Below are 115,343 nucleotides of genomic sequence, written 5' to 3'. Positions count from 1 at the left end.
ACGGGCTGAAGGAGCCCGGCCGCGGCCCGCCCAGGTCGACCTGGTGCGCGATGGCCGTCGTCCAGCCGAACAGCTTGCCGTCGTGGAAGATCGGCGCGAGGATCGCGGCGTCGTTCTGGTGCAGCCCGCCGCCGATCCACGGGTCGTTGCACAGGAACATGTCGCCCTCGGCGATACCGGGGTTGTCGCTGCGGTGGCGCAGGGTCCAGGTGATGGCCAGGTCCATCGAGCCGATGAGGCCGATGTTGTAGGTGCCGACCTGGACCTGTTCGCCGAGCTCGTCGCAGATGGAGAAGTTGAAGTCGTTGGACTCGGTGACGACGTGCGAGCCCGACATGCGCCGCAGCGTCTCCCCCATCTCCTGGGTGATCGCCCAGAGGCGGTGCCGGACGACCTCGTAGGTCAGGGCGTCGACGTCGGTGTCGCCGACCTGGTGCAGCGGCAGGGCAGGCGAGATCTGCCGCAGCAGCTCCTCGCGGGGCATGGGGCGGCTGGTGAACTCGTCCGCCCCGGGAATCCTGGATGTCATGTCGTCCTCACTGGTAGCGCAGTACGAGGTTGCCGAGGTGGTCGACGCGGCCGGTGACGCCGGCGGGGACCACGACCACGGTGGTCGGGACGTCGACGATGGCCGGCCCGACGAGTTCGTGGCCCGCGCGCAGCCGGGCGTAGTCGTAGACCGGAGTCGGCACGAAGCCGAGCTGCGAGTCGAGGCAGACGGAACGTTCGCCGAGCAGGGCCTCCCGCGGGTCGGGGCCGTCGGCCACCGGGACTTCCGGCAGCGCGACGGGGAACCCGAGCCCGGCCCTGGCGCGCACGCGGTAGGTGATCGCCTGCACGCCGGCTTCGCGGTAGCCGGCGCCGCTGCCGTTGATGCGCTCGTACTGCTCCTCGAAGCGCTCCAGGATCTCCTCGCCGGTGCGCTCGGTGAACTTCGTGTCCGGTACGGCCGTCGCGAGCTCGGTGACCTGCATCGAGTAGCGCAGGTCGATCTCGCGGTGCAGGGACACGTCGTGGAACTTCACCTTCTGCGCCTCCAGCGCACGCTGCAGGTCGGCCTCCAGCCGGGCGAAGTGGGATTCGAGCACCGTGTGGTCGACCGGGAACGACGACGGATCGGACAGCTCCGCGCTCAACGCGACGTCCGAGGCCGCGAGCCCGTACGCCGAGAAGGCCGACGCGACGGGACCGAGCGGCACGACGACCTCGCTCACCCCCAGGTCCTGGCAGTACCCCGCGCAGTGGGCCGGTCCGGCACCGCCGAAGGCGTAGGCGACGAAGTCGCGGGGGTCGTAGCCGGCCTGCACGACGGCGCGGCGCAGGAGGTCGCCCGCCTGCGCGTTCTGCACCTCGTGGATGGCGATGGCGGCTTCCTCGACGGTGAGCCCGAGCGGCTCGGCGACGTGCTCGCGGATCGCCTCCCGCGCCAGGTCCATCCGCAGCGGCTTCCGGCCGCCGAGCAGCCCGCGCTCGCTCAGGATGCCGAGCACCAGGTTGGCGTCGGTGTTCGTCGGCCGCGTCCCGCCGTTGCCGTAGCAGGCCGGACCGGGCACGGCTTCGGCGCTCTGCGGGCCGAGCCGCAGGTTCCCGCCCTCGTCGACGGAGGCGAGCGCCCCGCCACCCGAGCCGATGGTGTGCACGCGGATCGTCGCCGCGTTGATGGGGAACTGGTTCACGACGGAGCCCGGCGCCATGACCGGCTCGCCGTCGACGATCAGTCCGGCGAGGAACGTCGTGCCGCCGACATCGGTGGTGATGACGTTGCGGTGGCCCAGCTGCCCGGCCAGGCGCATCCCGCCGACGACCCCGCCGGAGAGCACGGACCCCACCGTGGTGATGGCGTGCTCCGGCGCCCGGTCGGCGGTGATCGTGCCGCCCTCGCTCTGCATCACCAGCAGCGGCCCCTTGAGGCCGCCCTCCTCCAGCTGCTTCTGCAGCGGCAGCAGGTAGGTGCGCAGCCGCGGGCCGATCTGGGCGTTCATGATCGTCGTGGAGGTCCGCGCGAACTCGCGGATGCGGGGACTGACCTCCGAGGACAGCGTGACGTACAGGTCCGGGGCGATCTCGTGGATCAGCTCGCGGACGCGCTGTTCGTGCGCCGCGTTCTTGAACGACCACAGCAGGCAGACCGCGATCGCCTCGACACCCTGGTCCACAAGGGACTGTGCGACGCGGCGGACCTCGTCCTCGTCGAGCGGGACCAGGACCTTGCCCGCGTGGTCGATCCGCTCGGTGACCTCCAGGGCGCGGTACTTCGGGATCAGCGGCGCGGGCTTGCGCTGCCGGAGCGTGTCCTGGATTTCGTGCGCGGACCGGCCGAGGGTGCGGCCCTCGGCGTTCATGATGTAGATCGCGTCCCGGTGGCCCTTGGTGGCGATGAGCCCCACGTCGGCCACCTGTCCCTGGACCAGGGCGTTGATCGAAGCGGTGGTGCCGTGGGCGATGTAGTCGGTCTGCGAGAGCAGCTCGCCGACGTCGATACCCAGCTCAGCGGCGAGATCCTCGATCGCGCGCATGACCCCGGCCTCGCGGTTCGGCGGGGTCGTCGGCGTCTTGGCCGACACGATCCGGCCGGCGCCGTCGGAGGCGACCGCGTCGGTGAAGGTGCCGCCGACGTCGATGCCCAGTGCGTATGGCATTGCGTTTCTCCTGTGATCCTTACCGCTGGTGGGCGGTGACGCGCCCGGTGACTGTGTGCAGAAGCTCGCCGGGACGCGCGTCCGCCCCACCCAGCCAGGCGACGTGCTGGTCCGGGCGCACGAGCAGAAGTGCCGCGGGATAGCGGTCGGGCCACCGTGCGGGCAGGTCGGCCACGGCGAGGGGAATCCCCAGCTCACCGGCCGCCGCGGTCCACGGTGTCACGTCGGCGCCCGGGTCGGTCCGCAGCAGGGTGAAACCGGGGCCGAGGACGTCGAGCACCGACCGCCCGTCGTCGAGCCAGGTGTGTGGCAGCCGGAACCCGGGTTGTGCGCGCTGCTGGTAGTCGCCCATGGTGATCTCGGACTGGTCCTCGCCGCCGACCACCAGCGGCGAGCCCGCGTAGTGGTAGCCGAAGCTGAAGCCGTCGGGCGAATACCGGCGTGGCTCGGTGACGGCGAGCCGCGCGGCGAACTCCGCGCGGGCCCGCTCGCCGTCCGGGCCGGGCAGGTGGATGTCCGACGAGACGTCCGCGAACGACGTGCGGGCCTGGGCGCCGACCGCGGTGGCGAACTGCTCGCCGACCGGTTTGCGCTCCAGTTCGTAGGCGTCCAGCAGCTCCGGAGGCGCCCACCCGTGGTGCACCGCGGCCAGCATCCAGCCCAGCGTCGCCGCGTCCTGGATGCCGGCGTTCATGCCGAATCCTCCGACGGGGATCCAGATGTGGGCGGCGTCGCCGGCCAGGAACACCCGGCCGGCGCGGTACCGCTGGGCGACCAGCCGGCGGCCGGTCCAGCGCACCACGCCGAGCACCTCGTGCTCGACGGGCCGCCCCACCGACTCGCGCAGCAGCTGTTCCGGGTCCTCGCCCTCGGTGTCGTGCTCGGGGGCGAACGCGACGTGGTTGAGCCACAACGATTCCCCGTCGATCGCGATCAGCGAAGCGGTCCGGCGGCCGTAGGTCCAGTACGTCCAGGCCCGGTCGCGGGCGGCGAGCCGCCCCAGCTCGGGCGAGCGGACGAACGTCGACACGAACCGCTGGATCGCGTCGACGCCTTCGTACCGGACGCCCAGCTGACGGCGGACGGTGCTGTGGGCGCCGTCGCAGCCGACCACGTACGCGCAGCGCAGCGTGCGACGGGCCCCGGCGGTCTCCACGACCGCCTCGACGTGGTCGTCGTGCTGGCGAAGCTCGACCAGCCGGGTGCCACGTTCGAGGGTCAGCCCGGGCAGCCGGCTCGCGTGCCGCTCCAGGATGGGTTCGAGGTACAGCTGCGAGATCCGGTGCTGCGGCTCCGGCGTCGGCCAGGTCTCCTTGCCCGCACCGGCCAGGACGTCACGAGCGGACGGCAGGTCGATGCGGAAGATCTCCTCGCCGCACAAGGTGGTCCGGTACTGGATCGAGGTGGGGTAGTCCTCGGGCAGCCCGGATCGCCGGATCTCGTCGGCCACTCCGAGCCGCCGGAAGATCTCCATCGAGCGCGCGGAGGTGGTGTTGCACCGCGGGTTGACGCCCCGTTGTTCGGTCGCCTCCACCACGTGGCAGGGCACGCCGCGCTGCGCGAGGTCGATGGCGAGGGTCAGACCGGCGGGCCCGGCGCCGACGACCAGGACGTCGACCGGGTCTTCACTGTGCGGTGTCATGCGTTCAGGAACTCCTCGACCAGGGTGCAGAACTCGTCCGGCCGGTCGACGTGGATCCAGTGCCCGGCCCCGGCCACCACTTCGAGGCGGGCGCCGGGCACCGCGGCGGCGAGGCGCTCGGAAACCTCGACCGGCGAAACCCGGTCCCGCTCCCCGTGCAGGGCGAGCACCGGGTTGACGATCTTCGTGAGATCGACGGGCGGCGGCCCGCCTGCCACGTCGGCGAACATGGACCGGAAGGCCCGTTCGGCGCCGGGGCGCAGGGCCTGCCGCAACCGGACCCCGGCGAGCTCGTCGAGGAGTCCACTGTGGACGCTCTCGTCGGCGACCAGCCGGGCGAGCGTGGCCCGCATGGACTGCTCGGTCGGGTCGTCGTAGAAGGGCACCGTGCGTGGCAGCGGGCCGGTGCCTGCTCCCCCCATGACGACCGCGCGGTCGATCCGCTCGGGTGCGAGGGCCAGGAGGGCCAGCGCCGCCGCGCCGCCCGCGGCCGAGTTGCCGACGACGTGCACGCGTTCGAGGCCCTGACGATCGAGGATGTCCACGATCTGCCGTGCCCGCGCCAGCGCCCAGGCGCGCGGCCCCTCGATCCCGTCCGTTCCGGCGATCCGCGTGCCGAACCCGAGGAGGTCGGGGGCCAGGCAGCGGAACCCGCCCGCGAGCCTGGCGCGCACGCTCGCCCAGTTGCTCGCGGCGTCGACGCCTGGCCCGCCGCCGTGGAGCAGCACGAGATCTGATGTGGCCGGCACCTGGAGCCTCCTCAAAGGATCGTACGTCGGGTCGCTGGTCAGGGCAGCCGCGCGAGGAACTCGGCGGTACTGATCAGCTGCGACGAGGTCAAGGACATCACCCGCAACGCGGCCAGGTGCATCTCCGCGGCCGGCATGGGACCGGCCCCGAGGTCCGGGTAGTCACAGGACGCGCACGCGTCGGAGACCACCAGGGAGCGGAACCCGCGTTCCAAGGCACCACGGGCCGTTCCCAGCACACAGCACTCGGTCGTCATCCCGGTGAGCACCACCGTCTCCACGCCGAGCCCGCGCAGGATGATCTCCAGGTCGGTGGCGTAGAAGGCGTTGTAGCGGTGCTTCTTGATCACGGGTTCCCCCGGAAGCGGGGTGAGCCCGGAATGGATCTCCGCCCCGCGCTCGCCGTCGACCAGGGCCTCCCCCGCCGCCACCGGCGGATACAGCTCGCGGTGGACGCCCAGGTCGGCCCCGCCAGGACGGTGGACATGCGCGGCGTGGAGGACCGGCATCTTCCGGCCGCGTGCCGCGTCGAGCACCTGCCGGATCGCGGGGATCACGCGCCGCCCTTCCGGGAACTCCAGTGGTGCGCCCTCCTCGACGAAGTCGTTCTGCATGTCGATGACCAGCACCGCGGTGCGGTCCACGTCGATCAGCGGGCTGCTCATGCTTCGGCCACCTCTTTCTCGGCGGTTTCGGGCCGGGCCGGAGAGTTCCGGGACGCGCGCCCGAACCGGGCGAGCAGGAGCGTCGCGACGGCGCCGATCACCCCGGGGATCGCGAAGATCCGGAACATCGAGCCCGGGGTCCAGCCCGCCTGCAGCAGGAAGCCGGCGGCCAGGGGCGCCAGGACGGCACCGAGCCTGCTCACGGCGACCGCCAGGCCGAGGGCGGTCGCGCGGGCTTCCGCCGGGTAGAGATCCGGCACGATGACGTTGATCCCGGTGACCGTCCCGTTGAGGAACAACCCGACGAGCACCGCCGCGACCAGTGCGGTCGCCAGCGTGCCGAGCGAGAAGGAGAACAGGATGAGCGCGAGGGCACCGATGCCGAAGTAGGCCGCGGTCAGCCGCCGCGGTCCGACGCGGGACACCAGCAACCCCAGCAGGACCGCGCCCGTCACGCCGCCGAGGCTCAGGAGCACACCGCCGCTGATGCCCTGCTGGCTGGACATGCCCGCCTTCAGCAGCAGGCTGGGCGTCCAGGAGCTGGCGAAGTAGAACATCAGCTGCGCCGCGACGAACGCCACCCAGACCAGCACGGTCCGGACAGCGTTGCTCCCGCGGAACAACGAGTCGAGGACCACCTTGCGCGACGTCGCCGCCGATGGCACAGCGGGCAGGTCCGCGACGGGGGCGCGGCCCATCGAGGCGAGAATCCGGTTCAGCTTGTCCAGCGCGTGCCGCGGCCGGCGTGCGACGAGGTAGTCCATCGACTCGGGCAGGTACCGCAGTGCCACCGCGAAGAGGATCGCCGTGACGACGCAACCGAAGACGAAGACCGAGCGCCACCCGAACGAGCTCAGGAGCAGGGTCGAGGCGATCCCGGCGATGACCGACCCCAGGCCGTACCCGGTGGTGATCAACGCGACCACCAGGCCCCTGCGCCGGTGGTTCGCGTACTCGGAGGTGAGCACCGGCAGACTGGCCGCCATCGCGCCCACGGCCGCACCCGTCACCACCCGGCAGGCCAGCAGCTGACCGAAGTCCTGCGAAAGGGCGGCGGCGAGCATGCCCAACGAGGCCAGGGCGACGCAGCCGAGCGTGAGCCGCCGGCGTCCGGCCCGGTCGGCCAGCGGGGCGAGGAGGAGCCCGCCGATGGCCATCCCGGCCAGCCCGCCACTGAGCAGCACGCCCACCGACGAAGGGGACAGCCCCCACTCCCGGGTGATCGGCGGGCCGACGAAGGACGTCACCAGGAGGTCGAACCCGTCGATCAAGTTGATCACGAGGCACAGTGCGACCGCTCTCACCTGAGCGCGGCTCATCGGTGAGTGCTTGACCTGTTCGAGAACGTTCAAGGGAACCTCGCTTCGTTGCGGCGGCCGGGCACGTCCTGTGTTGTATGTAACGCTCACTCTACAACTCCAAAGACCCGTTGGCTACAGTCCGATGGCCGGCGTCAAGGATTCAGCGACCAGGGGAATCCGGGGTGGACGATCCACAGTGGCCGGTGCCTAGTCCGGCTGGATCCACGAGACCTGCATGAGTTGTTTGCCGACCTTGCGGCTGACGAGGATGCCGCGGCCGGGGGGCATGAGGCTGGGTTTGACGTTGCCGATGAGGGCGCCTTCGTCTTTGCTGCCGTTCATGACCAGGCCGGGTGCGGCGATTTCTTTGAGTTTGCCGATGATGGGGTCGTAGGAGGCGCGCGAGGCGCCGCCGGTGCGGCGGGCGACGATGAGGTGCAGTCCGACGTCTTTGGCTTGGGCCAGGAATTCCGAGAGTGGTTTGAGGGGGTTGCTGGTTTGGGTGGCGACCAGGTCGTAGTCATCGACCAGGATGAACAGTTCGGGGCCTTTCCACCAGGAGCGGTTGCGCAACTGTTCCTGGGTGACGTCCGGGCCGGGCAGCCGCCGGGTCATGGAGCCGTGGATGTCCTTGATCATCCCGTCCAGCTGGTTGGCGGAGACGGCGTAGCCGAGCAGGTGGGCGCCCTCGACGAAGCCGAGCATGGTGCGCCGGTAGTCGACCAGCACGATCACCGCTTCTTTGGCGGTGTAGCGCTCGGTGATACCGCGGGCGATCTGGCGTAGCAGGTTCGTTTTGCCCGACTCGCCGTCGGCGAACGCGAAGAAGTGCGGGTCGGCGTCGAAGTCCAGATATACCGGGGCCAGCGCGTCCTCGTTGATCCCGATCGGCACGAGTTTGGTGTGGCGTTGTTTGTCCATCGATAGCACTTCGTCGTAGGACACGGTTTCGGGGAGCAGCCGCACCTGCGGCGCGCTGCGTCCCCGCCACGCCCCGGCGATCTTGGCGACCGCGTCGGTCACCCCGGTGGCGAGGGTCTCGGCATCACTGCTGCCATCGATCCGCGGGAGCCCGGTGAGCATGTGCAGCTTGTCCCGGGTCAACCCGCGCCCGGGCCGCCCCTCGGGCACGTTCACCGCCACGCGGCGGTCGATGTCGGACTCACTCGGGTCCCCCAACCGCAACTCGAAGCGGGTGCCGAGCATGTCCTTGATCGCCGGGCGGATGTCGGCCCACCGGCTGGCGGTGATCACCACGTGGATGCCGTAGGTCAGCCCCCGCTGGGCGAGCGCGGTGATCTGCGGTTCCAGCTCGTCGAAATCGTCCCGGATCGCCCGCCACCCGTCCACCACGAGGAACACATCCCCGAACGGGTCCTGCTCGCCGGTGATCTCCCCCCGGCGCTTGCGATTACGGAAATCGGCCATCGAGTCCACACCCAGCGCCCCGAAACGGCCTTCCCGCTCGTTCGCCAGCGTGTTCAACTCCGCGATGATCCGCCGCGCCTTGTCCGGCTCCCGCCGCGCCACCGCCACCCCACCCACATGCGGTAGCCCGGCGAGCCCGGCCAGGGTGCCGCCGCCGAGGTCGACACAGTAGAACTGCACCTCCTCCGGGGTGTTCGCCAACGCCAGCGACATGATCAGCGTGCGCAGCAGGGTCGACTTACCCGACTGCGGACCCCCCACCACCACCCCGTGCCCGGCGGCACCGGAGAAGTCCGCCCACAGCGGGTCACGGCGCTGTTCGAAGGGCCGGTCCACGATCCCGATCGGCACCTGCAACTTCCCGTTCCCGAAAAACCCCACCGGCGACAACCCCCGCTCCTCGGTCGGGTTCAGGTTCGGCAACAGGGTGTCCAGCGAGTTCGGCTCGTCCAGCGGCGGCAACCACACCTCGTGCGCCGGCGGCCCCTGCCCCACCAGCCGCTCCACGATCACTTCCAGCTCGGTGGGCTCGCTGACCTCCTCGGACTGCTTGCTCACCGGCGCCGCGATCGCCACCGGTTCCGGCTCCGGCTCGGCGGGCAGTTCCACGAAGTCCGGCACGAACAACTGCGGACGCTTGTCCGCCCGCACCACACTCGACACCGGCCCCGCCGCCTGAATCCCCGCCGGGCGGTAGGGACCTGACACATACGAGGCTTTGAACCGGACCATGGTGGAGGTGTCGTACTTCAAATACCCCGACCCCGGAATCGAGGGCAGCTCGAACGCATCCGGCACCCCGATCGCCGCGCGGGACTCGGCCGCGGAAAACGTCTTCAACCCGATCCGGTACGACAGGAACGTGTCCAACCCCCGCAGCTTGCCCTCCTCCAGCCGCTGCGAGGCCAGCAGCATGTGCATCTGCAACGAGCGGCCGACGCGGCCGATCTGCAGGAAAATGTCGATGAAATCCGGCTTCGCCGTCAACATCTCGGAGAATTCGTCGATGCAGATGAACAACGCGGGCAACGGGTCGAGGTCGGCCCCGTTCTCCCGGGCCTTCTCGTAATCCCAGACGTTCTTGTAATTACCCTTCGCCAGCACCTCCTGCCGGCGCGCCACCTCCCCCGCGATCGCGTCCTTCATCCGATCCACCAGCGTCAGGTCACCGGCGAGGTTGGTGATCGTCGCCGCCACATGCGGGGCCTTGTCCAACCCCAGGAACGTGGCGCCCCCCTTGAAGTCCACCAGGATCATGTTCAACGCGGTGGACGAATGCGTCGCCAGCAACCCGAGCACCAGGGTGCGCAGGAACTCCGACTTGCCCGACCCGGTCGCCCCGATACACAGCCCGTGCGGGCCCATGCCCTCCATCGCGGCTTCCTTGATGTCCAACTCCACCGCCTGCCCGAACTCCCCCACCCCGAACGGCACCCGGTAACGGTCGCGCACCGGGCGCGGGCGCCACGCCTGCTGCACATCGAACGTCATCGGATCCCCGGGAATGCCGAGCAACTCCAGCAGCGTCGGGTTCGACAGCAGCGGCTCGTCCGCGCTGGCCTCCTCCGCCGCCGACCCCACCCGAAACGGCGCCAGCTTGCGCGCCAGCGCCTCACACTCCACCACACTGAGCGTGTCCGGCTTACCGAACCACTCCACCCCACCCGCGCTACGCGCCCCCACCCGGGTCGGTTCCACCACCAGGCGCAACCCGCGCCGCGCCGCCAGATTCCCCAGCGAGTCCGACAGGTCGATCAGGGTGACCCCGACCAGGCCCTCTTCCAGGATGATCTGCTCCTCGCGGGTCACCTCCGCGTCATCGATCACGATCACCACATGCGGCTGATCCGGATTCGGGGTGGCGTTACGCGAGAACCGCGGCCGGTCCCGCAACTCCCCGTCCAGCCAATCCTCGATCTGCTGCAACGACCCCGCCATCATCCGCAACTGGCCAATCCCGTCCGACAGCTCCGGATGCTGCACATGCGGCAGCCACTTCGCCCACTCCCACTCCGCCTTCGCCCGCCCCGCCGTCGCGATCGCGATCAGCACGTCATCGCAACTGTGGAACGTCACCAACTGCGCCAGCATCGCCCGGGTCAACCCCCGGGTCAGCTCACGATCCCCCTGCACACTCACCGCCGCGAACCCCCGCAACGTGATCTGCGTCGGCAAATCCGGCACGATCGAATGCGCCCGCACAAACCGCCGCAACGCCAGGGTCGCGATCGGCTCCAACTCCTCCACCGGCCCCGTCTGCGGCGGCACCAACCGCGTCGCCAACCGATGCGAACTACGCCCCACCCGCAAATGCAGAAAATCCTGATCGCTCTGACGCCGCTCCCACATCCGCCGACTCGCCGCCAACGACCACAACGCCTGCGGATCCGGATGCACCCACTCCAGTGCCGCCCGCTGATCCGCCATCGCCTCCCGGGCGCGCTCCCGCATCTGACCGAGATACCGCAGGTAGTCCTTGCGGTCCTCGTTCATCTCCGCCTTCTTCGCCCCACCGGACTTGCCACCGCCGGTTCCCACCACACCCAGCGTGCCGAGGAGGGTCGTGGCCCCCAGTGCGATCGTCAACGGGTTCCGGTTGCCGCCCTGGAACAGAAAGACCAGCAGCCCCAGCGAAGCGACGATCATGACGACCGGCAGCAGCTTCTGCACCACGTTGCCGGGAATCGTGCGCGGCACCTCGGGCGGCGGCTCCAGGTGCACCTCACCGCCCGGCGACTTCGGTCCCGCCAGCCGCGGCAACCGTTTGAACTGCACCGTGCTCATCGAAGCCTCTTCCGTCCATTCGCTTCAGACAGTTCCGGCGCCCAGGTCGAGCTTCTTCGCGGTGGTTCCACCCGCGTGAATCTGCAGAGAACGCTCGATACAGCCCGTACCGTAACGTCCGCCGCCTGGCTGGTCAAGACCGAACGTTCTATACGCCGACCGCGCCCGGTCAGGAGGCGCTCCAGCCCCCATCGAGCACCAGTTCGGCGCCGGTGATGGACGTCGCCTCGGGCGAGCACAGGTACGCCACCGCGCCGGCGACCTCGTCCGGCTCGATGAGGCGTTTCACCGCCGACCTCGCCAGCAGCACCTCCGACAGCACTTCGCCGGTACTCAGCTGGTGCACCGCCGCCTGGTCGGCCAGCTGGTTCTCGACCAGCGGCGTGCGCACGTACCCGGGACACACGCAGTTGCTGGTCACGCCACTGGCGGCGCCCTCCAGTGCGATGACCTTCGACAAGCCCAGCAGACCGTGCTTCGCGCTGACGTAGGCGGACTTGTAAGCACTGGCCCGCAAGCCGTGGACGCTGGCGATGTGGACGATCCGGCCCCAGCCGCGCTCGTACATGCCCGGGAGAACGGCCCGGCTCAGCAGGAACGGCGCTTCCAGCATCAGCCGCAGCATGAACGCGAACCGGCCGGGGTCGAACCGCTCGACGGGCGCGACGTGCTGGACTCCGGCGTTGTTCACCAGGATGTCGGCGTCGAACTCCCGCTCGGCCAGCTCCGCGGTCCGGCTCAGGTCGATCGCCAGGGCCTCGCCACCGATCTGCTCGGCCGTCCGCGCCGCGCCCTCGGCGTCGATGTCACAGACCACGACGTGGGCGCCGAGCCCGGCGAGCCGGGCCGCCACCGCGGCGCCGATCCCGCTCGCCGCGCCGGTGACCACGGCGCGGCGACCGGAAAGTCCGGGCGCGGTCATGACTTCGGGGACGCGAAGGGGTTCGCGTCGGCGTGGTGGTGTCCCCACTCGTCCGAGCGCCCGAAGTCGTGCGGGACCCAGTCGTCGCCGACCTCGATGCCGCCGCAGCCGATTTCCAGGTGGAACCCGCTGGGATTGCGGACGTAGAAGGAGATCGCCTTGTCGTTCATGTGCCTGCCGAGGCTGATCGAGATCGGCACGTCGTGGGCCTTGGCCCGGTCGTAGGCCCGCCCCACGTCGTCGAGCGAACCGTGTTCGAACTCCAGGTGGTGAATAGCCGCGGTTTCGGCGTTCGCGAGAGCGATGCTGTGGTGGCTGCGGTTGCAGCGGAAGAAGTACAGGCCGGGGGCACGGTAGTCGGTCAGCTGGAATTCGAGCACCGACTCGTAGAGCTCGCGAAGTTCCCCGAGCTTGGGACTGGCCAGCACGAAGTGCCCGAGGCCGGTGACGCCGGGCCCGCCGGCCGGGCGGTCGGGGCCGAGGCGCACCTTGGCTTCCCCGACCGCCAGCTCCACGCGGTAGCCGACCGGGTCGGTGAACCAGCGCAGCTGCGTGGCGCCACGCAGCTCCTTCTCCTCCGCCGAGCCGTCCGTCACGGCGAACCCGGCGTCCGTCAGCTTCTGGGTAAGCCTGTCCAACTCCCAGGGGGAATCGACGATCCACCCCAGCTCGCGCGGCCGGTCCTCGGTGGACGGGTACAGCGCGAGGCGGTACTTGAACTCGTCGAGCTCGGCGAGGGCGATCTCGTCCGTGCCGGACTTGGCGTGGGTGACCCCGACGCCCAGCGTGCGCCCGAGCAGGTCGGTCCACGCGTCGACGTCGGTGACGTCGAGACCGACGTAGCCCAGCTTCCTGATGCCCACGGCGGTCATCCCTCCAACGCGGCGGCCGCGCCGCCCTGCAGAAATTCACGGACGATGTGGTTGAACTCGGGCGCACGCTCGTACTGGACCCAGTGCCGGCAGTGCGGCAGCACCCGCAGCTCCGCGTTCGGGATCCCGGCGAGGATCCTGGGCGCCCAGGCCAGGGGCACGGTCTGGTCTTCGCGGCCCCACAGGAGCAGGGTGGGGGCGGCGATCCGGCCCAGGTCGGGCGTCAGGTCGCCGAAGTTCGGGGGGATCGGCAGCTCGGGATGGGCCCGCAGGCTCGACTCGTAGCGCTCGTCGATGAGCGCCTCGGTCGCCAGCGACTCGTCGTAGACCATCAGCCGGACGAACTCGGCCATGGCCTCGCGGGAGGGCCTTTCCGCGGCCATGTAACCGAAAAGGCGTTCGAGCCCGGCGGGCCAGGGCGGCGCGTCCGACGGGAGGACCCCACCCGGCGCCATGAGCACGACGCGGTCCACGCGCTCCGGGTAGCGCATCGCGATCCGCATGGCCACCGCGCCCCCGTAGGAGTTGCCGACCAGGTGGGCCCGCTCGATCCCGAGCGCCGTCATGGCGCGGCACACCCGGTCGGCGGCGTGGAAGATCAGCGGCTCGTCCGTTTCCGGCCGCGGGGACTCCCCCCAGCCGGGCAGATCCACCACGATGTTCCGGTAGTCCTCGAAGGCGGGCAGGTTCCCGCCGAAGTTGCTCATCCCCGTGGCGCCCGGCCCCGAGCCGTGCAGCCACACGACCGGGCTGCCCGAACCGGCCTCCGTGTAGGCCAGCCGCGCGTCTCCGACATCCAAGGTGCTCGTCACTGTGCCATCCTCATCCGTCTGTATGTAGCGCTCACTATACAACGGGCGGAAGTGTTGGCAAGGCCGCTCGGACCTGGGTCAGCGCTTGCGCTTCGCCGCCGCCCGCTGCTCCGCCAGTCCGCGGACCAGGGAGACGAAGGAGGCGACCTGCGAGCTGTAGCTCGCGCCGTCGAAGCTGTTGGCCACCGACAGCCCGTCCGTCAGCGCGCGCCCGAGGACGGCCAGCTGCTGAACGAGGGCTTCGTTGTTCTTGCCACCGTGCGGGGCGAAGATCGGGGTGAGCGCGTCCACCCAGGACGCGTGGGCGTAGTCGCGGATGCGGCGCACCGTCGCCTGGATCGCGTCGGCATCCTTCTGCGGACCGACGCTGATGGCCACCAGGAGCCGGAGGTAGTCCGGCCTGCGGTCGAGGGACGCGCAGGCCGCCGAGAACCACGCTTCGAACCGGTCGAGCGGCGCCCTGCCGTCGAACGAGGACGGGTTCGGGAACAACGCGTGCAGCTCTTCGAAAGTGCGCTCGAGGAGCGCCGCGAGGACACCCAGCTTGTTGCCGAAGTGGTAGTAGATCGAGCTCGCCGGAAGCCCGGACTGCGCGCACAGGTCCGAGATGGCCATGCCGTCGTAACCCTTTTCGCTGACGAGGGCGTGAGCCGCGTTCAAGATCGCCTCTCGGCTGCTCACCCCGGCAGCAGCCGGCGCGGAGCCGGAATCCCTCACCATGGGGCCATGATAGGTCCGCCCCGGTGCCGCTCCCCCACCGGGCGCGCGGGGGCCACGAGATCGCGGGCGGCGGAAACGGCCCGGGTCCGGCCGGACCGACGTGCGCGTCAGCCCGGCCGGCGGGGGTCAGGCGACGGTCGCGTCGACGGTCACCGGGATGTTGCCGCGGGTCGCGTTGGAGTACGGGCAGATCGCGTGGGCGGCTTCGACGAGCTGGTCGGCCGCCGCCTGGTCCACACCGGACAGTTCGACGTGCAGCGCGGCACTGAGGCTGAACCCGCCTTCCGGCGTCGGGTGCACCTGCACCTCGGCCACGACGGCGGACTCGGTGATCTTGGTCTTCCGCTGCGCCGCGACGGCCTTGAGCGCGGAGTGGAAGCACGAGGCCCAGCCCGCCGCGAACAGCTGCTCCGGGTTGGTCGCGCCGCCGGGGCCACCCATCTCCTTGGGGATCGCCAGGGTGATGTCGAGCAGGCCGTCATCGGACCGCGCCTGGCCGCCCGCCCTGCCGTCGCCGGTGGAGGTGGCGATGCCGAGGTACAGAGGTTTGCCGCTCATGGGGAGTCCCTTCTCGATCACGCGTCAGGCGCGATACCGAACGTTCTATCTCGAACCATCATGCATCCTGCCGGGGCCGACGTCAATACCGAACGTTCTCCCCCGCTACGGAGCAACCGTGGGTAGAGTGATCGCTACATCCAGAACTTCGGCACCCGCGCCCAGCGCGGGGCAAGGACGGAAATGCGAGGCAAGAAGTTGAGTACCAGCAGGAAGATGGCCCGTGGCGTCGCCGTCACCGCCCTGACGGTGGCCGGCACGATGTCGGTCACCGTTCCCGCGGCGGTGGCCGCGCAGGCCCCGGTGAAGTCCGAATCCGCACCGGTGGCGAACGAGGCGTTCGGCAGGCTCGGTCCGCTGACGGATCTCGTCGTCGAACGCCTGCGCGTGAGCGACGACGTGGCGGCGTCGAAGTTCGGCACCGGCTCGCCGATCGACGACCCCGCCCGGGAGCAGCAGGTCCTGGACCAGGTGCGCGGCCAGGCCACGGCGCTCGGGCTGGACCCGGAGGTGGCGGCCGCGTTCTTCCGCGACCAGATCACCGCGAGCAAGGTGGTGCAGCGGGGGTTGTTCGACCGCTGGACGGCCCACCCGGACGAGGCGCCCACCACGCGCCCGGACCTCGGGCAGATCCGCACCCGGCTCGACCAGCTGACCACGGCGCTGCTGGGCCAACTGCAGGCCACTGTGGACGTTCGTGCCGATTCCCGGTCGTGCACCGTCCAGCTCACCCTGGCCGCCGGTTCGGCGGTGGTCCTGGACCGGCTGGACGCCCTGCACCGCCGAGCGCTCGGCACCGCGGTGCACTCGGTGTGCACCGGCTAGGCGTCAGTCCTTCCTGGGTGGCTGCCGCAGCGTCCGCGACAATCCCAGCGCGGCCGTTCGCACCGCCGGGGCGAGGTGGGCCGGCCGGAACTGTTCACGCGGGACCGCCACGGACAGGGCCGCGACGGCGACCGCGCCGGAGAACACGGGGGCGGCGATGCAGCTGACACCGGGCGCGGCTTCCTGTTCCTCGTACGCGAGTCCGGACACCTGAGTCTGTTCCAGGGCCGTGCGCAGCCGGACCGGATCGGTGATCGAGAAGGGCGTCAGCCGGGGCAGCGGTCCGGCGAGGATCTCGTCCGCGAGCCCGGGGCCGGAGAACGCGAGCAGCGCCTTGCCGATCGCGGTGCACGTGAGCGGCAGCCTGCCGCCGATCCGGGACGGCAGCGGGACGGCGTCGTGGCCGTGGATGCGTTCCAGGTACACCACGTCGCGGTCGTCGCGGATTCCGAAGTGGACGGTCTGGCGGGTGCCCTCGAAGAGGTCCTGCAGGAACGGCAGCGCGATCTCGCGCAGGTCTTGGCGGCGCGGCACCAGCGAGCCCAGCTCGAACAGCGTGCCGCCCAGCCGGTACCACTCCCCCTCGCGCTCCAGCAGGCCGAGGCGGACGAGGTCGCCGACCAGGCGGAACGTCGTCGTCTTGCTCAGCCCGGCCCTCGCCGCGAGTTCCGTGAGACGGAACTTGCCGCCGTCCGGACGGTAGACGTTCAAGAGCGTCACCGATTTGTCCAGCATGTTCCCGTCCGCGTTGTTCCGTGTCACGGAACAAACTTTGGCACAGCGGGGTCTTCCCGGCCACTATCCGACCCATCGTCAACCCCCTCCGGAGGTAGTTCCCCATGAGCGCCGACGTCCACAAGGCTGCGGAGTTGCTGGCCACCGCGGCCCGCACCGGCACCCCCTGCCCGCCGGTCCGCGACCTCTTCGCCGACGGCGACCTCGACGCCGCCTACGACGTCCAGCGCCTGCACACCGAGCGTGTACTCGCGGCCGGGCACCGCCTGGTCGGACGCAAGATCGGCCTCACGTCACCGGCCGTGCAACGTCAGCTGGGCGTCGACCAGCCCGACTACGGGGCACTGTTCTCCGACATGGCCCTCGACCACGACGGGACCGTTGCGGCCGGACGGCTGCTGCAGCCGAAGGTGGAGGCCGAGATCGCGTTGATCCTCGGCGCCGACCTCCCCGGTCCCGGCTGCTCGGTCGCCGACGTCCGCGCGGCGACGGCGTTCCTCGCACCGGCCCTGGAGATCGTGGACAGCCGCGTCGCCGGCTGGGACATCACCATCGTCGACACGATCGCCGACAACGCCTCCTCCGGCCTGTTCGTCCTCGGCGACACCCGCGAGGCGCTCGACGCCGTGGAACCGGCCGACGTCGAGATGCGGCTCCACCGCGGCACCGAACTCGTTTCGCAGGGCACCGGCCGGGACTGCCTCGGCGACCCGCTCAACGCCGCCGCCTGGCTCGCCACCACCCTCGCCCGCCGCGGGGATCCCCTGCGCGCCGGCGACATCGTCCTCACCGGGGCGCTCGGCCCGATGGTCCCCGCCGCGCCCGGCGACGTGTTCACCGCCCGGATCTCCGGGCTCGGCGACGTCACGATCAGCTTCGAAGGGGAAGCCGCATGAGCACAAAAGTCGCGATCATCGGTTCGGGCAACATCGGCACCGACCTGATGATCAAGGTCCTGCGCCTGTCCGAACACCTCGACATCGCGGCCATGGCCGGGATCGACCCCGGCTCCGACGGGCTCGCCCGGGCCCGCCGCCTCAAGGTCGCCACCACGCACGAAGGCGTCGAGGGCCTCGTGCGGCTCGACGAGTTCGCCGGCGTCCAGTTCGTCTTCGACGCCACCTCCGCGGGCGCGCACCGCCACCACGACGAGGTCCTGCGCGCCCTCGGCCGCACCGTCATCGACCTCACTCCCGCCGCCCTCGGGCCCTACGTCGTCCCGCCGGTCAACCTCGGCGAACACCTCGACGCCCCCAACGTCAACATGGTCACCTGCGGCGGGCAGGCCACGATTCCCATCGTCGCCGCGGTCGGCGCGGTGACGCCGGTGCACTACGGCGAGATCATCGCGTCCATCTCCTCGCGCTCGGCGGGCCCGGGGACGCGCGCCAACATCGACGAGTTCACCGAGACCACCGCGTCCGCGATCGAAAAGGTCGGCGGCGCCGCCCGCGGCAAGGCGATCATCGTCCTCAACCCGGCCGAGCCCCCGCTGATCATGCGCGACACCGTCCACTGTCTGGTGTCCGATGTGGACACCGAAGCCGTCACCGCGTCGGTCGAAGAGATGGTCGGGCGGGTGCAGGCCTACGTGCCCGGCTACCGGCTCAAGCAGAAGGTCCAGTTCGAGACGGTGGCCGCCGACGACCCCCTGCACCGGCTGGCCCCCGCGGGCGAGGTGGTCAAGGTGTCGGTGTTCCTCGAAGTCGAAGGGGCCGCGCACTACCTGCCCGCCTACGCAGGCAACCTCGACATCATGACCTCGGCGGCCCTGCGGACCGCCGAACGCATCGCCGCCCACCAGGAGGCACTCCGATGACCGGGCTGTACATCCAGGACGTCACCCTGCGTGACGGCATGCACGCCATCCGCCACCGCTACACCGTCGAGCAGGCGCGGTCGATCGCCGCCGCGCTCGACGCGGCCGGCGTCGCCGCCATCGAAATCGCCCACGGCGACGGCCTGTCCGGCTCCAGCATCAACTACGGCGTCGGCGCGCACACCGACTGGGAATGGATCGAAGCCGTCTGCGACGTCACCCGCAACGCCATCCCCACCACCCTGCTCCTGCCCGGCATCGGCACCCTGCACGACCTGCGCCAGGCCCACCGCCTCGGCATCCGCTCGGTCCGCGTCGCCACGCACTGCACCGAGGCCGACATCTCCGCGCAGCACATCGGCGCCGCCCGCGAACTGGGGATGGACGTCGCCGGGTTCCTCATGATGTCCCATATGGCGGAGCCCCAGGAGCTCGCGAAGCAGGCCAAGCTCATGGAGTCCTACGGCGCCGGGTGCGTCTACGTCACCGACTCCGGCGGCCGCCTCACCATGGACGGCGTCCGCGACCGGGTCCGCGCCTACCGGGACGTCCTCGACGCGGAGACGCAGATCGGCATCCACGCCCACCACAACCTCGCCCTCGGCGTCGCCAACAGCGTGGTCGCGGTCGAGAACGGCGCGGTCCGGGTGGACGCCTCCCTCGCCGGGCAGGGCGCCGGAGCGGGCAACTGCCCCCTCGAAGCGTTCATCGCGGTGGCCGACCTGATGGGCTGGGACCACGGCTGCGACCTGTTCCCGCTCATGGACGCCGCGGACGACCTGGTGCGCCCGTTGCAGGACCGCGAAGTCCGCGTCGACCGCGAAACCCTGAGCCTCGGCTACGCCGGCGTGTACTCCAGCTTCCTCCGCCACGCCGAAGCCGCCGCGGCGCGCTATCACCTCGACACCCGAGCGATCCTCGTCGAAGCGGGGCGCCGCGGCATGGTCGGCGGCCAGGAGGACATGATCACCGACATCGCCCTCGACCTCGCCGCGTCTTCGACTCCCCCGGCCTGAGATCGGACACCTGGGCGAACCCGCTGAATGCGTCAAGCCCGCAGGCAGAAGGGATGGCCGGCCGGGTCGCGAAGCACCCGGAAGCGTTCCGGGTCGGGTTGGTGCGTTTCCTTGGTGGCACCGAGCCGGATCGCTTCGCGCTCGGTGGTGTCGAGGTCTTCCACGGCGAGGTCGAGGTGCAGCTGTTGCGGCCGCTCGGCCGACGGCCAGGTCGGTGGCCGGTGATCCGCCACCCGGACCGCGCCGAGGTAGAGCGGGCCGGCCTTGACCGCGCAGAAGCCCGGGGTCTCCACCGCCACCTCGCTGTCGAGCAGGCCGGCCCAGAAGCGGGCCAGGGTGACGGGGTCGGTGCATTCGAGGTTGATCGCGGCGATGTGCGCAGCGGACACGGGTACTCCAGGTGATGTGAGGTGCGGGGGGGGTGACGGGCCCGGTCAGATCACGGGCACGATCGGGGCGTCGAGGAGGCTCCGATCGCCATCGATGCCGTGGGCCAAGGCGGCCGCCACGTCTTCGTGGGGCGTGCCCAGCCGGATCGCGCTGGCCTCGTCCAACAGCCGGTAGTGCTCCTCGTTGAGCTCGACGTCCAGGGCGTCGAGGTAGCCCTCCAGGTGGGCCGGGGTGCGGGGTCCCACGACGGGGATCATCGAAGTCGTGGCCCGCGCGGCTCGCCGGCGGAGCCAGGCCAGCGCGACCTGGACCGGACCTGTCCCGGTCTCCTCGGCGACAGCCAGGACAGCGTCGAGCACGGCGGTGCGTTGCCCGCTCTCGACGGCAGTCGTCGCGGCCCGTGCGCTGAGCCGCCCCTGCCCGCCGCGCCGGTACTTCCCGGTCAGCAGCCCGCCTGCGAGCGGGGAGTACAGGACGACCCCCAGCCCGTGGGCCTGCGCCATCGGCAGGAGTTCCCGGTCCGCGGAGCGCTCGGCCAGGCTGTACTCGGTCTGGATCCCGGCCAGCGGCGCGTGCCCGCTCAGCTCCGACCTGACCGCGGCGCCCGCGACCCGCCAGGCCGGGAAGTTCGACAGTCCGGCGTAACGGATCTTGCCCGCCTGGACCAGGTCCGCCAAGCCGGCCAGGATCTCCGGCATCGGGGTCACCCCGTCCGGGAGGTGCGGCATGAAGACGTCGACGTAGTCGGTCTTCAAGCGCCGCAGGCTCTCCTCCAGGGAGCGGATCATGGTCTTGCGGCTGTTGCCGGTGGTCCCCGGCCGGATCCGGGCCTGCCGGCTCCCGGTGTACTTGGTGATCACCACGAACTCGTCGCGCTCGCGGCCGAGCAGGTCGCCCAGGACGGTCTCGGCCTCGCCGTTGTGGTAGACGTTCGAGACGTCGAACGTGGTGCCACCGGCGGCGACGAAGGCCTCGAAGATCGCCTTGGCGCCGGCCAGGCCGGCAGCGGCCGGCGCCGACCCGAAGTTGGCGGTGCCCAGCACGTACTCCGAAACCCGCAGCCCGCTCTGTCTTCCGAAGGTCTGGTAGCGCACGAAGTCTCCTGGGGCTTGGGCTGTGGGGTACGGTTATGACACTATCATCAAAAATGAGCGGTCATTCTTTATGCCACGAGTCAGCCAAGCCCATCTCGACGCCCGCCGTCAGCAGATCCTCGACGCGGCCCGCGCCCGCTTCGCCACCCACGGTTTCGCGCGGACGTCCATGACCGATCTCGTCGAGGCCTCCGGCCTCTCCGTGGGATCGATCTACCGGTACTTCGAGAGCAAGGACCAGATCGTCGCGGCCATCTGCGAGCAGGCGACCCACGCGCTGCCCGCCGAGCTGACGGCCGAGTCCGCGCACGACTTCCTCCAGCACATCCGCACCCTGGCGCGCGAGGAGGACCACGCCCGGCTGGTCGCCCAGATCTACGCCGAGGCCGCCGTCTCCCCCGCCCTCGCAGCCCTCGTCCAGCGCCAGCTCGAGGACCTGCGCCAGGCGGTCGCCGCACTCCTGCCCCACCACGCACCCGCCGCCGCGGAACGGGCCGCCGAAGCATTCGTGGCCCTCTGCCACGGCTACACCCAGCAACTCGCCGTCCGCGGCGATCTCGACCCGGCCCCCTACACCGCGGCACTGATGGCGATCATCGAGTCGTGAGGGCCGTTCACCGGCGACTATCAGACCGAACGTTCTCCCTGTATACTGGAGGCCGACCAGAAAGCAGGTGACCAGGTGTCCGAAGCACGTGCCCGGCTACTGGGCACAGCCAGCCGGCTCTTCTACGCCGAGGGGCTCCATTCGGTCGGCATCGACCGGATCGTCGCCGAGGCGAGCGTGACGCGTGCCACGCTCTACCGGCACTTCCCCAGCAAGGACGACCTGGTCGTCGCCTACCTGACCGGGGCGGACGCACAGATCCGGGCCCAGGTCGAGGCCGCTCGCCGCGCCGGGCACTCCCCGGCCGACACGGTCCGGGCCGTCGCCGAGACGATCACCGACGGTATCCGCTCCGACGGGTTCCGCGGGTGCGCGTTCCTCAACGCGGCCGCCGAGTACCCCGCCCCCGACCACCCGGTCCACCAAGCCGTCCTGAACCACCGGCAGTGGTTCCTCGACACGATCACCGAGCTGATGGCCGAGACCGGCGAGACCGAACCCGAGCCCCACGCCCGGCACTTCGTCATGCTCCGCGACGGCGCGATGGCCGCGGGCTGCCTCTCCGACCCGGCGCCGATCTGCGAAACCTTCCTGCTCGGCGTCGAAGGGATCCTCAAGTACCGCGACGCCTCCGTCGTGGACCAGGCCGCCGTCAAGACCCGCCGGCGCTGACCTGGCACCGGGGCGCGCCACCTACGTCACCGCGGCGGCGGGGTGGAGCGTCCCCATCCCTTGGCCGACGTGTGCCGGTCCAGCAGCGGCCACACGCGGTAAGGGACGACCGTGTTGACGATCAGGGTCGTGTCGGTGTGCCTGACTCCGGCGATGTTCACGAGCTCGGTGGCGATCCGCTGGATGTCGCTGACCGAACTGGCGACCACGAGGTCCTCCCGGCAGGCCGATCGCGGAAAGGTCCAGCTCGGGCCGGAACAAACCGGGCCACCCTGGGAGGTCTCAGTGGGTGTCGACCGAGACGTCGCGCTGTTCCTGGTCATGCCAGTGGGCCAGCAACCGCAACGAGGTGTCCGACGCCGAACCCGGTTCCGTGGTGTAGACGAACAAGGTCTGATCCCGGTCACCCGCCGGATGCAGGGCCTGATACTCCACGGTGAGCTCACCAACCAGCGGGTGGCGGTAGGCCTTCGTCCCAGTGGCGCGCCGATGCACCTTATGATCCGGCCACCACCTGCGGAACTCCTCCGAATGGATGGACAACTCCCCAACCAGAGCCGACAACTGCGGATCGTGCGGGTAGCGCCCGGCGTCCAGCCGCAGCATCGCCACCGTGTCCGACGCCACCCTCGCCCAATCGGCATACAACTCCCGCGCGTGCGGATCGAGGAACACAAACCGGGCCTGGTTACGCCGCGACGCGGGCAACGCACGGAACTCGGTGATCAACGCCCCGGCCAACCGGTTGTGCGCCAGCACGTCCAACCGCCGGCCCAGCACGAAAGCCGGGCAGTGCACCTCGTCGAGCGTCTCGATCAACCGCAGGGTCGCCGGATCCACCCGCTGCGGGCGTGCGCGGCGCTGGCGCCGGGCGGGTTCGGGACGGGCCAGGTCGAACAGGTGCTGCCGCTCGGCCTCGTCCAGCCGCAACGCCACCGCCAGCGCATCCAGCACCTCGGCCGACGCGCTACGACTACGACCCTGCTCCAGCCGCGTGTAATAGTCCACACTGACCCCCGCCAGCCGCGCCAGCTCCTCCCGCCGCAAACCCGGCACCCGACGGCGTGCGGACTCCTGCCCCAAACCCACCTGCTCCGGGCTCACCCGCGCTCGGCAGGTGCTCAGAAACTCCGCAAGCCCCGAACCATCCCTCACGCTCATACCGAACCAGTCTGCCCACCCACACCCCAGGCGGCCGCTCCGAAAGTGGCCCAACTTGTCCCCCGCTGCGCGGTCAGGACGCGGGGCGGCTAGGGCGACGGCCGGCCACGAACACCGGGCCGCCCGGCACCGTGGGAATCCGGCGCAGGTCCTGGAACCCGAGGTCGCCCAGCGTCTCGGTCATCCGCTCCGCGGTCAGGGCACTGCCGCCGTTGCGCGCCGCCGTCCAGTTCGCCACCGCCGCGAGCAACGGCTCCCGCGGTGCCGGGTTGGTACCGGCCACCAGCCATCCCCCCTCGGTGAGAGCGGCCGCCACAAGCGGCAGACACGCCCGCAACACCTCGTCCGAGAGAAACGGCGCGGGCAACCAGACCAGGTCGTAGAAATCCCGCTCCCGCAACTCGACGACGTCCTGGTGCCGCAGCTCGATCCGGTCGGCGGCGGGTCCGGCCCCCTCCAGTTCCCGGCGGGCCAGCCGGATCGCCCGCTCCAGGCTGTCGATCCCGGTCACGTGGGCGTGCGGAAGATCCTGGGCCAGCGCAACGGCCAGCGCCCCGGTCCCGGTGCCGATGTCCAACACACGGCTTCCGGCGACGGCCAGCCGTTCGGCCAGCCCCGGCAGGGAAGGCACGAGACGGGTGGCGAGCGCGTGACCGGTGCCCGCGGAGGCACGCCCCTGATCGAGCAGGACGTCGTCGCTCTGCGCGTCCCACCCCGCCGGGGCCTCGCCACCGGCGGCGGCGACCGCCTGCCGCATCGAGCTGAGCCGAGCGGAGGCGGCGTTGGCAGAGGCGGAACCGACCCGCATCGCGGGAGCGGCGACCAGGTCACTCCCCTCGCGGCGCACCACGCCCGCGGCCTCCAGCACGGCGGTACGCGCCGGATCCGCGGCCAGGGCCGCCTCCAGCGAGCCCGCCGCGGCCTCCCGCAAGGTCGCGACCACTGCCGCGAGCGCCCAGACCTGCCCTTCCAGCACGGCCATCGGATCGTTCTGCTCGACGTCGTCGTTCATGCCACACACCATCTGGTCAATGCGCCGAGACCGGCCCCGGGGCTTCGCTGTCCACCTTAATGATCAAGCTTCGTATAGGTCGTTATACGCTTCGCGGTGGCGCGACGACCCGGAGCTGCAGCATCGCCGCGAAGCGGGCCTCCGGGTCGGCGAGGTCGAGACCACCCACTTCGGCCAGCCGGCGCAAGCGGTAGCGGAAGGTGTTGGGGTGCACGTAGAGCGCCGAGGAGGCCGCGATCACGTCCCCGAAGGCGTCGAGCCACGCACGCAACGTCTCGACGAGCCGGGTACCGTGCTGCTCGTCGTAGGCGAACAGGCGGGCCACCGCGCCGGTCGGCCCGTCACCCCTCGCGGTCACCAGGTCCCGCAGCTCCAGCAGCAGCGCCTCGACGTGCACGTCCGCCAGGCGGGCGACCCGGCGGCCGCCGGCCCGGCCCGAGCGGAGCACCCGCAGCGCGCGGTCCGCGCTCGCCCGCGCTGCGGCGAGTCCCGAGATGTCCTGCGCGACCGGGCCGATTCCCGCCACCACCCGCACCCGCTCCCCCACGCGGTCGAGGAAGTCCGAGGCGATGCGCACCGCGCGCTGTTCGGGGTCCCCGGTGCGCGCGACCGGCACCAGCCCGTACGCCACGTCGCCGACGAGCGCCGCCGCGCACCGCGGGTGCACCGCGATCAGGTGCATCGAGAGCCCGTCGCTGATCCGCTGGCGTTCCGTGGCCAGCCCGGCGTCGTGCTCGTCCTCGTCCAGCACGGCCAGGGCCAGTACGACGACCGGCTGGTCGGCCAGGCCCAACCGGGTGAGCGCCTCCCGCGCGCCGGACCCGCCCTCCAGCGCCGTGCTCACCAGGTCGGCGCGCAGCCGGCGCTCGACGTCCGCACCGGCCCTGATCCGCAGCATGTGCAGCGCCACCAGCGGTGCGGCGTCCCGCAGCGCGGCGTCGCGGTCCGCGCTGAGCGGTTCCCGCACCGCCGCCCAGATCGAGCCCAGCACCTCGTCGCCCGCGCGCACCGCGACCGCGACCCTGGGCAGCGACAGCCCGTCCACCGCCTGCTCGGGGAGTCCGAAGTAGACGGTGCGGTCGCTGCGGTACAGCTCCCGGAACACCCCGCGTTCGGTGAGCATCCTGGCGAAGCGCTCGGGCACCTGGCGGCCGAGGATCGTCTCGACGCGCGACGCGTCGGCCTCGTCCTGCCTGCCCGAGAACGCCAGGACGCGGGAGCGGCGGTCCTCGATGGTCACCGGCGCGTCGATCAGCGCCGCGACGGCGTTGGCCACCGCGAACAGGTCACCCGAGGGCAGGCCCGCCAGCGTCTCCGGGCCGGCCTCGCCGACGTCACCCTCCGCGAGCAGGGACCGCAGCATCGCCGCCAGCTGCGCCCACGACGCGCCGCGGGTGAGCCCGAGCAGCGCCACGCCGGTCTCCTCGACGGCGGCGGAGATCTCGCCGGTCACCGCGACCGGCGCCCGCAGCACGAGCGCCGCCACGTCGTGGCGGCCGAGCACGCGCAGCAACCGCACCACCTCCCCCGGCTCGCTCAGCCCGACCCCCAGCACGAGCGCGTGCTGGGGCAGGACGGGCTCTTCCAGCGGGTCGTGGATCGCCACACCCCCGATGTCCCCGGCGGTGTCGCGGCGGCCCGCGACGAGTTCCAGCAGGGTCTCGCCCAGGTCGTCGAGCACGCGGCCGAGGCTGGCTTGCGGACGCAGGTTCACGGGAACGAGCACCTCCCGAAGCTAGGAGCCGGGCGGCCAGCCTAGTTCGTCGCGAGGCACGGAATCAGCCGTCGTGTTCGTCCGGGCAGACGAACGGAGTCACCAGGACAGCCATTCGACCGACGTGGTGACCTCGTCCAGCACCTCCGGAATCGGGTCGACGCCGATGCCCGGCGCGGCCGGCACCGGGAGGTGCCCGTCGGCCAGCACGAACGGGGCGGTGAGGTCGGTGCGGTAGTAGCGGCCGGAGGCGGAGGTGTCGCCGGGCAGCGTGAAGTTCGGCAGCGCCGCGAGCGCGACGTTCGCCGCCCGGCCCAGTCCCGACTCCAGCATCCCGCCGCACCACACCGGCACGTCGTGGGCCGCGCAGACGTCGGCGATCCGCCGCGCTTCGAGGTACCCGCCGACGCGGCCCGGCTTCACGTTGACGATCCGGCAGGCGCCGAGCGTGATCGCGTCCGCCGCGGACTTCGCCGAGGTGACCGACTCGTCGAGGCAGATCGGCGTGCGCACGGTCCTGGCCAGCTCGGCGTGACCGAGCACGTCCTCCTCCGGCAGCGGCTGCTCGATCAGCAGCAGGTCGAACGGGTCGAGGCGGGCCAGGTGGCGGGCGTCGGCGAGGGTGTAGGCGGTGTTGGCGTCGACCTGCAGGAGCACGTCGTCGCCGAACCGCTCCCGCACCGCCCGCACCGGCTCGACGTCCCAGCCCGGCTCGATCTTGAGCTTGATCCGCACGTACCCGGCGTCGAGGTAGCCGCCGACGGCGTCGAGCAGCTCGCCCACCGAGCCCATGATCCCCACCGAGACCCCGCACGGCACCCGGTCGCGCACCGCGCCGAGCTCCCGCGCGAGCGGGCGGCCGAGGGCCCGCAGCTCCGCGTCCAGCACCGCCATCTCCAGCGCCGCCTTGGCCATCCGGTGGCCCTTGAACGGCGCCAGCGCGGGCCCGACCGCGTACGCGTCGAGGTGCTCGCGCGCCGCGAGCGCCGGCACCAGGAACCGCCGCAGCACGTCGGCCGCGGCGTCGACGTACTCCGGGGAGTAGCGCGGATCGGCCAGTGTCACGCACTCCCCCCAGCCCTCGGCGTCGTCGGTGACCGCCCGCAGCAGGAGGATGTCCCGCGTCGTCTGCGTGCCGAACGACGTCCGGAACGGGGCCACGAGCGGCATCTCGACCCGGCGCAGTTCCAGTCCCGTCAGTTTCATCGCGCATCCTCCCCGGCCACGTCGCGCGTGACCACGTACCACCCGGACCGGTCGAAGCCCGCGATGCGGGCCCCACCGCCGAGCAACGCGCCGAGCGTCTCGCGCACCGCGGCCCGCCATTCCGTCGCGCGGCCGGGATCGGTCGCGCGCAGCTTCTCGATGTCCCGCGGCACGGCCACGAGCAGCACGTTCCCCGCCATCGTGCCCGGCACTGGCATCTCGTCCCCCGCTCGTCCCAGCGCCACGGCCGCTCCCCGCGCGCGCTCGGCCTCGGCCGACCACACGACCGGTGTGCCGGCGCACGCCGTGAGCACCGCCGGCGCGTCCAGCCGCCAGTCCACGAGCAGGCGGTCGGTCTCGTCGCCGCCGTTGATGCCGTCGCGCATCCCGCCGTAGAAGTTGGGCAGGTACTCGGTGACGGCAGCACCCAGCTTCGCGAGGTTGAAGTAGGCGTTGCGGCTCACCAGCGGGTCGAAGGTCCACTCGATGGCCGAGATCCCCCGCCGCAGTGCCCAGGCGCGCTGGTGCAGCTTCAGCGCGAGCCCGACGCGGCGGCCCGCCCTCCCCGGCGCGACTCCGGCGATGTGGCTGTGCAGCACCTCCGCTGCGGGTGTGCCGAAGAAGCCGACGCACGCGCCGATCAGCTCCGTGCCGGCGTAGGCGCCCGCGACGTAGTTGCCCGCCTTGGTCAGCGCGCGCATCAGCTCGGTGGTGACCGGCGGGTTCCGCGGGTCGGGCCGCCAGATCCGGTCGAACAGGTCGTACACCGCTTCGCACCCGCCGAGGTCGGAGATCTCGCGGACGGTCACCCCGGCCGACCCGGCGGCGCGGAGCGCGGCCTCCGCGGCGGGTGGGCCGAGCAGCGCCGCGCCGGTCGTTCTGCCCACGTCAGGACACCTTCGGGGTGGCACGCACGCCGTGGTGCACGTACCGCTCACCGCCCGGCAGCGTGTAGAAGGTCACCGGCACCCACGTCCGGCTCTCCGGGTCCTTGACCACGTACAGGTTCTCGGCCACGGCGACGAGGTCGTGCTCCTCGACGGGGTCGGGGACCAGGTCGGCGAGCATGCCGGTGACCGTCGAGCGCAGCCTGGGCCCGTCGTCGCCGGTGAGCACCTCCATCCGCACGCTCGCCCGTTCGTACGTGCCGAGGTGCGGCGTGATGTCGGTGGGCACGGGCTCGGCCGGTGGTTCGAGCGGGCTCGGCATCTCGACACCGGCCAGCTCGGCGAAGATCTCGCGGTAGAGGTCCTGGTAGAGGTCGCGGCCGTTGCCGCCGTTGGTGAGCAGGGTGACCGCCAGCCCCGCGTCGGGCAGCAGCCGCAGGAACGCGGCCTGGCCGATGGTGTTGCCGTCGTGGCCGATCAGCCGGCGCCCGCCCCAGTCGAGCCGGAACCAGCCCAGCCCCCACGACTCGGCGAGCGTGTGCTTGTCCGGCAGGTCCACCTGATTGGCGGCCATCGCGGCGGCGCTTTCCTCGCTCAGCAGCCGTGTGCCGTCCGCGGCCACGCCGCCGGTCAGGTGCAGCCGCGCGAACGCGAGCACGTCGGCGGTGGTGGCGTTGATGAGCCCGGCGGGGCCGGCGGAGCGCGGCAGGGTCCAGACCGGTGCCCGCACGGGTTCGGTCGTGCCGGTGTGTCCCGTGGCCGCCCGGTGCAGCAGCGCCTCTTCCGGCAGCGTGCCGGTGTGCCGCAGGCCGAGCGGGGTGAACAGGCGCTCGCGCATCGCGGCGTCCCAAGTGGACCCGGTGAGCTTCTCGATCACCCGGCCCACGAGCGAGAAACCGGAGTTGCAATAGGACCACGTGACCCCGAGCGGGTGGTTCTGCGCCACGTCCGCGAGCAGCGCCACGTACTTCTCCAGGCAGTCGTCACCGCGGCCGGTGTCGGTGAACACGTCGCCGTCGATACCGCTGGTGTGGGTCAGCAGGTGCCGCACCGTGACCTGTTTCGTGACGTCCGGATCGGACAGCCGCAGCTCGGGCAGCACGTCGGCGACCGGCGCGTCGAGATCCAGCAGTCCCTCGTCGACGAGCCGCATGACGACCGTAGTGGTCCAGACCTTCGAGATGGAGCCGATCTGGAACACCGAGTCCGTCGTGGCCTGGACGCCGGTGTCCACGTTGAGCACCCCGTGGGCCGCCTCGGCCAGCTCGTCCTCCCGACCGGGACGCAGGCGCAGGATCCCCAGCGCCGCACCGGGCACGTGGTGCCGCTCGGCGAGCACGGCCAGGCGCCGCTGCCAGTGCGCGGCGTCGATACGGGGCCCGCGGTGGTTCGCGTACTGCTCGACCCACTCCACGACGCGCTCGTTGAAGTCGATCCGGTGCGACGGTCTGCCGTCGAGCACGAACTCGTGCGGTGCGCCCGGGTAGAGCACGAGCCGGGCAGGCACGCCGCGCTCGCGCAGCGCGCTGAACCACTGCTGCGCCTGGCCGGCCGGGCAGAGCAGGTCGTCGGCGCCGTGCACGACCAGCGTGGGGGTGCGGACCTGGTCCACGCGGGAGAACGGCGACATCGCGGCGTAGCGCGCAGGGTCCTCCCACGGCAGCGCGCCGAGTTCGAACTCGGAGAGGAAGTGCCCCTCGTCCGACGTGCCCGCCAGGCTGGTGAGATCGGCGACGACCCCGCCGGCGACGGCGGCGGCGAAGCGGTCGTCGCGGCCGGTGAGGAAGCACGTCATGAACCCGCCGTAGCTGTAGCCGGCGACGGCGAGGCGCTCCGGGTCGGCGACGCCTTCCGCGACGAGCGCGTCTAGCGGTTCGAGGAAGTCTTTCGCGTCCGCCGTCCCCCACGCGGAGTCCACGGCGGTGAAGAACTCCTCGCCGTAGCCGTCGCTGCCACGGGAGTTGACAGTCAGCACCACCCAGCCCCTCGCCACCAGCTCCTGCTGGTAGTGGCGCACGTCCTCGGCCCCGCCGTGCCACGCGTTGTGCGGGCCGCCGTGGATGTCCAGCAGCAGCGGCGCGGGCCCGGTGACCGCCGGGTCCCGGAGCAGCCAGCCCTGCACGACCGTGCCTTCGGAGATGCGGAACTCCCGCTCCTCCTTGACGAACAGGTCCACATCGGACAGTTCCGCGCCGTGTCCGGTGAGGACGGTCTCGGTGCCCGTCGAGAGGTCGAGCCGGACGAGCTCCCCATAGGAGGCCGGGGTGAGGAGCACGAACACCGCCGTGCTCCCCGAGACCGACAGGCCCGACACCACGCGTCCCGCGCCGGTGAGGACCGGACGCGGCGCGCCGCCGTCGACCGGCACCGAGTACAGGTGGGTGCAGCCGCGCTCGCGCGCGCAGAACAGCACCTCGGTGCCGCCGGCGATCAGGCGCGGGACGGCGCCCGGGTAGCCGGGGCCGCCCGGCATGACGTTGCGGTCCAGCGATCCGGTGAGGTCGGCGGGTTCCCCGCCGCCGAGCGGGATCCGCAGCAGCCGCGCGTGTCCCCTCGGCTCGCCGGGGTGGCCGACGACCAGCAGCGCCGAGCCGTCGGCGGTCCACGTGACCGGGCCGCCGACGCCGCCGGACAGCGCCACCAGCCGCGGCCGGGCCGCGGGATCGGTGACGTCCAGGACGTGCACGGGCACCCGCGGGCGGACGTCGCGATCAGGCGCGGTCGCGGCGGAGAACGCGAGCCGGGTCCCGTCCGGCGACCACGCCGGGTCGCCGGCGTGCCAGTCGCCGTCGGTGACCTGGCGGCACTCGCGGGTTTCCAGGTCGAGCACGTGCAGGTGCCTGCGGACGCCGCGCAGCCACCCGGTGCCGTCGGCCTGGTAGTCGAGCCGCCCGGCGGCCATCGGCGCGTTCGCCGGGGTGCCTTCGCGATCCACGGGGGCGGCGAAGGCCAGCGCCGAACCGTCCGGGCACCACACCGGCGCGCCAGCCCCCAGCGGCAGCGAGGTGAGCTGTTCGGCCTCCCCGCCGTCGCGCGGCAGCAGCCACACGTTCCCGTCCCGCAGGAACGCCACCCGCGTGCCGTCCGGCGACCACGCCGGGGCGGTGTCGGCGCGACCGCGCGTCAGCGGCCGCGCGTCAGCGCCGTCGAGGCCGGCCCGCCAGAGCGTGTACACGTTCTCGTCGGCGTCGCGGTCGCAGGTGCGCAGCACGTAGAGCACCTCGGTGCCGTCCGGGGACAGGGCCGGCTGTTCCGGCACCGCCAGAGCGGCGAGGTCTTCGATGCGCAGACGTCGGGTCACCGGTTTCTCCTTGTGGGATCGGGTCAGGACACGAGTTCGGGGGTGGCGGCGAAGTGGCACGCCGCGTGGTGGCGGTGCCCCTCGCCCGCGGGCTCCGCCTCCCGGCAGATCCCCCGGCCGGGGTGCACGAGCGGGCCGATCGGGCAGCGCGGGTGGAACCGGCACCCGGGCGGCGGGTGGTGCGGGTCGGCGGGCTCGGTGTCGGCCACGGCGTCCGGTTCGGACAGTGCGACCGCTTCGGCCGCGGCGAGCAGCTCGCGGGTGTAGGGGTGCTGGGGATCGCGCAGCACGTCGCCGGCGGGCCCGTACTCGACGATCCGGCCGAGGTACATGACGGCGATCAGATCGCTGACGTAGCGCACGACGGCGAGGTCGTGGGAGATGAACAGCATCGACAGCCGCATCCGCCGCTGCAGGTCGCGGACCAGGTTGAGCACGGTGCCCTGGATGGACACGTCGAGCGCGGAGGTGATCTCGTCGGCGATCACGACCTGCGGCCGTCCCGCCAGTGCGCGCGCCAGCGCGACCCGCTGCCGTTGCCCGCCCGACAGCTGCGCGGGCAGCATCGCGGCCCGGTCCGGGTCGAGGCCCACGAGCTCCAGCAGCCCGCCCACCTCGTCCCGGCGGTGGCGCGTGCCACGCGGCAGCGCTTCGGCGAGCGAGGCGCCGATCGTCATCCGCGGGTCGAGCGAGGAGTACGGGTCCTGGAACACCATCCGCACCGGCCCGCGCCGCCGCAGCGGGCGTCCGTCGAGCAGCACGCGGCCCCCGGTGACGGGCGTGAGCCCGACGGCGGCTCTGGCCAAAGTGGACTTGCCGGAGCCGGACTCGCCCACCAGCCCCACGGTCGCGCCGTCCGGCACGGTCAGGTCCACCCCGTCGACGGCGGTCAGGCCCCGGTGCCGCCCGCCGTAGCGGACGGTGACGTGCTCGAAGGTCAGTGTGCTCATCCCGGCTCCCCCACCCGCACCGCGCTCTGCCGCGACGGTGCGATGTCCTCGGCGTGCCAGCACGCGACCCGCCGGCCGTGCCCGTCGGCCACCAGCGGCGGGTCCTCGCGCGTGCACTGCTCGTCGGCGAACGGGCAGCGCGGCGCGAAGGCGCAGCCGGGCGGCAGCGCGCCGGGTTCGGCGGGCCGGCCGGGGATCACGGCCAGCGGCCGGTCGCGGTCGGTGGTCATGTCCGGCACCGCGGCGAGCAGCGCCCGCGTGTAGGGGTGGCGTGCCGCGGTGCGCAGTTCGGCGGCGGGCAGGTCCTCCACGATCCGTCCCGCGTACATCACCAGCACCCGCCCGCAGATCTGCCCGACTACCGTGATGTCGTGGCTGATCAGCAGGATCGCGACGTCGCCCGCCTCGCGGACCCGCAGCAGCAGCCGCAGGACCTGCCGCTGCACGGTGACGTCGAGCGCGGTGGTCGGCTCGTCGGCGACGATCAACGCGGGCGCACCCATCAGCCCCATCCCGATCATCGCCCGCTGCCGCATCCCGCCCGAGAACTCGTGCGGGAACTGGCGCGTGCGCCGCTCCGCGGCCGGTACCCGGACCGCGCGCAGCCGGTCGACCGCGCGGGCGAACGCCTGCCGCCGTCCCATGCCCTGGTGCCGGCGCGCGACCTCGGCGAGCTGCGCGCCGATGCGCTGGGTCGGGTTGAACGACGTCATCGGGTCCTGGAACACCATCGCGAACGAGGTGCCGAGCAGTTGCCGGACGGCGCGCTCGCCGCGGCCGGGCAGGCTGGTCCCCAGGAACTCCAGCCGGCGGGCGTGCACCCGTCCCGGATCCTCGACCAGCTGCGCGACCGCGAGCGCGGTCAGGCTCTTGCCCGAGCCCGACTCCCCCACCACGCCGACGCATTCGCCGCGGGCGAGGGTGAAGCTCACCTCGCGCACCGGTGTGACCGGGCCGTCCGGCCCGGGGAAGCTGACGCGCAGCCCTTCGACGGCGAGCACCGGTTCCGTGTCCCCGCTGCCGGGCACCGCGGCGGTGCTGTCCGGCTCACCGGTTGTTCCGGTCCATTGTGGACCGTGCTGCCCGAGTCCCTTCGCGATCGCCTCGCCGAACAGGTTGAAGGCGAGCCCGGCGACCACCACGGCGACCGTCGGCGCGAGCGCCGCGCCGGGGTGCACGTACAGGCTGTTGAGCCCCTCGCCGAGCAGCCGTCCCCAGTCGTAGTCCGGTGCCTGCACGCCGAGGCCGAGGAACGACAGCCCGGCGAACGAGAGCAGCGCGCCGCCCGCCGCGATGGTCGCGTTGACCACGAGCGGTTCGCCGATGTTGGGCAGCACGTGCCGCAGCAGCAGCCGCACGCGGCCGACCCCGGCGATCCGCGCGGCCGCCACGTAGTCCAGCGCGCTCACGCGGGCGACGAGGGTCTGGGTGAGCCGCGCGAACCCCGGTGCGGCGGCCAGGCCGATCGCCAGCACGCCGCCGGACGTGCCGACCCCGAAGATCACCGCGAAGAACAACGCCAGCAGCAGCCCGGGGAACGCGACGGCGATCGACACCACCCCGTGCACGAACCGGCCCACGCGCGCGCCGAACAGCACCGGCGCGGTGCCGAGCACCAGCCCCGCGACGACCCCGATCGCCGTCGCGGCGAGCGCGAGCTCCACCGACAGCCGCGTCGCGACCAGGACCCGGTAGAACACGTCGCGGCCCAGGCCGTCGGTGCCCATCCAGTGCCGCGCCGACGAGCCCTGCAGGATCTGCCCGGTGTCCACGGCGCCCGCCCGGTCCGACCACAGCAGCGGCGCCAGCACCGCGAGCACGAGCACCGCGCACAGCACCACCGCCGCGCTCGCCCCGACCGGGCTGCGCAGCACCCCGCTCCACTTCGCGCGCACGCTGTCAGCTCTCCCTGATCGTCGAGCGGGGGTCGAGCAGCGCGAGCGCGACGTCGACCGCGAGGTTCACCAGCAGCACGCCGAGCCCGTAGACGAGCACCACCCCCTGCACGACCGGGTAGTCCTTGGCGAGGATCGACTGCACGATCGTGCTGCCCAGTCCCGGCCACGCGAAGACGTTCTCCACCAGCACCGTGCCCGCCACCATCGCGCTCAGCAGGAGGCCGCCGAGGGTCAGCGTCGAGGTCAGCGCGTTCGGCAGCGCGTGCCGCAGATACACCAGCCACGACGGCAGCCGCTTGGCCCGCGCGGTGCGGATGTAGTCGGCCCGCAGCACCGCGAGCATCTCGACCCGCACGAGCCGCGCCAGCACGGCCGCCGGGCCCGCCGCGAGCGCCACCACCGGCAGCACGTACGACCCCGGACCGGACCGGCCGGCCACCGGCGCCCAGCCGAGGCTGACCCCGAACACGAACACCAGCGCCACCGCGATCAGGAACTCCGGGATCGCCGCCAGCACCACGCTCGTGGTGGTGAAGGCCAGCTCGGCGTGCCGGTGCCGGCCGCCGCGCGTCAGCACCGCCATGCCCACCCCCACCGGGATCGCCACCGCGAGCGCGAGCAGGAACGCGTACCCGGCGATCTCCAGCGTCGCGGGCAACCGGTCCCCGATCACCTTCGAGACCGGCAGACCCGAACTCATCGACACGCCGAACCGGCCGCCGGACAGGTTGCCCAGGTAGTGCAGGTACTGCTGCCACAGCGGATCGTCGAGCCCGAGCGCCGAACGCCGGGCCCGCACCAGCTCGGGCGAGGCCGTGGGGCCCAGCGCCGCCCGCACCGGATCGCCCGGGATCAGGTGGATCATGCCGAAGGCGGCGGTCAGCAGCACCCAGACCGACACCAGCAGGCGCCCGGCCCGGCGCAGCGCGAACCGCACCCAGGGCGCCTCGGCGGGCAGCCTGCGGGCGGCTGCGTCGACGGTGGTCACCGGCTGCTCCTTCCGGGTTCCGCGCTCAGCCGAGCATCCGGATCGACGACGGCGCGATGCTGCCCTCGGTCAGGTCGAACGTGCTGCCCTGGCTGAAGATCGGCCGCACGGTGTTGACGAACGGCACGACGTCGAGCCGTTGCACCACCGCCCGGTCGCCTTCACCCCACTTCGCGCAGCCGTCGGCACCGGCGATCGCCGACGCCTGCTGCACGACCGCGGTGTAGGCGGGGTTCTGGATCGACGCGAAGTTGTTGCCCTGCGGTGCCGCCGGTCCCGACAGGAACGGCACGAGCTGGGTCGGCAGGATGACCGACAGCGGCAGCAGCATGGCGTGCCATGTGCCTTCGCCACCGAGGATCTGCGCGCTCTCGGTGTCGGTCATGCCCTTGACGTCGACCTGTGCGCCGACCGCGTTCCACTGCTGCTGGACCAGTTCGGCCCCGGCCTGCATCCCGCTGCCGATGCTCGTCGGGTAGTAGAAGCTCAGGGCGAGCCGCTGGCCGTTCTTGACGCGGACGCCGTCCGGGCCGGGCGTCCAGCCCGCCGCGTCCAGTGCAGCCTTCGCCGCGGTCACGTCGTGTACGGGCAGCGGGCCGATGGTGGTGCCGTTGCAGGGCCCCAGGCCCGGGGCGACGAGGCTGGTGGCCGGTTTGCCCGTGCCGCCGGTCAGCACCTGGCCGAGCTGTGTGAGGTCGAGCGCCTGGGTCAGCGCGCGCCGCACGGTCTCGTCGGCACCCGGCAGGCCGGCCTTCTGGTTGAACCACAGCTCACCGAACGGCGACTCGCTGTCCTTTTCGGACACTCCACTCGCCTTGAGCCGCTGCCGGTCCTGGCCCAGGATCTGCGCGGCGTTGACCTCTTTGGACACCAGCAGGTTGGCGGCCGTTGTCTCGTTGGGGACCACCCGCAGCACCACGGTGTCGGGCAGGCCGCGGGTGTCGGGCTTCCAGTCGCCGGGGCCCCACGCGTAGTCCTTGCGCCGCGTGAGCGTGTAGTGGTCGCTGGACACCGCTTCGGTCAGCGTGTACAGGCCGGTGCCGTCGGAGCCCTGCTTGAGCAGGTTGCGGTCCTTCATTCCCTTCGCGCACACGATCGGCAGCTCGCCGACGTTGTGCACCAGGAACGCGTCGGCGGAGGGCGCGGTGACGCTGACCGTGCCGGCGGCGTCGTCGGCGGTGGCCTTCGCGCCCGCGGGCACGTCGATCCCGAGCAGCGCGGCCGCGTTCGCGGGATCGCCGACGAAGTTGATGTTGTCGGCGACCTGGCTCGCGGTCACCGGGGTGCCGTCGCCGCAGGTGACGCCGGGCCGCAGGGTGTAGGTCGCCTTGGTGGTGTCGCCCTCCCACTTCGCGGCGAGCCCCGCCGTCGGCGCGCCCGTCGCGTCGACGTTCACCAGCGAGTCGTAGAGGAACTTGTCCACCTGCAGCGTCGTCGACAGCGTGGTCAGGTGCGGGTCGAGGTTGCCGGGGTCGGCGCCGAGGACGAAGGTGAACGTCCCGCCGTCCACGACGGCGCCACCGCCCGCGTTCCCCCCGCCGCACGCGGCGAGGGCCAGCGCGAGCACGCCGGTCCCCACGAGTGGCAGAACTGTCTTCATCGTGCCTCCCGGCGGATCACTCGTCCACTGTGGACGAACTCGGCGCGCCCGCTGCCGTCGTCGCCGAGGAACACGTGCGGCTGGTGCAGGCCGTGCCGCGGCTCGCGGGTGATCAGCGTGTCGCCGTCGAGGCGGACCAGCTCCGCGCGGTCGGCCTCACTCAGCTCGGCGAGCACCCCCTTGGGGGTCTGCGCGAGCCACACCCGCCCGTCGTCGTCCTGACTCACGGTGACGTCGACGACCTCGCACGAGTAGGTGCCGGTGTACCGGCTCGCGTCGAACGGCTCCGGTTCGGCGGGCGGTACCGGGAACGGCGGGCGGTCGATCCCGGTGAGCGCGGGCAGCAGGTGGCCGTAGACGTCGGCGTAGAGCGAGATCGGGTCACCGCCGTTGGTGAGCAGCGCGATCGCGACGCCGCGGTCGGGCACCACGCGCAGGAACGCGGCCTGGCCGATGGTGCCACCGTCGTGGCCGAGGATCGTGCCGCCGGGCTGGTCGTAGATCTCCCAGCCCAGGCCCCAGGAGGTGCCCATGAGGCCGAGTGGCGGAAGCGTGACCTGCCGTTCCCGCATGGTCTTCACGGAGCTCGCGCCGAGGATTTCGCCGCCGCCGTCGAGGTGTGCCTGCGCGAACGCGAGCAGGTCGCGGGGCCGCATCGCGAGCGCGGACCCGGCGGGCCCGTTGGAGCGCACGAGCGACCAGATCGGCGCGGGCCGTTGCTCGCCGCCGACGTCCAGGTGCCCGACGGCGGCCCGGTGCAGGATCGCCTCGTCGGCGCTGGTGGCCGCGTGTGTCAGCCCGAGCGGGGTGAACAGGTGCTCACGCAGGCAGGTGTCGAACGGCTTGCCGCGCAGGACCTCGACGATCCGGCCGAGCACGCAGAACCCCGCGTTGTTGTAGGAGAACATCCGCCCGGGCGGGAACAGCTGCGCGACGTCGCCGAGGGTGGCGACGTACTTCTCGACGCAGTCGTCACCCCTGCCGGTGTCGGTGAACAGGTCGCCCTCGAAGCCGGCGGTGTGGCACATCAGCTGCCGCACCGTGATGGTCGCCGCCGCGGTCTCGTCGCCGAGACGGAAGTCCGGCAGGTAGCCGCGCACGGGCACGTCGAGGTCGAGCAGCCCCTCGTCGGCGAGCTGCATCGCGAGCGTGGTGGTCCAGACCTTGGTGATGGAACCGACCTGGAACAGGGAGTCGGGGGTGGCCTCGACACCGGTGGCGGTGTTGAGCACCCCGGCGGCGGCGTCGGCGACCTCACCGCCGACCGACACCGCGACCGCCGCGCCGGGCACGCCGTGTTCGGCCACGAGCCCGGCGAACCGGTCCGCCAGCCACTGCTTGGTTTCCGCCAGGTTCACCATCGGGCGAAGGTAGCCCCGCACCACACCGCACCGCTTCGTCGAGCCGCACAAGCACCCGGGGCGGTTTCCGTAGCGTGCGACGAAGAGGACCGGCGTGCGGCGCGCCCGCCGCCGGTCAGAGACCGGCCAGTACCGCGCGCGTCACCTCGGCCGTCGTCGCTGTGCCGCCCAGGTCCGGGGTTCTGATGCCGTCCCGCAGGGTTCGGGCCACCGCGGCCTCGATCGCCGCCGCTTCGGGGTCCCGGTACAGCGCGTACCGCAGCAGGAGTGCGGCGGAAAGGATGGCCGCGCAAGGGTTGGCGATGCCGAGGCCGGCGATGTCCGGTGCCGAGCCGTGGACCGGTTCGAACAGGCCGCCCGCGGTGTCGCCGAGTGACGCGCTGGGCAGCAGCCCCAGCGAGCCGGCGATCGCGGCGGCTTCGTCGCTGAGGATGTCGCCGAACAGGTTCTCGGTGACGACGACGTCGAAGCGGCGCGGGTCGCTCACGAGCGCGAGCGCGGCCGAATCGACGAGGAGATGTTCCAGTTCCACCCCGGGAAACTTGTCCTGGCCGAGCCCGGTCACGGTCTCCCGCCAGAGCCGGGAGGTCTCCAGCACGTTCGCCTTGTCCACCGACGTCACGCGTCCCCGCCGCTCCTGCGCGAGCCGGAACGCGACCCGCGCGACGCGCTCGATCTCACCCGCCGTGTAGGCACAGGTGTCGTAGGCGCCTTCCGCGGACCGGCCGGCCGCACCGACGTAGAGACCGCCCGTGAGTTCCCGGACGATCACCAGGTCCGCCCCGGCGACGACGTCCGGCCGCAGCGGCCCGAGCCCTTCGAGCCACGCCCGCACGGGACGGAGGTTCGCGTACAGGCCCAGCTCGGCCCGCAGCCGCAACAGCCCCGAACCCGGCGTCGTCGTGTGAGCCGCGGTCCCGACCGCACCGGCGAGCACCGCCTCGGCCGACCGGCATCCGGTCAGCGCCTCGGCAGGCAGCGGGGTGCCGCACCGCTCGATCGCGTCGGCGCCGAACGGGAACTCGGCGAAGTCGAACTCCCCCACCCCGGCGAGCACCTCGACCGCGGAGGCGACCACTTCCGGCCCGATGCCGTCGCCGGGCAGCAGCACGATCGTCACGACAGGTCCGCGGGCCCGGCCAGGTGCCCCAGCACGGCGGTGGCGGCCGCGACCGCCGGCGACACCAGGTGGGTGCGCGCGGCCGGGCCCTGCCTGCCCTCGAAGTTGCGGTTGGACGTGGACGCGCTGCGTCTGCCGGGAGCGACGCGGTCGGGGTTGACCCCGATGCACATGGAGCAGCCCGCGGACCGCCACTGCGCACCGGCACGCGTGAAGACGTCGTCGAGGCCCTCGTCCTCCGCCTGCTCCTTGACCCTCGCCGAGCCGGGTACGACGAGCATCTCGACGGAGTCGGCGACCCGGCGGCCGCGCAGCACTTCCGCGGCCGCACGCAGGTCTTCGATGCGCCCGTTCGTGCAGGAACCGACGAACACCGTGTCGATCGGCACCGCCCGCATCGGCGTGCCGGGTTCGAGACCCATGTAGCGCAACGCGTTGCTCGCGGCAGTCCGTTCCGCCTCGTCCGCGAAGGCCGAAGGGTCCGGCACCGCAGCGTCCAGCGGCACGCCCTGACCCGGGTTGGTGCCCCAGGTGACGAAGGGACTGACAGCGGCCGCGTCGAGCACCACCTCCTTGTCGAACACGGCGTCCTCGTCCGTGCGCAGGGCTTCCCAGCCTTCGACCGCGCGCTCCCAGTCCCGCGGGGCGTACTTCCTGCCCCGGAGGTAGTCGAAGGTGACTTCGTCGGGTGCGATCATGCCGGCGCGGGCGCTCGCCTCGATCGACATGTTGCACAGGGTCATCCGCGCCTCCATGGACAGTGCGGTGATCGCGCTCCCCCGGTACTCCAGCACGTGCCCCTGCCCGCCCCCGGTGCCCATGGTCGCGATCACCGCCAGCGCGAGGTCCTTCGCGCTCACCCCGTCGCCGAGCCGCCCGGTGACGGTGACGGCCATCGTGCGGAACGGGTGCACCGGCAGGGTCTGGGTGGCCAGCACCAGCTCCACCTCGCTCGTGCCGATGCCGAACGCGAGCGCGCCGAACGCCCCGTGCGTGCTGGTGTGGCTGTCGCCGCACAGGATCGTCATCCCGGGCTGGCTGAGTCCGAGCTGCGGCCCGATGACGTGCACGATGCCCTGCTCCGCGGAACCCAGCGGGTACAGCCGCACCCCGAACTCGGCACAGTTGCGCCGCAGGGTCTCCAGCTGCGCCCTGGACACCGGGTCGGCGATCGGCAGGTGCGGCGTGGTGGTGGGGACGTTGTGGTCCTCGGTCGCGAGCGTCAGGTCCGGGCGCCGGACCCGGCGGCCCGCCGCGCGCAGCCCGTCGAACGCCTGGGGGCTGGTCATCTCGTGCATCAGGTGCAGGTCGACGTAGAGCAGGTCGGGGCCGTCGTCCTCGCCGGCGCGGACGAGATGCGCGCGCCGGATCTTCTCGGCCATCGTCAGGCCCATGGTCGCCTCCTTCAGCGCTTCGCGAGTCGCAGGGCACGCCAGCTCGCGTCGGTGTGCCAGCCGCCGTCGACGGACAAGGCCGTGCCGTTGACGTAGCCGCTTCGCCCGGCGTCGGCCAGAAACGCGACAGCTTCGGCGATGTCGTCCGGGGACGCGAAGCGGGCGAGCGGGACGCGATCGGTGATGTCGCTGTCGGTGTAGGCCCCACCGGCCTTGTCCGCGGCGTCCATCTCGGTGGCCACCCACGACGGGCAGACGGCGTTCGCGCGCACCCCGCGGCCGCCCCACTCGACGGCGAGACTGCGGGTGAGCCCGACCAGTCCGTGTTTGGAAGCGTTGTAGGCCACACGATCCGGCACTGCGCGCAGCCCGCAGATCGAGGCGATGTTCACGATGCTGCCGCTGCGGCGGTGCAGCATCGGCCCGGAGAACGCGCGGCACAGCAGAAAAGGGGCGGTGAGGTTCACGTCGAGGACCCGGCGCCACTGCTCGGCGGTGGTGTCCTCGGCGGGCGCGATCAGGCTGATTCCGGCGTTGTTGACCAGCGCCTCCACGTCGCCGAACCGGGCGTGCACCGCCTCGGCCAGTTCGCCGACGGCGCGCTCGTCGGACACGTCGCAGCGGAACGCGGCCGCTTCGCCGCCCTTGTCCCGCACGGAATCCAGCGTCGCGGCCGGGTCCACCCGGTCGACGAGCGCCACGGCCCAGCGGTCGAACGCGAGCTTCTCCGCGATCCGGCGGCCGATGCCCTGACGGGCCCCGGTGATCACGGCGACGCGAGGTGAGGAGAGCATGCGTCGAGTCTCGTCACCGCGGGGGCACGGCGCATCGCCCGAAGCGTGCACCATGCCTACGACCTACGTGTACTCGGACCTGCGCACCGCCACCAGTACCGCGAGGCAGGCGAGTGCGAGCACGCCCGCGGCGAGCTGCACCGCGGGCACCAGCCCCAGCGGGATGGCGAGCAGCCCCACCACGATCACCGGGCCACCGCCACCCAGGTAGGTCACGACGTAGAAGGCCGACGCCACCCCGGCCCGCTCCGCCGGCGGCGCGAGGCCGTTGACCCGGCGCAACGCGCCCATGAACGCCAGCCCCTGCCCGATCCCGGTGACCGCGACGGTGCCCAGCAGCAGCGGCACCGACGACAGCAGCCCGGCCGCGACGAGCCCCACCAGCCCGAGCACCAGCAGCACGAGCCCCGCCGGCATCGTCCGCACCGGCGGCCACCGGGCGAACGCGACCTGCGCGACGGCGGCGCACAGCAGCAGCATTCCGGCCGCCCCACCGCCGAGCAGCAGGTTGCCACTGTGCACGGCACCCTCCACATAGGACGGAACGAGACCGAGCACGATGTAGGCCACCGCCCAGGCGAGGAAGCTCACCGCCCCCGCCACCGCGAACGGCGTCCGGATCTCCGCCGGGATCCGGGGCAGCCGCATCCTGGCCCGGCCGCGCCCGCCGCCCCGCAGCGGGGCGACGACTCCCAGCGCGACGGCGAGCAGGCCGAGTTCCAGCAGGTAGCACAACACCAGCGGCGCCGGCGCGTACTGGGCGAGCCCGCCCGCGAGCACCGGGCCGAGGCCCGCTCCGCAGGTGGTCATCAGCGAACCCAGCAGCGAGGCCCGTGCCTGGTTGCCCGCCGGCTCGGTGGCGACCAGTGCGGCCGTGAGCGGCCCCGAGGCGGCACCGACCGCGAGCCCCTGCACGGACCGCGCGGCGAACAGCCAGCCCGTCCCGCCGGCCACCGCGAAGAGGACCGCCCCCAGGGCCGCGGCGGCGATCGCGGGCACCACGACGCGCCGCAGCCCCGCCGAGTCCGCCAGCGACCCGCACACCAGCAGCGCGGGCACGAGCACCGCGACGTAGACCGACACCAGCATCGTGATGGTGAGCGGGGAGAACCCGAACCGGTGGCCGTACACGGCGTAGAGCGGGCTCGGCAGGTTCGTGCCGAGGATGAGCACGCCGAGCGCGAACGCGAGCCCGGTGAAGCGCAACCGCCCCCGGGGCAGGGCGTCCGCCCGCGGCGTCACTCCGGCCACGCGCCGCCGATCACCGCGTCCGCCTCGATCTCCACCAGGAGCTCCGGCGCCGCGAGTGCCGCGACCTCGACCACGGCCGTCGCCGGGCGGACGTCGCCGAAAACCTCCGCGTGCGCCCGGCCGACGTCGGAGAAGTGCGCCATGTCGGTCAGGTACACCCGCGTGCGGACCACGTCCTCCGGTGCCGCACCCGCCTCGGCCAGCGCCGATCCGATGCGCCGCAGCACTTCCGCGGCCTGTTCGCCCGCGTCTTTTCCCGCGGCGGTGGTGCCCGAGACGTACACCAGTGGCCCGACGCGCACGGCGCGGGCGTAGCCGACCGCGCTCTCGAACGGTGATCCGGAGAAGACCAGCTGACGCGCGAGATCCATGCCTTCAGCCTCGCGAACCCCGACTGCGAAGTCCAGCTAGACTTCTTTGCCGAAAACCGTAAGCTTCTACTTAATGGTTGATGTCCGCAAGCTCAAGCTGCTCCAGGAGCTCCACGACCGCGGCACCATCGCCGCGGTGGCCGAAGCGCTGCACCTGACCCCGTCGGCGGTGTCCCAGCAGCTCACCAGGCTCTCGCGGGACTTCCAGGCGCCGCTGCTGATCCGGCACGGGCGGCAGGTCCGGCTCACCGAGCAGGCGCACCTGCTGCTCGAACACGCGGCCGTCATCGACAGCCAGCTGGCGCAGGCCAGGGCGGACCTCGTCGCACACGGCAACGGTTACGCCGGGCGGGCCACGCTCGGCGCCTTCGCGTCGGCCATCCACGCCCTCGCCGGTCCCGTGCTCGCCACGCTGGCGCGCCAGCGGCCGGGAATCCGGCTGCGCGTCGAGGAGATCGAGTCGCCAGGGTGTTTCGCCCGGCTCGACGCCGCGACGCTGGACGTGGTGGTCACGGTGGATCACCCGGGCGGCCCGCCACGCACCGATTCCCGGTACCACCGCGAGGACCTGCTGTTCGACCCGCTGATGCTCGCCGTGCCCGCGGGACACCCGCTGGCTTCGGTGTCCGAAGTGGACCTCGCGGCGGCGAGCGGGCAGCCGTGGATCGCGGGAGCCGGCGGGGGGCCGTGCGCCCAGGTCGTGGCGGGTGCGTGCGCGATGGCGGGTTTCACCCCGGACTTCCGGCACCGGGTGAACGAGTGGACCGGGGTGATGACCCTGGTGGCCGCCGGGGCCGGTGTCGCGCTCGTACCGCGGCTGGCGCTGGCGCATCCGCCGGCGGGCGTCGCCGTGCGCCCGCTGTCGAACCCCGGCGCGGGCCGGATGATCTACGCGGCCGTCCGGGCCGGTACCGAGCGGTCGCCCACGCTGGCCACGGTGCTCGGGCTGCTGCGCGAGCAGGCGGTCTCAGCCGAGCGCGGCGCTTTCCGCGACGGGCACGCACCAGCCGAGCTCACCGAACCGCCGCCCGGTGACAGCGTCCCGGAAGGCGCGGGCTAGTTCGGCGAACACCGGGCCCCGGCCCGGAAAGTGCCACTCGTCGATCGAGCGGACGCCCACCAGCTCACTCGCCGTCCCGGTCAGGAACACCTCGTCCGCGCCTGCCAGCTCGGTGACCTCGACCGGCCCCTCGCGGGCCTCGATGCCGAGCGCGGCGGCCAGGCTCAGCACGCTGTCACGGGTGATGCCCGGCAGCAGGGCGTCCTCCGGCCAGGGGGTGAGCAGACGGCCGTCCCGCACGAGGAAGACGTTGGCGATGGTGGCCTCCGCGACCCGGCCGGACAGCGCGTCGAGCTGGATCGCGTCGTCGAAACCCGCGGCGACCGCGCGCGTCTTCGCCAGCGCGGACACCGCGTACGTGCCGGTCGCCTTGACCGTGGGCGGAAAGGACGACGTCGCGGGCCGGCGCCACGGCGACACGGTGAGGCGGGCTTCCGCGCGGCTCACGGGCGGCACCGGCCACACCTCGACGCCGAGGGTGAACCGGAACGCGCTCAGGTCCACCCCGAGATACGGTTCAGGCGCGAACAGCACCGGCCGCACGTAGCTGTCGCCGAGACCGCTTTCGGACGCCGCCCGGCCGACCGCCGTCAGCAGGTCCTCGAACGAGTACCGGTGCTCGATGCCCAGTGCCCTGGCCGAGGACAGCAGCCGCCGGACGTGGTCCCGCGGCCTGAACAGGGCGGGCCCGGAACTCGTGCGGTAGCACCGGATTCCGTCGAACACCGCGGTGCCGTGCTGCACGCTGTTGCCGCCGAACGGGATGGTGCGCCCGCCCGGATCGGCGTCGAGATAGGTGTGGCTGGACAGCCGGGCGGTCACCACGATGCCTCGTCCCCGAGCGAAGGCAGCACCGGTGTGCGCCGCCGCTCGTGGGCTTCGATCTCGCGCTCGTGGCTGAGCACGAGGTCGATGTCGTCGAACCCGTTCAGCAGCTGCCAGCGCGCGTAGGCGCCGATCCGGAAGCCACCACGGAGGTCTCCGGCGCGGATCTCGGTCGCCTCCAGGTCCACCGTCACCACGGTGTCCGGCGCGTGCTCGGCCAGGTCCTGCAGCGCGCGCACGAAGTCCTCGTCCGCCTGCGCGGTGAGCAGGCCGTTCTTGGTCGCGTTGGAGCGGAAGATGTCGCCGAACGAGGAGGCGATGACCGCCCGGAAACCGAAGTCCCGCAACGCCCACACGGCGTGTTCGCGCGAGGAGCCCACGCCGAAGCGAGGACCGGCGAGCAGCACCCCGGCGTCCGCGTAGGGCGGTTTGCCCAACGGGTACCAGGGCTCGTCCCGCCAGCGGAAGAACAGCGTGTCCTCGTAGCCCGTCCGGCCGAGCCGTTTGCAGAACTCCGCCGGGATGATCTGGTCGGTGTCCACATCGCTGCGCCGCAGCGGTGCCGCTGTCGCCCGCAGGGACTTCACCGGGGTGCCCATCACGCCTCCTCGCCGGCGAGCCGTCCGGCCGCGGACCGGCGGGCAGCCGCGAGCGCTTCCTCGGCGGTGGCGCCGAAACCCACGCCCCAGCGCGTTTTCGTCCCCACCCGCAGTTCCGCGTAGCCGGCGAACGACCCGTCGGGACGCTGATGTGTGTGGCTGCTCAGGACTTCGCCCACGTCGTCCGGCCCCGTTCCGGTCAGGTACTGCTCCCGGAACCACGCCCAGAGCTGCCCGGGGCTGATCTCGCCCACGTGCTCGGCGTGGGCCTGCACCAGCGCGGCGAACTCGATCTGCAGGCGCCGCGGCAGGTCCAGGCCGTGCCCGGCGCGTAGCAGGTGGGCGATCCCGCCCTTGCCGGACTGCCGGTTGATCCGCACCAGCGGGCGGTACTCGCGAGCCACGTCCGCCGGGTCGATCGGCAGGTACGGCACCTCCCACCTCTCCTGCCCGGACTCGGCGCGCGCCAGGACGCCCTTGTCGATCGCGTCCTGGTGGGAACCGGCGAACGAGGTGTAGACGAAGTCACCGGCCCACGGATGGCGCACCGAAACCGGCAGCTGGTTGCACTCCTCGACCAGCCGTCGTGAACCGTCCAGATCGGACAGATCCAGCTCGGGGTCGATGCCCTGGGAGAACAGGTTCATCGCCAGCGTCACCAGGCAGACGTTGCCGGCCCGCTCGCCGTTGCCGAACAGGGTGCCCTCCACCCGCTCGGCCCCGGCCAGCAGCCCCAGCTCGGTGGCCGCGACCCCGCTGCCCCGGTCGTTGTGCGGATGCAGCGACAGGATGACTTCGTCGCGGTAGGCGAGGTTGCGGTCGATCCACTCGATCCGGTCGGCGAACTCGTGCGGCGGGTAGCACTCCACAGTGGTCGGCAGCACGATCCTCGTCCGGTCGGCCGCCACCGGGCGCCACAACTGGAGCACGGCGTTGCACACCTCCAGCGCGAACTCCGGCTCGGTCTGGCTGAACGACTCGGCCGCGTACTGCAGCTGGATCTCGGTGCCGGGCAGGCTGTCCCGCAGCCGCAGCGCCGTCTCGGCTCCCCGCAACGCCAGGGCCTTGATCTCCGCCCTGCTCTTGCGGAACACGACGCGGCGCTGGATGGCCGAGGTGGGGTTGTAGATCTGGAGGATCGCCCGCGGCGCGCCCTTGACGGCCTCGGCGGTCCGCTCGATCATGCCGTCGCGGATGGGGCTCATCACCTGGATCGTCACGTCGTCGGGAATCAGGTCCTGTTCGATGACGTGCCGGGTGAACTGCCAGTCCGCCTCGCACGAGAGCGGGAAACCGACCTCGATCTCCTTGAACCCCAGCGCGATCAGGTGGTCGTAGAGCCTGCGCTTGCGGTCGATGCCCATCGGGTCGATGAGCGCCTGGTTCCCGTCCCGCAGGTCGACGCTCGCCCAGATCGGCGCCTTCGCCGGCACCTTGTCCGGCCAGGTCCGGTCCCGCAACGAGAACGGCTCGTAGCGGGCGTACTTGTGCACCGGCATTCCGCTCGGCTGCTGCGTGCTCATCAGGTTCTTCACGGCTTCGGTCTCCTTCACGGGGGCCATCCGAAGCTAACGGGCCCGCTGCCCCCGGGGCGTCCGACCAGGAGCGCGGTTTCCCGGCCGGACGGTCGTACCGGCCTTCGCCGAAGGTCGCATCACACCCGCGGCCGCGGCGGCGCCGGCACCACGACCTCCACCGGTTCGAGCAGCACCAGACCGTCCACGAACAACCCGTCGAGCCGCGGCACGAACTCGCGCACCCGCTCCTCGGTGTCCACGATCATCACCAGGTTCGCTATCCCGTCCGCCAGCGAGAGCAGGCGCAGGGTGTGGATCCGCGACCCGGCGCCGTAGCCTTCCACGGCACGGAACACCGTCGCGCCCGCGAGCCCCGCCTCACGCGCGCGGTGCACGATCTCGTGGGCGACGGGCCGGTGGTGCCACAGATCGTCCCCGACCAGCACGGTCAATCGCATCGCCTGTCCCCGCACGGTACTCCTCCCCTTTTTTTCGGGAAATGTGTCCGAGGCCGGCCGCCTATCCGGTTTCGGAATTCTCCAGATCGCCATAGGAGACGATGCCCAGCGAAAGCGCTTTCTTCACCGCCGCCATCCGGGAGGCGGCGCCCAGTTTCAGGTAGGCATTCGTCAGATGCCGTTTGACGGTGCCCTCGGAGATGTAGAGCCGATTCGCTATCTGTGAGTTGCGCATACCGACCGCGACCAGCACCATCACCTCCCGTTCCCGCCGGGACAGCAGCGCACCGGGCGCGCGGCCGAGCTGGGTGAAGGTCTCGCGCGAGACCGACACCAGTACCCGCCCGGAACCGCGGTGCGCGGCACGCACGGCCACCAGCAGCTCGTCCCGGCCGGCACTGCGCAGCACGTACCCGTGCGCCCCGGCGGCGGCGAGACGGGCGTCGTACCGGCTGGTCACGACCACCAGCTTGGACCGCGGCGAGGCCGTGAGCAGGACGCGCATGCCCTGCGCGGAGCCGGCCGAGCCGAGCTCGGTCTCCAGCAGGACGACCTCCGGGCGCGTGCGGCCGACCAGCGCGCCGGCGGCAGGGCCGGGAGCGCTCCCGCCGACCACCTCGATGTCCGGTTCGGCGGCCAGCAGCCCGATCATCCCCAGCCGGAACAGCCGCTGGCCGTCGATCACGGCCACCCTGATCCTGTCGGTGTCCTCCGTCATGGGCCCGTCTCTTCCGCAGGTATCCGTGGTACCACCAAGAATTTTTCCCGGGATGGCGTTTCACACGGCGCGGGTAACGCGAGAAATCATCACCGCATTTTCCCACAAAGGTCGACACCCCAGCCGTCGAAGTATCACACAAGCGACACCCGCTCGCAAGAGTTTTCCTTCCGGAAACAGGGTACGACCTTGTTGGTAGCCCGTTCGCGTCATCGACCCGATACATGACTTCCCTTTCCGGGAAATGACATCGCCATTTCGCACGGAAACACGGACTCCGCGAATCGGGCCCTCGGTGACAGTTCGCGTTACACCCTCCGACCGATGCGCGCGGCGCGGCCGCGGCGCGACGATGACGCCATGCGGACAGCGGTGACCGGCTCGGTGGCGATCGACCACCTCGCCACCTTCCCCGGCTCGTTCGGCGAGCAGCTGATCGACGGCGCGCTCGACCGGATCTCCTTGTCGTTCCTGGTGAACAGGCTCGACGTGCGCTACGGCGGGGTCGCGGCCAACATCACCGCGGGCCTGGGCAGGCTGGGGCAGCGGCCGTTGCTGGTCGCCGCGGCCGGGCACGACTTCGGGGAGTACCGCGCGTGGCTGGAGGCGGCCGGGGTGGACACCGCGGGGGTGCTGGTGGACGAAGAGGCCCACACCGCACGGTTCTGGTGCACCACCGACCGGGAACAGAACCAGATCGCGTCGTTCCACCCCGGGGCGATGACCTCGGCGCGGCGGATCGAGCTCGAACACGTGCTCGCCCGCGCGGGCCGCGTCGATCTCGTGGTGATCGGGCCGGACGACGCCGAGGCGATGCTGCGGCACACCGAATGCTGCCGTGGCCTGGACCTGGCGTTCGCGGCCGATCCCTCGCAGCAGCTGGCGCTGCTGGACGGCCCCGCGATCCGGCGGCTGGTCGACGGTGCCCGCTACCTGTTCACCAACGAGTACGAACACGCGCTGCTGCTGCGCAAAACGGGCTGGGGCGAGGCGGACGTGCGGCGCCGGGTGGGCGTCTGGATCACGACGCTGGGTGCGGCCGGCGTGCGCATCGACGTGCCGGCCGGGACTGCCATCGAGGTGCCCGCCGTGGCCGGCGCGGTGCTCGACCCCACCGGCGCCGGAGACGGCTTCCGCGCTGGGTTCCTCGCCGCACGCGGCTGGGGCCTGCCCTACACCGGCGCCGCCCGGCTCGGCTGCGCGGTCGCCACCACCGTGCTGGAAACGCGGGGCACCGCGGACTACGAGCTGGACGGCGCGGAACTGCTGGCGCGGTTGTCCCGCACCTACGGCCCGCGAGCGACCGCGGAACTGGCGCCGCGGCTGGCCGCCGGGCTGGCCGCGGGCCGTTCGGCGCTCACTCGTCGAGAACCTCCTCGTTCGCTTCGAACAGGTCGTTGACGGACACGATGCCGAGCGAGATCGCCTTCTTCACGGCGTTGATGCGCGATTCGGCGCCCAGCTTCGTGTAGGCGTTGGTGAGATGGCGTTTCACCGTGCCCTCGGAGATGTACAGCTCGCTGGCGATCTCGGAGTTCCGCATCCCGCCGGCGACGAGCGCCAGCACCTCCTTCTCCCGCCTGGACAACAGCGTGCGGTCGAGCTCGTGCATCCCGGTGAGCGTCTCGCGCGGCACCGACACCACCACGTGCCCCGCGTCCCGGTGCACGCTGCGCAAGGTTGTCAGCAGCTCCTCCCGGGTCGCGTCCTTGAGCACGTAGGCGTTCGCGCCGGCGGCGATGAGGGTGCCGACCAGCCGCGGGTCGTCGTGCACCGTCACCACGACCACCTTCGAGCCGGGTGAGGTGACCAGCAGCCCGCGCACCATGCCCGCCGCGCGTGCCCCGCTGCGGTCGCTGTCGAGCAGCACCACGTCCGGCCGGACCCGGCCCACCAGCGCCACCGCGTCCTTGCCGAGGCCGCACTCGCCCACCACCCGGATGTCGTCCTCCACCGACAGGATCTGGATGATTCCCTGCCGGAACAACCGGTGTCTGTCGACGACGAAGACACTGATCTCGTTGCCGGAATCATTCATGGACGCAGCCCCTCACGAGAATTCGGGCACTTGCCTTCGCCTCGGGGCCGCAGGGAACCCGGGCAGCGGCGGAATCGGTGGCCGCGCCGGCGGAGCCACAACACTGTGGACGGACAAGCGTAGCCCTTGGAAGAAGGGACGGCAGCCTGCGAAAGGCGTGCCCCCGCTGGGCCGAACCGCCGACGCGGACGGCGAGAGACGGTTGGTACGAACGGACTCCGCTAGCCCGGCGTTTCGCCGCCGCCCGAAAGGGTGAGCACACTGAACGCGGGCAAGGCGGACAGGCGGGCGGGCCCGCCGAGCGGTGCGATCGTCACCACCACCGCGTACCCGGCGACCAGCCCACCGCCCAGCGCAACCAGCTTCGCGGCGGCCTCCAGTGTGCCGCCGGTGGCGAGCACGTCGTCCACGAGCAGCACCCTGGCTCCGCGCGGAAACGCGTCCTGCTGCGTCTGGAGTGCGGCATCGCCGTACTCCAGCGAATACCGCACCTGATGCAGGCGTCCCGGCAACTTGCCCGGTTTGCGGGCGAGGACGAGCGGACGCCCGCTGAGCTGGGCGATGGCCGTGGCGAGCACGAACCCTCGCGCCTCGACGCCCAGTACCACGTCGAAGGCGCCCGAATACCGGGCGAGCACGGCGGAAACCACCCGGTTCAGCAACGCGGGGTCGGCGAACACCGGGCAGAGGTCCTGGAACAGCACGCCCGGTTCCGGGAAGTCGGGGTAGGGGCGCAGCCGGGCCACGACGTCACGGGCGAGCTGCTCGGCGGGGTCGGCGGGGACGAGGAAGGGCCGGGGGAAGGTCATGGCGGCTCACGCCTCGAGCGCGGTCAGCAACGCGTCCACCCGGTCCGTGCGCTCCCACGGGAACTTCCCCTCGGCACGGCCGAAATGCCCGTATGCGGCGGTTTCCCGGTAGATCGGGCGGCGCAGGCCGAGATCGCGGATGATCGCGGCCGGGCGGAGGTCGAACACCGCCGTCACCGCGGCCTGGATCCGGTCGACGGGCACCTTTTCGGTGCCGAAGCAGTCGATCATGAGCGAGACCGGCGCCGCCGCGCCGATGGCGTAGGCGACCTGGATCTCACAGCGCGCGGCGAGCTCGGCCGCGACGACGTTCTTCGCCACCCAGCGCAAGGCGTACGCGGCGGACCGGTCCACCTTCGACGGGTCCTTCCCGGAGAACGCGCCGCCACCGTGGCGGGCCATGCCGCCATAGGTGTCGATGATGATCTTGCGCCCGGTGACCCCGGTGTCGGCGGCCGGGCCGCCGCGCTCGAACCGGCCGGTCGGGTTGACCAGCAACCGGACCCGCTCGCCCGCCAGCTCCAGCCGCTCCAGCTCCGGGCGCACCACCAGCCGTTCCACCGCGGGCGCGAGGGTCCGCTCCACATCCACGCCCGCGTCGTGCTGCGCCGAGACCACCACGGTGTCCAGCCGCCGGGGGCGGCCGTCGGCGTAGGCGATGGTGACCTGCGTCTTGCCGTCCGGGCCGAGGAACGGCAGCTCGCCGCTGCGGCGCACCCGCGCCAGCCCCTCGGCCAGCCGGTGCGCGAGCAGGATCGGCAGCGGCATCAGCTCCGGCGTCTCACGGCACGCGAAGCCGAACATCATGCCCTGATCGCCCGCGCCCTGCCGGTCGAGCTCGCCCGCCGCGGTGTGGTCCCGGGCCTCCAGGGACCGCTCGACTCCCTGGGCGATGTCGGGCGACTGGCCGCCGACGGACACCTGTACCCCGCAGGCGGCACCGTCGAACCCCTTGCGCGCCGAGTCGTAACCGACGTCGAGCACGGTTTCGCGCACCAGCCCGGGCACGTCCGGTGGTAGCCGGCTCATCTCGCCGGCCACGTGCACCAGGCCGGTGGTGGTCAGGGTTTCGACGGCCACCCGGGCCGCGGGATCGGCGGCCAGTGCCGCGTCGACGATGGCGTCGCTGATCCGGTCGGCGAGCTTGTCGGGATGACCTTCGGTCACCGATTCGGAAGTGAACAGGCGTTCAGGCACACCGGTCTCCTCAAGGTTCGGGCAGAAATGCCACGAAAGGCAGCGTCCGCTTCGCGTGGGAACCACGCCGGTGCGGCGGCCTCGGCAACTACTTGGAACCCAGTGTGCGCCCGGGAAACCGGCGCCCACAATGCCGGGAGGTCGTAACCGCACTGCCACGTTCCGGGTACTGCGCGATTCCTGGCCGGTCCGGCGGCGGGCATGACGGGAACCCGCGGCACGGCGTGCCGCGGGCCGAAGACGCCGGTCACTGCGCGAGATAGCCGCCGTCGACCGGAAGAACCACACCGGTGACGAACGAGGCGTCGCGCCCGGCGAGGAACGCGATCGCGGCGGCCACTTCGGCGGGCTCACCGAGCCTGCCGAGCGGATGCATCCGCTCCATCGCGGCGAGGTAGCCGGAGCCGCCGGGTTCGCCGGCCAGCCGGCGAACCCGTTCGGTGCGGATGGTGCCGGGTGCGACCGCGTTCACCCGGATCCCGTGTGCCGCCCATTCGACGGCCAGGTGCTTGGCCAGTCCCGACGCGACGAACTTGGCCGGGCCGTACGCCGCCTGCCCCCGCTGCCCGGCGACGCCGGAGATCGAGGAGACGCACACGATCGAGCCGCCGCCGCTGTCCTTCATGTGCTCGACGGCGTACTTGCACGTCAGGAACATGCCGCGGCCGTCGACGCGCAGCACCGCGTCCCAGTCGGCCACGCTCGTGGCGACCACGTCGGCCATCGGGATGATCCCGGCGTTCGCGACGAGGACGTCGAGCCGCCCGTAGGTTCCGACGGCGCCGTCGACCATCGCGGCGGCGTCGGCGGGTTCGGCGACGTCTCCGGCGACCCGGACCACGTCGCGGCCGGGCAGCACCTTCGCCAGACCCTCGTCGTCGATGTCGGTCAGCACGAGCGAGGCGCCTTCGGCCGCGAACCGTTCCGCGGTCGCCCGGCCGATGCCCGAAGCCGCGCCCGTGACCACACAGGACAGTCCGGCGAGCGGGCCGGTCACGGCCGCACCTTCTCCGGCACGGTGAGCACCGCACCGTCCGAAGCGGACCCCACCAGGGCGCGGTACTTCGCCATCACGCCGGTCCGGTAGCGATCCTCCAGGGGACGCCACTCGCCGGTCCGTGCCGCCAGCTCCGCCGCCGTCAGCTCCACCCGCAACGTGCGCTCCCGGACGTCGAAGGTGACCGGATCCCCGTCGCGCAGCAGTCCGATCGGCCCGCCCGCGGCGGCCTCCGGTGCGACGTGCCCGGCCATCAACCCCCTGGTGGCACCGGAAAACCGGCCGTCGGTCAGCAGCGCGACGCGGTCACCGAGCCCGCGCCCGACCAGCGCCGCCGTCACCCCGAGCATCTCGCGCATGCCCGGCCCGCCCCGCGGTCCCTCACCGCGGATCACCACGACGTCCCCGGCGGCGATCCCGCCGGACTGGACGGCGCTCATCGCCGTCTCCTCGCGCTCGAACACCCGCGCCGGACCGGTGTGCCGCAGCCGGGACAACCCGGCGACCTTCACGACACAGCCCTCGGGCGCGAGGTTCCCGTGCAGCACGACGAGCCCGCCCTGCGGCTCCAGCGGCCGCGACACCGGGACGACCACGTCCTGGCCCGGCTGCTCCCGGGCCCCCGCCGCCTCCTCGCCCAGCGAACGGCCGGTCACCGTGAGCTGCCCGGTGTCGAGGAGCCCGGCTTCGGCGAGGCGGCTCGCCACCAGGCGGCTGCCGCCCGCCCGGTCCAGGTCGACGGCGGTGTACCGGCCGTGCGGCATCAGGTCGGCGATCACCGGCGTGCGCGCGCTGATGGCGTCGAAATCGCCCAGCTCCAGCGGAACTCCGGCCTCCCGCGCGAGCGCGAGCAGATGCAGCACCAGGTTGGTCGAACCGGCGGTCGCCGCGCCCGCGGCGATCGCGTTGGCGAACGCGCCCGGCGTCAGGATGCGGTCCGGCGTCCGGCCGTCGGCGAGCACGTCCAGCACGAGGCGGCCGGCCTCGGCCGCCACCCGTTCCCGGCGCGGGTCCAGCGCGGGCGGGCCGGCGGATCCCAGTGGCGACAGGCCGAGGAACTCCAGCGCCATCGCCATGGTGTTGGCGGTGTACTGCCCGCCGCAGGCACCCGCGCCGGGACAGGCGGATGCTTCGAGCTCCGCCAGGTCCACATCGGACAGTCGTCCCGCCGCGTGTGCGCCCACCGCCTCGAACACCGACGCGACCGTGACCGGCGAACCGCGCCATTCGCCGGGCAGGATGGAGCCGGAGTAGACGATGACGCCGGGGATGTTCAGCCGCGCGTGCGCCATCGCCGCCGCCGGAATGGTCTTGTCGCAGCCCACGATCGTGACCAGCGCGTCCAGCTGGTGTCCCAGCGCCACGAGCTCGATCGAGTCGGCGATCACCTCCCTGCTCACCAGCGAGGTCTTCATCCCCTCACTGCCCATCGTGGCGACGTCGGAGATCGCGATCGTGTTGATCTCCATCGGGGTGCCGCCCGCCTCGCGGACCCCGCGCGCCACCGCCTGAGCGAGGCGGCGGTGCGTGAAATTGCACGGCATGGTCCCGATCCACGAATGCGCCACCCCCACGACCGGCCGGGCCAGGTCCGTCGCGGAGAACCCGATCGCCCGCAGGTGCGCCCGCATCGGGGCCCGGTCCCTTCCCTCGAACAAGTTCGACATTCCCGCCTCCGCTCGGTTCGGTCTCGGCTGCTCCCACCCCGGCGTGCTGCAGCCACAGCCCGGCGATCTGGGAGGTGACAATGGACAGGACGACCAGGACCGTGAAGAGGTCCTCGCCGATCACCCCGGCGGAACGGGTCACGGTGGCCAGCACGATGCCCGGCCCGCCCCGGGCGTTGAGCGCGACGGCGAGGTCGGTGGCCACCCGCGGCCGCTCCCCCGCCAGCCGTGCGCCCAGCCAGACGCTGGCCGACTTGGTGCCACAGGCCAGCAGCAGGTAGGCGACGAAGAACCCGATGGACAGGTGGTGCACCAGGTCCAGCTGCAGCCCGACACCGGCGAAGTACAACGGCACGAACAGCGCCATCGACACCTTCTTCAGCGCGTCCCAGGCCCGGTCCGCCTCGGCCCGGCGGACGCTGTCCTCTTCCGCCGCGTCCGCCCCCGCCGCGGCGAAGCCCGCCAGTACCGCGCCGAAGATCGGGTTGATGCCCAGGAACACGCACACCAGCACCAGGGCCAGCAGGAAGGTCAGCCGGAAAGCGGTCGGGCTGCGCCGTTCCAGGAAGTTGAACCTGCTGCGGGCGAACAACCCGAACAACGGGCGGCCCAACGGCATGAACACCGCGAAGAACACCAGGCTCGCCACCACGTAGTACGCCGTGGTGAGCCCGGTACCGGTTTCGCCGGTCAGCGACCACAGCCCGAACACCGAACCCGCGCTGCCCTGCGCCAGGCCCAGGATCACGGCCAGCGCCACGTAGAGCACGACGTCCTCCAGCAGCGCCACCGACAGCACGATCCTGGCGAACCTGGTGCCCAGCAGGTCCAGGTCGAGCATGATCCGGGAGATCACCGGGATACTGGTGACCGCCACGCCGATGCCGAACACCAGCGCGACGGTCAGTTCCGTGCCGTGCGGCCCGGAAAACGCCGTGAGGTCCACCAGCCGGGTACTCGCGAGACCGGCGCCGAGCGGGATGACCAGCCCGCTCACCGCCACCGCGGCCACGGTACGCCGCCGGGTGGCGGTCCGCGCGCCCAGCACCTCGCGCCCGGACAGGAACATCAGCATCAGCAGGCCGAGTTCGGCGAGCACGCCCAGCCCGACCGGGGTCACGCCGGACGCGGGGAAGAGCCCCTTCGCCGCGTCCGGCGCGATCAGGCCCAGCACACTCGGGCCGAGCAGCAGCCCGCCGAGGATCTCACCGATCACCGGTGGCTGGCGCAGCACCGCGAACACCCGCCCGGCCGCGTGCGCGACGACGAGCAGGACGGCGATCGCCACCAGAAGACGAGCCAGCTCCCCGGACGGGATCGACATGGGCCTTCCCCCTTCGGTCCGGCTGACGGCTCAGGCGACGTGCACGCGGACCGGGATGCCGGCCTGGATGTTGTACGGGTAGGCGAGGCTCGCCGCGTTGCGCGCCAGCGCGAGATATCCGCGGCTGGACAGGTAGGCCACCGGCGAACCGATCGGGCCCGCGTCGGCGAAGGTGGGGCTGAGCGGCAACCGGAACGGCAGCACCTCGTCGAGCGTGATCGTCAGCTCCGTGCCGTAGCCCACGCCCGCCTTTTCCAGGTCCTCGCGGTGGATGTTGGTCCACACGTTGCCGAACGGGTGATCGATGGTGGTCACCACGCCCACGAGGTCGCCGTCCTCGTCCTGTACGGGCTTGGGCCGGTCGAACCGGACGATCTCGTCGTCCGCGAGCTTCCGGCCCACCTTCTCCAGCGGGAAACCGGCCGCCAGGTGCGCCGAGGGCACCGCCACCATCTCCCGGCTGTAGAACGTCGGCTCGGGCTGCTCGGGGATCACTTCGGTGGAGCTGACCTCGTACGCTTCCAGGTATCCGTGCTCCTCGATCACGGACGTGAGCAGGCCGTTGTTGGGCGCGATGTAGATATAAGACCCCTCGGCGCGTTCGAAACCCGCGCCCGAACCGGCCCACTGGCCGCGGGCGCCGCCCTTGGCGGCCTGCTTGATGCGCAGCGCGACCGAGCGGGTGCCGGTGCCGGTCGCCGGGTAGGTCGTGGTGGCGAACACCGTGCCCTCGGGGAAGAACCGGGGCAGGTCGACGATGTAGCGGGCGCCCTCCTCGACGTCCCACGGCGTCATGGTGTGGCAGACGTCGACGATGGTCACGTCCGGGCAGATGCTGAGCATGAGCCCCTTGCACTGCGCGACGGAGTCGTCGGTGATACCGAGGTCGCTCATGAAAGCGAGAACAGGTCGTTTGGTCGTGGCCATGAAGAGTACTCCCGGAAAATGGTGGGGTAATGGCGAAAACTGCCTGTCCGGCACGGTAATCGGCCCCATTGCCCGGTCACAAGGCCACGTCGCGGTTCGGGCCCGAGGGCGCAGCGCGCTGTGCCGATGGTCGCAGTCGCGTTGTCTCGTTCCGCGCCTTCCCGGCGCGAGCGGAATGCGGAGACAATGGCGGACCGGCAATTCCGAGGAGAGGCGGCAGCCCGTGATCGTGTTGTTCTTCGGGGACATCGTCGGCCAGCAGGCCACCGAGTACCTGGGAAAACGACTCGGTTCCCTGCGTGACGAACACCGGGCCGACCTGGTGATCGCGAACGCGGAGAACTGCGCACCCGACGGGCTCGGCCTGACGGAATGGCAGGCCGACGCACTGCTGGCGGGCGGGGTGGACGTCATCACCGGCGGAAACCACTCGTGGGACAGCCCGGATTCGGTGCGGGCACTGGACAATCCGCGGGTCCTGCGGCCGTTCAACCTCGCGCCGGGCGTACCCGGCCGTGGCTCGCTGACGCTCGACGTGGCGGGTGAGCCGGTCACCGTGCTCAACCTCGCCGACGCCTGTGCGATGAAGACGGTCAGGGCCACCGCCGGGAGGTTCCGGCCCGCGTTCGAAGGCTGGCGGGACGCCGACCGGCGGGGCACGGTGATCGTCGACTACCACGGCGACCACGTGCTGGAGAAGCAGATCTTCGCGCGGACGGTCGACGGCGAGGCGGCCGCCGTGCTGGGCACGCACACGCACGAAGCCACGCTGCCACTGCACATCCTCCCCGGCGGGACAGCGTTCGTGACGGACGTGGGCATGACCGGTCCCGCCGGCGGGGTGCAGGGTTTCGACCCCGGCCTTTTCGTCGACGGCATGCGCGGTTCGGGGAACCCGTTCGCGTTCGGGGTGCCCGGCCTCGCCACCGGCGAGACGGTCCTCGGCGCGGTGCGGCTGGAGATCGAGCACGGGAAAACCGTGCGGCTGGAACGGCTGAGCTGAGATGACAGATCCGTTCGCCGGGTTCGAGGTGCTCGACCTGTCCGTGCCGCTGGCCGAGGACTTGCCCTGTCACTGGCCCACCCACCAGCCGTTCCAGCACAAGACCGGGAACTGGTTCACCACCGAGCGGCGGCCCTCGGGCTCCGTGTACAGCCGCGGCCCGTACGCGACGAGGTGGATGGCGCTGGACGAACACACCGGCACCCATTTCGACGCGCCGTGTCATTTCGTGCCCCCGCCGGGCAGCGGGCTGCCGGGCGCGGGCGAGCTGGGCGCGGTCACCGCCGCGCAGGTGCCGCTCGGTCAGCTGATGGGCCCGGCCGCGGTGGTCGACGTCAGCGGTCTGTCCGAAGTGGACCCGGGCAGGAGCCCGCTGGTTCCGCCCCGGGTGCTGGCGGAATGGGAGACCGCGCACGGCGAACTGCGGCCGGGCGACGTGGTGCTGTTCCGGACGGGCTGGGACGCCGCGTACCGCCGGGGCACCGACGGCGACGGCTACCTGCGCGAGGTGGTGCTCACCGAACGCCGCCCCGGCTGGCCCGCGCCCGACGCGGCGACCGTCGAGCTGCTGCTGTCGCGCGGGGTCCGCTGCGCCGGCACGGACGCCCCGTCGATCGGCGCCGCCCACGACCCGCGGCCCGCCCACGCCACGGGCCTCGGTGGCGGCATGGTGTTCGTCGAATGCCTGACCGCGCTGGACGCCCTGCCTGCCCGCGGCGCGTGGTTCTGCTTCCTGCCGCTGCGCCTGGAAGGCGGCACCGGCGCCCCCGGCCGGGCGATCGCCTTCCGCCCGGCCGGCTAGGGCACCGGGCGGGCCTTTAGTACCGGTAGTGGTCGGGTTTGTACGGACCGCCGACCGGCACGCCGAGGTACTCCGCCTGGGCGGGGGTCAGGGTGCTCAGCCGGGCGCCGAGGGCGTCCAGGTGCAGCCTCGCCACCTTCTCGTCCAGGTGCTTGGCCAGGGTGTGCACCCCCAGCGGATACCGCTCACCGTGCGTGAACAGCTCGATCTGGGCGATGGTCTGGTTCGTGAAGCTGTTGCTCATCACGAACGACGGGTGCCCGGTGGCGTTGCCCAGGTTCAGCAGCCGTCCCTCCGAAAGCACGAGCACCGCGTGCCCGTCCGGGAACCGCCACTCGTCGACCTGCGGTTTGATCGTCGTGCGCACGATGCCGTCGACCGCGGCGAGCCCGGCCACGTCGATCTCGTTGTCGAAATGACCGATGTTGCCCACGATCGCCTGGTGCTTCATGCGGGCCAGGTGGTCCACCGTGAGCACGTCGACGTTGCCGGTCGCCGTGACGAAGATGTCGCCGGTGCCCACGACCTCGTCGATCGTCGCGACCTGGAACCCGTCCATCGCGGCCTGCAGCGCGCAGATCGGGTCGATCTCCACCACGACCACCCGCGCGCCCTGCCCCCGCAACGACTCCGTGCAGCCCTTGCCGACGTCGCCGTACCCGCACACCACCGCGACCTTGCCGCCGATCAGCACGTCGGTCGCCCGGTTGAGGCCGTCCACCAGCGAGTGCCGGCACCCGTAGCGGTTGTCGAACTTGGACTTGGTGACCGAGTCGTTGACGTTGATCGCCGGGAACCGCAGGACGCCGGTGTCCCGCATCCGGTACAGCCGGTGCACCCCGGTGGTGGTCTCCTCGGTGACCCCGCGGATGCCGCCCGCGATCGCGGTCCACTTGCCGGGCCGCTCCACGAGCGACTCGCGCAGCAGCTCCAGCACCACGGCGTACTCCGCCGAGTCGCCCGCCGCGGGCTCGGGCACCTCGCCCGCCTTCTCGGCCTCGGCTGCCTTGTGCACCAGCATGGTCGCGTCTCCGCCGTCGTCGAGCAGCATGTTCGGGCCCTCGCCGGCCGGCCAGGTCAGGGCCTGCTCGAGCGCCCACCAGTACTCGTCGAGGGTTTCTCCCTTCCACGCGAACACCGGCACGCCCGCGGGCCGCCCGGGTGTGCCGTCCCGCCCGGCCACGACGGCGGCCGCCGCGTGGTCCTGTGTGGAGAAGATGTTGCAGCTGGCCCACCGCACGCGGGCGCCGAGCGCGGTGAGGGTCTCGATCAGGACCGCCGTCTGCACGGTCATGTGCAGCGACCCGGTGATGCGCGCGCCCGCGAGCGGCTGTGCCGCACCGTATTCCGCGCGCAGCGCCATCAGGCCCGGCATCTCGGTCTCGGCGAGCTCGATCTCCTTGCGACCGAAACCGGCCAGGGAAAGATCGGCGACCCGGTGGGAAAATCTGCTCGACACGTTTTGCTCCGTTCTCCGGAAGAACCACGGAATTCACGGTAGGGACAGGGTCGCGGACGAGGAACGGGAAAACGGGAAAATGTCACCTTCGGCTTGCCGGCGACGAGCGGAACGGCACATTCCTCCCGCGCACGCGGTCATTAGACTGACCGCAGCTTCTTCTTTCCCGGCAGCGACCCAAGGGACGTGACGACCATGGCCCCGAGACACAGCGAAGCCGAAACAGGGATCATCGGCGGCAGCGGTCTCTACGATTTCTCCGCACTGGAGGAGCCCAGCGAATACCGGCTTTCCACCCCGTTCGGCGAGCCGAGCGACAGGATCGTGGTCGGCGGTCTGCGCGGCAGACGGGTGGCGTTCCTTTCCCGGCACGGACGCCGGCACCAGCATCCGCCGTCCGCGGTTCCCGCGGCCGCCAACATCTACGCGATGAAGTACCTCGGCGTGACCGAGATCCTGAGTGTCAGCGCGGTGGGCAGCCTGCGCGACGAACTACGCCCCGGCGAGCTCGTCGTGCCCGACCAGCTCGTCGACCTCACCCGGGGCGGCCGGACCTCGTCGTTCTTCTCCAGCGGCCTGGTGGCGCATCTGCCGTTCGCGGACCCGTACTGCCCGCGGCTGCGCCGGCTCGTGCTCGACGCCGTCCGCACCGTGCCGGGAACCGTGTCGCACGACGGGGGGACGTACGTGTGCATCGAAGGGCCGCAGTTCTCCACCCGCGCCGAGTCGGGGCTCTACCGTTCCTGGGGCATGGACGTCATCGGCATGACGGCGGCGCCGGAGGCCAAACTGGCCAGGGAAGCGGGCATCTGCCTGGCGACCATCGCGCTCGTCACCGACTACGACTGCTGGCGCCAGGGCGAGGAAAGCGTCACGGCCGACCTCGTGGCCGAGGTGATGCGCCGGAACGTGGCCGCCGCGAAGCAGGCGATCACGTCCTATGTGGACACCTCGCCACCCGCCCGCCACTGCGACTGCCACGACGCGCTGGCACAGGCGATCCTGTCCGACCCGTCGGCCGTCCCGGACGCCGACCGGCGCCGGGTCGACCTGCTGGCCGGCCGCTACCTCGACGAACACCAGCCGGCTCGGGACTGAGGACTCCCCGCGGGGCGGGGCTATTCGCCGGCTTCGGTGGTCACGCTCCGGACGGCCTGCACGGCGACATCGGGCTGGTCGACGTAGATGTAGTGGCCGCTGGCGGTCGCGGTGACCGGGTTGCTGCGGCTGGACAGGTCGAGCCACTTGTCCTCTCCGTCGGCCCATGCCTTCTCCAGCGCGGGGCCGTACTCCGGAATCGCGGCGAGGTAGGGCTGCCCGTGCCGGATCACCTCCACCGGGATGTCCCCGGCGTAACCCACCTCCCCGTCCTGCATGGTCAGCAGCTCCGGGTTCTCGCCCCGGTAGACCGCGAGGCTCTGCGCGCGCAGCTCGCCCGCCTGCCCGGTGGCCGACTCCGGAATCGCCGCCGCGGTGTCGCCGATGATGGTCGCCGGGGTGGCGTCCATCAGGACCAGCCCCGCGACCCGGTCGCGGTGGGCGGGCGCGTAGCGGGCGGCGATCAGCCCGCCCAGGGAATGCCCGGCCAGCACCACCGGGCGCTGACCGGCGACGCGGTCCAGCACCCCGGTGAGGATCTTGCCGGTGCTGTCGAAGGTCTGCGGCCCGTCCGGCTGGTCGCTCGCGCCTTCGCCGAGCCGGTCGTAGGAACAGACCCGGCCCTTCTCGCTCAGCGTCTGCTGGAAAGCGGCCAGCTTGTCCAGACCATCACCGAGTCCGGCCAGCAGGACGACGACCGGCTGGTCTTCGGCCGCGGTGCCCGAACAGGACACGTTCACGGAACGGCCTTCGACGGTGATCTTCGCCGTGCCGGAGACCAGCTCCTGACTCGTGCCGGCAGCCGCCGGGGCGTCCGCCTCCGAGCTCTCGTCGCACCCGGCCAGCACCGGCGCGGCCACGGCGCAGAACAGTGCGGCGAGGGCGGTTGACTTGACATTGCGGAACATCGGTTCTCCAGTGAGGGTTGCTACGTCGGCCGATCCGGATTCGCGCCCCGGGCGCTCAGGGCGCCTCGCACGCTAGAAGATCGGCGGGCGCTCGATCATCCCCACGGAGTGGACACTTGCGGGTAGCTCGCACGGGGGACAAGCCCGCCCGGGCTGCGCGGATGGCGCGATCAGCTCACCAGGCCGTGCCGGTAGGCGTAGACGACGGCCTGGACGCGGTCGCGCAGGTCGAGCTTGGCGAGGATCCGGGAGACGTAGGTCTTGACGGTCTCGTGGCTGAGCACCATCGTCGCGGCGATCTCGCTGTTGGACAGGCCGTCGGCGATGAGGTGCAGGACTTCCCGCTCGCGCGGTGTCAGCATGGTCTCGCCGGCGGTGCTGGGCGCCGGCCGGATCCGGGCGGCGTACCGGCCGACGAGCTGGCGGGTCACTTCCGGCGCCAGCAACGCGGCACCCGTGGCGACGGTCCGGATGCCGTGCAGCAGCTGTCCCGGCGGGGCGTCCTTGACGAGGAATCCGCTGGCTCCGGCGCGCAGTGCCTCGTAGACGTACTCGTCGAGGTTGAACGTGGTCACCACGAGCACCTTCACCGGCTCGGCCACCCCGGCACCGGCCAGCAGGCGGGTCGCCTCGATGCCGTCGACGACCGGCATCCGCACGTCCATCACCACGACGTCCGGCCGCAGCCGGCGGGCGAGCTCGACGGCGGTGCGGCCGTCGCCGCACTCGCCGGCCACCTCGAGGTCGGGCTGGGCATCGATGATCGTCGTGAACCCGGTGCGGATCAACGCCTGGTCGTCGCACACCAGGACACGGACCGGCGCGGTCATGACGCGCTGCCCCCGGGAATGCGGGCCAGCACGACGAACCCGCCGTCGTCCTGCCGGCCGGTCCGGAACTCGCCGCCGAGCACGCCGACCCGTTCGCGGAGCCCGGCCAGGCCCCGTCCGCTGCCGCCGACCGAAGCGGTGGGCGAACCCGCGCTGTCCGTGGCGACCTCCACCGTGATCTCCCGGTGCCCGTGGCGCACGAGGACAGTGGTGCGGCTGCCGTGGGCGTGCTTGAGCGCGTTCGTCAAGGCCTCCTGCACGACCCGGTACGCGGTGGCCTCGGCGCTGCCGGGCGCCTCGCTCCGGCTGCCTTCCTCGGTGTACTCCACCGGCTGGCCGGCTTGCCGGGCCTGCTCCACGAGGGTGCGCAGGTCACCCGCGGACGGGCTCCGCGGTTCGGTGCCGGGCTGGGGGTCGAGCAGTTCGAGCAGGTGCCGCAGGTCAGTGATGGCCCGCCGGCCGGAGCCGGTGATGGCGGACAGCGCTTCGTCGAGGCGCTCAGGGGAGCCGGTCAGGTACCGCGCCGCCTCGGCCTGCACGACCATCGCCGTCACGTGATGGCTCACGACGTCGTGCAGTTCCCGGGCGATACGGGTGCGTTCCGCGATGCGGGCGGTCTCGGCGGCGTGGAGGCGGCGTGCCGCCTCTGCGGCACGGGACTGGCGCAGCCGGCTCCCGGCCCCCCAGACGAGAACCAGGGCCAGGTAGAACGACACGAACCCGGTCACGCCTTCGGTCGCCTCGGTGCGGGCGAGGGCGATGGCCAGCGGGACGTACGCCACCGAAGCCAGGACCACCGTCGTCCACCGCCACCGGTCCAGGTGGACCCCGGCGCTGATCAGCGCGAGCGGCAGCGCGGTCCCCGCCACCGCGTGGTAGCCACCCAGCTGGTCGAGGGCGAAACCGAGCGACACCAGCGCGAGGCAGGCGGCCGGCAGGAGCCTCCGGATGATCAGCGGAAGGCATTCGACGGCCACCACGGCGATGCCCAGCGCGTCCAGGGGACGGTCCGGCACGTCCCCGAGCCGCGTGCCGTTGTTCTGCAGTGCGGGAACCAGCGAAGCCAGGAACAGCACCAGCGCGAGCGGCACGTCCCGGACCGTGACATCCAGACGCCACCACCGATCCGCACTGCGTCGGACGTCGATCACGGGAGGAGAGTAGTGGCTGCCCCGGCACCGGCGCCGGGCTACCGGTGCGCGGGTCAGCGCGGCGGCCGGAGCCGCGTGGAGCCGGGCGAAGCCGCGTCCGCCGTCGTCGTCGTCGGCGCGTCCTTCGCGGAGCCGGCGCCGCACTCAACAGCCGTTGTCCTCCGCACCGACCCACCGCCGCACCCGGAAGCGGCTGCCGTCGCGCCGCACCTCGACCGCGCCCGCACCCGCGAAGTGCGCGGGGACCACGATCTCCCCCTCGTCCGCGGCCTGTTCGAGCACGCGGCGGCGGGTGGCTGCCGCCTGCTCGCGGTCCTCGCAGAAGCAGCTGTTGTGGGCCGGTTCCAGGATCTGCACCGGACTGTGCAGGATGTCGCCCACGAACACGGCCTTGTCACCGCCCGAACGCACGCGCAGCACGGATGATCCGGGCGTGTGCCCGGGAGCCGGTTCGAGCGAGAGGTTGGCGTCCACCCGGTAGGCGTCCTCCCACAGGGTGGCCCTGCCGAGCACCGGCGCGACGCTGTCGGCGTAGACGAGCAGACTCCCCCGCCGGCGCAGGCGTTCGTGGTCGTCGCGGGGAGCCGGGCGGCGGCCGGCGTTCTCGGGCGCGAAGTAGCGCGCGTCCACGGCCGGGATGAGGTAGGTCGCGTTCGGGAACGCCGGTTCCCAGCCCTGCTCGCCGCCGAGGGTGTTCCAGCCGACGTGGTCGTAGTGGATGTGGGTGTTGATGACGACGTCCACGTCCTCCGGCCGGACCCCGGCGGCGGCGAGCCGGTGCAGGAAGCCGGTGTGCAGGTGGTCGAACAGCGGGATCTGCGGCCGGTCGCGGTCGTTGCCCACCCCGGTGTCCACGAGGACGGTCTTGCCCTCGCTGCGCAGCACCCAGGTCTGCACGGCGGCGTGGTAGGCGTCCGTGTCCGGGTGCCAGTGATCGGGGGCGAGCCAGGCTTCGTTGTCCCGCCACACCTCGGGGCTGCTGCCGGGGATGATGAAGCGCGCCGGCGCGATTTCGCCCGTCCATTCCGGCACCTTCGTCACCTCGACGGCGCCAACCTGGAAATCAGTCATGTCGTCAGGCTAAGCACGTCGAGTGAGCCGATGAATGGTTGATCGGCCCGTGTGCATACGTGTCCGGCCCACGTGACGGGTGAGAGGATGCGGGCCGTGGACCTCCTCAGCGACGTCATCCGGGTCATGCGCACGGGGCAGCCCTCGACGAACCGGATGTGTATCGGCTCCCCGTGGTCGTACCGGTTCGCGCCGTACGACGGTGCGGGCTTCCACGTGGTCCTGCGGGGTTCGGGCTGGCTGCACAGGGACGGGCGGGACCCCCTGCAGCTCGGCCCCGGAGACGCCGTGCTCCTGCCCGCCGGCCACGGTCACGTGCTGTCCGAGTCGCGGGTCGCGCCCCGCCCGGCGCCGTTCGAAACCGCGGTGGCGGATCGGGCGGGGAACGTCGAGCTGCTGTGCGGGAAGTACCGGCTGGACCGGCGAAGGCCCCATCCGTTGCTGACCACGCTCCCGGACGTGGTGCACCTGCCCGCCCACACCGGCGACCACGGCCGCCTCCGCGCGGCGCTCGACCTCCTCGCCGCCGAGACGACGACGGAACGCCCGGGCCGGGACGCGGCGCTCGCCGGCCTGCTCGACGTGCTGCTCGTGTACCTGATCCGCGCCTGGCTCGACGATCACGGCGATCTGGGATGGTCGCGCGCACTGCGGGACCGTGGCATCACCGCGGTGCTCGAAGCGATGCACGGCGCGCCGGACCGGCCTTGGCGGATCGAGGACCTGGCCGCGGAGGCCGGCCTCTCGCGCACCACGCTCACCCGGAAGTTCACGGACCTGGTCGGGCAGGCCCCGATGACCTACCTGACGCAGTGGCGGATGACGCTCGCGGCCCGCCTGCTGCAGGAGACCGACCTGGGGCTGGCGGCCGTCGCGCGACGTGTCGGCTACGCCTCCCCGTTCGCGTTCTCGCACGCGTTCAAGCGCGAGTTCGGCGTCGCACCCGGCCGGTACCGATCCCCACGCGGAGAAACGCGGGGGCAGGAATCCCGGCCAGGACGGGGCGTTCCAGGGATGTCTGGCCCCGGCGCCCCCTTTGAGTCCGTGCTCCCATGAAACCTGCGAGGAGCGCCGCGGCGCTACGCGAGGTCCACCGCCGTCCGCACGCCGGCGGCGAAGTCCGACGGGCGTTCCCAGGCGGCGAAGTGGCCGCCGGCGGTGTGTTCGGTCCAGGAGCGCACGTCGAAGAAGCGGGCGGCGAACTCGCGGGGGGCGTTGACGAGGTCCTTCGGGAAGATCGTGAAGGCCGCCGGTGCGGTGATCCGCCCCGTCGGTCCGGGTGCGGCCTCCACATAGGGACTGAAGGAGGTGCCGATGGCGCCGCTGACCCAGTAGGCGGTGATCCACGTGAGCAGCTCGTCGCGGGTGAAGACGCTCTCCACGTCGCCGCCGCAGTCGGTCCACGTGCGCAGTTTCTCGAGGATCCACGCGGCCGTGCCCGCGGGCGAGTCGCCGAGACCCACGGCCAGGGTGTGCGGTTTCGTGGACTGCTCGTGCATGTAGCCGCCTTCGGTCGCCTGCCAGTGGTGGCCGTACCGGACGTAGGCGCGTTCGGCTTCGGAAAGGTCCTGGGGCGGGCCGGCCAGGAAGTGGAACTGCGACACGTCGGTCAGGTGCAGGGCGGCGACCCGCTCGGGATGCGCGGCGGCGAGCGCTTCGGCCACGTCGCACCCCACGTCGCCGGCCGAGACGACGTAGCGGTCGTACCCCAGCTCGGCCATGGCGCCGGCGACCGCTTCCGCCATCGCGGCCGCCGACAGGCCCCGGCCGGCAACCGTCGCGGCGAACGGAAAACCGGGCAGCGCCGGGACGACCAGGTGCAGATCCGACAGCAGCGGCAGGACCTTCTCGAACCGCAGGATCGAGTCGGGCCAGCCGTGCAGCAGCAGTACCGGTGTCGCGTCGGCGTCCGGGGCGCGCAGGTGGACCGCCCGGACGGGCGTGCCGCCGGTGCCCGTGAGGACCCACGGCAGGTCCCGGATCCGGGCTTCGTGTTCCCGCCAGTCGTAGGCCTCGGCCCAGTAGGTGATCAGCTCGGCCAGGTAGTCCGCGTCGACTCCGCGCTCCCAGCCGAAACCGGGCGGCACGGCCACCCGCCGGTAGGCACGGAGACGTGCCCGCAGGTCATCGAGAACCGGCTGCTCGACGGCGACCGGAGCATGGCTGGCCATGAAAGGTTCTCCTTCGCGTGGATCAACGGGACGGAAACCAGTAGATGCCCCGATGACACCGGTGTCAAGCTGGGTTAGGCTGCTCGTGTGACACCGGTGTCATGACGGACGGGAGGAGGACGGGTTCATGGCCACCATGCGGGACGTCGCCGAACTGGCGGGGGTCAGCCTCAAAACGGTGTCGCGCGTGTTCAACGACGACCCGCATGTCCTGCCGGAGACCCGCGCGCGCGTCGAAGCCGCGCTGCGCGAGCTCGACTACATCCCCAACACCCTGGCGACGACCTTCCGCGCGGGGCGGGCGCCGATCGTCGGCCTCGTCGTGCCGGATCTCGTCGACCCGTACTTCGCGTCCATCGCGAAGGCCGTCGGTACCGTCGCCGCGGCACACGGCATGTCGGTCAGCGTCACGAGCATCGGCACCGACGCGCACCGCGAACCGGAGATCGTGACGGCCGCGCTCGGTCAGTCGCTCAGCGGCCTGATCCTCGCGCCGGTCACGACCGAGCAGTCCTACCTGCGGCCCTGGTCCGGCCGGACGCCCATCGTCTTCGTCGACCGGTCACCGGCGAAGTTCACCGCCGACTCGTTCACCCAGGACGACCACGGCGGGGCATTCGCGGCGACAGCACACCTGATCGGACACGGGCACCGCCGGATCGCCTTCGCCGGCGACGCGCTCACGAAACCGACGGTGCGCCGGCTGGAGGGCTATCACGCCGCCCTCGAACAGCACGGCATCGACGGGGACGGCGATCTCGTCGTCCTGGATGTCTGGGACCGCCCGTCGGCCGCTGAGGCGGTGACGGGGTTGCGCACCCTCGCCGACCCGCCGACGGCGGTGTTCTCCTCGAACGACAGAGCCAGCATGGCGCTGTTCCCCGCGGTGCGGGGGACCGGCCTGGCACTGCTGTCGTTCGGCGACTTCCCGATGGCGGACCTGCTCGAACCCGCCGTGACGGTCGTCGACCAGGATCCCGGCACGCTCGGCGCACTGGCCGCCGAGCGGATCTTCGACCGCCTCGCCCACCCCGCCAGGCGGTTCCGGCGCCGCACGGTGGTGCCGGTCTCGCTGGTGGAACGGGAATCCTGCCGACGCACAGCGGACGACTGAACCGGCGGCTCAGCCCAGCCACTGGACGTCGAGGACCTCGACCCGCTCGTCGAACTCCAGGACGAGGTAGTACACGAGTCCTTCGCGGTGGGGGCCGAACGTGAAGGTCAGCACGCCGTCCGGGACCGCGGGGTTCAGCGGGCGGCCGTTGTGCGGCACCGTTTCCAGTGTGCTGCGCAGTTCCAGGTACGCGCTGAGCGCGTCGACGGGCAGAGCGGCGAGCTGGGCCTGGACGCGCTCGTCGACGACGATCCGGTACACCGGCGGGGGCTAGAGTCCGGCCTTGGCGCGGGTGATCTCCAGCGGCTCGTCCTCCGGCACCGGCTCCCCCGTGCGCAGTTCGGCCGCCCGCCGGGCCACTGCCCGGAACCTGTGCGGGTCGCGCTGCAGCACCGCGTTGCGGCGCCACTGCTCCAGCACGTCGAACAGCCGGGCCAGGTCCAGCCGCTCACGCGCGACGTCCAGCGCCTCGGCGTAAGCCGCGTCGAACCGCACCTGGTCCTCCGGCAGCAGCGCCGCCCGGATCGCGCGGGGCGACGCACCAGGCAGGAGCGAATGCCCTTCCGGCTGCGGGGTGCCGGAAACCTGAGCCGTCATGGGTCCCACGATAGCCGCACCGGGACGCGGTGGGACGCGGCATGACGCAGGTGTCGAGGAGGAGCAGGCCCGCGAGCTGCTTTATCGATTCAGATGGCGGGACCTGGAGGCACTCGCCGCACCGCCGTAACCCGGCCCACCGCCGTCGGACGTCAGGTCAGCTCGAAGCCGTGGTAGTGGGCGATCGCCACGCCGTCGGCGATCTGCCGGTACGTGCCCACGCCGCCGGCGAACGGGAGGAACACGCGCCGCTTGCCGGGGATGTTCGCGCCCATGTACCAGGACGCCGCCCGCGGCATCAGGGTGAGGTCCGCGAGGTCGTTGGTGGCGTTCACCCAGTTCTCCTCGGCCTCGGGGTCCGGCTCCATGCGCCGCAGCCCCTTCGCGCGCAGGTGCACGACAGCGCGGGTGACCCAGTCGACGTGGTACTCGATGGAGGTCAGCATGTTCGAGAGCACCGACGGGCTCTGCGGACCGGTGATCAGGAACAGGTTCGGGAAGCCCGCGGACATGAGACCGAGGTACGTCCGCGGCCCGGCGGCCCACTTCTCTCGCAGCGTCCGCTCGCCGTTGCGGATCTCCATCGCGTTCAGCGCCCCGGTCATCGCGTCGAACCCCGTCGCGAACACGACCACGTCGACCTCGTGCTCGGTCTCGCCCGCCAGGATCCCGCACCCGGTCAGCCGCCGGATCGGTTCGGCGTTGATGTCCACAAGCGACACGTTGTCCTGGTTGTAGACCTCGAAGTAGCCGGTGTCCACGCACATCCGCTTCGTGCCGATCGGGTACGAGCGCGGGGTCAGCCGTTCGGCGAGCCCGGGGTCGGCGACCCGGCGCCGGATCTGCTCACGCACGTACTCCGCCGCCGCCTCGTTGGCGTCCGCGTCCCGCAGGATGTCGCGAAACGCCTGCGTGTAGCACAGCCCGCCGTCGAGCCAGCGCCGTTCGAGCTCGCTGCGCACCCGCTCCGGGCCGGTGTCGACGTAGAAGCCGGTGTTCTCCTCGTCGCAGTGGAAACCGGCCCGCGTCGACCGGCTCTCCTCGCGGAAGTCGCGGTACCGCGGCCGGAGCGCGGAGAGCCGCTCGGCGACCGGTCCGTTGTGGGCGGGCACGGCGTAGCTCGGCGTCCGCTGGAACACGGTGAGCCGGTCGACGACCGGTGCGATGGCCGTGATCGTCTGGAGTCCGGACGAACCGGTGCCGATGACCGCGACGCGCTTGCCCGCCAGGTCGACGCCCTCGTGCGGCCAGCTCGACGTCCAGTACACCTCGCCGGTGAAGTCCGCCATGCCCTCGAACTCCGGGCGCGACGGTATCGACAGGCAGCCGGTCGCCGCGATGACGTACCGCGCCGTGCGGGACGCGCCGTCGTCGGTGGTCACCGTCCACTGTGCACGGACGTCGTCCCAGTCCAGCTCGTCGACGCGGGTGCCGAAGCTGATGTCGCGGCGCAGGTCGTAGCGCTCGGCGACGTGCTGGAGGTAGGCCAGGATCTCCGGTTGCGCGGCGTACCGCTCACTCCACTCCCACTCCTGCTCCAGTGCCGGGTCGAAGGAGTACGAGTATTCGAGCGACTCGATGTCGCAGCGCGCGCCCGGGTAGCGGTTCCAGTACCACGTGCCGCCGACGTCGCCGCCCGCCTCGGCGACCCACGTGTCCAGGCCCAGCTCCCGCAGGCGCTTCAGCTGGTACAGACCGGAGAACCCGGCACCGATGACGACCGCGTCGTGGTCGGGCATCCCTCACACCTCCTTGCCGTGCTCGGCGACGAACCTGCCGATGTGGCCGGCCACCACCCGGACGCCCTCCAGTGCGCCGGGGAGGATGTTCACCATCTGGAAGTAGCCGTGCATCTGTCCCTTGGCCTCCTCCAGCTCGACCCGCACGCCCGCGGCCCGCAGTGCCTCCGCGTAGGCCACGCCCTCGTCGTGCAGCGGGTCGTACTCGGCGACGTACACCAGCGCGGGAGGCAGTCCCGTGTGGTCGGCGGCACGCAGCGGTGCGGCGTCCGGGTGCTTGCGCGCCCGCTCGTCGGGCAGGTAGTGGTGCCAGAACCAGAGCATCGTGTCCCTGCCCAGCAGCAGCTGGTTCTCGGCGGCGAGGTACGAGGGACGCTCGGCGTCGCAGTCGGTGACGGGATAGACCAGCGCCTGGTAGCCGATCCTCGGGCCCGCCTTGTCGCGCGCCCGCAACGCCGTCACGGCGGCGAGGTTGCCACCGGCACTGTCCCCGGCGACGACCAGCGGCGCGCCGTCCGCCGCCAGCTCGGCGGCGTGCTCGGCGGCCCAGGTCAACCCGGTGTAGGCGTCCTCGACGGCGGCCGGGAAAGGGTGTTCCGGCGCCTTGCGGTAGTTGACGAGCACGACGGTCGAGCGCGTCAGGTTCGCCAGCACCCGGCCCAGGTGGTCGTACTGCAGGTCGATGTCCCCGAGAACCCAGCCGCCGCCGTGGAAGTACACGATGATCGCCCGCGGCTCCCCCTCCGGACGCAGGACGCGCACGCGGAACCGCCCGCCCTGGCCGTCGAGCTTGAGGTCGCGGACCGAGCCGACGGCGGGTCCCGGGCCGCTCATCCCGGCGAAGACGGGCCCGCTCAGCCGGGCGATCGCGGGCGTGGACTCGTGGATGGGCGGGTTGCGCTGCTCGGCCAGCTGGGCCAGGAACGCACTCGAAACCGGTTCCAGTGGCATCTCAGTAGTCCGCGTCCGAATAGTGGACGACGCCCCGGAGGTTCCTCCCGTCGGCCAGGTCCTGGTAGCCCTGGTTGATGTCCTCCAGGCGGTACGTCGTGGTGATCAGCTCGTCCAGCCGCAGCCGGCCCGACCGGTAGAGGTTCAGCAGCTTCGGGATCTGGGTGCGCGGCCCCACCCCGCCGAACACCGCTCCCTGGACGCGTTTCTGCAGCAGCGTCAGCTCGAACAGGTTGAGGTCCACGTTCAGGTCGCGGAAGTCGCCCATGCCCGTGACCACGACCTGGCCGCCCTTGGCGGTCAGCCCGAGCGCCTGCTGGATGTGCTCGCCCTTGATCTCGCCGACGGTGATGATCACGGTGTGCGCGAGCCTGCCCCAGGTGAGGTCCGGCAGCTCGGCGGCGGCCTCCGCCACGGAGGAGTATGCGTGGGTGGCGCCGAGTTCGAGTGCCTTCTTGCGCTTGAACTCCACGGGGTCGATCGCGACGACGAACCGCGCGCCCGCGAACGCCGCGCCCTGGACGGCGTTGACACCGACCCCGCCGATGCCCATCACCACCACGGTGTCCCCGGGCCTGGTGCCGCCGATCTCGGTCGCGGACCCCCAGCCGGTGGACACGCCGCAGCCGAGCAGGGCGGCCTTGTCCAGCGGCACGTCCTGCTCGATCTTGACCACCGACGCCTGGTGGACGGTGACGTAGGGCGAGAAGGTGCCGAGCAGGCACATCTGGATGACCGGCTTCCCGTCCCTGGTGACCCGGTAGCTCCCGTCCGCGATCGCCTGCCCGGTCAGCAGGCCGGCGCCCTCGTCGCAGAGGTTCTGCAGACCGGACGCGCACGCGGGGCAGGTACCGCAGGCGGGGATGAAGGCCAGCACCACGTGGTCGCCTTCGGCGAGGCCGCGCACGCCCGGCCCGACCTTCGTGACCACGCCGGCGCCTTCGTGCCCGCCGACCACGGGCAGGAACGGCAGCGGGCTGGCGCCCGACTGGATGTGCGCGTCCGAGTGGCACAGCCCGGAGGCGGCCAGGCGCACCTGGACCTCGCCGGCCACCGGGTCGCCGAGCTCGACCTCGGAGATCCGCCAGGGGGTGCCGATCTCTTCGAGGACGGCTGCCTTCACCTTCATGTCGCCTCCCGCACTTCGGTGGACAGGGGGATCCGTCCAACGTAGGAGCACCGGGCACGGCGGCCCTAGCGCATTCCCGGCCACAACCCGGCCGTTCCGGCCAGTCACCCCGGTGCTCTCCCCGCCCGGAAAGCGGCCACGACCTGCCGGGACCGGCGGCGATTGACGGTCTTGCGCGGGTCGGCGAAACTGGCCAGATGGATCCCGGCGCCGCTGCCCGTGACAGCTCGCCGGCCACGGACAGGTCGAACCGGGTGATCGCCGCCATCACCGATTCCTGGGACCACCCGCGCACGACGGTGGGTGTCTCGATCCTCTGCGACTGGGCCGCGCGGGGCGGGGTCTCCCCCGCGGCGTTGCTTCGCGGATCCCACATCGACGCCGCCACCCTGGCCGATCCGCACGCGCTCATCGAGGCGCAGCAGGAGATCGCGGTGATCCGCAACCTGGTCGCCGCGTTCGGCGACCGCCCCGGGCTCGGCGTCGAACTGGGCCGGCACTACCACCTGACCGCGTACGGCTACTTCGGTTACCTGCTCGCGGCGTGCGCGTCGGTGCGGGAGATCACCGAGAAGGGCCTGCAGTACGCGCTGCTGACCTTCGCCTTCTCCACGATGGCCGCGCAGGTCGCCGACCACCGGCGCTACGTACTGGCCCTGACGGCCGACGACGTGCCCGCCGACGTCCGGCGGTTCGTCGTCGAACGCGACGTCGCCGCCACCGTCCAGATGCAGCGCGAGATCTTCCCAGGTGCCAACACGGTGCCGCTGCGCGAGGTGCGGCTGGCGTTCGCCGTCGACGAGGCCCGGCGGCCCGCGGTGTACTGGGACCACTTCCGGGTGCCGGTGTCCGGGTCCCGGCCGCGCACCGAGCTCGTGTTCGACGAGGCCTACCTCGACCAGGTGCCGCCGATGGCGAACCGGCACACCGCGCAGCTGATGCTCGCCCAGTGCGAGCGGATCCGCGCCGAGCGGCTGCACCGCACCGGTGTCGCGGCCAGGGTCCGGGCATACCTGCTCGACCAGAGCGCGCTGGACCTCACCCTGGAGGAGGTCGCCGAGCGGCTGCACTACGCCCCGCGCACGTTGCGGCGGCACCTCGAACACGAGGGGACGACCTTCCGCGCGGTCCTCGCCGAGGTGCGGCGGAGCGTCGCGGAGAACCTGCTGCGCGACCCGGCGGTCCCGCGGTACGAGATCGCCCGGCGGCTGGGCTACCAGGAGTGGTCGAGCCTCGCCAGGGCGAGGCGCCGCTGGCAGGCCGAGGCGACGACCTCCCGCCGGTGACGAGCTGAGTCCACTGGACCTCCCGGTCCGGTGGGTGTCTCCGCCCTGGCCCGACACCCGGGTCGCGCATTTTCCGCAGCCGTAGATCGCCAATCGTTTTACACCGAGAAATACGGACTTTGCGCGAGTTGTTCCGCCGCGAGGTCCGCGCCGTCGGTGCGCATCCGGGCGCCCAGCGCTTTCGCCCGCGCCCGGGTTTCGGGCGCCAGTACCGTTTCGACCGCGCCGCGCAGGGCTTCGGTGGTGGGACCGTGCAGTGCCGCCCCGGCGCCCGCGGCCGCCACCCGCCCGGCCCAGTAAGGGTTGTCCGACACCGGAAGCGGGATCACCACCTGCGGCACGCCCGCCCGGGCGGCTGTCTGCGTCGTGCCCGCGCCGCCGTGGTGCACCACGGCCGCCACCCGGGGAAACAGCCGCTGCTGGTTGACCTCTCCGATCGCGAACAGGTCGTCCCGGCCGTCGGCGAGGTCCAGGTCCGCCCAGCCGCGGGAGACGAGGACACGCTGCCCGTGCGCGCGGATCGCCTCGACGGCCCGGTGGCCGATGTCCGGCGACGGGCGCGCGCTGCCGAAGCCGACGTAGACCGGTGGCGCGCCCGCGGCCAGGAACGCCACCAGCTCGGCCGGGAGCGGGCGTTCGTCCGGCAGGGTCCAGGCACCGGTCTGGACCACGTCGAGGCCCGGCGTCCGCGGCCACGGGCCCAGCACCGGATCCGCCGCCAGCCACGGCCGATCGCTGTAAACGTGGTCCCGGACGTCGTGCACCGGGGGCAGGCCGAGCGCGGCCCGGTGCCCGTTGAGCGTCTCGGCGAACTGCGCGTTCACGTTGCGGGCGTCGGATTCCCACAGCGTCCGGTTGTCGGTGGCCGCCGACTCGGGCCAGCCCGGCCGCGGCGGCGGCGCGTGGTGCGGCGACGGCAGGTTGACCGCCGCGTAGGTCACGTAGACGTAGTGCAGGCCCGCGGCCTCGGCCACGGACCGCGCGCCGACCTGCGCCAGGCCCGCCACCACCAGCACGTCGCAGCCCTCGGCCGCCTCGGGGAGCACGGCGAACTGCGCGTCGACCAGCTCGGTCCGGTACCGCGACAGCTCCGCGGCCGACAAGGGAGCCGTGCCGCCCATCAGCTCCCGCATCGGCGGCCCGAGCGGCACCAGCGGTATGCCGGGACCGGCCAGCCGGTGCGCGAACTCCTCGTCGGGCGGCACGCACATCCGCACGCCGGCACCGAGCGCCCGCAACCGCACCGCGAGTGCCACCAGCGGTTCGACGTCGCCACGCGTCCCGTACGTCGACAGCAGGTACGCGGCCGGCGCCGGTTCCGGCATCGCGTGCTGTCTTCCCGGGCAACGCCGGCCACCAGTTCGGCCCGATCGTCCACCCTCCGGGGACCGGCCGATGCATAGTGCGTCCGTGCCCACCCCTGATGTTTCGGTCGTCCTGCCCTGCGCCGGGTTCGGCACGCGCTTCGGCGCGCCGTACGCGAAGGAGCTGCACTGCCTCGCGCCCGGGGTCACACGGCCGGATCGGCGAGCACGGCGCGGACGTCCTCGTTCCGCGTGACGAGCCACCCCTCCTCGCCGCCCGGCAGCCGGGCCCAGCAGACCGGCGACTCGGCGAGAACGCGGTCGTAGCCGCGCAGGGGGTCGGCGAGGACGGCCGGGTCACGCAGGTCCACGACGGGTTCGGGCACGACGTCATGGTGCCACGGGGATTCCGCCGTGCGCTGTCACGTTTCACGAGGAAGCCGCGGGCGCATGGCCTATCGGGCATTCTTCACCCGCCGCGGCGGATACTCGGGGACATGCACGCCCCACGCCTGTTCGCCCGCCTCAACCGCCGCGTCACGAACCCGGCCGTGCGCCGGTGGGCGGGGCGGCTGCGGTCGCACGCGATCATCGAGCACACCGGCCGCAGGTCCGGGCGTGTCCACCGCACGCCCGCGCGCGTGTTCCCGACGGCGCACGGTTTCGCCTTCCTCATCGGCTACGGCCTGGAGTCCGACTGGGTGCGCAACCTGGTCGCGGCGAACGGCGGGGCGGTCGTCCACCGCGGCCGGCGCTACGAGGTGGACGACGTGCGGGTGCACCGGGCACCGGAGGGCAGGCAGTTCCTGCCGCCGGGCTTGCGGCGTTTCGCCACGCTCGCGGGCGAGGGCCACGTCCTCACGGTGCGGCGCGTGCCCGGCGGGGAGCCGGGCGAGGGATGATGGCGGAATGCGTGATGTCGTCGTCAGTACCGCCTCCATCCGGCTCGGTCAGTTCCTGAAGCTCGCCAACGTGGTCGACGTCGGTTCCGACGCCCGGACACTGCTGGAGAACGGCGACGTCCGGGTCAACGGCGAGCCCGAGGACCGCCGAGGCCGCCAGCTCGTCCGCGGCGACGTGGTCACCGTCGGCGACACCGAGCTGCGGGTCGGCTGAAGGCTCGTGACGATCGGCCTCGGCCGGATCTTCCGGCTAGACTGGCGTCAGCCGGGAGGACGTCCCGGCGGACACTGGGGAATTTCTGGGGGAAAACGGATGAAGCGTCTGCTTGCGCGTGCCGGAATCGCCGGGGCCGTCGCCGCCGCCGCGATCGGGCTGGTGCCCGCCACCGCGTCGGCCTCGGGGTGGGTCGACGACTCCTGGTGGACGGAGGAGGGGCTCTGCGAGGTCCGCGGCGACTACCACGTGAACGAGGGCGACTGGTACACCTACGAATGCACCTACCACGGCGACCACGAGCCCAGCCCCTGGCTGCTGTCGGGCTTCTACAAGTGACCGGGCACGCCGAGCCGGCGCCGTCCCCCTGAGGCATACTGGGTGGCCCCTTCTCGCGGCACCACGGCCAGGACGGACACCCAGCATGGACACCACCGACCCGGAAGCCCCGGATTCCGGCACCGGCCCCACGGCGCGGCGGATGATCCTCGGAACCCAGCTGCGCCGGTTGCGGGAGGCCGCCGGGGTCACCCGGGCACAGGCCGCCTGGGAGATCCGCGCCTCGGAGTCGAAGATCTCCCGCATGGAACTCGGGCGCGTCGGCTGCAAGGAACGCGACGTGGTCGACCTGCTGACCATGTACGGGGTGCACGACCCAGCCGAGCGCGAGTGGGCCGTGGAGATGGTCAAGCAGGCCAACCGGCCCGGCTGGTGGCGCAGCTTCAACGACACCCTGCCCACCTGGTTCGACAACTACATCGGCCTGGAAGAAGCCGCCACCCGCATCCGCACCTACGAGCTGATGTTCGTGCCCGGCCTGGTGCAGACCGAGTCCTACGCCCGCGCCGTGATCTCCCGCGGCAACCCGGACAACCCCGACCCCACCATCGAGGGCCGCGTCGCCATCCGCATGCGCCGCCAGAAACTGCTCACCGGCCCCAAGCCACCCCGGCTGTGGGCGGTGCTCGACGAGGCCGTGCTGCACCGCCCGGTCGGCGGCATGGCCGTGCTCAAAGAGCAGCTGGAACACCTGCTCGAGGTGATCAAGCTGCCCACCATCTCGCTGCAGATCGTGCCGTTCGACATGTCCGGCTACGCCGTGGAAAGCGCTTTCTCTCTGCTGCAGTTCGCCGAACCCGAACTACCCAACATCGCCTACCTCGAACACCTCAACGGCGCCAGCTACCTGGAAAAGCCCGACGAACTCGAACTCTACGGCCGCGCTTTCGACCGCCTCACCGTCGACGCCGAAACACCCGATCGAAGCAAGGAAATCCTGATCAAGCGCATGGCGGAGATCTGAGCAGGTTCCGCACCGATCGCTGCACAACGGTAGGCTGAACGGGGTGGAGACGAGACAACGCCGCCCGACCGGCCGGCCCCGGGCGTTCGACCCGGACGAAGCGCTCGAGCGCGCGCTGCTGGTCTTCTGGGAGCACGGCTACGAGGGGGCCAGCCTAGCCACCTTGACCAGCGCGATGGGCATCTCCACCACCAGCATGTACGCCACCTTCGGCAACAAGGAAGAGCTGTTCCGCAAGGCGCTGGAGCGCTACACCGAAGGCCCGAGCGCGTACCTGAACCGGGCGCTGGACGAGCCCACCGCGCTCGGTGTGGCCACCGCGATCATCGCCGGCACCGTCCGCACCACCACCCGCCCGGCAGGTCCGCACGGCTGCCTGGGCGTGCAGGGCGCACTGGCCACCGGCGAGGCCGGCCGTGGCGCGCGCGACCTGCTCGTCGAGTGGCGCGACAGCGGCTACTCCCGCGTCCGCGCACGGTTCCAGCGCGCCGTCGACGAGGGCAACCTGCCCGCGGACACCGATGCCGGGCTGCTCGCGCGGTACGTCACGACCTTGTCGTACGGCATCGCCGTGCAGGCCGCGAGCGGGGTCGGCCGCGGCGAACTGCAGGACCTGGCCGACGCCGCCCTGCGCCACTGGCCACCCTTCTGACGACGCGGCTCACCTTCTGAAGTGATCGATGCAGAACCTGCTACAGTCGAATTCTGCATCGATCGATGCGAAAGTCGGAAGGGAACCCATGACCGTCACCCTGATCACCGGAGCCAACAAGGGCATCGGTTTCGAGACAGCCAGGCAACTCCAGACGCTGGGACACACTGTCTACATCGGAGCGCGTGACGTCGAGCGCGGCGAGAAGGCGGCGGCGACGCTCGGCGCCCGGTTCGTGCAGCTCGACGTGACCGACGACGCCTCGGTGAACACTGCGCTGGCGACGATCGGCGCGGCCGAGGGGCGCCTCGACGTCCTGGTGAACAACGCGGGCATCCTCGGGAACGAGGGCCTCGACGGCCCCACCGCCCTGCGGGTCTTCGACACCAACGCGGTCGGAATCGTGCGTGTCACCGAGGCGGCGCTCCCCTGGCTGCGCAAGTCCTCGAACCCCACGGTGGTCACGGTTTCGAGCAGTGCGGGATCGTTCTGGGCGGTGACCAACCCGGAGCGGCCCGAGTTCCACCTGCCGCTCGCGCTCTACTCCGCGTCCAAGGCGGCCGCCACCATGCTCACGGTCCAGTACGCCAAGGCCCATCCCGGCATCAGGTTCAACGCCCTCGAACCCGGCACCACGGCCACCGACCTGACCGCGGCCTTCGGGATCGGACGGCCGCCGGAGGAGAGTGCCCGCGCCGTCGTGCGCCTGGCGACCCTCGGCGAGGACGGCCCGACCGGCACCTTCCAGGACGAGAACGGGGAGCTGCCCTGGTAGAATCCGGCGAAAGCGCGCGTGCATAGGGCGTTATACACCCCGTCACCCCTGGTGCTTTTCGATATGCCCCTGATATCCCCCGCCTCGTAGCATCGGGGCCATGCGTGTGCTGATCGTCGAGGACGAGCCCTTCATGGCGGAAGCCATCCGCGACGGGCTGCGTCTCGAGGCGATCGCCGCGGACATCGCCGGGGACGGGGACACCGCGCTGAAACTGCTGAGCGTCAACGGCTACGACATCGCCGTCCTCGACCGGGACGTGCCCGGGCCCACCGGGGACGAGATCGCGCGGCGCATCGTGGCCTCCGGCAGCGGCATGCCGATCCTCATGCTCACCGCCGCCGACCGGCTCGACGACAAGGCCTCCGGGTTCGGGCTCGGCGCCGACGACTACCTCACCAAACCGTTCGAGCTCCGCGAGCTCGTGCTCAGGCTCCGGGCCCTCGACCGCAGGCGCGCCTACAGCAGGCCGCCCGTGCGGGAGATCGCGGGCCTGCGGCTGGACCCGTTCCGCCGCGAGGTCTACCGCGACGACCGCTACGTCGCGCTCACCCGCAAGCAGTTCGCGGTGCTCGAAGTGCTGGTCGCCGCGGAGGGCGGGGTGGTCAGCGCCGAGGAACTGCTGGAACGGGCGTGGGACGAGAACGCCGACCCGTTCACCAACGCCGTGCGCATCACCGTCTCGGCCCTGCGCAAACGGCTCGGTGAGCCCTGGATCATCGCCACCGTCCCGGGCGCCGGCTACCGCATCGATCCGGACATCCGAGACGAGGCAGGAGACCGTGGCTAACACACCCGGGATGAGTGTCCGCCTCAAGTTCACCCTCAGCTACGCCGGGTTCCTCATGGTGGCCGGCGTGCTGATGCTGGCCGTGGTGTGGGTGTTCCTGCTGCGGTACGTGCCCGGCGGCAACGCGATCCGGACGCCGGTCGGGCTCTACCCCGGCCAGCACTTCCTCCTGCGCAGCTTCACCCCGGCGGTCGGCGCGGCGCTGACGTTCCTGCTGGCGTTCGGTCTCCTCGGCGGCTGGATCCTCGCCGGGCACATGCTCGCCCCGCTGTCCCGGATCACCGACGCCGCCCGCCTGGCGGCGAACGGGTCGCTGTCCCACCGGATCCGGATGCAGGGCCGCCGGGACGAGTTCCGCGAGCTGGCCGACGTCTTCGACACCATGCTCGCCCGGCTCGAAGCCCAGCTCGCCGAGCAGCAGCGGTTCGCCGCCAACGCCTCCCACGAGCTGCGCACCCCGCTGGCGATCACCCAGACCCTCCTCGACGTGGCCCGCAACGACCCGGCGCTCGGCGCCGGCGTGCTCGTCGACCGCCTGCACGCCGTCAACGCCCGGGCGATCGACCTCACCGAGGCGCTGCTCCTGCTCAGCCGCACCGACCAGCGGTCCTTCACGCGGGAGCTCGTCGACCTGTCCCTGATCGCGGAGGAGGTCGCCGAAACGCTGCTCCCGCTGGCGGAGAAGCACGGGCTCGCCATCGAAACGTCCGGGGAGCTCACGCCCACCATCGGGTCACACGCGCTGCTGTTGCAGATGACCACGAACCTCGTGCACAACGCGATCGTCCACAATGTACCGGAGAACGGCACGGTGCGGGTCGGTACTGCGTTCCGCTCCGGGTTCGCCGCGCTGACCGTCGAGAACACCGGCGAGAAGCTCCCCCCGAAGCTGGTCTCGACCCTCACCGAACCGTTCCAGCGCGGCACGAAACGCCTCCGCGGCGACCACGCGGGAGTCGGCCTGGGGCTGGCGATCGTCAAGAGCATCGCCCAGGCACACGACGGCACGATCACCATCACGCCACGAACCGCCGGAGGGCTCCGCGTGACGGTGGAACTCCCCGGCGCCCCACCCCACCTCGACGGCTGACGCCCGGTGGTGGCCTGCCCCCGGCGGGAGGCAGGCCACCGGGACTACTCGATCGGGAAATCGAAGTACGTGTCCGGGTGGGGCTCGTCCTTCAGGGTGTAGTGCCACCACTCGTAGGCGTAGGCGGTGAACCCGCTGGCCTCCATGACGGCACGCAGGTGCTCGCGGTTCGCCGCCTCGGTTTCCGTGATGCCGTCCGCCCCGTGGTGGGACACCACGTCCATCAGGTCGTGGTCCCCGCCCATGGCAGCGAGCTCGCCGGTGTCCAGGTGGTAGATCGTCAGGTCCACCGTGCCACCCCGGCTGTGCCCGGACTTCGCGGCCACGTAGCCCTTTTCGAACATCTCGGGCCGGGTGATGTTCGGGTAGTGCCGCGCCTTCGTGCGCCCGTCCTCGGGCTGCTCAGCCCAGCGCATGAAGTTGTCCACGGCGCGCTGCGGGCGGTAGCCGTCCCAGAGGAGGAGGCCGAAGCCCCGGGCCGCGGCCTCGTCCCGCGCCCGGGCCAGTGCGGCGCACAACTCCGTCGTGCCGACGATCCGGTTCACCAGGTACCCGTCCACCGGTTTCCCGGTGAAGTTGTCCCACGTGGCGTACTTGGCGTCCCAGCGGACTCCGGGGACGAGCTCGTCGACGAAGACGAAACCCTCCTCCATCGTCACTTCCCCGTCAGCGCCAGCGACACGACCCGGTCGATCACTTCGCCCATCGGCAGGCCGGCGGCGGCCATCATCCGCGGGTAACGGCTGTAGGAGGTCAGGCCGGGCAGCGTGTTGACCTCGTTGAGCACCACGCTGCCGTCCTTCTTCAGGAACAGGTCCACGCGCGCGAGCCCGCGACAGCCCAGCGCGCGGTAGATGGCCTTCGCGGTCGTCTGCACGAGCTCACGCGACTCCGCCGGGATGTCCGCGGGAACGGTGAACGTCGAGTTCTCGGACCCGGTCTCCGGCGACTCCTCCTGGTGGATGCGGAAGAAGCCGTGGGTCAGGTTGATCTGGTCGACCTCGCCCACGGTGAGCTCGCCGTCGTTGCCCAGCACCGAGCACCCGATCTCACTGGCGACGACCGCCTCCTCGACCAGGATCTTCGAGTCGTACTGCCGCGCCGTCTCGACCGCGGCGGCGAACTCCTCCTTGCCGCTCACCTTGCTGACACCGAAGGACGAGCCCGAACGCGCCGGCTTCACGAAGACGGGGTACGGGAACTGGTCGAGGTCGACCTTCTCGTCCGCCTGGAAGGTCCAGAAGTTCGGCGTCGCGATCCCCGCGCTCTTGACCACGGTGTAGGCCAGCGACTTGTCCATGCACAGCGCGGAGCTCTGGATGTCGCAGCCGACGTACGGGATGCCCGACAGCTCGAACAGCCCCTGCGGCGCGCCGTCCTCGCCCTGGTTGCCGTGCAGGACGGGGAAGATCACGTCCAGCCGGATCGTCTCGTACTTGCCGTCTTCGAGGACGAGCAGGCCGTGCGTGTTCCGGTCCGGCGACAGCACGACCGGGCGGGCCCCGTTCTCCCAGCCCTCGCCGGGGCCGTCGCAGAGCGTCCAGGCCCCGCTCTGCGTGATCCCGATGTAGTACGGCTCGTACTTGGCGGTGTCGAGGTTCTTGGCGACCTCCCGCGCGGACTTGACGGAGACGGGATGTTCCTCGCCGCTGCCGCCGAACAGGATCCCGATCTTCAGCTTGTCCACGCCAGTTTCTCCTTCTCGAATTCGAGGCAGTTGATGATGGTGTTCTCGATGGTGTCGCTCAGCGCGTGGTCGGTGTAGTACGCGGTGTGCGGGCTGACGAGCGCGTTCGGCATCTGCTGCAGCCGCAGCAGCGGCTTGTTGCCGAGGGGCTTGTCCCGGCAGTCGGCGTAGAAGATCCCCTCCTCCCCCTCGACGACGTCCAGCGCCGCGCCGCCCAGCTTGCCGCTCTCCAGCGCCGACACCAGCTCCTCGGTGTCGATGAGCGGGCCGCGCCCGGTGTTGATGACGAACGCGCCGTGCTTCATCAGCCCGATGCTGCGGCCGTCCAGGAGGTGGTAGGTGTCCGTGGTGAGCGGGGTGTGCAGCGAGACGATGTCGCTGCGCCGCAGCAGCTCGTCGAGGGGAACGTACTCCGCGGACGTGCCGGGGCGGGTGTCGTAGGCCAGGATGCGGCAGCCGAAGCCCCGCAGCCGGTCGATGACCGCCGCGCCGATGCGTCCCGTGCCGACCACGCCGACGGTGAGGTCGCGCAGTTCCTTCCCGCGCACCTCGTTCAGCCGGTAGTCGTGCGCGTCCGTGCGCCGGACGATGGACTTCGCGTCCCGCACCACCATCAGCATCAGCATCAGCGTGTAGTCGGCCACGCTGTCGGGCGAGTAGGCGACGTTCCCGACCACGATCCCGACGCTCTCCGCGTACTCCACGTCGATGTGGTTGTACCCGATGCTCCTGGTGGACACGTACCGCACGCCCGCCCGGCTCAGCGCGAGCAGGGTGGCGTTGGTGACCCGCGTCTTGTGCCCGATGCTGATGCACCGGTTGCCCAGCGCCAGCTCGACGTTGGCTTCGGACACCGCCGCCTCGGTGATGACCGGCTCGATGCCGAAGCGGGGCGCCATCTCCTGGAACAGGACCGCTTCGTCCTGCCCGCAGCCGTAAACCGTGATGCCCGTCTTCGAGGCGACCGGGGCGGACGAGGACGCCGACCCCCTGTGACGGGCTGCCGTTCGTGCTGGCTCACGGTGGTTCATGCCCGGCAGTCTAGGCAGCGCGGTGTTGTCGGCACCTATCGGGTTTGGGATACGCCGACGATATGTTACCAGCTGGTAGGCTCCCGCACGGTCATTTCGCGGGCTCCGGAAAAGCCCGGCGTCCGGGCCGTCAACGCCCCGTGAAGCGCACCGGAAGCTCGCGGTAGCCCTGCACGACGATCGCCCGCAACCACGTCGGATCGGCCACCAGCTCCACCCGCGAAACCCGCGCCGCCAGCTCCCGCAGCACCACCGACAGCTCGATCCGCGCGAGCGCGGACCCGAGGCAGTGGTGCATCCCGTGACCGAACGTGATGTGCCGGTTGGGTTTCCGCCCGGGGCGGAACGCGCCGGGGTCGTCGAACTCGGCGGGGTCCCGGTTGGCGGCGGGCAGCCACGCGACCACCGGGGTGCCGGGCGGCAGGTCACGGCCGCCCAGGGTGACCTCGTCCGTGGTCACCCGCAGCACGTGCATCGCGGGCGAGGTCCAGCGCAGCACCTCCTCCACGACGGTGTCCACGTCGGCGCTCCCGTCCCGCAGCTGGGCCGGCAGGCCGGGCACGGTGGCGAGCGCGTGCACGGCGCCGGTGATGGCGTGCCGGGTGGTCTCGTTGCCACCGATCAGCACGTTGTCGCAGTTGAGCAGCACGTCGTCGGTGGTGAGGGCGTCGTCGGTGACGAGCGTGCTGACCAGGTCGTCGCCGGGGCGCTCGCGGCGCGCGGCGATCAGCTCGTCGAAGTAGACGAGGATCTCGGTATGTGCCTGGCGCGGGGTCATCCCGTCGTACAGCTCGTCCGCCCCGCCGAACGCGTGGTTGGTCAGGTCAATGAGCAGGTCCTGGTCCGCCGCGGGCACGCCGAGGATGTCGCACACGACGGCGGCGGGAACGCGCGGGCCCACGGCCGCGGCCACGTCGCACACGCCGCCGTCGAGCACCCGGTCCAGCACGCCGTGCACCTCGGTCCGCACCCGCTCCGCCAGCTTCCCCGCGGCTGCCCTCGACAGCAGCGGCCCGACCAGCTTGCGCAGCCTGCGGTGCTGCTCGTGCTCGCTGACCACCATCATCCGGCCGCCCGAGGTGTCCGGGTGGTCGCGGTCGAACCCGATCATCATCCCGTACTCGGAGGTGAACGGCGCCGAAGGCGCGAGGACCGCGGCGCACGACCGGTGCGAGAACACCGACCAGAAGCCGGCGGGCGAGCTGCCGGGCTCGCTCCACACCAGCGCGTCCTCGGCGGCGAGCTCGCGCCAGCGGGTGTGCCGCTCCAGTGTCGTGTACAGGTCGGGGTCGCCGAGATCGGCGTGGGCGACGGTGGGCCGCATGGAGGGTCTCCCGGTCAGGTCAGTGCGTCGTCGAGCACCTTGGCCAGCTGTGCCACGGTCGGCGCGTTGAAGAACGCCTGCACCCGCAGCCGGATCTTGAGGCTGTCGCGGATGCGGCCCACCACCTTGGTGGCGAGCAGCGAGTGGCCGCCGATCTCGAAGAAGCTGTCCTCGACGCCGACGCTGCCGACCCCGAGCACCTCGGCGAACAACGCGGCCAGGAGGACCTCGGTGGGCGTGCTCGGCGCCCGCCCCGCCGGCACGCGCCCGGCGCTCTCCTCCTCGGGCGCGGGCAGCGCGGCCCGGTCGACCTTGCCGTTCGGCGAGGTCGGCAGCCTCGGCAGGCCGACCACCACGTCGGGCACCAGGTACGCGGGCAGCCGCTCGCGCAGCGGCGGCAGGAGGTCCTCGGCCGCCACCCGCGCGCCCGCCGTGCCGACCACGTAGGCGACGAGCCTGTTCTCGTGCTCGGTCACGACCGCCTGGGCCACGCCGTCCACCGCGAGCAGCGCGGATTCGACCTCGCCCGGCTCGATCCGGTGGCCGCGGACTTTCAGCTGGTCGTCGACGCGGCCGGCGAAGACGAGCTGCCCGTCCGGCCGCACGCACACCCGGTCGCCGGTGCGGTACATGCGCTCCCCCGGAGCGCCGAACGGGTTCGGCAGGAACCGCTGCGCGGTCGCCGCCGGCCCGCGGAGGTAGCCGCGGGCCAGGCCGGGGCCCGCGGAGTACAGCTCGCCCACCTCCCCGTCCGGGACGGGCCGCAGCCGGTCGTCCAGGACGTACGTGCGGACGCCGGCGATCGGCCGTCCGATCGGGGGCGTGCCTTCGCCGGTCAGCGGGTCGCTCGCGGTGACCGCGACCGTGGCCTCGGTCGGGCCGTAGGCGTTGATCATGATCCGCCCCGCGGCCCAGCGGCGCGCGACCGGGGCCGGGCACGCCTCGCCCGCGACCAGGAGCGTCAACCCCGCCGGCAGGCCACCGGCCTCCTCCAGCGGCGCCAGCGCGGACGGCGGCAGCGTGACGTGGGAGATCTCCTGCTGCCGCACCAGCCGGGCCAGCGGCTCCCCCGGGATCAGCTCCGGCGCCGGAGCCAGCACCAGGCAGCCACCGGCCAGCCACATCGGCCAGAACTCGGCGACGGCGGCGTCGAAACTGGGCGACGCGAAGGCCAGCAGCCTGCTGTCCGGCCGCAGCCGCTGGCGGCGCACGTAGTCGGCCGCGAGGTTCGGTATCCCCTGGTGCGTGACCACCACGCCCTTCGGCTGCCCGGTCGAGCCCGAGGTGTAGATGACGTACGCGGGATGGCCGGGCAGCAGCGGGCCGAGCCGGTCGCGGTCGTCGAGGTCCGGCTCGGACCCGGCGGCCTCGCGCACCACGCTCAGCACGACCGGGGCGCCGGTCACGTCCTGTCCGGGCAGGCACAGCAGGCACTGCGCCGCGGTGTGGTCCAGCATGTGCCGCCGGCGTTCCTCCGGGTAGTCCGGGTCGACGGGCACGTACGCCCCGCCGGCCTTGTGCACGGCCAGCATCGCGATCACGAACTCGATCGACCGCGGCATCACCAGCGCCACCAGCCGCTCCGGCCCGACCCCGTGCGCCACGAGGCGGCGCGCGAGCCGGTTGGCCTCCGCGTTCAGCTCGGCGTAGGTCAGCGTGGTGGTCCCCATCGCCACGGCGGGCCGGTCCGGCACCGCGGCGGCGGTCGCCTCGAACAACGCGGGCGTGGTGCCCGCCGCGGGCACGGCGTGCCCCGGCGACACGATCGAGCCGGTCATGCCGCCTCCTCTCCGGACCTGCAAGCAGTCCTCATGCGCTCTCCTCCAGCCGCGCGCCGGACCCGGCGCGGAGGAACCCGAGCAGCTCGCGGTTCACCGCGTCCGGGTGCTCCAGGTATCCGAAGTGCCCGCACCCGGGGATCGTGCGGTGCGTCGCGCCGGGGATGGCGGCGGCCAGCTCCCGCCCGGCCGCCGGGGGTGCCACCAGGTCGTGCTCGAACGAGACGACGTGACACGGCACCTCGATCGCGCGGTAGGCGCCGAGGCGGTCGGGCAGCGCGCTCAGCAGCAGCTGCGCCCGCACGCCCGGGCCCCACTTCTCCGTCGCGGTGAACAGGTCGAGCCAGTCGGCGGTCAGGTCGTCGTCGGCGAGCGTCGCGGGGCTCAGGTTGTGCAGCGCGCGAACGGCCGCGGCGTAACCGGCCGGCAGCTCGGTCCCCCGCTCGATCAGCTCCGCCTCCCCCTGCGCGAGCACCCGCTGCACGAGGCTGCTCCGGCCGCAGGCGGCCATCAGCACGACCGCCTCCAGCAGGTCCGGGCGGGCCAGCGCCAGCTCCTGCGCGACGTACGCGCCCATCGACGTGCCGACCACGCGGCACGGCGCCACGCCGAGGTGGCCGATCAGGGCGGCCACGTCCGCGACCAGGTCGCCGACGGTGAACCCGTCCGCGCCCTCGTCGCTGGGCGGGATCCCGCGGTTGTCCAGGCTGATCACCCGGAACCCGGCGGCACGCAGCGCGGGCACCTGGTGCAGGTCCCACACCGAGCTCGGCGCCCCGGTGCCGGTCAGCAGCAGGACGGCCGGGCCGTCGCCCCGGTCGTGGTAGGACAGCCGGACGCCGTACTCCGTCGTCATCAGCATGCCGGCCCTCCCCCGCCCGACGAGTCCACAGCGTCCACAGAGGACGGACGGTTTCTGTTTCCCCTCAACGGTTCGGTCCTCCTCGGGTGCCGGTGCGCACGGGTCTCAGGGTAGCTTCGGCGCCGCGTTCGCCGCCCCTGTCCACCGCCCGCCTGCCGGAGCGGCGCCGCGCGGCGGTCGCGGCGGCGAGGGTGCCGAGCACGGCCCGGGTGGTGGTGAGGTCGATGCAGGCATCGGTGATGGACTGGCCGTAGGTAAGCGGACGGCCGGGGCGCAGGTCCTGGCGCCCGGCCAGGAGGTTGGATTCGAGCATCACGCCGGCGATGCCGGTCTGGCCGGCCCTGAGCTGCTCGGCGATCTCGTCGGCCACGACGGGCTGCCTGCGGTGGTCCTTGCGGCTGTTGTCGTGGCTGGCGTCGATCACGACCCGGCGGGGCAGGCCCGCGGCCTGGAGCGCGGCGAGTGCCGTGTGGACGGACGCGGGGCCGTGGTTGGGCGCGGTGTTCCCGCCCCGCAGCACCAGGTGGCAGTCGGGGTTGCCGAGGGTGTGCAGGATGGCGGGCAGGCCGCTGGGGTCGACGCCGGGCACGACGTGGCGTGCCGCGGCGGCGCGGATCGCGTCGATGGCGACGGTGATGTCGCCGTCGCGGCGGTTCTTGAAGCCGACGGGCATCGACAGGCCGCTGGCCAGCATCCGGTGGTTCTGGCTTTCCACCGTGCGCGCGCCGATCGCGCCCCACGAGACGGTGTCGGCGAGATACGCGGGAATGGTGGTGTCGAGCCATTCGCACGCGGCGGGCAGCCTCCGTTCGGCCAGCTCCAGCAGCAGGTGCCGGGCGACGCGCAGGCCGTGGTTGACGTCGCCGGTGTCGTCGAGGTGCGGGTCGTTGATGAGCCCCTTCCAGCCGCCGAGCGTGCGGGGTTTCTCGAAGTACACGCGCATCACGATCAGCAGGTCGTCGGCGAGCCGGCCGGCGAGGGTGGCGAGCTGGTCGGCGTAGTCGAGCGCCGCGGCGGGGTCGTGGATGGAGCACGGCCCGGCGATCACGAGCAGCCGGTCGTCCGTCCCGTCGAGGATGCCGACGACGTGCTCGCGGCCGCGGCGCACCGTGTCGGCCGCGGGCGCGCCGAGCGGCAGTTCGTGGTGCAGCAGGGCGGGGGTGACCAGGGGAACCAGGTGGCCGATGCGCCGGTTGTCGAGCTCGGCCGCGGTGGTTGTCATCACGGATATCCAGGGTTTCTGTCGGCGGACGGGGAGAAGTCGCTCTGCTCGGCTCGGCTGTTCGGTCACCACTCCATCTTCGGCGCTAATCGCCTGTCCAGACCGGATCCCGGTGCTCGGTGAAGGCACGGACGCCCTCGATCGCGTCCTTGCTCCGCCGCCGGCGCTCCTCCCACGGGTACGCGGTGGTGAACGCCTCCTCCAGCGGAAGGTCGAGCGAGCGCAACGCGGCCTCCTTGATCGCGCGGACCGACAACGGGGCCGCGCGCACGAGGTCGTCCGTCCACTCCTCGACGCACCGGTCCAGCTCGGCCCGCGGCACGACCTCGTTCACCAGCCCGTAGCGCAGCGCCGTCGCCGCGTCCATCCGGCGCCCCGTCAGCAGGTGGCCCATCGCCACCTTCTGCGGCAGCTGCCGCGGCAGGCGGAACACCCCGCCCGCGCCGGGAATCAGGCCGAGCCGCACCTCCGGCAGGCCGAACACCGCGTCCTCGGAGGCGATGACGAGATCGCAGGCGAGCACCAGCTCGAAACCGCCGCCCAGCGCGTAGCCGTGCACCCGGGCGACCACCGGCTTGGCGAGGGTGAACCGGTCGGTCAGCCGGGGATGCCCCGGCTGCCCCCGGCTGCCGAACGTCGAGGCCGCCACGCCCGCGTCGTTCAGCAGCGCGCGTTCCTTGAGGTCCTGCCCGACGGAGAACGCGCGGTTGCCCGCTCCCGTCAGCACCACCACCCGGACGTCGTCGTCGGCCTCGACGTCGTCCCAGATCCCGGCCAGCTCCTCGTGCATCCGCCGGTTCATCGCGTTGAGCACGTCCGGCCGGTCCATCGTCACGTACGCGACGTGGTCCTTCTTCTCGTACCGCACGCTCATGCTTGCCTCGCCGCGAACCTGCCGACCTTGCCGAGCACATCCGCGCCGTAGATGCGCAGCGCCTGCTGCAGGGCGAACTCGGCCAGGTACCGGGCGAACTCCCCCGGCGGTTCCTCGGCCAGGTTCATCATGCGCCGGTTGGCGAGCACGGCGTCCCCGTCGAGACGGGCGAGCGCGGCGTCGATCGCCTCGTCCAGCTGCTCCGGCGGGACGACCTCGTCCACGAGGAACCGCGCGTCCGGCTCGTCCGCGCGGATCCGGCGCCCGCCGAGGATCACCTGCCGGGCCACCCGCGGCCCGGTGAACCGGGTGAGCCGGAAGTTCGACGCGCCGGGGATGATCCCCTCCTGCGCCGCGGGCAGGCTGAAATAGGCGTCGGAGGCCGCCAGCACGTGGTCGAACACCAGGAGGAGCTGCGCCCCGCCGCCGATGGCGAACGAGTCGACGGCCGCCACCCAGGGCTTGTCGGTGAACCGGGAGTGCCACGAGCCCTCGGTGCGCACGCCGCGCACGATCTTGTGGAGGTAGCCCAGCTCCCGCCGCAGCAGGAAACCGACGAGCGGGATGCCGCCCGAGCTCAGCTTCTTGAGGTTGATGCCCGCGCAGAACACCCGCCGCCCCCGGTAGCGGGGATGGCTCATCTCGCCGCCCCGCAGCAGTCCGATCCGGACGGACGGGTCGAGCAGCGTCAGGTCGACCGCGGTCTCCAGGTCGTCGACCTGCTGGGCGTCCTCGGCGTTCAGGCAGTCGTCGCGGCACAGGGTCAGGTGCGCGACGCCGTCGCGGCGTTCCAGGCGGACAGCCGCCATCTCGACGAGGCCGGTGCCGGCGAACTCCGGAAGCAGCTCCAGTGCCCGGGGAGTGGGCCGGAGCATGGCGTCGAGCAGGTGCGGGCCGGCCTTCGGGGCACGCAGGACTCCGCGCAGGAAGATGCCCTGGTCGATCTCGCGCCCTTCCTTCTCCGCCTGCGGCCGCGCGCGTTCGGCCGCCATCTGCTCGTCCGTGGGCACCAGGCCGGGACAGACCCGGGCGGCGGTCCGGACCAGTTCGTCGAGGCGCAGGTACCGGGTGCGGCCGTCGGTCAGCTCCGCGTAGAGCTCCTCGGCGTGCGCCTCCATGTACTCCGCGCGCATCGCCCTGACCTCGTCCAGCGCCACGGCCGCGGCCTCGCGCTGCGCGGCAGTCCGGGCGGGAGGCAGCGGCAGCTCGGCGAGCAGGTCGTCCACCCGCCGGGCCGCCTCCGCCAGCGCCGCGCGGCTCCCGGTGAGGATTTCCGTTGTCACGACACGGTTTCCCGTCGCAGGACCCGGTCCGCGGCGGCCAGGTGCGCACCGAGCGCGTCCTCGAACGCGGTCGAACCGGCTTCGAAGATCAGCTGCCTGCGGATGGCCAGATCAGCGCCACTCAGGGCACCGGCCGTCTCGGCCAGTTCGGCCAGTGTCGCCGCCGGGTCCTCGGACACCTCGTCGACCAGGGTGAGCGCGAGCGCCCGGCCGGTGTCGATCGGCACGCCGAGCAACACGGCCCGCCGGACACCGGCCGCCCCGGCCTGCCGGGTGAGCCGGTGCACGGTCATCCCGGGCCAGGTGGCGCCCCCGACGCGCGCGAGCAGCAACCGGGTGCCTGGCGCGGCTATCCGGATGTCGGCGGCGAGCAGGAGGTCCAGTGCCGTGCCGGCGCAGTCGCCGGAGGCCACGGCCACCGTGACCCGGCCGAGCCGCTCGAACCGGCGCACCACCCGTTCCCACTTGGAGACCAGGCCGACCGTCAGCTCCTTCGCCCAGCCCGCGGGCGGGACACCGGTGACGTGCACCGTGACCAGGCCGTTGTCCCGGTCGTCCTCCGCGCGGTCGCAGAGGTCGTCCACCTCTTCGACCGACGCGGCCGAAAGCGGGCGCGTGCCGTCGATGCGCAGCACCAGTTCCCCGTTCACCATTGGATCAACGCCATTTCGATCGAGGAGCCGGGCCCCATGGTCATGAGCACGCCGTAGTCGCCGTGCCGGGTCACGCCTTCCGCGGCGAGCCGCTCGTAGGAGAACAGGAAGGAGCCGCTGGAAAGGTTTCCGTAGTCGCGCAGCACACCGGTGGTGTGGCGGACGTCGTGCCGGCTCAGGCCGAGGTTGACCACCACGGCGTCGATCACCTTCTTGCCGCCGGAGTGCACCAGCCAGTGGGCGATGTCGCTGCGGCGCAGCCCCGTCCCGGACAGCAGCCGGTCGAGGACGGTTTCGGCGTGCGCCCCGACGACGTAAGGGATCTGCGGGTCGAGGAAGAAGCTGAACCGGTCCTGGGCGCGGTCCCAGTCGTAGCGCATCGCGTCCATCGCCTCGGTGATGAGGTAGCTCGCGAACTTCAGCACGCGCGGCCCGGCCACCCGCCCGCCACCGGAGACGACGGCGAGGGCGGCGGCCCCGTCGCCGAAGAGGCTGTTGACCACCGCCGTCCGCATCGTGCCGTCGAGAACGTAGGCGGCGGAACACGCTTCGCTGCACAGGACGACGCCGAGCTCACCCGGGTGCGCCGCCGACCAGCCCGCGACCACGTTGAGCGCGTTCAGGCCCGCGTTGCACCCCATGCCCACGATGTCGGAGCGGCTGCAGTGCGGGTCGATGCCCAGTTCGCGGATGATCAGCGCGCTCAGGCCGGGAGTGAGAAAGCCGGTGGAGGTGACGCAGCACAGGTGCCGCAGGTCGGACAGGCTCGCTCCCGCCGAGCCCAGGCAGTTCTCAAGTGCCCGGCACCCCATGTCGACGGCGGTCTTCTTGTGCTTGTCCAGCAGGTCGCCCTGCGGTTCGGGTACCCGTTCGCCGCCCGGCCCCTCGGGCGGCAGCGTCAGGAAACGCCGCTCGATCGCGCTGTTCAGGAAGACCGAGCGGACCTTCGGATCGGCGATGCCGAGGAGGTCCAGCAGCTCGGTCTGGGAGTAGGAGGTGGCGGACACGGCGGTGCCCACGCCGGCGAAACCGGTGATCTCGGTGAGTCCGGTGAGGACGGACAGCTCCTCGGCGGACGCGATGCTCGTCGTCATCGGTACATCCACCCCCAGGTCCTGAGCTTGCTGCGGAGTACCTGCCTGATGCGGGTCGTGCCCATGAATCTCTCCTTTCGCGGATGCAAAAACTCACCTGCCGAATGCCAGCAGCACGCTTCCCGTGTCCGTCGGATATCCCAGGTAGCCCGACTGCACGTAGACCATTCCGTGCGCGACCACCGCGCCACCACCGGCGCCCGAGATCGCGCTGCCCATGCCCTCGACCCCGTTGACGCCGGTGAAGGTCTGGATCGTGTCGTACGTCCACAGCACGCGACCCGTCGCGGAGTCGTACGCCCGCAGCTTGCCGTCGCTCGAACCCTCCCAGACGAGACCGGGACTGCTGGTCGCGGCGGGCCCGTGTTCCAGGCTGCAGCTGCCGGGGTACTGCGCCGCGCCACCGGTGGTGCAGCCGTCCGCCGGGTTCGGCGTCTGCCACACCACGTCGCCGTTGACCGGGTTCACCGCGAACAGCGTCCCCGGGTCGGCGCGGTACGACGAGACGTAGAGCCGTTCGCCGTCGTAGCTGGAACCCCACTGGAGACCGCCCTGGCCGATGCCCCCGGGCGGGTCCGGCACCCCGAGCTGGCGGCGCCACACGACCTGGCCGGTGCGCGCGTCGAACATGTGGTAGACGCCCGACTTCTGGCCGACGCCGACCAGCGTGCGGTCACCGACCCGGAAGACGTTCGGCGTGGCACCGATGTCGTAGTCCAGCGCGGTGCCGTCGGCGAGCCCCGGGCAGTAGCCCTCCGCGTCCGGGTCCATGCACAAGACCCGCCACGTGTCGGACTTGGTGACCTGGTTCTTCCACCGCACCCCGCCGGTGCCCGCGTCCAGAGCCAACAGGGTGTCGAAATCGCCACCGCTGCCGGAATAGTTCTGGCCAGTGCCGACGTACAGCGTGCCGGTCCGCGCGTCGATCACCGGTGAGCTCCACACACCCGCGCCCGACGGCTCGTACTTCGCCGCGCCACTCGGCCAAGTGCCGGTCTGCTGCGGCTGCGGCACCGTGTAGTACCGCCATTTCAGCTCACCGGTGTTCACGTCGAGCGAGTCGAGATGACCACGGAACCTGCAGCACGGGTAGTTCTCGCCGCCCCGGTTTTCGTTGCTGGAAACGCCGACGTAGATGCGTCCTTTGTAGACGATCGGCGCGCTGGAGACGACGGCGGACGGGTCCGGGTCGATACGGGTCGCCCACGTCAGCGTGCCGGTACGGGCGTCGAGCGCGTACAGGTAGCCCCGCGCGTCACCGAAGAAGACTCTGCCGCCGGACACCGCCGGCCCGTCCCGCACGATCGCGGTGCCCGCGGGGTCGACGGACGTCAGGTCGAACTCCCACTTCGCGGCGCCCGTCCGGGCATCGCGGGCGTAGAACTTGCCGTCCGGGCCACCGAAGTAGATCGCGTCGCCGGCGACAGCCGGCTCGCTGCGGTTCTGCGCGCGGACCTCCGGGTAGACGAAGGCCCACTTCAGCTTCAGGTTCCCGACGTTGCCGGGGTTGATGCGGTGCTCGGCCGAGGCGAACCGCGAACCGGCGAGATCCTTCTGCCACGTGGCCCAGTCACCGTCACCGGTGAACCGCTCGGCCGCCGAAGCACCACTGGCCAGCGTAACGGCCAGCACGAGGGCGAACCCGGTCGCGAGCAGTTTTCTCAAGCGTGACACCACGACCAACCCCTCCAGAAGTAGCACGTCGAGCTTCCCACCGGTCACCGCGTATGTCGATGCGACTACGGTTGCGCGGATCGCTGCTCGTCCTGACTCGTCGCCGGTGGCGCGCTCCACGCCCGGTGCTCGTTCTCCCGCACCTGTTCCTCGGCGGTCTGCTCCACTTTGGACATGGCGAACCGCAGGATCGGCGGCGCCATCAGCGAGGTGACGATCGCGACGAGGATGACGATGGTGTAGACCGCCACGCTGAGGATGCCCAGCCGCAGACCCACCATGGCCACGACGACCTCGATGACGCCGCGCGAGTTCAGCCCCGCGCCGAGCGCCATCCCCTCCCACTTGTTCAGGCCGCTCAGCCGCGCACCGGCGTACGCGCCGGCGAACTTGCCGGCGATGGCGAGGACCAGCACCGCCAGCCCGGTGAGCAGCACCTGCGGGCGGACCAGCGCGGTGAGGTCCATGCGCAGCCCGGCCGTGGCGAAGAAGATCGGCGCGAACCCCGACAGCACCACGGTGCGCAGCGGGGCGAGCTTCGCGAGGTCCACCTTGGCGGCCGTGCCGATCAGGATGCCGCAGACGAACGCGCCGAAGACCGCCTCCAGGCCCAGCGCCTGCGTGCCCGCTCCGGCGAGCAGGATCAGCACCGTCGCGGTGGCGATGGTGAGGCCGGAGTCGCCGGACTTCCCGGCGACCCGCAGCGCACCCCGGACCAGCGGGCGGCCCAGGGTCAGTGCGAAGGCGATGATCGCGAACAGGTAGGCCAGCGACACGAGCACGGTGCCGGTGGTCGCCGCGTGGACCGCCATCGCGCTGACGACCGACAGCATGAACCAGCCGACCGCGTCGTCGATCATGCCCGCGGTGAGCGTGAGCTGCCCGACGTTGCGGTGCAGCAGTTTCATGTCGATCAGGGTCTTCGCGATGACCGGGATGGCACTGACGCACATCGCGACCCCGAGGAACAACGCGAAGACCGTGCTGTCCGTGCCGTCCGGCACCAGCACCCTCGGCAGGACGTAACCCGCGCCGATCCCGAGGCCCAGCGGGACGACCAGGCCGCCGAGGCTCACCCCGGCGGCCGTGACGCCGCGGCGGCGGACCAGCTTCATGTCCAGGTGCATCCCGGTGAACCCGACCAGCAGCACGACGCCGATCTGCCCGACGGCGTCGAGCAGGTGGTACTGCTCGACGACGGCCGGGAACAGCCAGTCGTGCAGCCCCGGCGCGGCCCAGGCCAAAAAGGACGGTCCGAGCACCGCCCCGACGAACAGCTCGCCGACGACCACGGGCATCCCGAGCCTGCCCGCCAGCCGGCCGAGGGCGACGGCGAGCAGGAGCAGCAGGCCGACCTGGAGCAGGAAGATCAGGAGACTGTGCGCGGCGATCGGGGCGATCGGCGCACCGGCCGAGAGAAACATCGTCCTCCTTCACGGGACGTCCGGGGACGTCCACCCTCGCGGGCGGGCATCCCCGGCGTGTCACAGGCCGAACGCCAGCAGCACGCGCCGCTGTCCCATCCCGTATCCGGGGAGGTAACCCGACTGCACGTAGACCATCCCGTGGGAGACGACCGCGCCACCGCCGGTTCCGGAGATCGTGCTGCCCATGCCCTCGACCCCGTTGACGCCGGTGAAGGTCTGGATCGTGTCGTACGTCCACAGCACGCGACCCGTCGCGGAGTCGTACGCCCGCAGCTTGCCGTCGCTCGAACCCTCCCAGACGAGGCCGGGACTGCTGGTCGCGGCCGCTCCCTCTGACAGGGAGCAGACGCCGGGATACTGTGCCGCGCCACCGGTGGTGCAGCCGTCCGCCGGGTTCGGGGTCTGCCACAACACGTCGCCGTTGACCGGGTTCACCGCGAACAGCGTCCCCGGCTTGGCCTGGTACGTGGAGATGTACAGCCGTTGGCCGTCGTAGCTGGAACCCCACAGGATGCCCATGTCGCCGCCACCGCCGGGCCCCTCCGGCACGCCGAGCTGGCGGCGCCACACGACCTCGCCGGTGCGCGCGTCGAACACGTGGTAGACGCCCGACTTCTGGCCGACACCGACCAGCGTGCGGTCACCGACGCGGAAGATGTTCGGGGTCGCGCCGATGTCGTAGTCCAGCGCGGTGCCGTCGGCGAGGCCCGGGCAGTAGCCGTCGGGATTCGGCTGGGTGCATTCGGTCCGCCACGTGTCGGCGTGGGTCACCTGGTTCTTCCACCGCACCGCGCCGCTGCGCGCGTCCAGGGCCAGCAGGGTGTCGAAGTCGCCGCCGCTGCCGGTGTAGTTCTGGCCGGTGCCGACGTAGAGGGTGCCGGTCCGCGGATCGATCACCGGCGAACTCCACACCCCGGCACCCGACGGCTCGTACTTCGCCGCGCCACTCGGCCAAGTCCCGGTCAACTGCGGCTGCGGCACCGTGTAGTACCGCCATTTCAGCTCACCGGTGTTCACGTCGAGCGAGTCGAGGTGGCCGCGGAACGTGCAGCACGGGTAGTCCCGGTCGACGATGTTCTCGGTACTGGACACACCGACGTAGACACGTCCATTGTAGACTATCGGCGAGCTGGTGACGCCGGCGTACGGGGTCGTGTCGATGCGGGCCGACCACCGCAGCGCACCGGTGCGGACGTCGAGCGCGTAGAAGTAGCCAGCCGCGTCGCCGAAGAAGACCTTGCCGTCGGACACCGCCGGCGCGTCCCACACGACCGGGCGCGTGTCGGGGTTGACGGTCGTCAGGTCGAACTCCCACTTCGCGGCGCCGGTCCGGGCGTCGCGGGCGTAGAACTTCCCGTCCGTGCCACCGAAGTAGACCGTGTCGCCGACGACCGCGGGCTCGCTGCGCGCCATCGCGCCGACCTGCGGATAGACGAACGCCCACTTCAGCTTCAGGTTCCCGACGTTGCCGGGGTTGATGCGGTGCTCGGCCGAGGCGAACCGCGAACCGGCGAGATCCTTCTGCCACGTGGCCCAGTCACCGTTGCCGGTGAACCATTGCGCGGCCGGTTCCGCGGCCGAAGCACTGCTCGCCAGCGTGGCCGCCAGGACGACGACGGCCCCGGCCGCGAGCACTTTTCTCAGGCGCGACAACACCGGCAACCCCTTCCAGAACCCGATCTGCCTGACATGTCGATCTCCTATCGGTCGCCGCGTGCCGCCCGGGTGCGGCACCGTCCAACTGACGGCCTCCGTGGTTGGACACCACGGAGGCCGCCGCTGTCGATCATCGCTGGACGCCGAGCTCGCTCTGCCCGGTCCGTTCCAGCTCCACGGCCTCGTACAGGGCCTTGATGTTGGAGCTGCCGAAGGTCTCCGCCCCCTGCCGCTCGATGACTTCGAAGAAGAGGGTCCGGCGCGGGTGGGTGGACGCGGTGAAGATCTGGAACAGCTGACCGCCGTGGTCCGCGTCGGCGAGGACGTTCGTCGCCCGCAGGTCGTCCAGCGTGTGCGTCGCCAGTTCGAGGCGCTCGCCGAGCAGGTCGTAGTAGGTCTCGGGGGTGTTGAGGAACTCCACCCCGCGCTCCGACAGCACCTTGACCGCGCGCACCGCGTCCTCACTGGTGAAGGCGATGTGCTGGACGCCGGGACCGTGGTGCTCCTTGACGAAGTCGTCGATCTGGCCGGGGTCGGCGCTGCGGTCGGGCTCGATCAGGGTGAAGGTCACCGTTCCCGGTGCGCTCTGCACCACCGTGGAGTTCATGGCCTGGGCGCCGACCACGATGTGCTCCTCGAAGATCTGCCGGAACCCGAACGCCCGCTCGTAGAAGGCCACCGTGGGTTCGAGGTCGCCCGCGTCCAGGCAGACCGCGAAGTGGTCCATCCCGAGCAGTCCCGCCTCCCGCCTGCCCCGGCTCACGGGCGCGGGGGCGGGCGCGTCGCGCTGGACCAGCGTGTGCACGACGTCGCCGAAACCGCCGACGGTGGCCGTGACGACCGGCTCACCCGGCTCCGCCGCGTGCCGCTCCGGCTCGCGCACGGGCTGCGCCCCGGCCCGCACCGCGGCCTCGAAGGCGCCGGCCACGTCCGGGGTGCCGAACGCGATGTCGGCCACTCCCTCGCCGTGCGTCTGCAGGTAGACGGCCCCCGCGTGGTGGTCCGACGTCGGCTCGGTCAGCACCAGCGTCATCGGCCCCTGCCGCAGGGTGACGCTGCGGTGGTCCGCCGACCGGCTGGTGCCCGCGACGGCGAAATCGTACCTGTCCACCCAGCCGAACGCAGCCACCTCGAGATTCTCCACGTACATCCGCACGTGGTCGAGCTCGAAATTCTGGGAAGTCGTTGCTGGAGTCAAGGCACTCCTCCATGGGAAATGGGTTCTGGGCTTGGCCCCAGAATGGCGACGAGATGAATGCGCGGCAACACCGTCCACTGGACACCGCGTCCACCGATCCTGCTTGACACCCCTGGCAGGACAAGGAAATCTCAGTATTCATGGATCCTGACGTCCTGTCCAGCTCCCTGAGCGCGGAAACGCTCCACGGGTCACTCACCGATCCGGCCATCGCGTCGATGAATTTGCTGAACGAGTTGGTCGAAACCTATCCGCTCGCCATTTCCATGGCGGCCGGCCGGCCGTACGAAGAATTCTTCGACATCCGGCTCATCCACGAATACCTCGACGCCTACTGCGAGCACCTGCGCCGGGACCGGGGAATGGACGAGGCCGCGGTCACCCGCACGCTCTTCCAGTACGGCACCACGAAGGGTGTCATCACGGATCTCGTCGCCCGCAACCTCGCCGAGGACGAGCACATCGACGTCGCGCCCGAGTCCGTGGTGGTCACCGTGGGCTGCCAGGAGGCCATGTTCCTGGCGCTGCGCACGCTGCGGGCCGACGAGCGGGACGTGCTGCTCGCCCCCGCCCCCACCTACGTCGGCCTGACCGGGGCGGCGCTGCTCACCGACACCCCCGTCTGGCCGGTCCGGTCGACCGAGCACGGCATCGACCCCGAAGACCTGGTCCTGCAACTGAAACGCGCCGACGAGCAGGGCAAGCGGGTGCGGGCCTGTTACGTGACCCCGAACTTCGCCAACCCCACCGGCACGAGCATGGACCTGCCCGCCCGCCACCGGCTCCTCGAAGTCGCCGCGGAGAACGGCATCCTGCTGCTGGAGGACAACGCGTACGGGCTCTTCGGGACGGAACGCCTGCCCACGCTGAAGGCGCTCGACCAGTCGGCGAGCGTGCTCTACTTCGGCTCCTTCGCCAAGACCGGCATGCCCGGTGCCCGGGTCGGCTACGTCGTGGCGGACCAGCCCGTGGCCGGGGGCGGGCTGCTCGCCGACCAGCTGTCGAAGCTCAAGGGCATGCTCACGGTGAACACCTCCCCCATCGCGCAGGCGGTGATCGCCGGCAAGCTCCTCCTCAACGACTTCAGCCTGACCAGGGCCAACGCCCGGGAGACCGCGATCTACCAGCGCAACCTCCACCTCACGCTCGCCGCACTCGGGCGGCGGCTCGGCGGGTGCCCCGGAGTCTCCTGGAACACCCCGACGGGCGGGTTCTTCATCACGGTCACCGTGCCGTTCGCCGTCGACGACGCGCTGCTGGAGCACTCCGCCCGCGACCACGGCGTGCTGTTCACCCCGATGCACCACTTCTACGGCGGCAAGGACGGGTTCCACCAGCTCCGGCTGTCGATCAGCCTGCTCACGCCGGAGCTGATCGAGGAGGGCGTCGCCCGGCTCGCCGCGCTCATCACGGCGCGCCTCCCCTGACACGCGGCACCACCGCCCGGCGGCAGGCCGGGCGGTGGTGCGGCGGGCAACTGCGGATCAGCCGCCCGCGCCTGGTTTGCCCGGCGCCGGTCTCACCGGCGTTTTCCCTGACACCGGAACGGTTTGCCCCTTGCCGGACGCCGGCCCGGCGTTGGCGTCGACGGAATTGCCGGAGTAGTCCGGGTCGAGCACGGAGACGGCGTACGTGGCGGGCGCGACCAGCATGGCCGCGACACCGGCGGTGAGCGCGGCCGTGACCAGTGCGGCGGGGGCGTTCCGGCCCGCTCGCACCAGCACCAGCACGACGAGGGCGGCCGCACCGAGCGCGAGCGCGCCCCACAGCAGCCACGGCAGGAAGTGCGGGAAGTCGGACCACAGCCAGGCCGTCCAGGCCAGCTCGGCCGCGATCGCGGCCGGCAACAGCCACGCCTGCCTGCCGCCGCGCCGGAACGCCCGCCACGACAGCACGATGCCGAAGCCGGACAGGGCGGCGACCGCCGGCGCGAGCGACGCCACGTACGCCGTGTGCGGGACAGTGGCCACGCTGAACACGAAGACGAAGGTCAGCAGCCACACCCCCCACATGAGCACCCCGCCGCGCACCGGATCGGCACGGTCGGCCCGGCGCCACCGCCACAGCCCCCAGACGAGGGCCAGCAACGCGAGCGGGTACAGCCAGCCGACCCCGACGCCGAAGTAGCCGTCGAACAGCTTGTTCCAGCCCCTCGGGTTCTCCCTGGTCTCCACCTTCGTCGGGTCCTGCCACGGATTTCCGTCCATGGCGGGGTGGATGTCGAGCAGGGTCGGCATGGTCGGGTCGGCCCTCGGGCCGGTGAACTTCTCGGCGCCGGGCAGGTCGATGCCCACCCGCGAGAGCCCGTTGTACCCGAACACCATCGCGGCGGCGCTGTCGTTCGTGCTGCCACTGATGTGGGGCCGCTCACCGGCGGGGGTGAAGGTGTAGAGCGCGACCCACGACAACGACACCGCCAGCATCACCACCCCCGCGACCGCCAGGTGCTTCAGCCGGCGGCGCAGCCCGATCGGCGCGGTCAGCAGGTAGCCGGCCGCCAGCGCGGGCAGGATCATCCACGCCTGCAGCATCTTGGTCTGGAACCCCACCCCGACCCACACCCCGGCCCACACCAGCGACCGCAGCCGTCCCTCCAGGACGGCCCGCTGGTACGCGTCGGCGGCCAGCACCAGGCACAGCACCAGCGCGCCGTCGGCCATGGTGTGGCCGAACATCGACGCGGCGACGGGGGTGAGGGCGAAGATGCCGGCGGCCAGCAGACCGGGCACCACGCCCGCCCACCGCCGCACGACCCGGTACAGCACCAGCACCGAGAGCACGCCCCAGATCACCTGCGGCAGCGCCAGCGACCACGGGTGCAGGCCGAAGATCCGGACCGAGATGGCCTGCGGCACGAACGCCCCGGCCAGCTTGTCGAGTGCGTATGTCGCCTGCGGATCCACGGTGCCGTAGAAGAACGCTTTCCAGCTCTCGGCCATGCTGTTGGCGACGTTCGAGTACAGCATCGCGGGGAAGCTGAGCCGGGGCAGGTTCCAGGCGTAGAGCACCAGCGCGACCGCCGCGATGCCCAGCAGCACCGGCCGGGCCCACCGCGGCTGGTCCGCCGGGGAACGCCACACCGCCCAGCGGGGGGACCCGCGTTCGGGGAGGGGGTCCCGGGACGGCGACGGAAGATCAGCGAGCACTTCGGACACTCGGCACCTCCGGGCGTGCTACGGCGGGGAAGACGGTTTCAGCGGTCGAGCATCGACCTGACGAGTCGGCGCTGCTCCGGCTGCCGCGCCAGCCGGTCGAACTCGGGCAACCGCTCCGGCGGCGTCCACGCCCGGAGCATTTCGAGGAACTTCTCCTCCACCAAGGGCGCCGCGTAGTGCGTGTCGGCGTAGCGCGCGAGACGCGGCGCGCGATCGCGTGCCTCGTCGACGAGGACGCGGAAATCCTCGCGCGAAAGGCTCTCGAAGTCGTCCACGAAAACGAGATCGGGGAAGATGTCGTTCGTGGCGCATTCGGCTCGCCGGGTGAGAGTGGGCACGCCGAGCCCGACGGCTTCGGAAAGCATGCGTCCCCAGGAATCGCTGACCGAGTTCACCAGCATGACGTCGATCGCCTGGTAGAAGGAACACATCCACTCCCACTGGCGGTACCGGCCGACGTGGATGTGGATCCGGTCGGACGTCTCCACCCCGGCCGCCCGCTCCCAGCGCCGCCGGACGACGTCCTCGGTCAGGCCGGGTTCGCTGGGGATGACACAGCAGAAGAGATGCGTGCCCGGATCGCGCACGGTGCGGAGGAACCACACGGCGATCTCGTCGATGCCCTTGGCCGGGTGCAGCATGCCCCCCGCGCCCAGCAGCGTGTCCGAGGGACCGAGGTTCAGGCGAGCCCGCAGCGTGGCGCCGGACGCGTCTTCGGCCGGCGTTTTCTGGGCTATGGGAACGAGACCGACGTCGAGGTCGCAGAGCAGCGGAATGTCCTCGTGCAGCAGCAGGCGATTCCGTTCCGTGAACGTGTACGGATGTATCCGGTGCCCGAGGTCCAGCAGTTCCTTGGTGTAGGACATCGGCTGCGTACCGGGAGACGTCGGCACCCGGTCGTACGTCGTGCTGTTGCCCCAGTGCTCCAGTTTCCACAACACGAGCTGCCCCGGCGGCAGGTGCCGCAACACCGACAGATGCCGCTGGAAGAAGTTCGAGATCCGCAGCCACAGCGGATTCTCCTGGGCGAGACTTTCCGCGATTTCCTCGTCGGTCCGAAGATCCCGGATCTGGTCGAACTCGAGGGCCAGGAGCTGCCATTGTCTCGACATGAATCCAGCCTAGCAAGCAAGGGGCCGCGAACGGTGCAGTCCAAACACGTCACGCCAGCATGACCTCGCCGGCGAAGCCGCCTCCGCCGGGCAGCACGAAGTAGTAGCCACCGCCGAACGGCAGCAGGTACTTCTGAAGCGCCTCACCGGCGAGCCTGCGCTGGACCGTGGCGAAGCCGAGCTCCACGTCACGCTGGAAACAGACGAAGATCTGGCCCGTGTCCGTGCCGGTCCGGCGGTAGGAGTGACCATGGCGCAGGATCCGGCGTTCCCCTCCGGTGTGCGGATAGGCGCGGCGGATGTGGGCGTCGAGTGGGACGACCTCGCCGCCGGGGTCGGCCGCAAAGAGGAACCCATCGTCCTCAATGGACTCGCCGAGCGGCGCTCCGGTGTCCTTGTGCCGCCCGATGACCCGCTCCTGGACTCCGGCCGGCTCCGCGTTCCAGGCCGCCACGGCCACCCGGATCAGCCGCACGACCTGGTACGTGCCACCGGTGCACCAAGCCGGTTCGTCGTCGCCCGGCTGAACCCACACGCACCGGTCCATCAGCGCGGTGTTCGTCGCGTCCGGGTTTCCCGCGCCTTCCGCGAAACCGAGCAGGTTGCGTTGCCCGTGCGTACCGGCCAGCCGCCACCGCGGGGTGAGGTTCGGGAACCGCCTGGCCAGCACCGCCTCCAGTCGCTCCCGGGTGTCCGCACCGACCTGGACGAGCAGGTCACCGTGGCACCACCGGGGATCCAGCACGTCGCCCGGGAAGGACGGCATCGGGGTCAGCCGTCGCGGGCGCTCGACGCCGAACCTGCCGTCGAAGAGCGAGGCCCCCGCGGCGATCGTCACGGACGACCCGGCCACCGGTGCACTCAGCGCGCGGAGGGCTTCGGCGAGCCCTGCCCTGTCCCGTGCCACCGCGTCGAACGCCACGAACCCGGTCTCGGCCGCCGGCGGGGTCACCACGCCGGGCTGGTGGTCCACCACCCGGGGCCTGGGCACGGCGGGCGTCGCGGGACTCGCCGTGCAACCGGCGAGTCCCGCGACGCCCGCGGCGGCCAGCAGGAAAGCACGCCTGTCGACGGCGGCCACGTCATCCACTCCCGAGGACGTAGAGCTCGCCGTTGTTCTGCGCGTACACCCGGCCGCGGGAGTCGAGCGACACGGGCGTGTAGGCCGATGCGATGGTCTTGGACAGGAACACCTTCTCGCGCTGGTGGCCCTGGCTGTCGACGACGTAGAGGTTGCCGTCCTGGGACAGGCCGTAGACGGTGCCGTCCCGGTCGACGGCCGGTGCGCTGATGCACCATTCGAAGCCGTTCGGGTGGTTCCCCTCGTCGACGCAGCTCACGGTGCCGTCCGGAAGCCGTTCGCAGGTCCTGGTCTCGGTGTTGGTGTACGACCACTCCTTGACCAGGCCGGCGTCGAGCCGGGTGACGTCGTACGGCCCGTCGGAGAAGTAGTCGTTGTTCTTGATGTACAGCGAGTACGTGCCGTCGTGGGGGGCCACGCCCGGCGTGATGTCCCAGCCGTAGTCGAAGTTGGCCAGGTAATGGCCAGTGCGGTCGAACTTCATGAGGTGCCCGCGGAGTCCGTTGTAGACGTTGCGCGTCCCGTAGACGACGCTGCCGTCGGGCAGCGCGACCGGTGACGCCGAGCTGCTGTCGTCCACACCGGCGGCCGGCGGCAGGTTGGTGTACGGGTCGACACCGAGCGGTGCCGCGCCCGGGCGGCAGTCGTTCGGGTCGTCGCCGTAGGGGACGAGCACGCCGCAGCCGTCGTCGAGGATGCCCCGCAGCGACGTGGCCCATTTCAGGGTGAGGTCGGGGTTCAGTGCGACCACGTAGCCGTAGTTCCGCCCGCCGCGGGCGTCGTGCGCCCGGCTGATGGTGAAGATGGTGCCGTCCGGGCCGACCGCCGGGGCGGAACTGAGCGCGGCACGCTGCGACAGGCACGGCAGCTGCCCGGGCAGTGTCGGCGAGCCGTCGGGTTGCGGTGGCGGCGGGAACGGCCGTTGCCCCGTGAACTCCTGGTAACACAGGTCCGTGGGCCGGGGCGCACCGGGCACGAGGGTGCGGTAGTCGGCCGTGGTGATCTTCCGGTCCCGGGAGACCCGCACGAGCCAGCCGTGCCCGTCCTCCAGCCCGTCCGACGTCGGCTCGCTCTTCACCACGTCGTAGAACAGGGTGCCGTGCGCGTCGAGCGTGAGCCCGCCGGAGGCGAACGCCACCGGGTCGACGGTGGCACCGAACGGATTGATCCGCGCCACCACCCGGCCGCTGCTCTTGGCGAGCTGGAAGACGGTCCCGCCCGCGCCGGGCACGTAGACGAAGTCCTCGCTCATCGCGGACTGGAACAGGCTCTCCTTTCCGAAGATCCGGCTGGGCTTCCAGTCCGAAGTGAACGTCCACTGGGGAACCAGCTGCCCGCGCTGCCAGTGCAGTGCCTGCAGCGACCACGTCTCCCGCTCCAGGTTGCCGATGTCGTTCCCGCAGGGCGCGGGCCGGCCCGAGCCGGGCGGGTCGCAGCCGACGTACGATCCGCCCTTCCGCACCACGAACACGTTCCCGTCCCCATCCGTGAGCGGCGCGGGAAGGTGCACCGGGAGGTAGCTCCCGGAAGTGGACTCGGCGGCCTCCTGCGCCGCGAAGGGATCGACCACCAGGTGTGTGACCAACCGCAGGTCACGCTCTCCCCCGGTGCACAGCTGCCCGGTGTGCGCGGCGTTCTGGCCCCATTGCGTCCAGTCGCAGCCGGCCCGCTCCTCGGCGACGGGAGCGACCGCGGACGTCGCGGACACGAGCAGCGCGGCGGCGACAACAGCGAAACGCGCGAACATGTCGAACTCCTCCCCAGGACCGCACTATGCGGCTGTTCACCGGGAAAGGCTACGACCGGGCACAGATGTCCGGAATGCGCAAGGAGTGGACGATGCCGGTTTCAGGGTTTGGTGCCGGACACCAGCGCGTGCTCGTACGGCACCTCGGCCGACCGGATGTCGACGCAGCCGACCGACTTGAGCCACGCCACGGCCTCGGCGGCCGGCCAGGCCATCCCGCGCCCGGTGGCCAGGATGTTGAGGTACAACGAAAGCCGGGCGGCGAGCGGGCCGCCGGTCTCGTCGTCCGCGGCCGCGAACCCGTAGATCGAGATCCTCCCGCCGGACGGCAGCACGTCGTACGCCTTGGCCAGCAACATGACGGACTGCTCGGCCGAGAAGGTGTCCAGGACGTGGCTGAACAGGGCGTGGTCGGCGCCGGCCGGGAACGGGTCGTGCAGGATGTCGGCCGGGAGCAGTGCGACCCTGTCGCCGACGTCGGGCATCCGCTGCTGCGCCAGTGCCACGATGCTCGGCAGGTCGAGCAGCGTCACGGTGAGGCCGGGGTTGGCCTGCACCAGGCACGCCGACGTGGTGCCGTCGCCGCCGCCGACGTCGAGCAGGTGCCGGGTGGACCGCACGTCCAGGTGCTCCAGCAACCCCGGCATCGTCTGCAGCGAGAACGCCGACATCGCCGAGTAGAAGATCCGGGCCAGCTCCGCGTCGTGGCCGAGCCGCTCGTACAGCGTGGGTTCCGAGCCGGCGATGGCGTCGAGGGCGTCGTTGGTACCGGCGGACAACGCGGCGGTCATCCTGGCGAACGCCGGGTAGTAGAGGGTCTTCCAGCTGAGCAGGATGTGCCGCCAGCTCTCCGGGCCGTTCTTGCCGAGCAGCTCGGCCGCGACCGGGTGGTTCACGTAGTCGATGCCCCGCTTCTCGACCAGGCCGGTGGTGGTCAGGCCGAGCATCAGCACCCGGAGCTTGTGCGGCTCCATGCCAGTGAAGGCGCCGATCTCCCTCGCGTCGGCGCCGCCGCGCTCGGCCAGGAAGTCGAAGATGTTCAGCTCGATGCCGGAGACCACCGCGTTGAACAGGGCGGGTCCGTTGGCGATCAGCTGGAAACGGCGGTACACCTCGGTGGAGTCGAGCGGTTCGCTCATCTGCGGATTTCCTTTCCATTTACCGCCAACGCGACTCAGCACTGGGCGTACTTGAAGGCGCGGTAGCACGGGCTCGGCAGCATGGCGTCGAACAGCAGGCGGCCCTGCGGGGAGAACTCCGACAGGCGCTTGTTCCGGCCCCAGTCGACGAACACGTTGCCGTTCGGCAGCCGCTGCGCGCTGCCCAGCGCGGTCGACTGGGCGATGCCCGGGATGCTCATGCTGTCCGCGAGCGAGACGGTCCTGCGCTTCTCGTCGACGCGGAGCCACACCACCCGCGTGGGGTGCAGGGTGGCGTACTCGCTGCTGCCGTTGTCGAACAGCCTGATGGTGTGCGGGTTCTCGAAGTCCGCGTGGTGCTGGAAGCCGAACACCGCGTCCTCGGGGACGGAGAACGAGCTGGACTTGCCGCCGAGGCGCCAGATCACCTCGCCGGTGCTCCGGTGCACCTTGTACAGGGCGCTGGTGTTCCGCCCGGAGACGAGCAGGTGACCGTCCGGCGTGCGGCTGATCGAGTTGATGTGGAAGTAGTCGTGGGGCCGGTCGGGTGAGGTGGGGGCCGGGGCGTAGCTTTCGGTGAGCGGGACGTGGTCGAGCGAGTTCCAGCGCCACAACACGGTGCCGGAGGCGATGTCGACCACGTTCGCGTAGCTCTTGACGAGCTGGCCGTCCACCGGTCCGCCGATCCCGGACAGGTCGGCGGTGATCGTCTCGAAGGAGGCGATCAGCGCGGTGTCCGGCCCGGCCATCCGCTGTTCGTGCAGGTCCGGCACGAAGACGCCGGACGGCCCGACCGCCGTGATGGGGGTGTGGTCGCGCTCGGTCAGCACCCAGGAGGGTCCCAGCGCGGCGAACCCGCCACCACCGGAGCCCGCCGAGCCCTGGAACCAGGCGAGCACGGTGCGCCCGCGGTAGCGCACCTGCTGGAAGTGGAAGAACGCGAGTGCGGTCGACGAGTTCGCCCAGAGCGGCGTCCCGGCGGCGTCGGCGATCTCGAGGCCGTTGGGGGCGAACGGCTGACCGGAAAGGCCGTACCAGGTGAAGAAGATCTCCCCGGCCATGGTGCCGGGTTCCTTGCGCAGCACCGTCATCCGCGGCGCGGCGACCTCGTCGGCCAGCGCACTCCCCCGCGTGACGAGCCCGCCCGCGGCGGCCAGCCCCGCGGCACCCGCGGCGCGCAGCATCGACCGGCGGCTGAGACGAGAATCCATGTCCTACTCCCCTACGTGCGGGCTGGATGGGCGGTCAGGCGCGGCATTCGCGCAGGGTCGTCCCGGAGGCGGCGGTGCCGCCGTACCGGCTGGGGTCCACTTCGGAGCAGTGCTCCTCGATCCACGACGTGCGGTCCCGCGCGACGCCACCGGCCTGCGTGCCCTCGCCGGACGGCGCGGAGCTGACGACGAACCTCAGCGTGCCGTCGGCGACCCACGTCCGCAGCTGGTCGACGGACGGGGAGTTGTCGGTTCCCACGAATCCGCCCATCCCGATGACGACTTCGCCACCCGTCGCGCCGATGATGTACGGGGCGGCCGCCATGGCGTCGCCGTCGACGGCGAGGGTGATCGCCGCGCCGGCGCTGTGTTCCCTTGCGTAGCCGAGGATCTTCCGCTGGCCGGCGGTGAGCTCCGCCGTGTCACCCCCCATCGCCGTTCCGCCGCGTTCCCCGCCCGCGGGCTGTGCCTGCCTGCCCGCGGCGACGCGGCCGCCGCCGGACACGCCGGACATGCCGGGCCCCGCGGCGGGAATGGTGCCGGGATCCGCACCGTCGGTCGCCGTCGCCACGGACCACACCCCGGGCGTCAGCAGCACCGCGACCAGTCCCGCGACGGCCAGGCCGCGCGCGAGCACCGGTCGTCCCGGTGCCCGGTCCGTAGCCGCGAGACGGGTCACGACGAGCCCGGCCACCGCGACCACCGTGACCGCGAGAACGACCCACCGCGTCCAGCCGAAGTAGCCGGTGTCACGGGAAGTCAGCACGAACGCCCACGCCCCCGTCACCGCGAGCCCGAGCGGGAGCAGCGACCACCCGGAACCCTCCCCCGCCCGGTAGAGCCGCCAGAACCGCGCCAGCCCGGCCGCGACGATCGCGGCGATCGGCGGCGCCAGCGCCGTCGTGTAGTACGAGTGCCACATGCCGTGCGCGTAGCTGAACACCAGAGCGGTGACCACGAGCCAGCTGCCCCACAGCACCCAGACGGCCCCGGAGAACCGGTCCACGGGCCGCCCGCGCACCATCGCCCGGACACCCAGGACGCCGGACACGACCAGGACCAGCAGGGCGAGTGGCAGCAGCCAGCTGATCTGCCCGCCGGCATCGGCACCGAACATCCGGCCGATCCCGGTCTTGCCCCCTTCGCCGAGTACCCGGCCGAACCCGTCGTGGCCGAGGACGAGCTCCTTCGCCGTGCCGTCGGTGCTGCCGCCGACGTACGGCTTCCGCCCCGGCCACAGGTCCACAAGCGCGACCCACCAGAACGACGACACGACGAGCACGCCCGCCGCGGCCAGCACGTCCAGGATCCGCCGCCTGGCCGGTGCCGCGCTGCCCAGCAGGGAGGCGACGGCGAAACCGGGGACGACCATCCACGCCGCCAGCATCTTGGTGAGGAATCCGCAGCCGAGGAAGAACGCGCACCACAGCAACCACCGCGTGCGTGACCCGCTCTGCCCGGACTGCAACGACCGGGTCAGCGCGTACGCGGCGGCCACGAGCAGCAGCACCAGCAGAGTGTCCGGGTTGTTGTCGCGGTCGATGGCCACCGTGACGGGCGTCAGCGTGAGGATCAGCGCGGCGAGCAACGCCACGTTCTCCCCCGCCCACCGGCGCACCGTCCGGTGCAGCAGCAGCACCGCGGCCACCCCTTCGACCACCTGCGGGAGCAGCAGCGCCCAGCCGTGGAAGCCGAAGACCAGCACCGACACCACCTGCGGCCACAGGCTCATCGGTGGCTTGTCCACTGTGGACACCGGGTACGCGTCGAACGCGCCGAACAGGGAGTTCGTGAAGCTCGACGACATCGACTTCACCGCGGCGGAGTAGAAGCTGTTGCCGAGGTGGCCGTCGGCGATGTTCCACGCATACAGCACCGCGGCGGCCGCGCAGAGCACGCCCAGCGCCCACGGCTGCCACCGCCGCGGGACGCGCGAAGGCGACGCGGTTTCGTGGGTCACCGGGACACCGGCGGTGCCGGACGCCTTCGTGGACAACGTTCCTCCTTGTCGGGAATGGTCGGCGAAAACCCAGCCACGCAGCAGCAGGAACCGCCCCACCGTGCCGATGAGCGACGCGGCGGCCAGTACCACCACCTCCAGCGCCGGCGGCGGGGCGGCGGCGAACGCGTGCAGCCCCAGCAACGCCACCGACGTGAACGCGTAGTACAACCCGAACACGACCAGCCCCTTCAGGTGGTCCCGTTCGGCGTTGCCGCGGCGGCCGAAGAAGGTGAAGCGCCGGTTCGCCTCGGTGTTGAACAGGGTGCACAACACCAGCGCCACCAAGTTCGCCACGAGGATCGGCATCCACTGGCGCAGCACCGCGTACACCACCAGGTTGGCGATCGTCGACAGCACACCGACCACCGCGAACGAGAGAAGCTGCCAGGGCAGCCCCGGCTTCGCCGTGGCGGCCACCGCGTCCGGGTGCTCGGCACGCGGCTCCGGCCGCCGGGGCAGCCCGGGTACCAGTGCGGTGCCCGCGGCCTTCGCCCGCGCCACGCGCAGCAGCCCGCGGAGGTCGTCGCGGACGGTCGCCACCACGTCGACCCGGGTGTCGACGTCCTCCACCCAGTCCACCGGCACCTCGTGGATGCGCAACCCGTTGTGCTCGGCCAGCAACAGCAGCTCGGTGTCGAAGAACCACGCGTCGTCCTCGACCCGGTCCAGCAACGGCCGCACCACTTCGGCCCGCGCCGCCTTGAACCCGCACTGCGCGTCCGAGAACCGCGCGCCGTGCGTCCAGCGGATCACCGCGTTGTAGGCGCGGGAGATGAGCTCCCGCTTCGGGCCGCGGACCGTCCGCGCTCCCGGCGCCAGCCGCGACCCGACGGCGAGATCCGAATGACCGTTCACGAGCGGGGTCACCAGCGGCAGCAACGCGTTCAGGCCCGTCGAGAGGTCGACGTCCATGTACACCAGGATGTCCGCCTCCGACGCGCGCCACGCCTCCCGCAGCGCGTGGCCCCGCCCCTTCCGCTCCAGCCGCACCGCGCTGACCCGCCCGTACTCCCCGGCGAGCCGCCGCGCGAGGTCGAACGTCCCGTCCGTGCTCGCGTTGTCCACGATCGTGATCGTGGCGGGAAACGGGAACTCCTTCCCGAGGAACTCGTCGAGCACCCGCACGCAGCCGGGCAACGCCCGGACCTCGTTGTGGACGGGCACCACTATGTCCACTGTGGTCACAAGAGGTTGTGCCGAACCGTTGTTCCACAACGGTTCTGTCCGGGCTGGTGAGCTGGTTTCGGTGTTGCGGACGGCCGGCCGGGTCTGATCGGCGTGCGGCGTCATGCCGGGTGGTGGGGCAGCCATTTCATCCCGTCGGGTGAGGTCACCAACCCCCCGGGGAACAACGGCGTCTCGGGCTCGGCGTCTTCGCCGAGGGCCGCCGTCATCTGCACCTGGCCGCCCTCCTGCATCGCCTGCCTGATCACGTGCGACTTGTACAGCGGCACCATGCTGCCGTCGTCGGCGCCGGCCATCCGGTCCACCGCCTCGGCGAACTCGGCGCTGCGCTCGAGGATCCGGTCCGACGGCGTCAGCGCGGCCTCACCGGAGGAGACCCCGCCGACCAGGTCCACGAACGACTCGATCTCGGTGTGCTGGTTGTTCGTGACCTTCTTGGCCTGCCAGAAGTACGACTCCTCGTTCACGTTCATCTGGTAGAACGACGTGAGGAACTCGTAGAACACCCCGTACTCGCGGCGGTACCGCGCCTCGAACTCGGTCAGCGCGGTCTTCTCGTCCACGTCCCCGGCGAGCACGCTGTTGATCGACCGGGCCGCCAGCAGGCCGCTGTAGGTCGCCAGGTGCACCCCGGAGGAGAACACGGGATCCACGAAGCAGGCGGCGTCGCCGACGAGGATCATCCCGGGCCGCCAGAAGACCGTCTGGTGGTAGGAATAGTCCTTGCGCACCCGGATCTCCCCGTACTTGCCCGCTGTGATCCGTTGCGCGCCGGAAAGGTAGTCCGAAATCATCGGGCACTCGGCGATCAGGGCGTTGAGCGCCTTCTCCTGGTCACCCTGGATCTTCTCGGCGTCCTCCCGGCGCACCACCGCGCCGACGCTGGTCAGCGTGTCGCTCAGCGGGATGTACCAGAACCAGCCGCTGTCGAACGCGACACTGAGGATGTTGCCCGAGTACGGGGCCGGCAGCCGCTTGCCGCCCGAGAAGTAGCCGAACAGGGCCAGGCTGCGGAAGAACTCCGAGTAGTTCCGCGTGCCGCCGACGGTGGAGTACAGCCGGCTCTTGTTGCCCGAAGCGTCGATCACGAACTTCGCGGACACCTCGTGCCGGTCGCCGCCGGGATCGGTGTAGTGCACCCCGGTGACGCGTCCCTCCGCTTCCAGCACACCGGTGACCGTGCACCCCTCCCGCACCACCGCGCCCTTGCGCTTGGCGTTGTTCAGCAGGATCTCGTCGAACCGCGAACGCTCGACCTGGTAGGCGAACGACGTCGAACCGGTGATCCGCGGGGAGACGGCGAAGGAGAACGTCCACGGCTCCGGACGGGCGCCCCAGCGGAACGTCCCGCCCCGCTTCACCGGGAACCCCGCGTTCGCCAGCTCGTCCGCCACACCGAGCAGCCGGCACACGCCGTGCACCGTGGAAGGCAGCAGCGACTCACCGATCTGGTACCGGGGAAAGACCTCCTTCTCCAGGACCAGAACCCGATGGCCCTGCAGGGCCACCAGAGCCGCCACGGTCGAACCGCCCGGTCCGCCACCCGCCACCACGACATCGAACTCTTCCACTGAAATCTCCTCACATTCCTCTACCAGGTGACCGGCAACTGGTCCGGGCAGTCGATGAACGCGTTGCGGAGCTTGACTTCCTCGACGGGGACAGCCAGCCGCAGCCCGGGGAACCGGAGCCACAGGCTCTGGTACGCCAGGCGCAGCATGGTCCGCGCCACCGCCGCGCCCACGCAGTAGTGGATGCCGTGCCCGAAACCGACGTCCGAGACCGGCTCGCGGTGCGCGTCGAGGACGTTGGGATCCGGCGTCAGTGCCGCATCCCGGTTGGCCATCAGGATCGAGCACAGCACGTACTCCCCCGCCTTGATCAGCTGGCCGTCGACCACCACGTCCTTGACGGCCAGCCGCGGGTTGGGCTGCTGCACCGGCGAGAGGTACCGCAGCAGTTCGCCGACCAGGCGGTCCGCCTGCTCGCGGCCGGCGAAGAGCAACTGCCGCTGATCGGGGTGGTCCAGCAGCGCGAGCACCCCGAAGCCGATCATCCCGGCGACGGTCTCGACACCACCGAGGATCAGCGCCGTGCACAGGCCCTTCAGTTCCTCGTCCGTGACCTCGTCCCCGTGTTCCCGCAGGAGCATGCCGAGGAACCCCTCGTCGGGGTCCTTGCGCTGCCGGGCGATGAGGCCGCTCAGGTACCGGTTGAACGCGGCGCTGTCGGCCGCCCTGGCCTTGTACCCGCGGCTGAGGTTGACGTTCTGCCGGACGCGCCGGACGAACTCGCGCCGGTCGTCGCGCGGGATGCCGAGCAGCTCGCACAGCACCCCGCCGCCGACCGGGTCGGCGAACAGCACCTGGACGTCCGCGGGCGGCCCCGCGGCCTCCAGCACGTCGAGGCGATCCTCGATGAGGCCCTGGATCGCGGGCTCCAGCCGGCGGATCCGGCGGGCCGTGAACTCCGGTGTGAGCATCCGCCGCAGGCGGGTGTGCTCGGGGGGATCGTAGGTCGAGATCTGCCCGACGAACTCCGGCGCCAGTGGTACGTCTTCGCCGCTGAGTGATTCCGCTTCGGACAGTCGCGGCCGGGTCGTGAAGTTCTCGTGGTCACCGAGGATCTTCCGCACCACGTCGTAACCCAGCGCCTGCCAGACGTAGCCCGTGCCCAGCTGGGTGGAGGCGTTCCCGGCTATCCGGATCAGCGGGCCGAGCGCCCTGAGGGCGAACATGTCCGCATGCGGATCGCAGTGCGTCCTCATCATGTAGTTCGCCGTCGGCTGTACGAGGGGGGCGAGCTCGCCGATACCGTGATCCATACCGAGTGGAAGCTCCTTCACCGACCAGGAATGGCGTTTCCGAAAAACTCGCGCAGCCCAATCTTCACCTGTGATCGGGCGGGACGTACAGCACTTCGCGGTGGACAGCTCGGGCGGCCCGCACTCAACCGGCGTATTCGTACTGCTTCGCGTAATGGGCGAACCCGGAATCGCCGTGCACCAGCTCCTGATAGGCGGACTCGATGTCCTCGCCCAGGAATGCCAGGGACTGGCCGTCTTTCCCGTCGCCCAGGAACGAGGGTTTTTCGGCGTCACTCCCGCCCGTCCTCATCCGCTCGTCGTGCTCGGTCCGGTCACCGAGGTGGATGGGCCGCTTTTTGCCGTCGCCCTGCCGGTCGCTCCGCTCCGCCAGTTCACGCATTCGCCCGGG

The 115,343-nt window shown here is 71.5% G+C and carries 102 protein-coding genes and 4 pseudogenes (1 of these 106 running past the window's edge); 23 read left to right on the top strand and 83 right to left on the bottom strand.

Annotated elements, in window-relative coordinates; all coding sequences use genetic code 11:
• The 12 genes from FHX82_RS34385 to FHX82_RS34330 all read right to left on the bottom strand — a co-directional run.
• Positions 1-529, bottom strand: the beginning of a protein-coding gene (locus tag FHX82_RS34385) for a hydantoinase B/oxoprolinase family protein (RefSeq protein ID WP_145933683.1). The gene continues 1,787 nt to the left of window position 1, outside the view; 529 of the gene's 2,316 nt are visible here — the first part of the coding sequence; the start codon lies at positions 527-529; its stop codon lies off the left edge, out of view.
• A 7-nt stretch (positions 530-536) separates the two neighbouring features.
• Positions 537-2,639: a hydantoinase/oxoprolinase family protein gene (locus tag FHX82_RS34380; protein WP_145933684.1), complete on the bottom strand. Its 2,103-nt coding sequence runs from the start codon at positions 2,637-2,639 to the stop codon at positions 537-539.
• A 19-nt stretch (positions 2,640-2,658) separates the two neighbouring features.
• Positions 2,659-4,281, bottom strand: a complete 1,623-nt coding sequence (locus tag FHX82_RS34375; RefSeq protein ID WP_145933685.1) for an FAD-dependent monooxygenase — start codon at positions 4,279-4,281, stop codon at positions 2,659-2,661.
• Entirely contained in the window at positions 4,278-5,030 is a 753-nt protein-coding gene (locus FHX82_RS34370; RefSeq protein WP_229880222.1) for an alpha/beta fold hydrolase, read from the bottom strand. The genes FHX82_RS34375 and FHX82_RS34370 overlap by 4 nt, the downstream gene beginning before the upstream one ends.
• 38 nt (positions 5,031-5,068) lie before the next feature.
• On the bottom strand, positions 5,069-5,695 hold the full coding sequence (locus tag FHX82_RS34365; RefSeq protein WP_145933687.1) for a cysteine hydrolase family protein: 627 nt from the start codon (positions 5,693-5,695) through the stop codon (positions 5,069-5,071).
• The gene (locus FHX82_RS34360; RefSeq protein ID WP_229880221.1) at positions 5,692-6,975 is read right to left on the bottom strand and encodes an MFS transporter; all 1,284 of its coding nucleotides are present in this window, start codon (positions 6,973-6,975) and stop codon (positions 5,692-5,694) included. Before FHX82_RS34360 ends, FHX82_RS34365 begins: the two co-directional genes overlap by 4 nt.
• A 228-nt stretch (positions 6,976-7,203) precedes the next feature.
• Positions 7,204-11,208 (bottom strand): type VII secretion protein EccCa, encoded by a 4,005-nt coding sequence (eccCa, locus tag FHX82_RS34355; RefSeq protein ID WP_183177007.1) that lies wholly within the window; start codon positions 11,206-11,208, stop codon positions 7,204-7,206.
• A gap of 169 nt (positions 11,209-11,377) precedes the next feature.
• A complete protein-coding gene (locus FHX82_RS34350; protein ID WP_145935392.1) occupies positions 11,378-12,130 on the bottom strand; it encodes a 3-hydroxybutyrate dehydrogenase in 753 nt (250 codons plus the stop codon).
• A complete protein-coding gene (locus FHX82_RS34345; protein WP_221216911.1) occupies positions 12,127-13,002 on the bottom strand; it encodes a VOC family protein in 876 nt (291 codons plus the stop codon). The genes FHX82_RS34350 and FHX82_RS34345 overlap by 4 nt, the downstream gene beginning before the upstream one ends.
• Complete coding sequence (locus FHX82_RS34340) at positions 12,999-13,814, bottom strand: alpha/beta fold hydrolase (RefSeq protein WP_145935394.1); 816 nt, start codon at positions 13,812-13,814, stop codon at positions 12,999-13,001. The genes FHX82_RS34345 and FHX82_RS34340 overlap by 4 nt, the downstream gene beginning before the upstream one ends.
• Positions 13,815-13,892: 78 nt before the next feature.
• Positions 13,893-14,534: a TetR/AcrR family transcriptional regulator gene (locus FHX82_RS34335; RefSeq protein ID WP_145935395.1), complete on the bottom strand. Its 642-nt coding sequence runs from the start codon at positions 14,532-14,534 to the stop codon at positions 13,893-13,895.
• A 126-nt stretch (positions 14,535-14,660) separates the two neighbouring features.
• Complete coding sequence (locus FHX82_RS34330; protein WP_145935396.1) at positions 14,661-15,092, bottom strand: organic hydroperoxide resistance protein; 432 nt, start codon at positions 15,090-15,092, stop codon at positions 14,661-14,663.
• 183 nt (positions 15,093-15,275) lie between these two features.
• On the opposite strand from FHX82_RS34330, the gene FHX82_RS34325 reads away from it, so the two are divergent.
• Positions 15,276-15,917, top strand: a complete 642-nt coding sequence (locus tag FHX82_RS34325) for a chorismate mutase (RefSeq protein WP_229880701.1) — start codon at positions 15,276-15,278, stop codon at positions 15,915-15,917.
• Between the two features lie 3 nt (positions 15,918-15,920).
• Here FHX82_RS34325 and FHX82_RS34320 read toward each other — a convergent pair whose 3' ends face one another.
• The gene (locus FHX82_RS34320; protein ID WP_221216909.1) at positions 15,921-16,679 is read right to left on the bottom strand and encodes an IclR family transcriptional regulator; all 759 of its coding nucleotides are present in this window, start codon (positions 16,677-16,679) and stop codon (positions 15,921-15,923) included.
• A gap of 77 nt (positions 16,680-16,756) precedes the next feature.
• Here FHX82_RS34320 and FHX82_RS34315 point away from each other — a divergent pair, with 77 nt between their 5' ends.
• The 3 genes from FHX82_RS34315 to dmpG are packed head-to-tail and all read left to right on the top strand — an operon-like array spanning position 16,757 to position 19,487.
• A complete protein-coding gene (locus FHX82_RS34315; RefSeq protein ID WP_145935397.1) occupies positions 16,757-17,548 on the top strand; it encodes a 2-keto-4-pentenoate hydratase in 792 nt (263 codons plus the stop codon).
• Complete coding sequence (locus tag FHX82_RS34310; protein ID WP_145935398.1) at positions 17,545-18,471, top strand: acetaldehyde dehydrogenase (acetylating); 927 nt, start codon at positions 17,545-17,547, stop codon at positions 18,469-18,471. Before FHX82_RS34315 ends, FHX82_RS34310 begins: the two co-directional genes overlap by 4 nt.
• On the top strand, positions 18,468-19,487 hold the full coding sequence (dmpG, locus tag FHX82_RS34305) for a 4-hydroxy-2-oxovalerate aldolase (protein ID WP_145935399.1): 1,020 nt from the start codon (positions 18,468-18,470) through the stop codon (positions 19,485-19,487). The genes FHX82_RS34310 and dmpG overlap by 4 nt, the downstream gene beginning before the upstream one ends.
• A 32-nt stretch (positions 19,488-19,519) precedes the next feature.
• Here the strand turns inward: dmpG and FHX82_RS34300 are convergent, their stop codons facing one another.
• Both FHX82_RS34300 and FHX82_RS34295 read right to left on the bottom strand, forming a co-directional pair.
• Positions 19,520-19,876, bottom strand: a complete 357-nt coding sequence (locus tag FHX82_RS34300) for a VOC family protein (RefSeq protein ID WP_145935400.1) — start codon at positions 19,874-19,876, stop codon at positions 19,520-19,522.
• 45 nt (positions 19,877-19,921) lie between these two features.
• Positions 19,922-20,971, bottom strand: a complete 1,050-nt coding sequence (locus tag FHX82_RS34295; protein WP_145935401.1) for an aldo/keto reductase — start codon at positions 20,969-20,971, stop codon at positions 19,922-19,924.
• Positions 20,972-21,041: 70 nt separating this feature from the next.
• On the opposite strand from FHX82_RS34295, the gene FHX82_RS34290 reads away from it, so the two are divergent.
• A complete protein-coding gene (locus tag FHX82_RS34290) occupies positions 21,042-21,578 on the top strand; it encodes a TetR/AcrR family transcriptional regulator (RefSeq protein ID WP_145935402.1) in 537 nt (178 codons plus the stop codon).
• 75 nt (positions 21,579-21,653) lie between these two features.
• The gene (locus FHX82_RS34285) at positions 21,654-22,250 is read left to right on the top strand and encodes a TetR/AcrR family transcriptional regulator (protein ID WP_145935403.1); all 597 of its coding nucleotides are present in this window, start codon (positions 21,654-21,656) and stop codon (positions 22,248-22,250) included.
• A 26-nt stretch (positions 22,251-22,276) separates the two neighbouring features.
• On the opposite strand, the gene FHX82_RS34280 is transcribed toward FHX82_RS34285, so the two are convergent.
• The 17 genes from FHX82_RS34280 to FHX82_RS34200 all read right to left on the bottom strand — a co-directional run bounded on the left by FHX82_RS34280 (position 22,277) and on the right by FHX82_RS34200 (position 43,258).
• On the bottom strand, positions 22,277-22,459 hold the full coding sequence (locus FHX82_RS34280) for a hypothetical protein (protein WP_145935404.1): 183 nt from the start codon (positions 22,457-22,459) through the stop codon (positions 22,277-22,279).
• Between the two features lie 73 nt (positions 22,460-22,532).
• Entirely contained in the window at positions 22,533-23,411 is an 879-nt protein-coding gene (locus FHX82_RS34275; RefSeq protein WP_145935405.1) for a helix-turn-helix transcriptional regulator, read from the bottom strand.
• A gap of 73 nt (positions 23,412-23,484) precedes the next feature.
• Positions 23,485-24,423: an SAM-dependent methyltransferase gene (locus FHX82_RS34270; RefSeq protein ID WP_221216908.1), complete on the bottom strand. Its 939-nt coding sequence runs from the start codon at positions 24,421-24,423 to the stop codon at positions 23,485-23,487.
• Between the two features lie 82 nt (positions 24,424-24,505).
• Positions 24,506-26,149: a PucR family transcriptional regulator gene (locus FHX82_RS34265; RefSeq protein ID WP_183177006.1), complete on the bottom strand. Its 1,644-nt coding sequence runs from the start codon at positions 26,147-26,149 to the stop codon at positions 24,506-24,508.
• Between the two features lie 87 nt (positions 26,150-26,236).
• Positions 26,237-27,343: an o-succinylbenzoate synthase gene (gene menC, locus FHX82_RS34260; protein ID WP_145935407.1), complete on the bottom strand. Its 1,107-nt coding sequence runs from the start codon at positions 27,341-27,343 to the stop codon at positions 26,237-26,239.
• Positions 27,340-28,230 carry a GNAT family N-acetyltransferase gene (locus FHX82_RS34255; RefSeq protein ID WP_229880699.1) on the bottom strand — a complete coding sequence of 297 codons (891 nt, stop codon included), beginning with the start codon at positions 28,228-28,230 and terminating at the stop codon, positions 27,340-27,342. Before FHX82_RS34255 ends, menC begins: the two co-directional genes overlap by 4 nt.
• Before the next feature lies 1 nt (position 28,231).
• The gene (locus FHX82_RS34250) at positions 28,232-31,531 is read right to left on the bottom strand and encodes a serine hydrolase (RefSeq protein ID WP_145935408.1); all 3,300 of its coding nucleotides are present in this window, start codon (positions 31,529-31,531) and stop codon (positions 28,232-28,234) included.
• 23 nt (positions 31,532-31,554) lie between these two features.
• Positions 31,555-32,481, bottom strand: coding sequence for an ABC transporter ATP-binding protein (locus FHX82_RS34245; RefSeq protein ID WP_145935409.1), 927 nt, complete (start codon positions 32,479-32,481; stop codon positions 31,555-31,557).
• The gene (locus tag FHX82_RS34240; protein WP_145935410.1) at positions 32,478-34,376 is read right to left on the bottom strand and encodes a dipeptide/oligopeptide/nickel ABC transporter permease/ATP-binding protein; all 1,899 of its coding nucleotides are present in this window, start codon (positions 34,374-34,376) and stop codon (positions 32,478-32,480) included. The genes FHX82_RS34245 and FHX82_RS34240 overlap by 4 nt, the downstream gene beginning before the upstream one ends.
• A 4-nt stretch (positions 34,377-34,380) precedes the next feature.
• Positions 34,381-35,367, bottom strand: coding sequence for an ABC transporter permease (locus FHX82_RS34235; RefSeq protein WP_229880697.1), 987 nt, complete (start codon positions 35,365-35,367; stop codon positions 34,381-34,383).
• 25 nt (positions 35,368-35,392) lie between these two features.
• A complete protein-coding gene (locus FHX82_RS34230) occupies positions 35,393-36,967 on the bottom strand; it encodes an ABC transporter substrate-binding protein (RefSeq protein WP_145935411.1) in 1,575 nt (524 codons plus the stop codon).
• Positions 36,964-38,328: a serine hydrolase domain-containing protein gene (locus FHX82_RS34225; RefSeq protein ID WP_145935412.1), complete on the bottom strand. Its 1,365-nt coding sequence runs from the start codon at positions 38,326-38,328 to the stop codon at positions 36,964-36,966. Before FHX82_RS34225 ends, FHX82_RS34230 begins: the two co-directional genes overlap by 4 nt.
• 115 nt (positions 38,329-38,443) lie before the next feature.
• The gene (gene leuB, locus FHX82_RS34220) at positions 38,444-39,448 is read right to left on the bottom strand and encodes a 3-isopropylmalate dehydrogenase (protein WP_145935413.1); all 1,005 of its coding nucleotides are present in this window, start codon (positions 39,446-39,448) and stop codon (positions 38,444-38,446) included.
• Positions 39,445-40,842, bottom strand: coding sequence for a 3-isopropylmalate dehydratase large subunit (gene leuC / locus FHX82_RS34215; RefSeq protein WP_145935414.1), 1,398 nt, complete (start codon positions 40,840-40,842; stop codon positions 39,445-39,447). Before leuC ends, leuB begins: the two co-directional genes overlap by 4 nt.
• 11 nt (positions 40,843-40,853) lie before the next feature.
• Positions 40,854-41,636: an SDR family NAD(P)-dependent oxidoreductase gene (locus FHX82_RS34210; RefSeq protein ID WP_145935415.1), complete on the bottom strand. Its 783-nt coding sequence runs from the start codon at positions 41,634-41,636 to the stop codon at positions 40,854-40,856.
• Between the two features lie 63 nt (positions 41,637-41,699).
• Positions 41,700-42,887, bottom strand: coding sequence for an MFS transporter (locus FHX82_RS34205; RefSeq protein WP_221216907.1), 1,188 nt, complete (start codon positions 42,885-42,887; stop codon positions 41,700-41,702).
• Positions 42,875-43,258, bottom strand: a complete 384-nt coding sequence (locus FHX82_RS34200; protein WP_145935416.1) for a RidA family protein — start codon at positions 43,256-43,258, stop codon at positions 42,875-42,877. The genes FHX82_RS34205 and FHX82_RS34200 overlap by 13 nt, the downstream gene beginning before the upstream one ends.
• A gap of 73 nt (positions 43,259-43,331) precedes the next feature.
• Between FHX82_RS34200 and FHX82_RS34195 the strand changes: the two genes are divergently transcribed.
• The gene (locus FHX82_RS34195; protein ID WP_145935417.1) at positions 43,332-44,318 is read left to right on the top strand and encodes a LysR family transcriptional regulator; all 987 of its coding nucleotides are present in this window, start codon (positions 43,332-43,334) and stop codon (positions 44,316-44,318) included.
• Here the strand turns inward: FHX82_RS34195 and FHX82_RS34190 are convergent.
• From FHX82_RS34190 to FHX82_RS34170, 5 genes are all read right to left on the bottom strand, one after another.
• Complete coding sequence (locus tag FHX82_RS34190) at positions 44,226-45,143, bottom strand: aminotransferase class IV (RefSeq protein WP_229880695.1); 918 nt, start codon at positions 45,141-45,143, stop codon at positions 44,226-44,228. The genes FHX82_RS34195 and FHX82_RS34190 overlap by 93 nt on opposite strands.
• Positions 45,137-45,742, bottom strand: a complete 606-nt coding sequence (gene leuD / locus FHX82_RS34185) for a 3-isopropylmalate dehydratase small subunit (protein ID WP_145935418.1) — start codon at positions 45,740-45,742, stop codon at positions 45,137-45,139. The genes FHX82_RS34190 and leuD overlap by 7 nt, the downstream gene beginning before the upstream one ends.
• Positions 45,742-47,304: a 2-isopropylmalate synthase gene (locus tag FHX82_RS34180; protein WP_373308612.1), complete on the bottom strand. Its 1,563-nt coding sequence runs from the start codon at positions 47,302-47,304 to the stop codon at positions 45,742-45,744. The genes leuD and FHX82_RS34180 overlap by 1 nt, the downstream gene beginning before the upstream one ends.
• A gap of 92 nt (positions 47,305-47,396) precedes the next feature.
• On the bottom strand, positions 47,397-47,717 hold the full coding sequence (locus FHX82_RS34175; protein ID WP_221216905.1) for a DUF190 domain-containing protein: 321 nt from the start codon (positions 47,715-47,717) through the stop codon (positions 47,397-47,399).
• A gap of 61 nt (positions 47,718-47,778) precedes the next feature.
• On the bottom strand, positions 47,779-48,435 hold the full coding sequence (locus FHX82_RS34170) for a response regulator transcription factor (RefSeq protein ID WP_145935420.1): 657 nt from the start codon (positions 48,433-48,435) through the stop codon (positions 47,779-47,781).
• Positions 48,436-48,795: 360 nt separating this feature from the next.
• On the opposite strand from FHX82_RS34170, the gene FHX82_RS34165 reads away from it, so the two are divergent.
• Positions 48,796-49,836: a carbohydrate kinase family protein gene (locus tag FHX82_RS34165; protein WP_145935421.1), complete on the top strand. Its 1,041-nt coding sequence runs from the start codon at positions 48,796-48,798 to the stop codon at positions 49,834-49,836.
• Here the strand turns inward: FHX82_RS34165 and FHX82_RS34160 are convergent.
• The 7 genes and pseudogenes from FHX82_RS34160 to FHX82_RS34130 all read right to left on the bottom strand — a co-directional run bounded on the left by FHX82_RS34160 (position 49,793) and on the right by FHX82_RS34130 (position 57,361).
• Positions 49,793-50,473 carry a LuxR C-terminal-related transcriptional regulator gene (locus tag FHX82_RS34160; RefSeq protein ID WP_145935422.1) on the bottom strand — a complete coding sequence of 227 codons (681 nt, stop codon included), beginning with the start codon at positions 50,471-50,473 and terminating at the stop codon, positions 49,793-49,795. The genes FHX82_RS34165 and FHX82_RS34160 overlap by 44 nt on opposite strands.
• A 221-nt stretch (positions 50,474-50,694) precedes the next feature.
• On the bottom strand, positions 50,695-51,282 hold the full coding sequence (locus tag FHX82_RS34155) for an adenine phosphoribosyltransferase (protein WP_145935423.1): 588 nt from the start codon (positions 51,280-51,282) through the stop codon (positions 50,695-50,697).
• A 6-nt stretch (positions 51,283-51,288) separates the two neighbouring features.
• Positions 51,289-52,479: a methionine adenosyltransferase gene (gene metK / locus FHX82_RS34150; protein WP_145935424.1), complete on the bottom strand. Its 1,191-nt coding sequence runs from the start codon at positions 52,477-52,479 to the stop codon at positions 51,289-51,291.
• A 247-nt stretch (positions 52,480-52,726) separates the two neighbouring features.
• Positions 52,727-53,476 (bottom strand): SDR family NAD(P)-dependent oxidoreductase, encoded by a 750-nt coding sequence (locus FHX82_RS34145; protein WP_145935425.1) that lies wholly within the window; start codon positions 53,474-53,476, stop codon positions 52,727-52,729.
• Positions 53,473-55,107, bottom strand: coding sequence for a dihydroxy-acid dehydratase (locus tag FHX82_RS34140; protein ID WP_260172646.1), 1,635 nt, complete (start codon positions 55,105-55,107; stop codon positions 53,473-53,475). Before FHX82_RS34140 ends, FHX82_RS34145 begins: the two co-directional genes overlap by 4 nt.
• Before the next feature lie 94 nt (positions 55,108-55,201).
• Positions 55,202-56,467, bottom strand: a pseudogene (locus tag FHX82_RS37510) (cation:proton antiporter); the annotation flags it as partial.
• Between the two features lie 30 nt (positions 56,468-56,497).
• Entirely contained in the window at positions 56,498-57,361 is an 864-nt protein-coding gene (locus FHX82_RS34130) for an adenosyl-fluoride synthase (RefSeq protein WP_145935427.1), read from the bottom strand.
• Between the two features lie 256 nt (positions 57,362-57,617).
• Between FHX82_RS34130 and FHX82_RS34125 the strand changes: the two genes are divergently transcribed.
• On the top strand, positions 57,618-58,397 hold the full coding sequence (locus FHX82_RS34125; protein WP_145935428.1) for a YmdB family metallophosphoesterase: 780 nt from the start codon (positions 57,618-57,620) through the stop codon (positions 58,395-58,397).
• 1 nt (position 58,398) lies between these two features.
• Positions 58,399-59,199, top strand: coding sequence for a cyclase family protein (locus FHX82_RS34120; RefSeq protein ID WP_145935429.1), 801 nt, complete (start codon positions 58,399-58,401; stop codon positions 59,197-59,199).
• A gap of 16 nt (positions 59,200-59,215) precedes the next feature.
• Here FHX82_RS34120 and ahcY read toward each other — a convergent pair whose 3' ends face one another.
• Complete coding sequence (gene ahcY, locus FHX82_RS34115; protein ID WP_229880694.1) at positions 59,216-60,658, bottom strand: adenosylhomocysteinase; 1,443 nt, start codon at positions 60,656-60,658, stop codon at positions 59,216-59,218.
• A 195-nt stretch (positions 60,659-60,853) separates the two neighbouring features.
• Here ahcY and mtnP point away from each other — a divergent pair, with 195 nt between their 5' ends.
• Positions 60,854-61,756 (top strand): S-methyl-5'-thioadenosine phosphorylase, encoded by a 903-nt coding sequence (mtnP, locus tag FHX82_RS34110; protein ID WP_145935431.1) that lies wholly within the window; start codon positions 60,854-60,856, stop codon positions 61,754-61,756.
• Positions 61,757-61,776: 20 nt separating this feature from the next.
• On the opposite strand, the gene FHX82_RS34105 is transcribed toward mtnP, so the two are convergent.
• From FHX82_RS34105 to FHX82_RS34090, 4 genes are all read right to left on the bottom strand, one after another.
• On the bottom strand, positions 61,777-62,664 hold the full coding sequence (locus FHX82_RS34105) for an alpha/beta fold hydrolase (RefSeq protein WP_145935432.1): 888 nt from the start codon (positions 62,662-62,664) through the stop codon (positions 61,777-61,779).
• Positions 62,665-62,834: 170 nt separating this feature from the next.
• A complete protein-coding gene (locus FHX82_RS34100) occupies positions 62,835-63,494 on the bottom strand; it encodes a response regulator (protein ID WP_145935433.1) in 660 nt (219 codons plus the stop codon).
• Complete coding sequence (locus FHX82_RS34095; protein ID WP_145935434.1) at positions 63,491-64,645, bottom strand: sensor histidine kinase; 1,155 nt, start codon at positions 64,643-64,645, stop codon at positions 63,491-63,493. Before FHX82_RS34095 ends, FHX82_RS34100 begins: the two co-directional genes overlap by 4 nt.
• A gap of 144 nt (positions 64,646-64,789) precedes the next feature.
• Positions 64,790-65,716, bottom strand: a complete 927-nt coding sequence (locus tag FHX82_RS34090) for an MBL fold metallo-hydrolase (RefSeq protein WP_145935435.1) — start codon at positions 65,714-65,716, stop codon at positions 64,790-64,792.
• A gap of 96 nt (positions 65,717-65,812) precedes the next feature.
• Between FHX82_RS34090 and FHX82_RS34085 the strand changes: the two genes are divergently transcribed.
• Positions 65,813-66,772 carry an AraC family transcriptional regulator gene (locus FHX82_RS34085; RefSeq protein ID WP_145935436.1) on the top strand — a complete coding sequence of 320 codons (960 nt, stop codon included), beginning with the start codon at positions 65,813-65,815 and terminating at the stop codon, positions 66,770-66,772.
• Positions 66,773-66,795: 23 nt separating this feature from the next.
• Here the strand turns inward: FHX82_RS34085 and FHX82_RS34080 are convergent, their stop codons facing one another.
• On the bottom strand, positions 66,796-67,887 hold the full coding sequence (locus FHX82_RS34080; RefSeq protein WP_145935437.1) for an epoxide hydrolase family protein: 1,092 nt from the start codon (positions 67,885-67,887) through the stop codon (positions 66,796-66,798).
• Positions 67,888-68,014: 127 nt separating this feature from the next.
• Here FHX82_RS34080 and FHX82_RS34075 point away from each other — a divergent pair, with 127 nt between their 5' ends.
• Positions 68,015-69,001, top strand: coding sequence for a LacI family DNA-binding transcriptional regulator (locus tag FHX82_RS34075; protein ID WP_145935438.1), 987 nt, complete (start codon positions 68,015-68,017; stop codon positions 68,999-69,001).
• Between the two features lie 9 nt (positions 69,002-69,010).
• Here the strand turns inward: FHX82_RS34075 and FHX82_RS34070 are convergent, their stop codons facing one another.
• The 5 genes from FHX82_RS34070 to FHX82_RS34050 form a co-directional block, all read right to left on the bottom strand.
• Entirely contained in the window at positions 69,011-69,262 is a 252-nt protein-coding gene (locus tag FHX82_RS34070) for a hypothetical protein (protein ID WP_145935439.1), read from the bottom strand.
• 9 nt (positions 69,263-69,271) lie between these two features.
• Positions 69,272-69,598, bottom strand: a complete 327-nt coding sequence (locus FHX82_RS34065) for a DUF6247 family protein (RefSeq protein WP_145935440.1) — start codon at positions 69,596-69,598, stop codon at positions 69,272-69,274.
• 152 nt (positions 69,599-69,750) lie between these two features.
• Positions 69,751-71,337 carry a flavin-containing monooxygenase gene (locus FHX82_RS34060; protein WP_145935441.1) on the bottom strand — a complete coding sequence of 529 codons (1,587 nt, stop codon included), beginning with the start codon at positions 71,335-71,337 and terminating at the stop codon, positions 69,751-69,753.
• A gap of 3 nt (positions 71,338-71,340) precedes the next feature.
• On the bottom strand, positions 71,341-72,288 hold the full coding sequence (locus FHX82_RS34055) for an alpha/beta hydrolase (protein ID WP_145935442.1): 948 nt from the start codon (positions 72,286-72,288) through the stop codon (positions 71,341-71,343).
• A gap of 1 nt (position 72,289) precedes the next feature.
• On the bottom strand, positions 72,290-73,417 hold the full coding sequence (locus tag FHX82_RS34050) for an NDMA-dependent alcohol dehydrogenase (RefSeq protein ID WP_145935443.1): 1,128 nt from the start codon (positions 73,415-73,417) through the stop codon (positions 72,290-72,292).
• Positions 73,418-73,614: 197 nt separating this feature from the next.
• Here FHX82_RS34050 and FHX82_RS34045 point away from each other — a divergent pair, with 197 nt between their 5' ends.
• Entirely contained in the window at positions 73,615-74,703 is a 1,089-nt protein-coding gene (locus FHX82_RS34045) for an AraC family transcriptional regulator (RefSeq protein ID WP_145935444.1), read from the top strand.
• A 98-nt stretch (positions 74,704-74,801) separates the two neighbouring features.
• Here FHX82_RS34045 and FHX82_RS34040 read toward each other — a convergent pair whose 3' ends face one another.
• Positions 74,802-76,028, bottom strand: a complete 1,227-nt coding sequence (locus FHX82_RS34040) for a glycosyltransferase (RefSeq protein ID WP_145935445.1) — start codon at positions 76,026-76,028, stop codon at positions 74,802-74,804.
• A 185-nt stretch (positions 76,029-76,213) separates the two neighbouring features.
• On the bottom strand, positions 76,214-76,393 hold the full coding sequence (locus FHX82_RS34035) for a hypothetical protein (RefSeq protein ID WP_229880692.1): 180 nt from the start codon (positions 76,391-76,393) through the stop codon (positions 76,214-76,216).
• A gap of 111 nt (positions 76,394-76,504) precedes the next feature.
• On the opposite strand from FHX82_RS34035, the gene FHX82_RS34030 reads away from it, so the two are divergent.
• The 8 genes from FHX82_RS34030 (at position 76,505) to FHX82_RS33995 (ending at position 81,733) form a co-directional block, all read left to right on the top strand.
• Positions 76,505-76,909, top strand: a complete 405-nt coding sequence (locus FHX82_RS34030) for a PNPOx family protein (protein WP_145935446.1) — start codon at positions 76,505-76,507, stop codon at positions 76,907-76,909.
• A 7-nt stretch (positions 76,910-76,916) separates the two neighbouring features.
• Positions 76,917-77,123 carry an RNA-binding S4 domain-containing protein gene (locus tag FHX82_RS34025; protein ID WP_145935447.1) on the top strand — a complete coding sequence of 69 codons (207 nt, stop codon included), beginning with the start codon at positions 76,917-76,919 and terminating at the stop codon, positions 77,121-77,123.
• A 99-nt stretch (positions 77,124-77,222) separates the two neighbouring features.
• Complete coding sequence (locus tag FHX82_RS34020; RefSeq protein ID WP_145935448.1) at positions 77,223-77,462, top strand: hypothetical protein; 240 nt, start codon at positions 77,223-77,225, stop codon at positions 77,460-77,462.
• An 85-nt stretch (positions 77,463-77,547) separates the two neighbouring features.
• Positions 77,548-78,426 (top strand): Sco1979 family transcriptional regulator, encoded by an 879-nt coding sequence (locus FHX82_RS34015; RefSeq protein WP_145935449.1) that lies wholly within the window; start codon positions 77,548-77,550, stop codon positions 78,424-78,426.
• A 43-nt stretch (positions 78,427-78,469) separates the two neighbouring features.
• Complete coding sequence (locus tag FHX82_RS34010; RefSeq protein ID WP_145935450.1) at positions 78,470-79,078, top strand: TetR/AcrR family transcriptional regulator; 609 nt, start codon at positions 78,470-78,472, stop codon at positions 79,076-79,078.
• Positions 79,079-79,166: 88 nt separating this feature from the next.
• Positions 79,167-79,853: an SDR family NAD(P)-dependent oxidoreductase gene (locus tag FHX82_RS34005; protein WP_145935451.1), complete on the top strand. Its 687-nt coding sequence runs from the start codon at positions 79,167-79,169 to the stop codon at positions 79,851-79,853.
• A 100-nt stretch (positions 79,854-79,953) separates the two neighbouring features.
• Entirely contained in the window at positions 79,954-80,643 is a 690-nt protein-coding gene (locus FHX82_RS34000; protein WP_145935452.1) for a response regulator transcription factor, read from the top strand.
• Positions 80,644-80,653: 10 nt separating this feature from the next.
• Positions 80,654-81,733: a sensor histidine kinase gene (locus FHX82_RS33995; protein WP_221216903.1), complete on the top strand. Its 1,080-nt coding sequence runs from the start codon at positions 80,654-80,656 to the stop codon at positions 81,731-81,733.
• A 44-nt stretch (positions 81,734-81,777) separates the two neighbouring features.
• Here the strand turns inward: FHX82_RS33995 and vanX are convergent, their stop codons facing one another.
• The 15 genes from vanX to hppD form a co-directional block, all read right to left on the bottom strand.
• On the bottom strand, positions 81,778-82,386 hold the full coding sequence (gene vanX / locus FHX82_RS33990) for a D-Ala-D-Ala dipeptidase VanX (RefSeq protein ID WP_145935454.1): 609 nt from the start codon (positions 82,384-82,386) through the stop codon (positions 81,778-81,780).
• Positions 82,387-82,388: 2 nt separating this feature from the next.
• Entirely contained in the window at positions 82,389-83,420 is a 1,032-nt protein-coding gene (vanA, locus tag FHX82_RS33985; protein ID WP_145935455.1) for a D-alanine--(R)-lactate ligase, read from the bottom strand.
• Positions 83,408-84,367: a D-lactate dehydrogenase VanH gene (vanH, locus tag FHX82_RS33980; RefSeq protein ID WP_444541922.1), complete on the bottom strand. Its 960-nt coding sequence runs from the start codon at positions 84,365-84,367 to the stop codon at positions 83,408-83,410. The genes vanA and vanH overlap by 13 nt, the downstream gene beginning before the upstream one ends.
• Positions 84,368-84,581: 214 nt before the next feature.
• Positions 84,582-85,775, bottom strand: a complete 1,194-nt coding sequence (locus FHX82_RS33975) for a cytochrome P450 (protein WP_145935457.1) — start codon at positions 85,773-85,775, stop codon at positions 84,582-84,584.
• Between the two features lie 14 nt (positions 85,776-85,789).
• Positions 85,790-87,553: an amino acid adenylation domain-containing protein gene (locus FHX82_RS33970; protein WP_145935458.1), complete on the bottom strand. Its 1,764-nt coding sequence runs from the start codon at positions 87,551-87,553 to the stop codon at positions 85,790-85,792.
• A gap of 31 nt (positions 87,554-87,584) precedes the next feature.
• The gene (locus FHX82_RS33965) at positions 87,585-88,415 is read right to left on the bottom strand and encodes an alpha/beta fold hydrolase (RefSeq protein WP_145935459.1); all 831 of its coding nucleotides are present in this window, start codon (positions 88,413-88,415) and stop codon (positions 87,585-87,587) included.
• Between the two features lie 64 nt (positions 88,416-88,479).
• Positions 88,480-89,637 (bottom strand): 3-deoxy-7-phosphoheptulonate synthase, encoded by a 1,158-nt coding sequence (locus tag FHX82_RS33960; protein ID WP_145935460.1) that lies wholly within the window; start codon positions 89,635-89,637, stop codon positions 88,480-88,482.
• 85 nt (positions 89,638-89,722) lie between these two features.
• Positions 89,723-90,511: an enoyl-CoA-hydratase DpgD gene (dpgD, locus tag FHX82_RS33955; protein WP_145935461.1), complete on the bottom strand. Its 789-nt coding sequence runs from the start codon at positions 90,509-90,511 to the stop codon at positions 89,723-89,725.
• Entirely contained in the window at positions 90,508-91,794 is a 1,287-nt protein-coding gene (gene dpgC, locus FHX82_RS33950) for a (3,5-dihydroxyphenyl)acetyl-CoA 1,2-dioxygenase DpgC (RefSeq protein WP_308431577.1), read from the bottom strand. The genes dpgD and dpgC overlap by 4 nt, the downstream gene beginning before the upstream one ends.
• Positions 91,791-92,447 carry an enoyl-CoA-hydratase DpgB gene (gene dpgB / locus FHX82_RS33945; RefSeq protein ID WP_145935462.1) on the bottom strand — a complete coding sequence of 219 codons (657 nt, stop codon included), beginning with the start codon at positions 92,445-92,447 and terminating at the stop codon, positions 91,791-91,793. The genes dpgC and dpgB overlap by 4 nt, the downstream gene beginning before the upstream one ends.
• Positions 92,441-93,541 (bottom strand): 3,5-dihydroxyphenylacetyl-CoA synthase DpgA, encoded by a 1,101-nt coding sequence (gene dpgA / locus FHX82_RS33940; RefSeq protein ID WP_145935463.1) that lies wholly within the window; start codon positions 93,539-93,541, stop codon positions 92,441-92,443. Before dpgA ends, dpgB begins: the two co-directional genes overlap by 7 nt.
• 93 nt (positions 93,542-93,634) lie before the next feature.
• On the bottom strand, positions 93,635-95,215 hold the full coding sequence (locus FHX82_RS33935) for an outer membrane protein assembly factor BamB family protein (protein WP_145935464.1): 1,581 nt from the start codon (positions 95,213-95,215) through the stop codon (positions 93,635-93,637).
• A gap of 65 nt (positions 95,216-95,280) precedes the next feature.
• A complete protein-coding gene (locus tag FHX82_RS33930; RefSeq protein WP_145935465.1) occupies positions 95,281-96,639 on the bottom strand; it encodes a cation:proton antiporter in 1,359 nt (452 codons plus the stop codon).
• A 60-nt stretch (positions 96,640-96,699) separates the two neighbouring features.
• Positions 96,700-98,298, bottom strand: a complete 1,599-nt coding sequence (locus tag FHX82_RS33925) for an outer membrane protein assembly factor BamB family protein (protein WP_229880690.1) — start codon at positions 98,296-98,298, stop codon at positions 96,700-96,702.
• A 130-nt stretch (positions 98,299-98,428) separates the two neighbouring features.
• A complete protein-coding gene (gene hppD, locus FHX82_RS33920) occupies positions 98,429-99,496 on the bottom strand; it encodes a 4-hydroxyphenylpyruvate dioxygenase (RefSeq protein ID WP_145935466.1) in 1,068 nt (355 codons plus the stop codon).
• A gap of 140 nt (positions 99,497-99,636) precedes the next feature.
• Between hppD and FHX82_RS33915 the strand changes: the two genes are divergently transcribed.
• Positions 99,637-100,923 carry an aminotransferase-like domain-containing protein gene (locus FHX82_RS33915; protein ID WP_145935467.1) on the top strand — a complete coding sequence of 429 codons (1,287 nt, stop codon included), beginning with the start codon at positions 99,637-99,639 and terminating at the stop codon, positions 100,921-100,923.
• Positions 100,924-100,980: 57 nt separating this feature from the next.
• Here FHX82_RS33915 and FHX82_RS33910 read toward each other — a convergent pair whose 3' ends face one another.
• The 11 genes and pseudogenes from FHX82_RS33910 to FHX82_RS33860 form a co-directional block, all read right to left on the bottom strand.
• On the bottom strand, positions 100,981-102,651 hold the full coding sequence (locus FHX82_RS33910) for a glycosyltransferase family 39 protein (protein WP_229880688.1): 1,671 nt from the start codon (positions 102,649-102,651) through the stop codon (positions 100,981-100,983).
• A 38-nt stretch (positions 102,652-102,689) separates the two neighbouring features.
• Positions 102,690-103,763: a glycosyltransferase family protein gene (locus FHX82_RS33905; RefSeq protein ID WP_145939365.1), complete on the bottom strand. Its 1,074-nt coding sequence runs from the start codon at positions 103,761-103,763 to the stop codon at positions 102,690-102,692.
• A gap of 49 nt (positions 103,764-103,812) precedes the next feature.
• Positions 103,813-104,853, bottom strand: coding sequence for a Dyp-type peroxidase (locus FHX82_RS33900; RefSeq protein WP_183177005.1), 1,041 nt, complete (start codon positions 104,851-104,853; stop codon positions 103,813-103,815).
• On the bottom strand, positions 104,846-106,591 hold the full coding sequence (locus tag FHX82_RS33895; RefSeq protein ID WP_145935246.1) for a hypothetical protein: 1,746 nt from the start codon (positions 106,589-106,591) through the stop codon (positions 104,846-104,848). The genes FHX82_RS33900 and FHX82_RS33895 overlap by 8 nt, the downstream gene beginning before the upstream one ends.
• Before the next feature lie 101 nt (positions 106,592-106,692).
• Entirely contained in the window at positions 106,693-107,730 is a 1,038-nt protein-coding gene (locus FHX82_RS33890) for a methyltransferase (protein WP_145935247.1), read from the bottom strand.
• A 35-nt stretch (positions 107,731-107,765) separates the two neighbouring features.
• Positions 107,766-108,941 (bottom strand): arylsulfotransferase family protein, encoded by a 1,176-nt coding sequence (locus FHX82_RS33885; RefSeq protein WP_145935248.1) that lies wholly within the window; start codon positions 108,939-108,941, stop codon positions 107,766-107,768.
• A gap of 34 nt (positions 108,942-108,975) precedes the next feature.
• Positions 108,976-110,676, bottom strand: a pseudogene (locus FHX82_RS33880) (glycosyltransferase family 39 protein); the annotation flags it as partial.
• Positions 110,677-110,958: 282 nt separating this feature from the next.
• Positions 110,959-112,233: pseudogene (locus FHX82_RS33875) on the bottom strand (bifunctional glycosyltransferase family 2/GtrA family protein); the annotation flags it as partial.
• Complete coding sequence (locus FHX82_RS33870) at positions 112,230-113,705, bottom strand: tryptophan 7-halogenase (RefSeq protein ID WP_145935297.1); 1,476 nt, start codon at positions 113,703-113,705, stop codon at positions 112,230-112,232. The gene FHX82_RS33870 and the pseudogene FHX82_RS33875, both read right to left, overlap by 4 nt.
• A 14-nt stretch (positions 113,706-113,719) precedes the next feature.
• Complete coding sequence (locus tag FHX82_RS33865; protein WP_145935249.1) at positions 113,720-114,952, bottom strand: cytochrome P450; 1,233 nt, start codon at positions 114,950-114,952, stop codon at positions 113,720-113,722.
• A 124-nt stretch (positions 114,953-115,076) separates the two neighbouring features.
• Positions 115,077-115,343: pseudogene (locus FHX82_RS33860) on the bottom strand (hypothetical protein); the annotation flags it as partial.

The organism is Amycolatopsis bartoniae, assembly GCF_014191255.1.
GTDB lineage: Bacteria > Actinomycetota > Actinomycetes > Mycobacteriales > Pseudonocardiaceae > Amycolatopsis_E > Amycolatopsis_E bartoniae.
This window is presented reverse-complemented; position numbering and strand designations above follow the sequence as displayed.

Bases quoted from the DNA above. Each gene is read 5' to 3' on its own strand.
- FHX82_RS34380 (WP_145933684.1), bottom strand. From the start codon at position 2,639: ATGCCATACGCACTGGGCATCGACGTCGGCGGCACCTTCACCGACGCG.
- FHX82_RS34375 (WP_145933685.1), bottom strand. From the start codon at position 4,281: ATGACACCGCACAGTGAAGACCCGGTCGACGTCCTGGTCGTCGGCGCC.
- FHX82_RS34365 (WP_145933687.1), bottom strand. From the start codon at position 5,695: ATGAGCAGCCCGCTGATCGACGTGGACCGCACCGCGGTGCTGGTCATC.
- eccCa (WP_183177007.1), bottom strand. From the start codon at position 11,208: ATGAGCACGGTGCAGTTCAAACGGTTGCCGCGGCTGGCGGGACCGAAG.
- FHX82_RS34350 (WP_145935392.1), bottom strand. From the start codon at position 12,130: ATGACCGCGCCCGGACTTTCCGGTCGCCGCGCCGTGGTCACCGGCGCG.
- FHX82_RS34345 (WP_221216911.1), bottom strand. From the start codon at position 13,002: ATGACCGCCGTGGGCATCAGGAAGCTGGGCTACGTCGGTCTCGACGTC.
- FHX82_RS34335 (WP_145935395.1), bottom strand. From the start codon at position 14,534: ATGGTGAGGGATTCCGGCTCCGCGCCGGCTGCTGCCGGGGTGAGCAGC.
- FHX82_RS34330 (WP_145935396.1), bottom strand. From the start codon at position 15,092: ATGAGCGGCAAACCTCTGTACCTCGGCATCGCCACCTCCACCGGCGAC.
- FHX82_RS34325 (WP_229880701.1), top strand. From the start codon at position 15,276: ATGCGAGGCAAGAAGTTGAGTACCAGCAGGAAGATGGCCCGTGGCGTC.
- FHX82_RS34315 (WP_145935397.1), top strand. From the start codon at position 16,757: ATGAGCGCCGACGTCCACAAGGCTGCGGAGTTGCTGGCCACCGCGGCC.
- FHX82_RS34310 (WP_145935398.1), top strand. From the start codon at position 17,545: ATGAGCACAAAAGTCGCGATCATCGGTTCGGGCAACATCGGCACCGAC.
- dmpG (WP_145935399.1), top strand. From the start codon at position 18,468: ATGACCGGGCTGTACATCCAGGACGTCACCCTGCGTGACGGCATGCAC.
- FHX82_RS34290 (WP_145935402.1), top strand. From the start codon at position 21,042: ATGCCACGAGTCAGCCAAGCCCATCTCGACGCCCGCCGTCAGCAGATC.
- FHX82_RS34275 (WP_145935405.1), bottom strand. From the start codon at position 23,411: ATGAGCGTGAGGGATGGTTCGGGGCTTGCGGAGTTTCTGAGCACCTGC.
- FHX82_RS34270 (WP_221216908.1), bottom strand. From the start codon at position 24,423: ATGAACGACGACGTCGAGCAGAACGATCCGATGGCCGTGCTGGAAGGG.
- menC (WP_145935407.1), bottom strand. From the start codon at position 27,343: ATGAAACTGACGGGACTGGAACTGCGCCGGGTCGAGATGCCGCTCGTG.
- FHX82_RS34245 (WP_145935409.1), bottom strand. From the start codon at position 32,481: ATGAGCACACTGACCTTCGAGCACGTCACCGTCCGCTACGGCGGGCGG.
- FHX82_RS34230 (WP_145935411.1), bottom strand. From the start codon at position 36,967: ATGAAGACAGTTCTGCCACTCGTGGGGACCGGCGTGCTCGCGCTGGCC.
- FHX82_RS34225 (WP_145935412.1), bottom strand. From the start codon at position 38,328: ATGGTGAACCTGGCGGAAACCAAGCAGTGGCTGGCGGACCGGTTCGCC.
- leuC (WP_145935414.1), bottom strand. From the start codon at position 40,842: ATGGGCCTGACGATGGCCGAGAAGATCCGGCGCGCGCATCTCGTCCGC.
- FHX82_RS34210 (WP_145935415.1), bottom strand. From the start codon at position 41,636: ATGCTCTCCTCACCTCGCGTCGCCGTGATCACCGGGGCCCGTCAGGGC.
- FHX82_RS34200 (WP_145935416.1), bottom strand. From the start codon at position 43,258: ATGGATCTCGCGCGTCAGCTGGTCTTCTCCGGATCACCGTTCGAGAGC.
- FHX82_RS34195 (WP_145935417.1), top strand. From the start codon at position 43,332: ATGGTTGATGTCCGCAAGCTCAAGCTGCTCCAGGAGCTCCACGACCGC.
- leuD (WP_145935418.1), bottom strand. From the start codon at position 45,742: ATGGGCACCCCGGTGAAGTCCCTGCGGGCGACAGCGGCACCGCTGCGG.
- FHX82_RS34180 (WP_373308612.1), bottom strand. From the start codon at position 47,304: ATGGCCCCCGTGAAGGAGACCGAAGCCGTGAAGAACCTGATGAGCACG.
- FHX82_RS34175 (WP_221216905.1), bottom strand. From the start codon at position 47,717: ATGCGATTGACCGTGCTGGTCGGGGACGATCTGTGGCACCACCGGCCC.
- FHX82_RS34170 (WP_145935420.1), bottom strand. From the start codon at position 48,435: ATGACGGAGGACACCGACAGGATCAGGGTGGCCGTGATCGACGGCCAG.
- FHX82_RS34165 (WP_145935421.1), top strand. From the start codon at position 48,796: ATGCGGACAGCGGTGACCGGCTCGGTGGCGATCGACCACCTCGCCACC.
- FHX82_RS34160 (WP_145935422.1), bottom strand. From the start codon at position 50,473: ATGAATGATTCCGGCAACGAGATCAGTGTCTTCGTCGTCGACAGACAC.
- FHX82_RS34155 (WP_145935423.1), bottom strand. From the start codon at position 51,282: ATGACCTTCCCCCGGCCCTTCCTCGTCCCCGCCGACCCCGCCGAGCAG.
- FHX82_RS34140 (WP_260172646.1), bottom strand. From the start codon at position 55,107: ATGCGGGCGCACCTGCGGGCGATCGGGTTCTCCGCGACGGACCTGGCC.
- FHX82_RS34130 (WP_145935427.1), bottom strand. From the start codon at position 57,361: ATGAGCGACCTCGGTATCACCGACGACTCCGTCGCGCAGTGCAAGGGG.
- FHX82_RS34120 (WP_145935429.1), top strand. From the start codon at position 58,399: ATGACAGATCCGTTCGCCGGGTTCGAGGTGCTCGACCTGTCCGTGCCG.
- mtnP (WP_145935431.1), top strand. From the start codon at position 60,854: ATGGCCCCGAGACACAGCGAAGCCGAAACAGGGATCATCGGCGGCAGC.
- FHX82_RS34105 (WP_145935432.1), bottom strand. From the start codon at position 62,664: ATGTTCCGCAATGTCAAGTCAACCGCCCTCGCCGCACTGTTCTGCGCC.
- FHX82_RS34100 (WP_145935433.1), bottom strand. From the start codon at position 63,494: ATGACCGCGCCGGTCCGTGTCCTGGTGTGCGACGACCAGGCGTTGATC.
- FHX82_RS34090 (WP_145935435.1), bottom strand. From the start codon at position 65,716: ATGACTGATTTCCAGGTTGGCGCCGTCGAGGTGACGAAGGTGCCGGAA.
- FHX82_RS34080 (WP_145935437.1), bottom strand. From the start codon at position 67,887: ATGGCCAGCCATGCTCCGGTCGCCGTCGAGCAGCCGGTTCTCGATGAC.
- FHX82_RS34075 (WP_145935438.1), top strand. From the start codon at position 68,015: ATGGCCACCATGCGGGACGTCGCCGAACTGGCGGGGGTCAGCCTCAAA.
- FHX82_RS34065 (WP_145935440.1), bottom strand. From the start codon at position 69,598: ATGACGGCTCAGGTTTCCGGCACCCCGCAGCCGGAAGGGCATTCGCTC.
- FHX82_RS34060 (WP_145935441.1), bottom strand. From the start codon at position 71,337: ATGCCCGACCACGACGCGGTCGTCATCGGTGCCGGGTTCTCCGGTCTG.
- FHX82_RS34055 (WP_145935442.1), bottom strand. From the start codon at position 72,288: ATGCCACTGGAACCGGTTTCGAGTGCGTTCCTGGCCCAGCTGGCCGAG.
- FHX82_RS34050 (WP_145935443.1), bottom strand. From the start codon at position 73,417: ATGAAGGTGAAGGCAGCCGTCCTCGAAGAGATCGGCACCCCCTGGCGG.
- FHX82_RS34045 (WP_145935444.1), top strand. From the start codon at position 73,615: ATGGATCCCGGCGCCGCTGCCCGTGACAGCTCGCCGGCCACGGACAGG.
- FHX82_RS34040 (WP_145935445.1), bottom strand. From the start codon at position 76,028: ATGCCGGAACCGGCGCCGGCCGCGTACCTGCTGTCGACGTACGGGACG.
- FHX82_RS34030 (WP_145935446.1), top strand. From the start codon at position 76,505: ATGCACGCCCCACGCCTGTTCGCCCGCCTCAACCGCCGCGTCACGAAC.
- FHX82_RS34025 (WP_145935447.1), top strand. From the start codon at position 76,917: ATGCGTGATGTCGTCGTCAGTACCGCCTCCATCCGGCTCGGTCAGTTC.
- FHX82_RS34020 (WP_145935448.1), top strand. From the start codon at position 77,223: ATGAAGCGTCTGCTTGCGCGTGCCGGAATCGCCGGGGCCGTCGCCGCC.
- FHX82_RS34015 (WP_145935449.1), top strand. From the start codon at position 77,548: ATGGACACCACCGACCCGGAAGCCCCGGATTCCGGCACCGGCCCCACG.
- FHX82_RS34005 (WP_145935451.1), top strand. From the start codon at position 79,167: ATGACCGTCACCCTGATCACCGGAGCCAACAAGGGCATCGGTTTCGAG.
- FHX82_RS34000 (WP_145935452.1), top strand. From the start codon at position 79,954: ATGCGTGTGCTGATCGTCGAGGACGAGCCCTTCATGGCGGAAGCCATC.
- FHX82_RS33995 (WP_221216903.1), top strand. From the start codon at position 80,654: ATGAGTGTCCGCCTCAAGTTCACCCTCAGCTACGCCGGGTTCCTCATG.
- vanX (WP_145935454.1), bottom strand. From the start codon at position 82,386: ATGGAGGAGGGTTTCGTCTTCGTCGACGAGCTCGTCCCCGGAGTCCGC.
- FHX82_RS33975 (WP_145935457.1), bottom strand. From the start codon at position 85,775: ATGCGGCCCACCGTCGCCCACGCCGATCTCGGCGACCCCGACCTGTAC.
- FHX82_RS33970 (WP_145935458.1), bottom strand. From the start codon at position 87,553: ATGACCGGCTCGATCGTGTCGCCGGGGCACGCCGTGCCCGCGGCGGGC.
- FHX82_RS33965 (WP_145935459.1), bottom strand. From the start codon at position 88,415: ATGCTGATGACGACGGAGTACGGCGTCCGGCTGTCCTACCACGACCGG.
- FHX82_RS33960 (WP_145935460.1), bottom strand. From the start codon at position 89,637: ATGACAACCACCGCGGCCGAGCTCGACAACCGGCGCATCGGCCACCTG.
- dpgD (WP_145935461.1), bottom strand. From the start codon at position 90,511: ATGAGCGTGCGGTACGAGAAGAAGGACCACGTCGCGTACGTGACGATG.
- dpgB (WP_145935462.1), bottom strand. From the start codon at position 92,447: ATGGTGAACGGGGAACTGGTGCTGCGCATCGACGGCACGCGCCCGCTT.
- dpgA (WP_145935463.1), bottom strand. From the start codon at position 93,541: ATGACGACGAGCATCGCGTCCGCCGAGGAGCTGTCCGTCCTCACCGGA.
- FHX82_RS33930 (WP_145935465.1), bottom strand. From the start codon at position 96,639: ATGTTTCTCTCGGCCGGTGCGCCGATCGCCCCGATCGCCGCGCACAGT.
- FHX82_RS33915 (WP_145935467.1), top strand. From the start codon at position 99,637: ATGGATCCTGACGTCCTGTCCAGCTCCCTGAGCGCGGAAACGCTCCAC.
- FHX82_RS33905 (WP_145939365.1), bottom strand. From the start codon at position 103,763: ATGTCGAGACAATGGCAGCTCCTGGCCCTCGAGTTCGACCAGATCCGG.
- FHX82_RS33895 (WP_145935246.1), bottom strand. From the start codon at position 106,591: ATGTTCGCGCGTTTCGCTGTTGTCGCCGCCGCGCTGCTCGTGTCCGCG.
- FHX82_RS33890 (WP_145935247.1), bottom strand. From the start codon at position 107,730: ATGAGCGAACCGCTCGACTCCACCGAGGTGTACCGCCGTTTCCAGCTG.
- FHX82_RS33885 (WP_145935248.1), bottom strand. From the start codon at position 108,941: ATGGATTCTCGTCTCAGCCGCCGGTCGATGCTGCGCGCCGCGGGTGCC.
- FHX82_RS33865 (WP_145935249.1), bottom strand. From the start codon at position 114,952: ATGGATCACGGTATCGGCGAGCTCGCCCCCCTCGTACAGCCGACGGCG.